This is a genomic window from Mesorhizobium sp. M0816, from assembly GCF_040320005.1.
Lineage (GTDB): Bacteria > Pseudomonadota > Alphaproteobacteria > Rhizobiales > Rhizobiaceae > Mesorhizobium.
Map to the genome: position 1 here is coordinate 222,907 of NZ_JAMYOT010000009.1, position 98,482 is coordinate 321,388.

94 protein-coding genes, 1 tRNA gene and 2 pseudogenes (1 of these 97 cut by a window edge) are annotated in these 98,482 nt (G+C 63.1%); 44 read left to right on the forward strand and 53 right to left on the reverse strand.

Translation table 11 applies throughout. The features are described 5' to 3' along the window. Both NKI17_RS16695 and NKI17_RS16700 read right to left on the reverse strand, forming a co-directional pair. Window positions 1-1,796: the 5' portion of an ABC transporter transmembrane domain-containing protein gene (locus tag NKI17_RS16695; protein ID WP_352570088.1), read on the reverse strand. It extends 919 nt beyond the left edge of the window; only the first 1,796 of its 2,715 coding nucleotides appear in the window; its start codon is at window positions 1,794-1,796; its stop codon lies off the left edge, out of view. Between the two features lie 17 nt (window positions 1,797-1,813). Beyond that, window positions 1,814-2,179: a hypothetical protein gene (locus NKI17_RS16700; RefSeq protein WP_352906358.1), complete on the reverse strand. Its 366-nt coding sequence runs from the start codon at window positions 2,177-2,179 to the stop codon at window positions 1,814-1,816. 85 nt (window positions 2,180-2,264) lie between these two features. Between NKI17_RS16700 and NKI17_RS16705 the strand changes: the two genes are divergently transcribed. After that, the gene (locus tag NKI17_RS16705) at window positions 2,265-2,933 is read left to right on the forward strand and encodes a class I SAM-dependent methyltransferase (protein WP_352470917.1); all 669 of its coding nucleotides are present in this window, start codon (window positions 2,265-2,267) and stop codon (window positions 2,931-2,933) included. A gap of 213 nt (window positions 2,934-3,146) precedes the next feature. Here the strand turns inward: NKI17_RS16705 and NKI17_RS16710 are convergent, their stop codons facing one another. The 4 genes and pseudogenes from NKI17_RS16710 to NKI17_RS16725 all read right to left on the reverse strand — a co-directional run. Further along, complete coding sequence (locus NKI17_RS16710; protein WP_352570090.1) at window positions 3,147-4,325, reverse strand: glycosyltransferase family protein; 1,179 nt, start codon at window positions 4,323-4,325, stop codon at window positions 3,147-3,149. After that, window positions 4,322-5,566 carry a glycosyltransferase gene (locus tag NKI17_RS16715; protein ID WP_352570091.1) on the reverse strand — a complete coding sequence of 415 codons (1,245 nt, stop codon included), beginning with the start codon at window positions 5,564-5,566 and terminating at the stop codon, window positions 4,322-4,324. Before NKI17_RS16715 ends, NKI17_RS16710 begins: the two co-directional genes overlap by 4 nt. A 1-nt stretch (window position 5,567) precedes the next feature. Then, window positions 5,568-6,782 (reverse strand): glycosyltransferase family protein, encoded by a 1,215-nt coding sequence (locus NKI17_RS16720; RefSeq protein WP_352450264.1) that lies wholly within the window; start codon window positions 6,780-6,782, stop codon window positions 5,568-5,570. 489 nt (window positions 6,783-7,271) lie between these two features. After that, window positions 7,272-7,579 (reverse strand): annotated as a pseudogene (locus tag NKI17_RS16725) (ferritin-like domain-containing protein); the annotation flags it as partial. Between the two features lie 401 nt (window positions 7,580-7,980). Between NKI17_RS16725 and NKI17_RS16730 the strand changes: the two are divergent. Both NKI17_RS16730 and NKI17_RS16735 read left to right on the forward strand, forming a co-directional pair. Beyond that, the gene (locus tag NKI17_RS16730) at window positions 7,981-8,319 is read left to right on the forward strand and encodes a hypothetical protein (protein WP_023675950.1); all 339 of its coding nucleotides are present in this window, start codon (window positions 7,981-7,983) and stop codon (window positions 8,317-8,319) included. A 188-nt stretch (window positions 8,320-8,507) separates the two neighbouring features. After that, window positions 8,508-9,746, forward strand: coding sequence for a M24 family metallopeptidase (locus NKI17_RS16735; RefSeq protein WP_352570092.1), 1,239 nt, complete (start codon window positions 8,508-8,510; stop codon window positions 9,744-9,746). Between the two features lie 9 nt (window positions 9,747-9,755). Here the strand turns inward: NKI17_RS16735 and NKI17_RS16740 are convergent, their stop codons facing one another. Next, on the reverse strand, window positions 9,756-10,628 hold the full coding sequence (locus NKI17_RS16740; protein ID WP_352570094.1) for a helix-turn-helix domain-containing protein: 873 nt from the start codon (window positions 10,626-10,628) through the stop codon (window positions 9,756-9,758). 106 nt (window positions 10,629-10,734) lie between these two features. Between NKI17_RS16740 and NKI17_RS16745 the strand changes: the two genes are divergently transcribed. From NKI17_RS16745 to NKI17_RS16770, 6 genes are all read left to right on the forward strand, one after another. Beyond that, window positions 10,735-12,006, forward strand: coding sequence for an extracellular solute-binding protein (locus tag NKI17_RS16745; RefSeq protein WP_023675947.1), 1,272 nt, complete (start codon window positions 10,735-10,737; stop codon window positions 12,004-12,006). Between the two features lie 205 nt (window positions 12,007-12,211). Further along, window positions 12,212-13,072 (forward strand): carbohydrate ABC transporter permease, encoded by an 861-nt coding sequence (locus NKI17_RS16750; protein ID WP_254817930.1) that lies wholly within the window; start codon window positions 12,212-12,214, stop codon window positions 13,070-13,072. Next, complete coding sequence (locus tag NKI17_RS16755) at window positions 13,069-13,920, forward strand: carbohydrate ABC transporter permease (RefSeq protein ID WP_023675945.1); 852 nt, start codon at window positions 13,069-13,071, stop codon at window positions 13,918-13,920. The genes NKI17_RS16750 and NKI17_RS16755 overlap by 4 nt, the downstream gene beginning before the upstream one ends. A gap of 8 nt (window positions 13,921-13,928) precedes the next feature. Then, window positions 13,929-15,026 (forward strand): ABC transporter ATP-binding protein, encoded by a 1,098-nt coding sequence (locus NKI17_RS16760; protein ID WP_352906360.1) that lies wholly within the window; start codon window positions 13,929-13,931, stop codon window positions 15,024-15,026. A gap of 56 nt (window positions 15,027-15,082) precedes the next feature. After that, on the forward strand, window positions 15,083-17,116 hold the full coding sequence (locus tag NKI17_RS16765) for an aldo/keto reductase (RefSeq protein ID WP_352692095.1): 2,034 nt from the start codon (window positions 15,083-15,085) through the stop codon (window positions 17,114-17,116). A gap of 139 nt (window positions 17,117-17,255) precedes the next feature. Continuing rightward, window positions 17,256-19,043, forward strand: coding sequence for an NAD(P)-binding domain-containing protein (locus NKI17_RS16770; RefSeq protein WP_352692096.1), 1,788 nt, complete (start codon window positions 17,256-17,258; stop codon window positions 19,041-19,043). 146 nt (window positions 19,044-19,189) lie between these two features. Here the strand turns inward: NKI17_RS16770 and NKI17_RS16775 are convergent, their stop codons facing one another. From NKI17_RS16775 to NKI17_RS16785, 3 genes are all read right to left on the reverse strand, one after another. Continuing rightward, a complete protein-coding gene (locus tag NKI17_RS16775; RefSeq protein ID WP_352906361.1) occupies window positions 19,190-20,419 on the reverse strand; it encodes an amidohydrolase/deacetylase family metallohydrolase in 1,230 nt (409 codons plus the stop codon). A gap of 22 nt (window positions 20,420-20,441) precedes the next feature. Further along, window positions 20,442-20,807: a RidA family protein gene (locus NKI17_RS16780; RefSeq protein WP_023675940.1), complete on the reverse strand. Its 366-nt coding sequence runs from the start codon at window positions 20,805-20,807 to the stop codon at window positions 20,442-20,444. Between the two features lie 358 nt (window positions 20,808-21,165). Then, window positions 21,166-21,594 carry an Lrp/AsnC family transcriptional regulator gene (locus tag NKI17_RS16785; RefSeq protein WP_023675939.1) on the reverse strand — a complete coding sequence of 143 codons (429 nt, stop codon included), beginning with the start codon at window positions 21,592-21,594 and terminating at the stop codon, window positions 21,166-21,168. A 123-nt stretch (window positions 21,595-21,717) separates the two neighbouring features. On the opposite strand from NKI17_RS16785, the gene NKI17_RS16790 reads away from it, so the two are divergent. Beyond that, on the forward strand, window positions 21,718-22,821 hold the full coding sequence (locus NKI17_RS16790; RefSeq protein WP_023675938.1) for a saccharopine dehydrogenase family protein: 1,104 nt from the start codon (window positions 21,718-21,720) through the stop codon (window positions 22,819-22,821). Between the two features lie 168 nt (window positions 22,822-22,989). Here the strand turns inward: NKI17_RS16790 and lpdA are convergent, their stop codons facing one another. The 4 genes from lpdA to NKI17_RS16810 form a co-directional block, all read right to left on the reverse strand. After that, window positions 22,990-24,384 carry a dihydrolipoyl dehydrogenase gene (lpdA, locus tag NKI17_RS16795; protein ID WP_023675937.1) on the reverse strand — a complete coding sequence of 465 codons (1,395 nt, stop codon included), beginning with the start codon at window positions 24,382-24,384 and terminating at the stop codon, window positions 22,990-22,992. Between the two features lie 246 nt (window positions 24,385-24,630). After that, window positions 24,631-26,043 carry a dihydrolipoamide acetyltransferase family protein gene (locus NKI17_RS16800; RefSeq protein WP_352906362.1) on the reverse strand — a complete coding sequence of 471 codons (1,413 nt, stop codon included), beginning with the start codon at window positions 26,041-26,043 and terminating at the stop codon, window positions 24,631-24,633. Window positions 26,044-26,052: 9 nt separating this feature from the next. Continuing rightward, complete coding sequence (locus NKI17_RS16805; RefSeq protein ID WP_352784330.1) at window positions 26,053-27,066, reverse strand: alpha-ketoacid dehydrogenase subunit beta; 1,014 nt, start codon at window positions 27,064-27,066, stop codon at window positions 26,053-26,055. A 2-nt stretch (window positions 27,067-27,068) separates the two neighbouring features. Then, complete coding sequence (locus NKI17_RS16810) at window positions 27,069-28,301, reverse strand: 3-methyl-2-oxobutanoate dehydrogenase (2-methylpropanoyl-transferring) subunit alpha (RefSeq protein WP_352906364.1); 1,233 nt, start codon at window positions 28,299-28,301, stop codon at window positions 27,069-27,071. 430 nt (window positions 28,302-28,731) lie between these two features. On the opposite strand from NKI17_RS16810, the gene holA reads away from it, so the two are divergent. After that, on the forward strand, window positions 28,732-29,778 hold the full coding sequence (gene holA, locus NKI17_RS16815) for a DNA polymerase III subunit delta (protein ID WP_352906365.1): 1,047 nt from the start codon (window positions 28,732-28,734) through the stop codon (window positions 29,776-29,778). A 228-nt stretch (window positions 29,779-30,006) separates the two neighbouring features. Here the strand turns inward: holA and NKI17_RS16820 are convergent, their stop codons facing one another. The 5 genes from NKI17_RS16820 to mnmE all read right to left on the reverse strand — a co-directional run bounded on the left by NKI17_RS16820 (window position 30,007) and on the right by mnmE (window position 35,891). Continuing rightward, a complete protein-coding gene (locus NKI17_RS16820) occupies window positions 30,007-30,888 on the reverse strand; it encodes a ParB/RepB/Spo0J family partition protein (RefSeq protein WP_352906367.1) in 882 nt (293 codons plus the stop codon). A gap of 50 nt (window positions 30,889-30,938) precedes the next feature. Continuing rightward, complete coding sequence (locus NKI17_RS16825) at window positions 30,939-31,739, reverse strand: ParA family protein (RefSeq protein ID WP_084642633.1); 801 nt, start codon at window positions 31,737-31,739, stop codon at window positions 30,939-30,941. A gap of 33 nt (window positions 31,740-31,772) precedes the next feature. Beyond that, entirely contained in the window at window positions 31,773-32,414 is a 642-nt protein-coding gene (gene rsmG / locus NKI17_RS16830) for a 16S rRNA (guanine(527)-N(7))-methyltransferase RsmG (RefSeq protein ID WP_352570098.1), read from the reverse strand. Beyond that, window positions 32,411-34,300, reverse strand: a complete 1,890-nt coding sequence (gene mnmG, locus NKI17_RS16835; RefSeq protein WP_352906368.1) for a tRNA uridine-5-carboxymethylaminomethyl(34) synthesis enzyme MnmG — start codon at window positions 34,298-34,300, stop codon at window positions 32,411-32,413. Before mnmG ends, rsmG begins: the two co-directional genes overlap by 4 nt. A 262-nt stretch (window positions 34,301-34,562) precedes the next feature. Further along, window positions 34,563-35,891, reverse strand: a complete 1,329-nt coding sequence (gene mnmE, locus NKI17_RS16840) for a tRNA uridine-5-carboxymethylaminomethyl(34) synthesis GTPase MnmE (RefSeq protein WP_352575442.1) — start codon at window positions 35,889-35,891, stop codon at window positions 34,563-34,565. A gap of 59 nt (window positions 35,892-35,950) precedes the next feature. Here mnmE and NKI17_RS16845 point away from each other — a divergent pair, with 59 nt between their 5' ends. Then, window positions 35,951-37,969 carry a thioredoxin domain-containing protein gene (locus NKI17_RS16845; protein WP_352755884.1) on the forward strand — a complete coding sequence of 673 codons (2,019 nt, stop codon included), beginning with the start codon at window positions 35,951-35,953 and terminating at the stop codon, window positions 37,967-37,969. Between the two features lie 185 nt (window positions 37,970-38,154). Here the strand turns inward: NKI17_RS16845 and rho are convergent, their stop codons facing one another. From rho to hemE, 3 genes are all read right to left on the reverse strand, one after another. Further along, complete coding sequence (rho, locus tag NKI17_RS16850) at window positions 38,155-39,420, reverse strand: transcription termination factor Rho (protein ID WP_023675925.1); 1,266 nt, start codon at window positions 39,418-39,420, stop codon at window positions 38,155-38,157. Window positions 39,421-39,586: 166 nt separating this feature from the next. After that, on the reverse strand, window positions 39,587-40,132 hold the full coding sequence (gene hemJ / locus NKI17_RS16855; protein ID WP_031211566.1) for a protoporphyrinogen oxidase HemJ: 546 nt from the start codon (window positions 40,130-40,132) through the stop codon (window positions 39,587-39,589). A 2-nt stretch (window positions 40,133-40,134) separates the two neighbouring features. Further along, entirely contained in the window at window positions 40,135-41,163 is a 1,029-nt protein-coding gene (hemE, locus tag NKI17_RS16860) for a uroporphyrinogen decarboxylase (RefSeq protein ID WP_352685116.1), read from the reverse strand. Window positions 41,164-41,564: 401 nt separating this feature from the next. Between hemE and NKI17_RS16865 the strand changes: the two genes are divergently transcribed. The 5 genes from NKI17_RS16865 to dnaQ all read left to right on the forward strand — a co-directional run bounded on the left by NKI17_RS16865 (window position 41,565) and on the right by dnaQ (window position 45,419). After that, window positions 41,565-42,383: a pyruvate, water dikinase regulatory protein gene (locus tag NKI17_RS16865; protein ID WP_352724853.1), complete on the forward strand. Its 819-nt coding sequence runs from the start codon at window positions 41,565-41,567 to the stop codon at window positions 42,381-42,383. A 196-nt stretch (window positions 42,384-42,579) separates the two neighbouring features. Continuing rightward, entirely contained in the window at window positions 42,580-43,179 is a 600-nt protein-coding gene (locus NKI17_RS16870; protein ID WP_352458815.1) for a Maf-like protein, read from the forward strand. Then, on the forward strand, window positions 43,172-44,014 hold the full coding sequence (locus tag NKI17_RS16875; RefSeq protein WP_023675920.1) for a shikimate dehydrogenase: 843 nt from the start codon (window positions 43,172-43,174) through the stop codon (window positions 44,012-44,014). Before NKI17_RS16870 ends, NKI17_RS16875 begins: the two co-directional genes overlap by 8 nt. Continuing rightward, entirely contained in the window at window positions 44,011-44,613 is a 603-nt protein-coding gene (coaE, locus tag NKI17_RS16880; RefSeq protein WP_352906369.1) for a dephospho-CoA kinase, read from the forward strand. The genes NKI17_RS16875 and coaE overlap by 4 nt, the downstream gene beginning before the upstream one ends. A gap of 86 nt (window positions 44,614-44,699) precedes the next feature. Further along, a complete protein-coding gene (gene dnaQ / locus NKI17_RS16885) occupies window positions 44,700-45,419 on the forward strand; it encodes a DNA polymerase III subunit epsilon (RefSeq protein ID WP_023675918.1) in 720 nt (239 codons plus the stop codon). A 196-nt stretch (window positions 45,420-45,615) separates the two neighbouring features. Here dnaQ and NKI17_RS16890 read toward each other — a convergent pair whose 3' ends face one another. The 3 genes from NKI17_RS16890 to NKI17_RS16900 all read right to left on the reverse strand — a co-directional run bounded on the left by NKI17_RS16890 (window position 45,616) and on the right by NKI17_RS16900 (window position 47,303). Further along, window positions 45,616-45,903 carry a GIY-YIG nuclease family protein gene (locus NKI17_RS16890; RefSeq protein ID WP_352570211.1) on the reverse strand — a complete coding sequence of 96 codons (288 nt, stop codon included), beginning with the start codon at window positions 45,901-45,903 and terminating at the stop codon, window positions 45,616-45,618. A gap of 294 nt (window positions 45,904-46,197) precedes the next feature. Then, window positions 46,198-46,698 carry a protein-export chaperone SecB gene (gene secB, locus NKI17_RS16895; protein ID WP_023675917.1) on the reverse strand — a complete coding sequence of 167 codons (501 nt, stop codon included), beginning with the start codon at window positions 46,696-46,698 and terminating at the stop codon, window positions 46,198-46,200. 113 nt (window positions 46,699-46,811) lie between these two features. After that, a complete protein-coding gene (locus NKI17_RS16900) occupies window positions 46,812-47,303 on the reverse strand; it encodes an FxsA family protein (RefSeq protein ID WP_023675916.1) in 492 nt (163 codons plus the stop codon). 199 nt (window positions 47,304-47,502) lie between these two features. Between NKI17_RS16900 and NKI17_RS16905 the strand changes: the two genes are divergently transcribed. The 4 genes from NKI17_RS16905 to NKI17_RS16920 are packed head-to-tail and all read left to right on the forward strand — an operon-like array spanning window position 47,503 to window position 50,295. Continuing rightward, window positions 47,503-48,210 (forward strand): Tim44/TimA family putative adaptor protein, encoded by a 708-nt coding sequence (locus tag NKI17_RS16905; protein WP_352906403.1) that lies wholly within the window; start codon window positions 47,503-47,505, stop codon window positions 48,208-48,210. Window positions 48,211-48,233: 23 nt separating this feature from the next. After that, window positions 48,234-49,340, forward strand: a complete 1,107-nt coding sequence (mltA, locus tag NKI17_RS16910; protein WP_352906370.1) for a murein transglycosylase A — start codon at window positions 48,234-48,236, stop codon at window positions 49,338-49,340. Then, entirely contained in the window at window positions 49,337-49,873 is a 537-nt protein-coding gene (locus NKI17_RS16915) for a Smr/MutS family protein (protein ID WP_352906371.1), read from the forward strand. Before mltA ends, NKI17_RS16915 begins: the two co-directional genes overlap by 4 nt. 53 nt (window positions 49,874-49,926) lie before the next feature. Further along, the gene (locus NKI17_RS16920) at window positions 49,927-50,295 is read left to right on the forward strand and encodes a helix-turn-helix domain-containing protein (RefSeq protein ID WP_352570112.1); all 369 of its coding nucleotides are present in this window, start codon (window positions 49,927-49,929) and stop codon (window positions 50,293-50,295) included. 9 nt (window positions 50,296-50,304) lie between these two features. Here the strand turns inward: NKI17_RS16920 and NKI17_RS16925 are convergent, their stop codons facing one another. The 7 genes from NKI17_RS16925 to tauA form a co-directional block, all read right to left on the reverse strand. After that, window positions 50,305-50,922 carry a transglutaminase-like cysteine peptidase gene (locus tag NKI17_RS16925; protein ID WP_352570114.1) on the reverse strand — a complete coding sequence of 206 codons (618 nt, stop codon included), beginning with the start codon at window positions 50,920-50,922 and terminating at the stop codon, window positions 50,305-50,307. 215 nt (window positions 50,923-51,137) lie between these two features. Then, window positions 51,138-52,415: a polyhydroxyalkanoate depolymerase gene (locus tag NKI17_RS16930; RefSeq protein ID WP_352570116.1), complete on the reverse strand. Its 1,278-nt coding sequence runs from the start codon at window positions 52,413-52,415 to the stop codon at window positions 51,138-51,140. Between the two features lie 255 nt (window positions 52,416-52,670). Next, a complete protein-coding gene (locus tag NKI17_RS16935; protein ID WP_352570118.1) occupies window positions 52,671-53,030 on the reverse strand; it encodes a septal ring lytic transglycosylase RlpA family protein in 360 nt (119 codons plus the stop codon). 545 nt (window positions 53,031-53,575) lie between these two features. Further along, window positions 53,576-53,764, reverse strand: coding sequence for a hypothetical protein (locus tag NKI17_RS16940; protein WP_352575418.1), 189 nt, complete (start codon window positions 53,762-53,764; stop codon window positions 53,576-53,578). 19 nt (window positions 53,765-53,783) lie between these two features. Then, window positions 53,784-54,650 (reverse strand): ABC transporter permease subunit, encoded by an 867-nt coding sequence (locus NKI17_RS16945; protein ID WP_352697403.1) that lies wholly within the window; start codon window positions 54,648-54,650, stop codon window positions 53,784-53,786. Next, window positions 54,647-55,420 (reverse strand): taurine ABC transporter ATP-binding protein, encoded by a 774-nt coding sequence (locus tag NKI17_RS16950; RefSeq protein ID WP_352570124.1) that lies wholly within the window; start codon window positions 55,418-55,420, stop codon window positions 54,647-54,649. Before NKI17_RS16950 ends, NKI17_RS16945 begins: the two co-directional genes overlap by 4 nt. 108 nt (window positions 55,421-55,528) lie before the next feature. Next, window positions 55,529-56,542 (reverse strand): taurine ABC transporter substrate-binding protein, encoded by a 1,014-nt coding sequence (gene tauA / locus NKI17_RS16955; RefSeq protein WP_352570126.1) that lies wholly within the window; start codon window positions 56,540-56,542, stop codon window positions 55,529-55,531. 352 nt (window positions 56,543-56,894) lie between these two features. Here tauA and NKI17_RS16960 point away from each other — a divergent pair, with 352 nt between their 5' ends. From NKI17_RS16960 to NKI17_RS16975, 4 genes are all read left to right on the forward strand, one after another. Further along, window positions 56,895-57,086: a hypothetical protein gene (locus NKI17_RS16960; RefSeq protein WP_352570128.1), complete on the forward strand. Its 192-nt coding sequence runs from the start codon at window positions 56,895-56,897 to the stop codon at window positions 57,084-57,086. A 147-nt stretch (window positions 57,087-57,233) separates the two neighbouring features. Then, the gene (locus NKI17_RS16965; protein WP_023675902.1) at window positions 57,234-57,686 is read left to right on the forward strand and encodes an RrF2 family transcriptional regulator; all 453 of its coding nucleotides are present in this window, start codon (window positions 57,234-57,236) and stop codon (window positions 57,684-57,686) included. A 49-nt stretch (window positions 57,687-57,735) separates the two neighbouring features. Next, complete coding sequence (locus tag NKI17_RS16970; RefSeq protein ID WP_352697401.1) at window positions 57,736-59,082, forward strand: FAD/NAD(P)-binding protein; 1,347 nt, start codon at window positions 57,736-57,738, stop codon at window positions 59,080-59,082. A 330-nt stretch (window positions 59,083-59,412) separates the two neighbouring features. Next, complete coding sequence (locus NKI17_RS16975; RefSeq protein WP_352570132.1) at window positions 59,413-59,766, forward strand: winged helix-turn-helix transcriptional regulator; 354 nt, start codon at window positions 59,413-59,415, stop codon at window positions 59,764-59,766. A gap of 114 nt (window positions 59,767-59,880) precedes the next feature. Here NKI17_RS16975 and NKI17_RS16980 read toward each other — a convergent pair whose 3' ends face one another. Continuing rightward, window positions 59,881-60,528 (reverse strand): cysteine hydrolase family protein, encoded by a 648-nt coding sequence (locus tag NKI17_RS16980; protein WP_352570134.1) that lies wholly within the window; start codon window positions 60,526-60,528, stop codon window positions 59,881-59,883. Further along, on the reverse strand, window positions 60,525-60,854 hold the full coding sequence (locus NKI17_RS16985; RefSeq protein ID WP_023718782.1) for a hypothetical protein: 330 nt from the start codon (window positions 60,852-60,854) through the stop codon (window positions 60,525-60,527). The genes NKI17_RS16980 and NKI17_RS16985 overlap by 4 nt, the downstream gene beginning before the upstream one ends. Before the next feature lie 165 nt (window positions 60,855-61,019). On the opposite strand from NKI17_RS16985, the gene NKI17_RS16990 reads away from it, so the two are divergent. From NKI17_RS16990 to NKI17_RS17025, 8 genes are all read left to right on the forward strand, one after another. Next, window positions 61,020-61,409 carry a RidA family protein gene (locus NKI17_RS16990; protein ID WP_352570138.1) on the forward strand — a complete coding sequence of 130 codons (390 nt, stop codon included), beginning with the start codon at window positions 61,020-61,022 and terminating at the stop codon, window positions 61,407-61,409. Between the two features lie 186 nt (window positions 61,410-61,595). Further along, window positions 61,596-63,020 carry a pyridoxal-phosphate dependent enzyme gene (locus NKI17_RS16995; RefSeq protein ID WP_352570140.1) on the forward strand — a complete coding sequence of 475 codons (1,425 nt, stop codon included), beginning with the start codon at window positions 61,596-61,598 and terminating at the stop codon, window positions 63,018-63,020. Next, a complete protein-coding gene (locus NKI17_RS17000) occupies window positions 63,017-64,198 on the forward strand; it encodes a cystathionine gamma-synthase (protein WP_023675892.1) in 1,182 nt (393 codons plus the stop codon). The genes NKI17_RS16995 and NKI17_RS17000 overlap by 4 nt, the downstream gene beginning before the upstream one ends. A 306-nt stretch (window positions 64,199-64,504) precedes the next feature. Beyond that, window positions 64,505-65,473, forward strand: a complete 969-nt coding sequence (locus NKI17_RS17005; RefSeq protein ID WP_352906372.1) for a GlxA family transcriptional regulator — start codon at window positions 64,505-64,507, stop codon at window positions 65,471-65,473. A gap of 293 nt (window positions 65,474-65,766) precedes the next feature. Further along, window positions 65,767-67,071: a M24 family metallopeptidase gene (locus tag NKI17_RS17010; protein WP_352570146.1), complete on the forward strand. Its 1,305-nt coding sequence runs from the start codon at window positions 65,767-65,769 to the stop codon at window positions 67,069-67,071. A 20-nt stretch (window positions 67,072-67,091) separates the two neighbouring features. Then, on the forward strand, window positions 67,092-67,769 hold the full coding sequence (locus tag NKI17_RS17015) for an isochorismatase family protein (RefSeq protein WP_352797980.1): 678 nt from the start codon (window positions 67,092-67,094) through the stop codon (window positions 67,767-67,769). A 16-nt stretch (window positions 67,770-67,785) separates the two neighbouring features. Continuing rightward, a complete protein-coding gene (locus NKI17_RS17020; protein WP_352906373.1) occupies window positions 67,786-68,778 on the forward strand; it encodes an alpha/beta hydrolase in 993 nt (330 codons plus the stop codon). Window positions 68,779-68,988: 210 nt separating this feature from the next. Then, window positions 68,989-70,629, forward strand: coding sequence for an ABC transporter substrate-binding protein (locus NKI17_RS17025; protein WP_023678945.1), 1,641 nt, complete (start codon window positions 68,989-68,991; stop codon window positions 70,627-70,629). A gap of 139 nt (window positions 70,630-70,768) precedes the next feature. On the opposite strand, the gene NKI17_RS17030 is transcribed toward NKI17_RS17025, so the two are convergent. Next, window positions 70,769-72,298, reverse strand: coding sequence for a pyridoxal phosphate-dependent decarboxylase family protein (locus NKI17_RS17030; RefSeq protein WP_352906375.1), 1,530 nt, complete (start codon window positions 72,296-72,298; stop codon window positions 70,769-70,771). A 25-nt stretch (window positions 72,299-72,323) separates the two neighbouring features. Next, window positions 72,324-73,409 (reverse strand): PLP-dependent cysteine synthase family protein, encoded by a 1,086-nt coding sequence (locus tag NKI17_RS17035; RefSeq protein WP_352797986.1) that lies wholly within the window; start codon window positions 73,407-73,409, stop codon window positions 72,324-72,326. Window positions 73,410-73,622: 213 nt separating this feature from the next. Here NKI17_RS17035 and NKI17_RS17040 point away from each other — a divergent pair, with 213 nt between their 5' ends. Then, window positions 73,623-75,653 (forward strand): transcriptional regulator, encoded by a 2,031-nt coding sequence (locus NKI17_RS17040; RefSeq protein ID WP_352797989.1) that lies wholly within the window; start codon window positions 73,623-73,625, stop codon window positions 75,651-75,653. Between the two features lie 122 nt (window positions 75,654-75,775). Here the strand turns inward: NKI17_RS17040 and NKI17_RS17045 are convergent, their stop codons facing one another. Genes NKI17_RS17045 through NKI17_RS17055 form a run of 3 tightly spaced genes read right to left on the reverse strand, consistent with a single transcriptional unit; the run spans window position 75,776 to window position 78,105 of the window. Next, the gene (locus tag NKI17_RS17045; RefSeq protein WP_352906377.1) at window positions 75,776-76,102 is read right to left on the reverse strand and encodes a hypothetical protein; all 327 of its coding nucleotides are present in this window, start codon (window positions 76,100-76,102) and stop codon (window positions 75,776-75,778) included. Between the two features lie 25 nt (window positions 76,103-76,127). After that, window positions 76,128-76,805, reverse strand: a complete 678-nt coding sequence (locus tag NKI17_RS17050; protein WP_352797994.1) for a L,D-transpeptidase — start codon at window positions 76,803-76,805, stop codon at window positions 76,128-76,130. 10 nt (window positions 76,806-76,815) lie between these two features. Continuing rightward, a complete protein-coding gene (locus NKI17_RS17055) occupies window positions 76,816-78,105 on the reverse strand; it encodes an ABC transporter substrate-binding protein (RefSeq protein WP_352906379.1) in 1,290 nt (429 codons plus the stop codon). 584 nt (window positions 78,106-78,689) lie between these two features. Between NKI17_RS17055 and NKI17_RS17060 the strand changes: the two genes are divergently transcribed. The 8 genes from NKI17_RS17060 (at window position 78,690) to NKI17_RS17095 (ending at window position 84,593) form a co-directional block, all read left to right on the forward strand. Next, entirely contained in the window at window positions 78,690-79,079 is a 390-nt protein-coding gene (locus NKI17_RS17060; RefSeq protein ID WP_352906381.1) for a hypothetical protein, read from the forward strand. 35 nt (window positions 79,080-79,114) lie between these two features. Continuing rightward, a complete protein-coding gene (locus NKI17_RS17065) occupies window positions 79,115-79,555 on the forward strand; it encodes a hypothetical protein (RefSeq protein ID WP_352697391.1) in 441 nt (146 codons plus the stop codon). 113 nt (window positions 79,556-79,668) lie between these two features. After that, complete coding sequence (locus NKI17_RS17070; protein WP_352906383.1) at window positions 79,669-80,649, forward strand: PDZ domain-containing protein; 981 nt, start codon at window positions 79,669-79,671, stop codon at window positions 80,647-80,649. Window positions 80,650-80,688: 39 nt separating this feature from the next. Beyond that, window positions 80,689-82,635 carry a lysozyme inhibitor LprI family protein gene (locus NKI17_RS17075; protein ID WP_352906385.1) on the forward strand — a complete coding sequence of 649 codons (1,947 nt, stop codon included), beginning with the start codon at window positions 80,689-80,691 and terminating at the stop codon, window positions 82,633-82,635. A 112-nt stretch (window positions 82,636-82,747) separates the two neighbouring features. Next, window positions 82,748-83,002: a hypothetical protein gene (locus tag NKI17_RS17080; RefSeq protein WP_352906386.1), complete on the forward strand. Its 255-nt coding sequence runs from the start codon at window positions 82,748-82,750 to the stop codon at window positions 83,000-83,002. Window positions 83,003-83,107: 105 nt separating this feature from the next. Beyond that, window positions 83,108-83,515, forward strand: coding sequence for a lysozyme inhibitor LprI family protein (locus NKI17_RS17085; RefSeq protein ID WP_352906388.1), 408 nt, complete (start codon window positions 83,108-83,110; stop codon window positions 83,513-83,515). A 117-nt stretch (window positions 83,516-83,632) separates the two neighbouring features. Then, window positions 83,633-84,133 (forward strand): hypothetical protein, encoded by a 501-nt coding sequence (locus NKI17_RS17090; RefSeq protein ID WP_352906390.1) that lies wholly within the window; start codon window positions 83,633-83,635, stop codon window positions 84,131-84,133. An 88-nt stretch (window positions 84,134-84,221) separates the two neighbouring features. Next, window positions 84,222-84,593 (forward strand): DUF4087 domain-containing protein, encoded by a 372-nt coding sequence (locus NKI17_RS17095; RefSeq protein WP_352570173.1) that lies wholly within the window; start codon window positions 84,222-84,224, stop codon window positions 84,591-84,593. A gap of 130 nt (window positions 84,594-84,723) precedes the next feature. On the opposite strand, the gene NKI17_RS17100 is transcribed toward NKI17_RS17095, so the two are convergent. The 9 genes from NKI17_RS17100 to NKI17_RS17140 all read right to left on the reverse strand — a co-directional run bounded on the left by NKI17_RS17100 (window position 84,724) and on the right by NKI17_RS17140 (window position 93,386). After that, window positions 84,724-84,808: transfer RNA gene (locus NKI17_RS17100), tRNA-Leu, on the reverse strand. 73 nt (window positions 84,809-84,881) lie between these two features. Next, window positions 84,882-85,502 (reverse strand): 2,3-bisphosphoglycerate-dependent phosphoglycerate mutase, encoded by a 621-nt coding sequence (locus NKI17_RS17105; protein ID WP_352570175.1) that lies wholly within the window; start codon window positions 85,500-85,502, stop codon window positions 84,882-84,884. Window positions 85,503-85,543: 41 nt separating this feature from the next. Then, window positions 85,544-86,377, reverse strand: coding sequence for a 4-hydroxy-tetrahydrodipicolinate reductase (gene dapB, locus NKI17_RS17110; RefSeq protein WP_352570177.1), 834 nt, complete (start codon window positions 86,375-86,377; stop codon window positions 85,544-85,546). Beyond that, on the reverse strand, window positions 86,374-88,233 hold the full coding sequence (locus tag NKI17_RS17115; RefSeq protein ID WP_352755896.1) for an ABC transporter ATP-binding protein: 1,860 nt from the start codon (window positions 88,231-88,233) through the stop codon (window positions 86,374-86,376). Before NKI17_RS17115 ends, dapB begins: the two co-directional genes overlap by 4 nt. Window positions 88,234-88,352: 119 nt before the next feature. After that, on the reverse strand, window positions 88,353-89,378 hold the full coding sequence (locus NKI17_RS17120; RefSeq protein WP_352570181.1) for a glucokinase: 1,026 nt from the start codon (window positions 89,376-89,378) through the stop codon (window positions 88,353-88,355). A gap of 121 nt (window positions 89,379-89,499) precedes the next feature. After that, window positions 89,500-90,591 carry a penicillin-insensitive murein endopeptidase gene (gene mepA, locus NKI17_RS17125; RefSeq protein WP_031212369.1) on the reverse strand — a complete coding sequence of 364 codons (1,092 nt, stop codon included), beginning with the start codon at window positions 90,589-90,591 and terminating at the stop codon, window positions 89,500-89,502. A gap of 56 nt (window positions 90,592-90,647) precedes the next feature. Beyond that, a complete protein-coding gene (locus NKI17_RS17130; RefSeq protein WP_352570185.1) occupies window positions 90,648-91,556 on the reverse strand; it encodes an SDR family oxidoreductase in 909 nt (302 codons plus the stop codon). Continuing rightward, complete coding sequence (queG, locus tag NKI17_RS17135) at window positions 91,553-92,713, reverse strand: tRNA epoxyqueuosine(34) reductase QueG (protein WP_023678967.1); 1,161 nt, start codon at window positions 92,711-92,713, stop codon at window positions 91,553-91,555. Before queG ends, NKI17_RS17130 begins: the two co-directional genes overlap by 4 nt. Next, the gene (locus NKI17_RS17140; protein ID WP_023678968.1) at window positions 92,694-93,386 is read right to left on the reverse strand and encodes a glutathione S-transferase family protein; all 693 of its coding nucleotides are present in this window, start codon (window positions 93,384-93,386) and stop codon (window positions 92,694-92,696) included. Before NKI17_RS17140 ends, queG begins: the two co-directional genes overlap by 20 nt. Window positions 93,387-93,548: 162 nt before the next feature. On the opposite strand from NKI17_RS17140, the gene NKI17_RS17145 reads away from it, so the two are divergent. Together NKI17_RS17145 and NKI17_RS17150 are read left to right on the forward strand one after the other, a co-directional pair. Further along, window positions 93,549-94,355, forward strand: a complete 807-nt coding sequence (locus NKI17_RS17145) for an undecaprenyl-diphosphate phosphatase (RefSeq protein ID WP_023678969.1) — start codon at window positions 93,549-93,551, stop codon at window positions 94,353-94,355. A 94-nt stretch (window positions 94,356-94,449) separates the two neighbouring features. After that, the gene (locus tag NKI17_RS17150) at window positions 94,450-95,700 is read left to right on the forward strand and encodes a flavin-containing monooxygenase (RefSeq protein ID WP_352570187.1); all 1,251 of its coding nucleotides are present in this window, start codon (window positions 94,450-94,452) and stop codon (window positions 95,698-95,700) included. 80 nt (window positions 95,701-95,780) lie between these two features. Here the strand turns inward: NKI17_RS17150 and NKI17_RS37000 are convergent. The 5 genes and pseudogenes from NKI17_RS37000 to rsmI form a co-directional block, all read right to left on the reverse strand. Then, window positions 95,781-95,908 (reverse strand): annotated as a pseudogene (locus tag NKI17_RS37000) (YraN family protein); the annotation flags it as partial. 101 nt (window positions 95,909-96,009) lie between these two features. Further along, window positions 96,010-96,246 (reverse strand): metallothionein, encoded by a 237-nt coding sequence (locus NKI17_RS17155; RefSeq protein ID WP_254817997.1) that lies wholly within the window; start codon window positions 96,244-96,246, stop codon window positions 96,010-96,012. Between the two features lie 83 nt (window positions 96,247-96,329). After that, a complete protein-coding gene (locus NKI17_RS17160; protein ID WP_352906392.1) occupies window positions 96,330-97,298 on the reverse strand; it encodes a complex I NDUFA9 subunit family protein in 969 nt (322 codons plus the stop codon). Between the two features lie 192 nt (window positions 97,299-97,490). Next, a complete protein-coding gene (locus NKI17_RS17165; RefSeq protein ID WP_023678973.1) occupies window positions 97,491-97,868 on the reverse strand; it encodes a YraN family protein in 378 nt (125 codons plus the stop codon). Beyond that, window positions 97,861-98,482: 16S rRNA (cytidine(1402)-2'-O)-methyltransferase (gene rsmI, locus NKI17_RS17170; protein ID WP_352906394.1), on the reverse strand; the 622-nt coding region annotated here is incomplete at its 5' end. The genes NKI17_RS17165 and rsmI, both read right to left, overlap by 8 nt.

The following is a 98,482-nucleotide window of genomic DNA, read 5'->3' on the forward strand; positions in this document are numbered from 1 at the left end:
AAGAGCAGGTTTTGGCCGATCGTTGCTTCCTTGTTGTAGGCGCCCGGTTCGAAAGGAACCACCAGTCCGCTCAGCCCCTCTTGTTCCAGCCGGGTCCGCAGCGCCGCACGCAGTTCGACGATCCGCCTGGCAAGCTCCGTGTGACGCGTGAGGTCGGCCGAAGAGCGCAAGCCGAGATCCAGAATGTCACGCGACAGAACAACCGCGTCGAGCACCCGGCGCACGGCTTCAAAGAGGTCGTGCGGGCCGGTAGCGCCAGCGGAAGCATAGTTGATCCAGTCGCTGTGGATATCAAGATCCGGATTGCCCGACCGGCGCGCCTCGTGAATGTTCCAGCGGTGCTGATCTGCCGCAGCACCGTCATAAGGCACCGATGTCAGCGGCGCATGCTTCAACCCGTAGAGCAGGTTGTCGCGGAGGCTTGCCTGGAACAGGAAAACATCCGACGAGGCATACGACATGCGCCGGCCGGTTACTGCTTCGGGGAGTTCAAGCAGGTCGTCGGTGCCCGAAGCGACCCTTCCGCTGTCCGGCCAGTTCAGCCGCGCGAAGGCTTCTGCAAGCGCCTCCGCTCCACCTGTTGCGGTACTGACCAGTGCCACCGTCTCACCCGGCTTGACCTGGAGGGAGATACGGTTGAGGAGCATTGCACCGCCATCGTCCGCTACGGACAGATTGATCGCCGACAGCGGCTTGGTCATCGGATCGGGATCGTCGATCGTCAATACCCCGATTTTCGGCGCGATGAGACCTTCGACGGTGAACTGTTCAACGACCTGTTGATATTTGACCTGGACATCCTGCCGATCCTGATCCCAGTCGATCAGTTCCTTCATCGGTCCGGGCAGGTCCTTGTAGGCGCCGATCACGGCCACGAGCTGGCCGACGTCCAGCCGCCCCTGGAGGACCAGATACCCGCCGATCATGTAGAACAGAAAGGGCGTGAGCTGCGCGAGAAAATTGTTGAGGAACTTCACCATGAATTTCCATTGGTAAAGATCGAAGCGGATCTTGAAGATGAGCCCGAGCCGGGCAGCTATGTCGGCGCGCTCGTAGTTTGATGTATCGTGGACGTGAACCGCGCCGATGCCGTCGACGATTTCGCCAACCCGGCCCGAAAGCGCGCGCGCCGTCAACTGCCGTTGGCGCCCGAGCACGATCAGCCGCCGCCGCATTCGCGGGATGAGCACGATCTGGATCGCCACGATCACGACCGCTATCATTCCGAGCCAGACGTTCTGGATCATGATGAACAGCATGGCCGTCAGCGCTTGGCCGCCGAGCAGTACCGGCTGCAGGAAGGCGTCGCCGATGAAGCCGCCCAGCGGCTCCACCTCGTCCTTCACCATGGTCGCCACTTCGGCGGATTTCACCCGCTTGAAGTAAACCGGCGGAAAACGCAGCACACGGTCGACCAGATCGAAGCGGATACGCCGCAGCATGCGTTCGCCGAGGCGGCCCTTGTAGGTGTTGATGTAGAATTTGAACAGGCCGTTGATGACGACTAGCAAGAGGAACACAAGGCTCAGGGCAAACAGGGTCTCCTCGCGGTCGAGCTGAAAACCGGAGAAGAACTGGACCTCTCCAATGAACGGCAGGTTATAATGTAGCCTCATGAATGGCTGGGTCGCGCCCGGTTGCTCGAAGCCGCGACCTTGGATCGGTCCGTTGACGATCAGCTTCGGCAGGTCGAAGGACATGAAATACGGGATCATCGAAAGCACGACGATCATCAATATCCAGAGCTGCTGCTTCTTGGTGTGCGTCCAGATATAGCGGGCTAGGCTGGCTTCCATATGCGACTGTGGACCCTTCAGTTGGAAGGATGCAGGATGTAAAAGCACCTGCTGGCGAATGGCGTATCGGCAATTTCTTCATCGCCAACGACAAGTTCGAAGCTGCTGTGCACGGACCTTGTCCTGCGCTCAACGATGCAAGGAACCTGCGAGGCGGCGCGATCCAGTTCCGGCGCATGGTCGATGGCAACGACATGGGCATTGTTGATCGGCGAAGAAAGCAGCTGGCCAAACGGTCCGCGGCTTTCGTAGGGCTTTGGCGAACAGCCGAGCAGCACGAGGCCGCAGCTGCGCGGCTGGTGCTGGCGGATGGACGCCGATGATCCGGACAGATGCAACAGGCTCTCTCCGGCACCGGGCAATAGCCAAGCGGCTTGCAGCATGATCACGTCCGCGGAATCAAACAGTCTTGCGGAAGGCAAGATTGCGTTGTGTCGCCCAAAATCCCAACATACAAGACGAATTATGATGGATGTCACGCAACCACGCAATGCCATGGACTGGCACGAGCAAGCCTTGGACCTCACGCGGGGAATTGCTGCTTATGTCAACTGCCCTCTCGTGGCAGGGCTGGCGCGCGTCGTCGCCAAGCATCCGAAGGCCGATATCGCCAACGCCTTCAACCACAAGCAGGTCGCCTGCAAGATGTGGGCGCTCGACAGGCTGTTCGAAAGCGGCGGCGGCCGCTTCGGGCGCATATGGGTTCTGGGTGGATGGTACGGCGTATTGCCGGCAATGCTTTTCAACGACGCTCGCTTCGACATCGCGGCGGTCGATAGCATCGACATCGATCCCGAAGTCGCGCCGGTCGCCCGGACCCTCAACCGGGAAGCCGGCGACCGGTTCCGGGCGCTGACGGCAGATATGTACGCACTCGACTATGCGGCCGGGCGGCCCGATCTGATGATCAATACGAGCTGCGAACACATAGCCGATCTGCGCGCCTGGCTTGCTCTGCTTCCGCCGGGCACGAATGTACTGCTGCAATCGAACGATTATTTCAGCGAGCCGACGCACATCAACTGCGTGGCTTCGCTTGCAGCCTTCGAGGAAATGGCGGCGCTACGGGAGGTGCGGTTCTCCGGCGAACTGCCGACAAAAAATTATACGCGCTTCATGCTGATTGGAACTGTTTAATGCATTTCGCCCAAAAGCGCGTAGCGGTTTTGGGACAACGACACGCATAAAAACAGGACTTGAAGCGCGTCGCACGAATCTCACCAGACGCGACGCGCGTTAGAGCATTTGCAGGAAAGTGTGGAAACGGCTTTCCGTCCGGAATTGCGTCAAAACAAAGAGACAGAGCGGTTCTGCGTGGAACGATGAACCGCTCTAGGATCTATCGTCTGTTTAATCATGAACTTTTCCGAAACCGGGCCCCACGTTTAGGGACCATGTTCGATGCCGCTCGCGCAGGATTTGCGCGGAGCGACGCGCGCCTTCCAGATCGAGACGATGCGCGGATGGCGTCGGTTCCACAAGCGCTTGTTCGACCGCTTGCGCCAAACCTTCAGGCGTCAGGTCCTTTTCCATCAGCACCGTTGCAAGACCGAGTTCTTCGAGCATCAGGGCGCGAACCGTCTGTTCGGTTTCCCCGCCGGCTGCAAATGGGACGAGCAGGGAGCGACAGCCCGCGCGCAGGACATCGCAGACCGTGTTGTAACCCGCCTGCGAGACTGACAGGCGGGCGCCGGTCAGCAGGCTGGCGAAATCCTCGCGGAACCGGAAGATGGACAGGCCCGGCGTGGCATCGCGTGCGATCGCGTCAAACTCGTCTTTCGGCAGGTTTGGGCCGGTGATCAAACACCATTTCCAAGCGTTGTTGGCATTCCGCGCCGCTGCGATGGTGGATCTGACAAGGCTCTTTCCGGCAGCCCCGCCGCCAACCGACACCAGAACGTCGAAGCGCTCGGAGGCCGCGGGCGATGGCGGCGCGGCAACGAGCCCCGTGTAGGTGACCTCGGCCCTGATCGCCCCAGCCAGTGGAAATGTCTTGTCGATGGTTGCGAAAGCCGGATCGCCGTGAACCATAACAAGATCGAAATGCCTGTTGATGAGATCGACCGTTTCCTCGTTTCGGCCCAGCTTGACGCGCTCCTGGAGGATATCACGGACGGACGTCGCCAGCAGCGGTCTGGGCGACGTCGCGTCGATGGCCTCGATCAGCGGCAAGAGTTCGAAACGCATCTGCCGGCGTCCAAATGGAAACGCCTCGACAATGACGATATCAGGCCTGCAATCCCGGAATGCCTGCAGCAGCATCTCTGAACGCCATTTCTTGAAATCATCGTCGATCGGGTTGCCTTGCAGGTCGACAAGTCCCGAAAATCCTTCATCACCGGAGGTGACAGGTGGCAGGGTTACAGATTGTACACCCAGTCCCGGAAACCCGGCGATCGGCGCTCCGCCGGTCACGACGGTAACGTCAAACCCGTCATCGACCAGAGCCGCCGCAATGCGGCTGGCGCGCGCGAGATGGCCGATGCCGAGCAGGTGCTGGACATAGAAGAAAGCGCGCAGCCGCTTCATTCGGCGGCCCGCCACTCCCGCTCGAACAGTTCCTTGAGCTGTCCAATGCTTGCCATATGATCGAAATTGCCGCGCACGCGCCGCTCTGCGGCGTCGCCGAGGCGGTCGCGGAGCACGGGATCACGGATCAGGCGCTCCAGCGCCTGTGCCAGGGCAATCGGGTTTTCCGTCGGAACCAGCAACCCGGTTTCATCCGGCGATAAAAGCTCCGGCACGCCGGAAATATCGGTCGACACGCAGGCAAGCCGCTGGCTAGCCGCCTCCACCAGAACGTTCGGCAGACCGTCGCGGTCGCCATTTGCGGTGATCCTGCAGGCCAGGGCGAAGATGTCGGCGCGGCGGTAGTGCTCAAGCACCTCCTCCTGCGCAAGCGCGCCTTTCCAAGAGACGCGACCATCCAGGCCGAGCTTTTGCGCCAGCGACTTGAACCGTTCCAGTTCTTCGCCGCCGCCGATATGCTCGAAACGCCACGCCAAATCGCCGGGCAACAGGGCAAGGGCCTCCAGCAACGTATCGTAACCTTTCTTTTCAACGGCGCGCCCGACACTCAGAACGACAACCGGTTCGTCCGGAGCCGAGCCGTCATGCTGCTTTCGCGCCTCGCCGAAACTGCCGAAGCGATCAAGGTCGAGCCCATGATAGCTCAGATGCACAGACGAGTTGCCGTTAGCGAGTTTTTTCAGACGGTCGAAGCCGGTTTTCGTGCAAGTGACCGTCCAGCGCGCCGAGGAAAGCTTGCCGGCCAGATCCCAGTCGGCCGAAGTCCAGATGTCCTTGGCATGGGCCGAGCAGGTCCAGGGCAGGCCACGAAGCTGGCTGGCATAGCGCGTCACCGATGCAGGCGTGTGCGCGAAATGTGCATGCAGCCAGCCCGCGTTTTCCGGCCATTCGGCCGACAGCACGAGCGCTTGCCCGAAGCGGCGCGCGCGATTGCGCGTAAAGTCGCGGGGCATATCGGCAGCCAGCGATCCGAGCGCGCGCCAGAAGCCCGGACGCAGCAGAGAGGCAAACAGCGAGCGAAGCACGCGCAGCGGCTCTTCATGCAGATATTCCGGCAGATAATGGACGGGCGCTTTGATCTCGTCATGCACGGGGTGGCGTTTTTCGTCGGTCGGCCGCCTGAGCGCGACGAGTATCAGGTCGAACCCCGCACGCTCAAGACCGAGCAGTTCCTGCGCGATGAAGGTTTCGGACAGCCGCGGGTAACCCTTCAGAACCACGACGATCTTGCGATGTTGCAACTCAGGTCATTCCTTCAATGACCGAAAGGTGATGGCCGGCCCGCCGGTCGAGCAGTTCCGCGACGATTTCGGAAATATGAGGCAGCCCTTCCAGCGTCAGATGCGGATTGCTCTGCGATGGGCGGGGCCGGTCCGGCAGCACCTTCAGTGCATCAGCAAACCGCCGGGAATCCTCGGCTTCTTCAGGCAAAAGCATCTCGATGAGGCCGAGTTCGGCTGCGCGCCGTGCGCGGATCAGTTGTTCCCGGCGGGGCTCGACGCGCGGCACGATCAGCGCCGGCTTGTCGAAAGACAGTATCTCGCAATAGGTGTTGTAGCCGCCCATCGCCACTACCGCCTTGGCGCCGGCAATCAGGTCTTCCATACGGTTGTCGAACTCGATGATCTTGATGTAGGGGATCTTGGACCCCTTCTTGAGCAGCTTGTTGCGCTTGCGCGCCGGCATGTAAGGCCCAAGCACGATCAGGGCTCTATGCTGCAATTGCGGATCCTGCTGATAGGCATCGATGACGTCGTGGATCAGATCGGCGCCGTCACCGCCGCCACCGGTAGTAACGAGGATATAGTCGCCCTCGGGTCGGTGGCCGGGCAACTCGTTCCGCTGCAGGCTCCGTTGCAGGAAACCGACGAACCTCATCTTTGCCCTGACAGCCGGGGGCACATCCAAGCCCGTCAGCGGATCGTAGAAATCCGGCGGACCATAGGCCCAGACCTTGTCGTAAAAGACGCCTATCTTGCGCATCACGTCTCTGCGTGCCCACTCTGCTTCGAGCAGATGCGGCGCATCCATCACCTCGCGCAGGCCAAGCACCAGCGTGGTGCCCCGCGTCTTGAGGTAGGACAGCGTGTCCTCAATCTCACCGCGCAGGCCGAGCGGTTCCTTGTCGACGATGAAGATATCCGGCCGGAAGGTCTCAGCTGTATGGCGGATGATCGACTGGCGCATCCTTAGCGTCTCATGCAGATCGATGTCCTTTTCCAGCGAGGTGTATTCGCCGTTGCGCAGCTTGATGACGCTGGGGATCTTCACGAAGTCGACACGGGCGCGGTAGTCGAAGGCGCCAGCGATAGTCGCACCCGAAATGATAAGCACCTGAAGTCCGCGGAAATCCTCGACCAGCGAATGCGCGATAGTCCGGCAGCGCTGCAAATGGCCGAGCCCGAACGTGTCGTGGCTGTACATGAGAATTCGAGCGTTTTCTGCGTGCTGGGTCATTGTTGAACGTCTCTTAGAATTCTCGCCTTGAGGACCGTGAGCGACCCGCAGGATTCGAAATCATCCTCGCGGGTCTACCGACCTGTTCTGAAACATGAGGGCGCAATTTTCAATTCGTATTACAAAGAGGGTCCATATGCTGAAACCAGGAAGCTACGTCTGCTCAGCGGCCTGCTTGCCACGTGGTCCAGAAGAACCTGCATCATTTCACTGGTATTGACCATCTCGGATTCTCGGCGGCCTTGACCGCTACGATCAACGTGGAGACTCCAGAATAGAATAGGTATGGGCTGGGTACTTCACTTCGAGCGTCTAAGCCAAGCCCCTAAACCATGATGTGCCTTGGCGGTGGGAAGCCGGAGCGTTGACGGAGTAGGGGACACGTTCGAACCGCCTATATCTTGACTTCTCAGACCAGAATCTAGGGGTCAGGAGTTCGACCCTTTTCGGGCGAGCCAATTGAACTCACTAGCTTTTTGGACGCCATGGGCGCATGAACTCGCCGATTGCAGGCGTGTCAAAGCTGACCTGTTTGCCGCCGACGACAGCGCCGGCCTTCGGGCCAGCATCCGAGTCTTCGATCCCTTTTCCGGTTGTACCGCGCAGGTAATATTCGGCTTCCATATATATTCGAGATTGAGGGCGAACCGGAAAAAAATGTCTTCGTCTTTGACCTCATCCTGCGCATAGGCCCGGGAAACCGGGGCAAGGCCGGTGGCCGAAGCGAGCGTTGCTCCCAGGCCAAACTGCAACGCGCGGCGGCGCGAAACACGAAATGCAGGCGTGACGCGGATCATGGCTTCCTCCCAAAAGCCCGCCGGCATCAAACATTTTGGCACCTCAAAAGCGCGCCTGCGCTCCCAACTTCACGAAATGTGGAATGTTCCTCAATCACCTTGAATGATCTCACCGATGGCCGAGCAGCTAGGTTTCCTCGACCCTAGCCTGATGTCAGCCGACGCACACTGCGCTGTAGCGGCGCCGGATCTGCCGGCAGCAAAAATCCCGCCGCTGCGGTCGTCCGAAGTACGCTGTCGATAAAATTCAGGACTTTTGCGTATCGATTTCGGACCAAGGTCCGTCTTGTAGAATACTGTATTTGAACAAAGCTAGGTAACAGCCGACTTTCGGATTCGAAAGTCCTGACGTTTTTCATCTGAAACCCATCCTGGCGGGAGGGCGACTCGAAGGAGGAACTATGAAAACGCGCACCTGTCTATTCGCGACTGTAGCCGCTCTCACCCTTGTCGCATCTCCGGTACTCGCTGCTCCCGGGGGCAATGGCAATGGCAACGGCAATGGCGGCAGCAACGGTAACGGCGGAAACTCGGCTGGGGCCGGCTCGCAGGGACACGGAGCCGCCACTTCCGCCGCGGCCAAGGACAAGTCGACGACCGGCGTTGCTCATGCAATGGCGGTCGTTGCCACGACACCGGCCTCACCGCAGGCTACGCTGGCCTTGCAGGCAGCGCTGGATAGGAAGGCCGCGAAAGACGCGGCAGACACTGCCGACGACACTTCCGACGAAACCGAGTAAGCATTCGAAACAGACCACTCGTCGCGTTGAAAGCCGTGGTTCGCCGCGGCTTTTTTCGTTTCCCGACGACGAACTCTCAAGGTGAACAGCGCTTCCAGAAAAAAGCTGCTCCACGGCGGCACTGAAGCTACGCTAAGGCCAAACGCCGCCGCATCGGCGTCGGATTCGAGTGCATTCGAGGAGATCCCATGACCGGCTTTGTCGACCGCGAGCGCGCAACTGACCTGATGCAGCGCGCCGGCATCGAGGCGCTGGTGCTTTGCGAGCCCGAGGCGTTCCAATATTCCACCGGTGCCTGGATCGGCCCGGCCGGCCTGTTCCGGCGGGCCGGCGCCGGTTTCGTCGTTATTCCCAAGCGAGGCGACCTGCCGATCGGCGTCGTGGTGGCGGATTTCCAGGCTGCCCGGCTCCGGGCGGCGATGGCCGGCGCCGTGCTGCGCACGCATGCGATCTGGATCGAATCGGCGTCGCTCGAGCCGGCGACGGCTGACCGGCCTGTTGCGCAGCGCATCGAGGCCGGCCTGGTTGGCCGCGCTCCCGGTTTTTCACGTCCGGCGACCTTTGAGCTTGCCCGCTCCGTCCGCGAGCTGAAAACGATCTTTACAGAATTCGGGCTGGAGCGTGCGACGCTCGGCATCGAGCTGGATTTCGTCTCGGCCAGCGATTTTTCCGCGCTGCAGGCGATGTTGCCGGGCACTGCCCTGGTCAACGGCTCACCGGTTCTCGACAGGCTGCGGGCAATCAAATCGCAGAGCGAGATCGACCTTCTGCAGCAGGGCATCGCCCTGTCGGAAGCCGGCCTGTCGCGGCTGCAGCAGCATGCGACGACCGGCATGCGTCAGTCTGAGCTGGTCGCGCTTTACCGGCAAGGCGTCGCGGATGCAGCCGCCGGGTCGTCGCAGCAAATCTCGACGGCGGAATACGTCACGCTGGGCGCTCGCCCAAAAGGCGCCGACGCCGTCGCCGCCGCCGGCGATCCGCTGAAGGCCGACATGGTGTGCAGCGTGAACGGCTATGCCTCGGATATGTCGCGGAATTTCACCTTCGGGCCGCCGTCGCCCGAACAGGCCGAATTGCATGCGATAGCCGAACGCGCCTTCGCCGACGGGCTTGTCACGCTTATGCCCGGAAAGCCGTTAGCCGCCGTGCATCGCGCCGCCAGCGAAAGCCTGGCGCGCCAGGGCCTGCGTTCCTATCGCCGCGGCCATTTCGGCCACGGCGTCGGCAATTCCGTGTTTTCCGAGCAATGGCCGTTCATCTCGGCCGACAGCACTGTCGTGATCGAGGCCGGCATGGTGCTGGCATTCGAGATCCCGCTCTACATCGACGGTCTCGCCAGCTTCAATCTCGAGGACCAGTTCCTGATCACCGCCAACGGGCCGTCGCCGATGAACCGCCTGCCGAGGCGCCTGGATATTATCGCTTGAATCCAGCCGTTATCTGGCGCCGGCCACGCCCCTGCGGAAATCCGACGGCGACATGCCGGAAAGCTTGCGGAACGACTTGTTGAAGGCACTGAGCGAGCCGAAGCCCGATTCCATGGCGACGCGCAGCACATTGGCATCCTGATGCATCAGCAGCGCCTGCGCGTAGCTGAGGCGCAGCAAATTCACATATTCATTGAGCGTCATGCCGGTCGATTTCTTGAAGATGCTCATGGCGTATTTGGGATGGATATCGGCCGCCGCGGCGATATCGACGCAATCGATCTCGTAGAGGAAATTCTCGGCGATGAAGTCGCACATGCGCCCGACATTGCGCAGCGATTGCTGATCGAAGGGACTGCCTATCTCCTGTTCGACCGGGGTTTCGGGCACCAGCCGGTAAGGCTCGAAGCGCACCCGCTCCAGCCGCAGCAAAAGCTCGTTGACGGCATGCTCGGCCTTGACCGGGTCGCCGGAGCGGGCATAGCGGTTCCAGCGCTCGAAATTGTGGTCGTCCGACCGGTCGGTGGCGTCGGTCACCAGCGTCGCCCCGGTCATCAGTCTGTTGCGGACCTCGACGGGCAAATGGAGCCGGAAGAAATGCACCAGCGGCAAATGCGCGCCGGCATAGATGGCATCGTCGGAGGCTTCGTCCATCTGGTGCGGCAGGCCGCCCCAGAACAGACACATGTCGCCAGCAGAGAGCGAAAGCTCGTGCCCGTCCATACGGTAATGCACGGCGCCGCGCACGATGAAATTCACCTCGACCTGGGCGTGCCAATGCGGCTTGAGCATCACCAGGGGCTGGGTGTGGAACATCTGCAGCAGCAGCGGCAGGCCCTCCACGCTGCTGGCGCCAGGCTGGTAAAACGGCCTTTCCGGCATCTTACTTTCCGCTCATTTCTTATTCCCTTTGTCGCGGACAAGGCTTTCCCGAGGCCTAGTCTAGCCACGCTCGCAAACAGAGAGCAACTGAAATGGGAGGATTTCAATGCGCATAAAATTGACCTGCGCCGCGCTCGCGCTTGCCTTGGGCTCCAGCCCGGCCTTTGCGCAGTCCGGTGAAATCACGATCTGGAGCTGGAATATCGCCGCTTCGTCGCTGAAGGCCACCATAGCGGGCTTCAACAAGCAGTATCCCGACATCAAGGTGACGGTCGAGGACCTTGGCAACCAGCCGACCTACGACAAATCGATCGCCGGCTGTGCCGCCGGCGGCGAGGGGCTGCCTGACATCGTTACGATCGAGAACGGCGAAGCCGAAAACTACTGGAGCCAGTTCCCGGATTGCTTCGTCGACCTGCATACGCTCGGCTACACCGCGGAAGACCAGGCAAAATTCCCCGACTTCAAGCGTACCGAGCTCGAGGTTGACGACAAGGCCTATGCGATGCCCTGGGATTCCGGTCCAGTGGCGATGTTCTACCGCCGCGACTTCTACGAGAAGGCTGGCGTCGATCCGTCCTCGATCAAGACCTGGGACGATTTCATCGCCGCCGCCAAGAAAATCCAGGCCGCCAATCCCGGCGTCACGATGACCAACGCCGATTTCAACGGCGATTCCGAATTCTTCCGCATGATCTCCAACGAGCAGGGTTGCGCCTACTTCTCCGCCGACGGGCAATCGATCACGGTCAACCAGCCCAAATGCGTCGATGCCATGACCAAGATCAAGGAGATGAAGGACGCCGGCATCATTTCCTCTGCCGACTGGAGCACCAAGATCACCAACAACACCGCCGGCAAGGTCGCCACGCAGATGTATGGCGGCTGGTATGAAGGCACCGTGCGCACCGAATCGCCCGATGGGGCAGGCAAATGGGGCGTCTATCTGATGCCGAGCCTGACCGCCGACGGTCCGCGCGCCGCCAATCTCGGCGGCTCCTCGCTCGCCATCACCTCGGTGTCGAAGAACAAGGAAGCCGCCTACGCCTATCTGAAATACACGCTTGCGACGAATGAGGGCCAGATCACCATGCTGAAAGGCTTCGGCCTGGTGCCGTCGCTGATCTCGGCGCTCAACGACCCTTATGTCTCCGAAGGCCTGCCCTATTGGGGTGGCCAAGCCGTGTGGAAGGACATCCTCGGCACCTTGCCCAAGGTCGTCCCCAGCCGCGGCACGCCGTTCCAGAGCGACGCCGAAATCATCATCCGCGCGGTGCAGACCAAATATCTGGCCGGCGGCTATCCCGACGCCAAGGCAGCGCTCGACGATGCCGCAAGCCAGATCGCCGCGGCGACCGGCCTGCCGGTCAAGTCGTGATCTAGACGAGGCGGCTCCGAGCGCGCGGCTCCCCTTCTCTCCTTGTGGGAGAAGGTATCGCCGAAGGCGACGGATGAGGGGTGCTCCAGCTTGGCGCCGGCGGCACTCCGGCCATCACCCCTCAACCGTCTCGGCGCTACGCGCCGATCCACCTTCTCCCACAAGGGGAGAAGGCAAGAACTTGAAAGCAGAAAGGAGGAAAACGATGCGCTACCAGAACGCCACGGCATATCGCTTCCTCGCGCCGTATCTGCTGATTTTTTCGATCTTCTGGCTGTGGCCGATCATCGATTCCTTCCTGATCTCGTTCCAGGCGACGCGCACCGTGCCGTGGCGCTTCGCGCCGACCTTCAACTGGGGCCGGCTGATCGGCGATCCGGCCTTCTTCAATGCCTTGAAGAACACATTGCTGATCCTTGTCATCCAGGTGCCGGTGATGATTTCGCTGGCGATTGTGATGGCGGTGCTTTTGAATTCGCCACTGCTCAAGGCCCGTGGCCTGTTCCGCTTTGCCTTCTTCGCGCCGGTCGTGGTCGGCGAGGTCGCCTATTCGGCGGTTTTCCGGCTGATGTTCAATCTCGACTACGGCATCATCAACAAATTGCTGAACAGCATCGGCCTGCCCAGTGTCGACTGGTTTACCAACGTCACCCCGGCGATGGCGGTGATCATGATGGCGGTGACGTGGCGCTGGGCCGGCTACAACGCCATCATCCTGCTCGCCGGCCTGCAGTCGATTCCCGAGGATGTCTACGAGGCGGCGACCCTGGACCGGGTCAGCAAGGTCAAACAGTTCTTCTACATCACGCTGCCGCTGCTCAAGCCGATCATCGTGTTCTGCGCCGTGCTGTCGATCATCGGCACCATGCAGCTGTTCACCGAGCCCTTCCTGATCACCGAGCGCGGCGGGCCGGGCGGCGGCACCGAAACGCTCGGGCTGCTGCTTTACCGCCAGGGCTTCCGGTCGCTCAATTTCGGCTACGCTTCGGCCGTCGCCTACACCATGGCCGGGCTGGCGATTGCCATTTCGCTGGTGCAGATATGGCTGACGAGGGAACCGAAATGACCTCGCACTCAAGAGTCAGCCGTTCCCAGGCCAGATTGGGACGCAGCATCGCGCTGCATCTGTTCCTGACGCCGCTGGCGCTGGTCTGGCTGTTTCCGCTGTGGATGATGGTGGTTTTTTCGACGATGCCCGACAACGGCATCTTCAGCCCCGACATCGAGCTTTTGCCGCATGGCAATTTCCTCGACAATGTCAGCAATCTGCAGCGCGGCACCAATTTCATCGGCGCCATCGGCATCTCCGTCTCGGTGGCGGTGACCTATACCTTCCTGTCGGTGATGCTGACCTCGATGGCCGGCTGGGCGCTGGCGCGTTACAACTTCTTCGGCAAGGGCATGGTCGTCGCCATCATCTTCGGCACCATCACGCTGCCCTATGCGGTCGTGCTGATCCCGCAATTCATCATGGTGGCGCGCGACTTCAAGCTCGCCAACACTTGGGTGGCGCTGATCGTGCCGCCGCTGTTCAATTCGCTGGGCGTGCTCTTCATGCGGCAGAGTTTTTCGATGATGCCGCACGAGCTGTTCGACGCCGCCAAGGTCGAGGGCGTCAAGGAATGGCGGATATTCCTGTTCGTCGCACTGCCTCTGGCGCGGCCGATGCTGGCGGCGCTCGCCATCATCCTCTTCCTTGCCTCCTGGAACAACTATCTCTGGCCGCTGCTGATCAATTCCAAGCCGGGCGCAATGACCGCGCCCGTGGCGCTCGGCACGCTGATCGGTCTCACCAAGGTGTCCTGGGGCGGCATCATGGCGGGCGCGGTGATGCTGACGGCGCCAATGCTCGTCGTGTTCGTGCTTCTGCAGCGCCATTTCGTTGCCGGCATCGCCGCCGGCGCCATCAAGTAAGGATCAGCATGGCGGCAGTCACACTCAAAAACGTCATCAAGCGCTTCGGCGTCTTCGAGATCGTCCACGGCGCCAATATCGACATCGATGACGGCGAATTCGTCGTCTTCGTCGGCCCTTCCGGCTGCGGCAAGTCCACGCTGCTTCGGATGATCGCCGGGCTCGAGGACATCAGCGACGGCGAGATCGCCATTGGCGGCAAGGTGGTGAACGACGTCGAGGCGGCCGATCGCGGCATCGCCATGGTGTTCCAGTCCTACGCGCTCTATCCGCACATGACGGTCGAGCAGAATCTGAGCTTCGGCCTGAGAATGACCGGCAACCCCAAGGCAGATACCGAGCGGCGGGTGAAGCGGGCTTCCGAAATCCTGCGCATCGCCGAGCTGATGAAGCGGCGGCCGCGGCAATTGTCGGGCGGCCAGCGCCAGCGCGTCGCCATCGGCCGCGCCATCGTGCGTGAGCCGCAAGTGTTCCTGTTCGACGAACCGCTCAGCAATCTCGATGCCGAGCTCCGGGTGCAGATGCGCGTCGAGATATCGCGCCTTCATAAGGAACTCGGCGTTACCATGGTCTATGTGACGCACGACCAGACCGAGGCGATGACGCTGGCCGACAGGATCGTCGTGCTCAACGCCGGCAATATCGAGCAGATCGGCGCGCCGCTCGATCTCTACGACGACCCCGCCAACCGCTTCGTTGCCGGCTTCGTCGGCTCGCCGAAAATGAACTTCTTGGCGGCAAAAATGGTCGGGGCCGACAACGGTGCGGCGGTCGTCGAACTGGTCAATCATCACGGCGCGCGACTGCGCAAGCCGCTTTCGGATGCCTTGCCTGCAACAGGCGGCGATGTTGTGCTTGGCGTGCGGCCGGAGCATTTCTTCGACGCCGGCCAGGGTGATTGCGACCTTACCCTCAAGGCCGACGTCGCCGAGCACTTGGGATCGGTGAGCTATGTCTATGCCAATTCCGGTACCGGGGGCGGACGCGAGGAACTGATCATCGAGCGCGAGGCCTCGCGGCATCGCGCGAACGGCGACGACCTGGTGGTGTCGATCAAAGCCGACCGCTCGCTTCTCTTCGACGCCACCGGCGCACGCATTCGCTAACCCATCTTTCTTTTGTCCGATCGCGATTGCTCGCGGCCACCCCACGGAGATTTGACATGACGTCCAAACCAGAAAAAGTTCGCTGGGGCATTCTCGGGCCCGGCAACATCGCCAAGGCTTTTGCCGGGGGCGTCGCCCATTCGCGCACCGGCACATTGGTCGCCTTAGGGGCGCGCAATCCCGGCAAGGCGGGGCTCACCGAGGCTTTCCCCGGCGCCCGCATCCTCGACGGCTACGAGGCTTTGGTTGGCGATCCGGATGTCGACGCGATCTATATTTCGACGCCGCATCCGAGCCATGCCGAATGGGCGATCAAGGCGGCCGCGGCCGGAAAGCACGTGCTTTGCGAAAAGCCGCTTGGCCTGACCGCATTCGAAGCCGACGCCATGATCCATGCCGCGCGCAAGGCCGGCACCTTTCTCGGCGAAGCCTTCATGTACCGGCTGCATCCGCAGACGGCCAAGCTGGTCGAGGTGATCAGGGCCGGCGCGATCGGCGACATCAAGATGATCAAATCCAGCTTCGGCTTCGCCATGCCGGGCTTCATGCCGGAGCACCGTCTCTACGCCAAGGATCTCGCCGGCGGCGGCATTCTCGATGTCGGCGGTTATCCCGTCTCGATGGCGCGGCTGATTGCCGGCGCAGCAGTGGGAAAGCCCTTCGCCGAGCCGGACAAAGTCGTCGGCGCTGCGCATCTCGGCCAATCCGGCGTCGACGAATGGGCGTCGGCGCTGTTGCATTTTCCGGGCGGCATCGTCGCGGAAGTGTCCTGCAGCATCTCGCTCGCTCAGGACAATGTCTTGCGTATTGTCGGCAGCAAAGGCCGCATCGAGGTGGCGGATTTCTGGTATGCCGGCGGCCAGCAAGGCGGCACCGGCGAAATCCGCATCGTCCGTCCGGGTGACACCGAGGTGGTCGAGGTCACGGAGGACGGCTGGCTGTACGCATTTGAGGTCGACGCCGCCGGCGAGGCCATTCTCGGCGGAAAGCAGGAGTTCACCTGGCCCGGCATGGGCTGGGCCGACAGTCTCGGCAATCTGCGCGTGCTCGACAAATGGCGGGCGGCAATCGGGCTCGAATACGACATCGAGAAACCGGCAAAGCGCGTCAACACGATCTCCGGACGGAAGCTGCGCTCCGGCGGAACCGCCATCCCCAAGCGCAGCATTCCGGGCCTGCCGCGGCCGGCCTCGTGCCTGGCGCTCGGCTTCGAGGATTTCCGCACCTTTTCGTCGGGCGCCATCCTGCTCGATGCCTATTTCGAGGCCGGCGGCAATCTGTTCGACACCGCCTTCGTCTACGGTTCCGGCTATACCGAGACGCTGCTCGGCCAGTGGCTGAAGAACCGCGGCGTGCGCGAGCAGTCGGTGGTCATCGGCAAGGGCGCGCACTCGCCGCTCTGCTATCCCGACGTCATCGGCAAGCAGCTCACCCAGTCGCTCGAACGGCTGCAGACCGACCATATCGACGTCTATTTCATGCACCGCGACAATCCGGATGTGCCGGTCGACGAATTCGTCGATGCGATGGACCGCGAGGTCAAGGCCGGCCGCATTCGCGGTCCGTTCGGCGGCTCGAACTGGACGATGGAACGCATGGACAAGGCGATTGCCTATGCCGAGCGCACCGGGAAGCAGAAGCCCGGCGCGCTTTCCAACAATTTCTCGCTGGCCGAAATGCTGGAGCCGATCTGGGCAGGCTGCGTCACCTCCTCCAGCGACGAATGGAAGGCCTGGCTCGCCGCCCGGCAGATGCCGAATTTCGCCTGGTCGAGCCAGGGCCGCGGCTTCTTCACCGACCGCGCCGGCCGCGACCGGCGCGATAATGAGGAGCTGGTCCGGGTCTGGTACTCGGAGAAGAATTTCGGCCGTCGTGACCGTGCCATCGAGCTCGCCAGACGGCTGGGCAAGAGCCCGATCCACGTCGCGCTCGCCTATGTCCTGGCGCAGCCCTTTCCGTCCGTCCCGCTGATCGGGCCGCGCACGCTCGACGAATTGGAAGACAGCCTCCAGGCGCTCGACATTTCGCTTTCGCCGGATGATCTTGCATGGCTGGATAGCGGTTCGGATCAGGCCCGCGCGCGCGCCTGACAGCAGCGGCAGTCGCTTCGGCCTACGCTGCGCCCTTAGCTTCCGGACTGTTTGCGCTGCCCTCACCCTCTCCCGCAAAGAACAGGGAAAGGGTAAGAATAAGGGCAGCGCAAAGGTCACTGGAAGTTAGGGAAGACAGATGCTCGACATCGCACCGACGAAACAGGCAGCCACCTGGCTCGATTCCTTTGCCCGGGCGCTCGAGGCCGGCGACGTCGAGGCGGCAACCAATTTGTTCGTCGAGGACTGCTACTGGCGCGATCTCTTGACCTTCACCTGGAACATCAAGACGATGGAGGGCCGCGCCGCGATCTGCGACATGCTGGCGGCGACGCTGGCAACGACAAAGCCTGCCCGGTGGCAGCTCAGCGGCGAAGCGACTTCGGACGAGGGCGCGATCGAGGCCTGGTTTTCTTTCGAGACGTCATCGGCGTGGGGGCAAGGCGTCATGCGCCTCAGGGACGGCAAGTGCCGGACGCTGTTTACGGCGATGAGCGATCTCAAGGGGTTGGAGGAGCGCAAGGGCCCGGCGCGGCCTCTGGGCGTCCGCCACAAGGCAGACCCGGAACGCGAGACCTGGCTGGAGGCGAGGCGCCGCGAGGCGCGTGACCTCGGCGTTAGCCAACAGCCCTACTGCCTGGTCATCGGCGGCGGCCAGGGCGGCATCGTGCTGGGGGCGCGGCTCAGGCAATTGGGCGTGCCGGCCATCGTCATCGAGAAGAACACTCAGGCCGGCGATTCCTGGCGCAATCGCTACCGCTCGCTCGTGCTGCACGACCCGGTCTGGTACGACCATCTGCCCTACATCCCGTTTCCCGAGAACTGGCCGGTGTTCACGCCCAAGGACAAGATGGGCGACTGGCTGGAAATGTATACGCGCGTCATGGAGCTCAATTACTGGACCTCCACGACATGCGTCAGCGCGTCCTACGACGACGCCGAAAAAATCTGGACGGTCGAGCTCGACCGCGCCGGCGAGCACATCACGCTGAAGCCCAGGCACATCGTCTTTGCAACCGGTGCTTATGGCCCGCCCAGGCGCATCGACCTGCCGGGTGCCGATGTCTTCAACGGCGAGATCCTGCATTCCAGCCAGTATTCCAGCGGCGAGAAATTCCGCGGCAAAAAGGTCGCCGTCATCGGCGCGGCAAGTTCCGGCCATGACGTCAGCGTCGACCTCTGGGAGAGCGGCGCCGAGGTGACCATGGTCCAGCGCTCGCCGACGACGGTGGTCAAGTCGGACACGCTGATGGAGATCGGTTTCGAGATCTTTTCGGAAAAGGCGCTGGCCCGCGGCATCACCACCGAGAAGGCCGACATGATCGTCGCCTCGACGCCGTTCGCGCTGCTGCCGCAAGGCCAGCGGGCGCTTTACGACATCATCAAGGCGCGCGACGCGGCCTTCTACGATCGCTTGCGCGGCGCCGGCTTCGCCATCGATTTCGGCGACGACGAGACCGGGCTCCTGATGAAGGCCTACCGCACCGGCTCGGGCTTCTACATCGATGTCGGCGCCTGCGACCTGATCATCGACGGCGAGATCGGCATCCGCAGCGGCGTCGGGATCAAGTCGCTGACGCAGACAGGCATCCTCTTCGACGACGGCACCGAACTGGCGGCCGACGCAATCATCGCCTGCACCGGCTATCTCTCGATGAACGAAACCGTGGCGGCGATCGTCTCGCGCGAAGTCGCCGACAAGGTCGGCCCGTGCTGGGGGATTGGCTCGGGCGTGAAAGGCGACCCGGGTCCGTGGCAAGGCGAATTGCGCAACATGTGGAAGCCGACGGCACAGGAAGCGCTGTGGTTCCACGGCGGCAATCTGGCGCTGTCGCGCTTCTATTCGAAGTACGTCGCGCTGCAGATCAAGGCGCGCATGGAAGGCATTGCGACGCCGGTCTATGGAGCGCCGGGGGTGAAGCTGTGATCTCCCCCCTTGAGGGGGAGATGGCCGGCAGGCCAGAGGGGGTCGCCGCACGTCGAGCGCCAACCTCCATCCGTTGCAGGAAGACGAGCCCGGTCGAACCGACCCCCTCTGTCGCCTTCGGCGACATCTCCCCTCAAGGGGGGAGATCACCCACGCCCGAAATGCCGGCTCACCATGTCGACATGCGTGTCGTGCGCATGCGCTTCGAAGCGTTCGGTCTCGCCGAGATCGTCCACCGCCTCGTTCGGCCACCAGCTGCCGCCGACCACGATTCCGTCCGAGACCAGCCTTTGCTCGGCGACCAGCGAGGCGCCGACCGAATCGACAAAGGTGAAGCGGCCCGGACGCAGCCGCAACACCGCGATGTCGCCGACCGCACCCACCGCAAGCCTGCCGAGATCGGGCCTGGCGATCGCTTCGGCAGGGCGCTGCGTGGCGGCGCGCAGCACCTCGACCAGCGGCATGCCGAGCGCCAGCAGCTTCGACATGCAGACCAGGATGTCGAAGGCCGGCCCGTCGACGCAGTAGAGATGCACGTCGCTGCTGATCACGTCCGGCGCCAGCCCCTCGCTGAGCATCGCTTTCGCCACTTCGAAATCGAACGAGCCCATGCCGTGGCCGATGTCGAAGATGACGCCGCGCTCGCGCGCCAGCCGCATATCTGGCCGCACCGCCCCCGAGGCGAAGACCGGCGCGTTGGGAAACGGCCGGAAGCAGTGGGTGAGGATGTCGCCCTTGCGCAGCCGCGGCAGCACTTCCGAGCGGCCCGGCGGCGGCTCGTCTATGTGCGCCATCAGCGGCAGGCCGGCTTTGTCGGCGGCTTCGAGCGCGAGATCGACCGGCGCGATGCCGCTGGTGCCGCCGGCATGGCGACCCGAGCGGACCTTGACGCCGACAACCACGTCCGCGTGCTCGCGAGCCGCCGCTACCGTCTCGCGCGGTTCGCAGAGCCGGAGATCGCTACACTCGCCGACCGCCACGGTCTGCGAGAAGCCGAATATGCCGGCAAAGGAAATGTTGACATAGGCCAGGATGCGGACTTTCGAGCGCTCGATGACGTGGCGGCGAAAGCCGAGGAAATTGCCGGCGCCGGCACTTCCGGCATCGATGAAGGTGGTGGTGCCGCTCTTTGCGGCGAGCCGGTCGGCATCGACGCCGAGCGACGTGCCGCCCCAATAGACATGGCTGTGCAGGTCGATCAGGCCCGGCGCGACGATGGAGCCCGTGGCATCGATGACGCGGGCGGCACGTTCGAAGGGGATTTCGGTGTCGATCGCGGCGATACGGCCGTCGGCAATCGCCAGATCGCTCTGCGCGTCGAGGCCGGACGCCGGATCGATGAGGCGGCCGCCTTTTATCAGGAGATCGAATTGCATCGCGCCTGTCTCCACTTTCCCGTCAGGCCGGCCTGTAGGCAACGGCCTCGACCTCGATCTTGATGTCGATCATCAGCCGCGACTCCACTGTCGTGCGCGCCGGCGGGTCTTTCGGGAAATGCCTGGCATAGACGGTGTTGAAAATGCCGAAATCGCGGGCGTCTTCGAGCCAGACCGTCGTCTTGACTACGTCGTCGAGGGTACAGCCGGCCAGCGCCAGTGCCGCCTTGACGTTCGACAGCACCTGCTCGGTCTGTTCGGCGATGCCGCCCTTGACCACCAGCCCGTCTGTGCCGACCGGCACCTGGCCTGAGACATAGACGAAATCGCCGGCCCTGACCGCCGGCGACAACGGCACATGGGATTTTCCAAAACACTGCTTGGGCAAGGAGGCCTCCTGTCTAGGTTCTTTGGGTGAACGCGCGGTGCTGCGAGAGATAGGGGGCGGCTGCACGCCATCGATCCACATTTTGAAAGCCTATATCGCTTTGCTGCGGTAACGCCACAACGATCACCGCCCTTGGTGATCCTTCGCGACCCCCTCTGTCCTGCCCTCTTTGCGATCACTTGGCATCTCCCCCTCTAGTGGGGAGATCGGCAGCTTCGCCGATAGCATCCATTCAGCCACCTTGGAAATTGGCGAAAGCCGCGGTGACATCCAATCTCCCCCTGGAGGGGGAGATGCCCGGCAGGGCAGAGAGGGGGGCGCTGTCCCGACAGCGTCTGGACCCGCGACACCAGCCGGCTCAGCGGTCGATCCGCGTCGACAGGATGATCGACGACGACGTGCGCTCGACTCCGTCCATGGCGCCGATCTGGTCGAGAAGCGTGTCGAGATCCCTGATCGACGGCGCCTCGACGATGACGATCATATCGAAATTGCCGCTGACCGAGTGCAGCGTGCGAACCGGTGCCAGCGCCTGCAGGCTGCGCACCACCTTGTCGGCAAGCTTGGGGGTGACGGTGAGCAGGACATGCGCCCTGACCAGCCCCTGCTCGTAATCCGGCAACAGCCTGACCCCGTAGCCGGCGATGATGCCGCGCTGTTCCAGCCGCTCGATCCGGCTTTGCACCGTTGTTCGTGAGACGCCGAGCCGCCGCGCCAGTTCGGCGGTCGAGGCGCGCGCATTGGTGCGCAGCAGGGAAAGCAGAGCCTGGTCGGCATCGCTGAGCATTTCGACGAACCTTACCGGCACATTGCCCAAAGAGAGGCTGCGTTTCGTACAATCTCACGCTTCCTTTCGACAGGCAAGCTGCGATTCTAACCGTGAATTTAGCATTGGTGCGAGGGACCGGTCATGAAGGAAATCATCGTCGTCGGCGCCGGCAAGATCGGCTCGACCATTGCCGAGATGCTGGCTTCCACGGGCGACTACCATGTCACGCTCATCGACCGCTCGGCGGCGCAGCTCGGCGCGGCCGAACTGTCTGAAACGGTCGAGACGCTGGAACTCGATATCGAAGCCGCCGGCACGCTCGAAGCCGCCTTGGCCGGCAAGTTCGCGGTGCTCAGCGCCGCGCCCTTCCATCTGACCACGCGCATCGCCGAGGCGGCGGCCAGTGCCGGCGTGCATTATCTCGATCTGACCGAGGACGTCGTCAGCACCAGGCGCGTCAAGGAACTGGCGCGTTCCGGCAACAGCGCCTTCATTCCGCAATGCGGGCTGGCGCCGGGCTTCATCTCGATCGTTGCCAACGATCTCGCCAGCCGCTTCGACACGCTGGAAAGCGTGCGCATGCGGGTCGGCGCGCTGCCGCAATACCCGTCGAATGCGCTGAACTACAATCTGACCTGGAGCACCGACGGCGTCATCAACGAATATTGCGAGCCGTGCGAGGCGATCGTCGAAGGCGAGCTTGTCGAAGTGCCGCCGCTGGAGGAGCGTGAAGAATTCTCGCTCGACGGCGTCACCTACGAGGCGTTCAACACCTCGGGCGGGCTGGGCACGCTGGCCGAAACGCTGAAAGGCAGAGTGCGGACGCTGAACTACCGCACCATCCGCTATCCCGGCCATGCCGCGATCATGAAGGCGCTGCTCAACGACCTCGGCCTGCGCCACCGCCGCGACGTGCTGAAGGACATTTTCGAAAGCGCCCTGCCGGCGACGCTGCAGGACGTGGTCATCGTCTTCGTCACCGTCAGCGGCCGCAAGAACGGCCGCCTGCTGCAAGAGACCTACGCCAACAAGATCTACGCCAAGCGCGTCGGCGAAACGGTGCGCAGCGCCATCCAGATCACCACCGCCTCCGCCATCTGCGCGGTGCTCGACATGCTGGCCGACGGCAGCTTGCCGGCCAGGGGCTTCATCAAGCAGGAGGACATCGCCCTCGACGCCTTCCTAGCCAACCGCTTCGGCCGCGCCTATGCGCAGCACGAAATGGTTAGCCGGCTTGCAGGGTGAGCTGCGTAATCTCCCCCCTCGAGGGGGAGATGTCGCCGAAGGCGACAGAGGGGGTCGCCTCGCGTAGAGCGCCAACCTCCATCTGTCGCAAGGGAGGTCGCATCCAGTCGAACCGACCCCCTCTGGCCTGCCGGCCATCTCCCCCTCAAGGGGGGAGAGCGCGAGCCCTCAGACATGCACCGCCCGCCCCAGCGCCTTCAGCGCCGCTTCCGGAAAACCCTCGCCCTGTGTCGGATGGGCATGGATCGTCCCGGCGATATCCTCCAGCGTCGCACCCATCTCCAGCGCCAGCCCAAACGCAGTGGACAGCTCCGACACGCCCTGGCCGACGGCTTGAATGCCAAGCACCAGATGGTTGTCCGCCCGCGCCACTACCCGGACGAATCCGTCCTCGCCCAACTTCGTCATCGCCCGGCCATTGGCGATGAAGGGAAACAGTCCGACCTTGATCTCGCCACGGGTCTTGGCCTCCTCCGGCGACAGGCCTGCGGTGACCAGCTCCGGATCGGTGAAACAGACAGCCGGGATCGCTCGTCTGTCCCAGCTGCGCTTGTGGCCGGCGACGATCTCGGCGACCATTTCGCCTTGCGCCATGGCCCGGTGCGCCAGCATCGGCTCGCCGGTGACGTCGCCAATGGCAAAGATACCACGCATCGAGCTGCGGCACTGGTCGTCGATGCGGATGAAGGATCCGGCCATGTCGAGGTCGATCTGCTCCAACCCCCAGCCTTCGGTCACCGGCTTGCGACCGACCGTGACCAGCACCATGTCGCCGGCAATCTTGCCGTTCTTGCCGCCATTCGTCTCGACCAGCAGCGCGTCGCGCTTAGTGGACAGCCCCTTGGCCTTGGCGTTCACGAGCACCTCGATGCCGAGTTCGGCCAGCCGCTTCACCACCGGCCGGGTCAGTTCCGCATCATATTGCGCCAGCACGCGCGGCAACGCCTCGACTACGGTCACCTTGGCGCCCAGCTTGGCAAAGGCGATGCCGAGTTCCAGCCCGATATAGCCGCCGCCGACCACCGCCAGCCTCTCCGGAACTTCGCTCAGCGCCAGCGCCTCGGTCGACGAAATGACCGGCCCGCCGAACGGCAGCGATGGCAGATCTACCGGCGCCGAGCCGGTCGCTATCACCACAGTTTCGGCTCGGATCACCTGCATGCCGATCTCGGTCTCGACGGCAACGGTCTTGCCGTCGCGAAATGTCGCCCAGCCATGCACCGTCTTCACGCCAGCTTTCTTCAGCAGGCCGGCGACGCCGTTGTTCAGCCGGCTAACGATGCCGTCTTTCCAGGCAATGGTCGCCGCGAGATCAAGCGACGGTGCCGCGACCGTTATGCCGAGTGGACTTTTGCCGCCGGCCATGTGCGAGAGCTTTTCGAACTCTTCGGCTGCATGGATCAGCGCCTTTGACGGGATGCAGCCGACATTGAGGCAAGTGCCGCCCGGTTTGCCTGCCTCGACGATCACTGTGTCGATGCCAAGCTGCCCGGCGCGGATGGCACAGACATAGCCGCCCGGACCGGCGCCGATGACCAGCAGCTTGCAGGAGATTTCCTTCATCATTGCACCTTAGTTCGACGAGCCGGCGGGGCAGCACCCCCCTCTGTCCTGCCGGACATCTCCCCCTCAAGGGGGGAGATTGGCAGCTTTCGCGTTCGGCTTAGTCCTGCAAAGCTGGAGATTGGCGAAAGGCGGGATGACGGCCGATCTCCCCCCTTGAGGGGGAGATGCCCGGTAGGGCAGAGGGGGGCGCGAAGGATCGCTACTGCTCTCATCTCGCGCCCCTGCGATCCTCTGTTCATCTCATCAATCCACAAAAATCAGCGCCGGCGTTTCCAGCAGCGTCTTTATCCGCTGGATGAACACCGCCGCGTCCCAGCCGTCGATGACGCGGTGGTCGAAGCTGGAGGACAGGTTCATCATCTTGCGCGGGATGAACTGGGTACCGTCCCATACCGGCCGCACCATCATCTTGTTGACGCCGACGATCGCCACTTCCGGATGATTGATCACCGGCGTCGTCGCCACGCCGCCCATGGCGCCCAGCGAAGTGATGGTGATGGTCGATCCCGAGAGTTCGTCGCGCGTCGCCGTGCCGGATTTTGCTGCCTCGGCCAGCCTGACAACCTCGGCTGCACAGTCCCAGATGTCGCGCGCCTCGGCGTGCTTGACCACGGGCACCATCAGCCCGGAAGCCGTCTGCGCGGCGATGCCGATGTGGACGCCGCCATGCTGGTGGACGATGCCGGCTTCGTCGTCGAACAGTGCGTTGACATTGGGCTGGTCGGCGATTGCCTTGACCATCGCCCGCATCAAGAACGGCAGCAGCGTCAGCTTCGGCCTGTCCGCGCCCGGCCGCTTCTCCTTGTTGAGCGCGGCGCGCAAATCCTCGAGCGCGGTGACGTCGATCTCCTCGACATAGGTGATATGCGGGATGCGCGACTTGGCCAGCGTCATCTTCTCGGCGATCTTTCGCCTGAGCCCGACTATCTTGATGTCCTCGACCGCCTCGTTGCGGGCGAGGCCAGGGGCCTTCGCGAGCTGCGGTCCGCGTGCCAGGAAGGCGTCGATGTCCTCGTGCCGGATGCGGCCGGCTGGGCCGGTTCCCGGGACCTGCCGAAGGTCGATGCCGGCCTCTTTCGCCCTGAGGCGGACGGCCGGCGAGGCCAGTGGCTTTTCTCCCTCGGGGCGCAGCGCACCGACCGGCGCTATACCCCCGAAAGCCGGCGCAGTACCCCCACCCCTAACCCCTCCCCACAAGGGGGAGGGGGAGTCGCCACCCGCCGCACTTAGTCCCTTATGCGTTGGTGTTTTTCCAGATGATCGTGGAGCGGTCTCGGGTTCGGCCTTGGAGGTTGCGGCACGTCCCCCTCCCCCTTGTGGGGAGGGGTTAGGAGTGGGGGTACTGCGCCCGGTGGGGGTATTCTTGGCGCCCGCCTCAGTGGCCTGCGACGCAGCATCCCTGACATTACCCTCGCCCGCCACCTTCAACCTGACAATCGGCGAGCCGATCGCCACCGTGTCGCCGATCTCGGCGCCCAACCAGACGATCTCGCCATCGACGGGCGACGGAATTTCGACTGTCGCCTTGTCGGTCATGACAGCGGCAAGCACGGCGTCCTCGCGCACGAGATCGCCGACCTTGACCTGCCATTCGACGAGCTCGGCCTCGGCGACGCCTTCGCCGACATCGGGCAGCTTGATGACATATTCGCCCATCGTTCCCCCTCAGGCTTCCATCGTTTCGACCAGCGCGCGGCCTAGCCGGGCAGGACCAGGAAAATAGTCCCACTCCTGCGCATGCGGATAGGGCGTGTCCCAGCCGGTGACCCGCGCCACCGGCGCTTCCAGATGGTAGAAGCAGTTCTCCTGAACCAGCGCCGAAAGTTCGGCACCGAACCCTGATGTCAGCGTCGCCTCGTGCACGACCACGCAGCGCCCGGTCTTGTTGACCGAGGCGACGATCGTCTCGAGGTCGAGCGGCAGCAGTGTCCTCAGATCGATGATCTCGGCATCGATGCCGGTCTCCTCGGCCGCCGCCTGGGCGACATAGACCATCGTGCCGTAGGCAAGCACGGTGACCGCCGCACCCGGCCGTCGGATCACCGCCTTGCCGAGCGGCACCGTGTAATGGCCGTCGGCAACCTCGCCGAGCTCATGTTTCGACCATGGCGTTACCGGCCGCTCGTGATGACCGTCGAAGGGGCCGTTATAAAGCCGCTTCGGCTCCAGGAAGATCACCGGGTCGGGATCCTCGATCGCCGCGATGAGCAGGCCTTTGGCGTCATACGGGTTCGAGGGCACCACGACTTTCAAGCCGGAGACGTGGGTGAACAGCGCCTCCGGGCTCTGGCTGTGGGTCTGGCCGCCGAAAATGCCGCCGCCGGTCGGCATTCTCACGACGATCGGGCAGGTGAAATCGCCGTTCGACCGGTAACGCAGCCGCGCCGCTTCCGAGACGATCTGGTCATAGGCTGGATAAACATAGTCGGCAAACTGCACCTCGACGCAAGGCTTCAGCCCGTAGGCGGCCATGCCGATGGCCGCGCCGACAATGCCGGATTCGCTGATCGGCGCATCGAAGCAGCGGCTCTTTCCGTATTTCGCCTGCAGGCCTTGCGTGCAGCGGAAGACGCCGCCGAAGAAGCCGACATCCTCACCGAACACGATGACTTGGCTGTCGCGCGCCATCGACACGTCCATGGCGTCGCGGATTGCCTCGATCATGGTCCGTCGCGGCATGGTCAGACCCCTGCCTGTTGGCGCTGGCGCCTGAGATGCGGCGGCATCTCGGCATAGACGCCCTCGAACATGTCGCGCGCCGAGGGCTTGCCGCCGGCATGCAGCGTGCCATGGCGCTCGGCCTCCCGCTGCGCCGAAATCACCGTGTCGAGGATTTCGGCCTCGGCCTGGGCGTGGCGTTCGTCCGACCAGACGCCGCGCTGGATGAGGTGGTTCTTCAGCCTGACGATCGGGTCGCCGAGCGGCCAGGCATCGGACTCGGCCTTCGGCCGGTAGGCCGACGGGTCGTCGGAGCTCGAATGGGCGCCGACGCGGTAAGTGACGTATTCGACCAGCGTCGGCCCGAGATTGCTGCGCGCCCGTTCCGCCGCCCATTTGGCCACCGCATGGACGGCGAGATAGTCGTTGCCGTCGACGCGCAGTGACGGAATGCCGAAGCCGAGTCCACGGGCGGCAAAAGTACCGGAGCCGCCGCGGGCGATGCCCTGGAACGTCGAGATCGCCCACTGGTTGTTGACGACGTTGAGCACGACCGGCGCCTTGTAGGTCGAGGCGAACACCAGCGCCGAATGGAAGTCGGACTCGGCGGTCGAGCCGTCGCCGATCCACGCGGCGGCGATCTTTGAATCGTTGCTGATTGCCGAGGCCATCGCCCAGCCGACCGCCTGGATGTACTGCGTCGCCAGATTGCCGGAGATCGAGAAGAAGCCGTGCTCCTTCGATGAATACATGATCGGTAATTGCCGCCCTTTCAGCGGATCGGCCTCGTTCGAATAGATCTGGTTCATCATCGTGACCATCGGGTAGCCGTCGGCGATGAGCAGGCCGGCCTGCCGATAGGTCGGAAAATTCATGTCGCCGCGCGACAGCGCCTTGCGGAAGGCGCAGCTCACTGCCTCTTCGCCGAGATGCTGCATGTAGAAAGAGGTCTTGCCCTGGCGCTGCGCCATCTGCATGCGCGCATCGAAGCTGCGCAGCGCCATCATATGGCGCAGCCCCTCCAGCAACTCGTCGTCCGAAAGCAGTCCTGCCCACGGCCCGACCGCCTCACCGGCGCGGTTGAGCACGCGGATGATCGAGAAGGCCAGATCGCGGATGTCGCGCGGGTCGACGTCGATCTTCGGGCGCGGCACCGAGCCGGCCTTGGGGATGGTCACGTCTGAGAAATCCGGCGTCCCGCCCGGCCGCACTTCCGGTTCCGGAACATGGAAGCGCAGCATTCCGGCATCGGCCATGATCTCGGTCCTCCACTGTTGCCCGGGCGCGATAGTTGCACACCGCCAGACCAGTGCCAATTCGTCGGGCGAGGCTTCGCTGCCGCTGGCTGCTGCCCGCGGCAGACAGGATGGAGATATGTCGGCGAAATTTCTTGTCGATCTTCCGCGCCGGCGCGCAATTTGGGAGATGATTGCGCCGGGTTTCCCGCCAGATAAGGCAATGCGTCGGGTTGGTCGGCGCGAGCACCTCCTGCTCCCCTTGTGGGAGAAGGTGGCCGAGCGAAGCTCGGTCGGATGAGGGGTGTTCCAGCTTGGCATCGACAGCACTCCGGCCGGCACCCCTCAACCGTCTTGGAGCTACGCGCCAATTCACCTTCTCCCACAAGGGGGAGAAGGAAAGGAGGGCGGCGCCGTTCACCCCGCGCCCGCGTCATGCTAATCAGCGCCCATGGCACAAAAGAAAGCATACGAGGTCGATGCATGGCTCGCGAAGCCGGATCCGCGCGTCTCGATCGTGCTGCTTTACGGTCCCGATCGCGGGCTGGTTGCCGAGCGGGCAAAGGCCTTTGCCGGCAAGACCGGCCTGCCGCTTGACGATCCGTTCTCGGTCGTCAGGCTGGACGGTTCGGAGGTCGATCGCGACGAGGGCCGCCTGCTCGTCGAGGCCCGCACCGTGCCGATGTTTTCGGAGCGGCGCCTGCTATGGGTGCGCAATGCCGGCGCCCAGAAGGCGCTTGCCGACGACGTCAAGGCGCTGACGTCGGAGCCCGCGCGGGACGCCATCATCCTCATCGAGGCCGGCGACCTGAAGAAGGGCGTCGGCCTGCGCGCCGTGGTGGAGGCGGCGGACAATGCCATGGCGCTGCCTTGCTACGCCGATGAGGCCAGGGACATCGACACGGTCATCGACGACGAACTGCGCAAGGCCGGCATGTCGATGACACTGGAGGCGCGGCAGGCGCTGCGCCGCAATCTCGGCGGCGACCGGCTGGCCTCGCGGGGCGAAATCGAAAAGCTGGTGCTTTATGCGCATGGCCAGGCCGAAATCGGCCTCGACGACGTCAAGGCGACGTCTGGCGATGTCTCGGGCCTCTCCTTCGACGCGGCGGTCGACGCCCTGCTCGAAGGCAGGATCGCCGACTTCGACACCGCCTTTAACCGCCATTGCCAGTCAGGCGGCCAGCCTTTCCTGGTGCTTTCATCGGCGATGCGGCAGTTGCAGGCGATCCAGGCGATGCGCGGCCAGATGGACGCCGGCGGCCGCAATGCCGCTTCGGTCGTTGCCGCGGCGCGCCCGCCGGTTTTTTTCTCCCGGCGCAAGCTGGTCGAGAAAGCCCTCGAACGGTGGAGCAGCGAAGCGCTCGGCCGCGCCCTCAACCGCCTGCAGACGGCGGTCCTGCAGACACGCCGGCGGCCGGATCTGTCGGTCGCGCTGGCACGCCAGGCCCTGCTCGGCATTGCCGTGGAGAGCGCAAGGCTGGCGCAGCGCATCTGATCTCCCCCCTTGAGGGGGAGATGTCGCCAAAGGCGACAGAGGGGGTCACAGCGCGTAGAACACCAGCCCCTTCCGCGAAGACAGAGGACGTGGGCGCTTGAAATTTGACGACCCCTTCTGGCCTGCCGGCCATCTCCCCCTCAAGGGGGGAGATTAACTACTTCGACGATTTCGCCAATCACCGCGCGGCAGCAAAACGTTATTTGCCGGCTAATTTTAGCAACCTACCTACTCCCGCTTCAGCCTTCGGCAAAGCTCGTCGAGCTGCTCCAGCGTCCGGTAGGCGACGCTGATCACGCCGCCGCGCTGGTTGTGCTCGATCGTGACGATCATGCCGATCGTGCTGGTCATCAGCCGCTCCAGCGCCAGCGTGTCGGCATCCTTTTGCGGCGGGGGCGCGGGCTGGCGCTTTGCCGCCGGCGCGCCGACCGGCATCTGCGCCAAGGCTTCGGCCTGGCGCACCGAAAGCCCCTCGTCGATGATCCGCTTGGCAAGCCCGGCCGGGTCGTTGGCCGTCACCAGGGTGCGGGCGTGGCCGGCCGAAAGCGCGCCGTCGACCAGCATGTCGCGAATGACGTCGGGCAGCTTGAGCAGCCTCAGCGTGTTGGCGACATGGCTGCGGCTCTTGCCGATCACCTGGCCGAGATCGGCCTGGGTATAGCCGTGGTCGTCGATCAGCTGCTGATAGCCCAGCGCCTCCTCGACCGGGTTGAGGTCGGTGCGCTGGACGTTTTCGATGATCGCCAGTTCGAGCGCCGTGCGATCGTTGACGTCGCGTACGATGATCGGGATTTCGGTCAGCCCGGCGCGTTGCGCCGCGCGCCAACGACGCTCGCCTGCGATGATCTCGTAGCGGCCCGTTTGGGTTTTCGACGGCCGCGCCACCACCGGCTGCACCACGCCATGTTCGCGGATCGACTGGGCGAGGTCGGTCAGGTCGGCGTCGCCAAAATGCCGGCGCGGGTTTTTGGGATTGGGGCTGAGGAACTCGATCGGCACCTTGCCGTCGGCCGCCAGCCCGAGCTTTTCCGGAGCTGCCGGGCGATCGATTTCGCCGATCAGCGCCGCCAGTCCCCGTCCCAATCTTTTTCTCGAAGGGTCTTCGTTCATCGTCCGTCCAGATCGTTTCGGTATCGAATCGGGTTTATTGTTTACAACGGTTAAGCGGCACGCAATTTGCGCTCGCGGCGGATGACTTCCGAAGCAAGCTGCAGATAGGCCTGGCTGCCCGAACATTTCAGGTCGTAGAGAATCGCCGGTTTGCCGTAGGACGGCGCTTCGGAAACGCGGACATTGCGCGGGATGACGGTTTCATAGACCTTGTCGCCCATATGCGCCCGCACATCCTGCACCACCTGGTTGGCGAGATTGTTGCGCCCGTCGAACATGGTCAGCACGATGCCCTGGATCGTCAGGTCGGGGTTGATCGAGCGGCGCACCTGCTCGACCGTCTCCAAAAGCTGGCTCAGGCCCTCCAGCGCGAAAAACTCGCACTGCAGCGGCACCAGCACCGAATCGGCCGCAGCCATCGAATTCAGTGTCAGCAGGTTGAGCGACGGCGGGCAGTCGATCAGCACATAGCCGAAATTGGCCGAGCGCTCGGCCGAAGCCCGTAGAGCGTTGCGCAGCCGCAGCACCCGATCCGGCGCCGAGGCGATTTCCATCTCGATGCCGAGCAGGTCGAGCGTCGACGGTACGATCGACAGGCCAGGCACCGCCGTCGGGATCGCCGCCGCTTCGAGATCTAGCTCGCCGGTCAGCACATCATAGGACGAGACGGTGCGGTCGCGCCGGTCGATGCCAAGCCCGGTGCTGGCATTGCCCTGCGGGTCGAGATCGACGATCAGCACCTGTTCGCCTATGGCGGCGAGCGCCGTGGCCAGATTGATGGCGGTCGTCGTCTTGCCGACGCCGCCTTTCTGGTTGGCGACGGTGATGATTCGGGGGCCGTTCTTCATCATGGGTCTATGCCAGAAATTCATTTGGGTCGCCGGTCACAAGCCAGGGTGCTGTCGCAAGTCGGATACTTCGAGAATGACGCCCTGCGCGTCGGTTGCACTGGCATGTTCTACCAGATCGAAAGACCATCGTTGAGCGCTTTCTGCCACTTCGGCGCGGTAATCCCGGCCTTTGTGAAACAGGCCGCGCGACCCCTTGGTCAGCCACGGTGCCGCCAGGTCGAGCAAGTCGGGCAGCGAGGCGAGTGCCCTGGCTGTGACGATTTGCGGTGCAGGAACAAGAGGATAGCTGTCGTCGATGCGGCGCGCGATAACCTTGGCGGGCAGGCTGAACTGTCCGATGACCGCTTGCAGGAACGATGCTTTTTTCCGGTTGCTTTCAACCAGGTCGATACCGGCGCCGTCCCGCTCGGCAAGCAAAAAGGCCAGCACAAGGCCGGGAAACCCACCGCCGGAGCCGAGATCGACCCAGCGCTTCGCCTCTGGTTTGATTCGCGCCAGCTGCGCGCTGTCGAGGATGTGGCGGCGCCAGACATCGTCCTGCGTCGATTGCGCGGCCAGATTGATCCGGCGGTTCCATTTCTGGAAGACGGCCTCGAACTCAACCAGGCGATCGAATGTTTCACGTGAAACCGGGCCCGCTGCCGCCTGCAGGTTTGCCCAGGACGCAGCGCTCACGCGACCTGCTTTCGCGCGGCCGCCTCGGCATTGCGGACATGGGCGACAATAATCGCCAGCGCCGCCGGCGTCATGCCTTCCATGCGTTGCGCATCGGCAATCGAGCGCGGCTGGCGTGCCAGCATCTTCTGCTTCAACTCGTTCGACAGGCCGGGAACAGAAGCAAAGTCGAGCGACTCGGGAATAAGCCTGCTCTCCTCATGCCTGATCTGCGAAACATCGGCCTGCTGGCGGTCGAGATAGACAGAATATTTGGCTTCCGTTTCAAGACGTTCGGCCGTTTTGCTGTCGATCGCGGCGAAAGCCGGCTCGATCCGCGCCAGCCAAGCGATGTCGACGCCGGGATAGGCCAGCAACTCATAGGCCGAGCGACGGACGCCGTCCCGGTTGATTTCGAGCCCATGGCGCGCTGCCTCATTGGGGGTCATGGTGGTGCCGAGGGCGAGCTGTCGCGCCTTCTCAAGGTCTTGCATACCATTGTTGAACCGCTGCATCCGCTCCGGCGAGGCAATCTCCAGCCTTATCGCCAGTGGCGTCAGCCGCTCATCGGCGTTGTCGGCTCGCAGCGATAGCCGGAACTCGGCCCGCGAGGTGAACATGCGGTACGGCTCGGCGATGCCGCGGCTGGTCAAATCGTCGACCATCACGCCGATATAGGCTTCGGTGCGGCTCAGCACGATTTCCTCGTTCGCCGACGCCTTGCGCGCTGCATTCAAGCCGGCAAGCAGCCCTTGCGCGCCGGCTTCCTCGTAGCCGGTGGTGCCGTTGATCTGGCCGGCGAGGAAAAGGCCAGCGATCCGCGTGGTTTCCAGCGTTGGCTTGAGCTCGCGTGGATCGACATGGTCATACTCGATGGCATAGCCCGGCTGCAGCATGGTTGCCCGCTCCAGCCCCGGAATGGTCTTCAGGATGTCGAGTTGCACGTCCTCGGGCAGCGAGGTCGAAATGCCGTTCGGGTACACCGTGTCGTCGTCCAGCCCTTCCGGCTCCAGAAATATCTGGTGGCCTTCGCGGTCACCGAACTTGACGATCTTGTCTTCGATCGACGGGCAATAACGCGGCCCGACGCCTTCGATCGACCCCGAATACATGGCCGAGCGGCCGAGATTGGCGCGAATCAGCTCGTGCGTTGCATTGGTCGTTCGGGTAATGCCGCATTGGATCTGCGGATTTTCGATGCGATCGGTCAGCAGCGAGAACGGCACGGGGTCCTCGTCCGCCGCCTGGCTCTCCAGTGACGCCCAATCGATCGTCCTGCCGTCCAGCCGCGGCGGCGTGCCGGTCTTCAGCCGCCCGAGCCTGAAGCCGGCCCGGCTCATCGTCGCCGACAGGCTGATGCTCGCCTGCTCGTTCATGCGGCCGGCGACGATCTTTTTTTCGCCGATATGGATCAGCCCGCGCAAAAAAGTCCCGGTCGTCAGCACCACGGCGCCGCAGGCGAGCCGGCTTCCATCCGCCAATAGCACCGCCGCGATGCGTCCGTCGTCGATTTCCCCGTTGTTGATTTCGAAATCCAGCACCTCGCCTTCGATGACATCGAGGCCAGCCTGCTGGCGGATTGCCGCCTGCATGGCGACGCGATAGAGTTTTCGGTCGGCCTGCGTTCGCGGACCACGCACCGCTGGCCCCTTGCGGCGGTTGAGCAGGCGGAACTGGATGCCGGCGGCATCGGCGACGCGCCCCATCAGCCCGTCCATGGCGTCGATCTCGCGAACCAGATGGCCCTTGCCGAGGCCGCCGATCGCCGGATTGCAAGACATCACGCCGATCGTGTCGAAGCGCAGCGTCACCAGCGCCGTCCTGGCGCCAGCCCGCGCAGCGGCACTGGCTGCCTCGCAACCAGCATGACCGCCGCCCACCACAACCACATCATAGTGATTGGTCATTTCAGAATCCCGAATTCAAGTGGACCGACACATGTCCCTGGAGGCCCGCGCTGTCAAGAACGCAGGGCGCTTCAGACGCATGACTGCCCCCGACAATGCAGACAGAGATCGCCTGGCGCCGTTTTGTCTTCCCTTCTCCCCTTGTGGGAGAAGGGGAGACGCTGCGAGCAGGATCGTTTCACGTGAAACAGTCCCCCCTATTCCTGGGCCCGTGTTTCACGTGAATCACCGCCGGTGCTCCTTCCCCTATGTTTCACGTGAGTCATTTCCCAATACAAAACTGCGAAAAAATCACATCGAGCATGTCTTCGACATCGACCGACCCGACGATTCGTCCGAGCCGATCCGCCGCCAGGCGCAGCTCCTCGGCCTGCAGTTCCTGGCCGCGATCACCACTGGCCACTGCTGCGAGCAGGAAGCGTTTCGTCTCGTTGAGCAGCTCGACGTGCCGCAGCCGCGACGGCAGGATATCGCCGGCCTTGCCGATCTGGACTGCGGCACGACGCCCGATCTCGTCCAGCAGTTCGGCCAGACCCGTGCCGTCCCGCGTCGAGATAGCGAAATCATAGCGCACCGCGGGCGAGGGCGATTTGCCCCCCAACAGGTCAATTTTTGTTCCGACCCTCAGCGCCTGAATGTCGCTCGTCAGCACACCGATCGCGATTGGCTCCGCCAGATCCTCCAGCAGCAACAGCAGATCAGCGCTGTGCGCCTTGGTCCTGGCCTTCTCGATGCCGATCGCCTCTATCTTGCCGGGCGCCTCGCGCAGACCGGCGGTGTCGGTTACCCTGACCCGCACCCCTTCCAGGTCCAGTGCCACCTCGAGCAGGTCGCGGGTCGTGCCCGGCTCGTCGGTGACGATGGCCGCTTCGCGCCGCGCCAAGGCGTTGAACAGGCTGGACTTGCCGGCATTCGGCGCGCCGAGGATTACCACTTCGAACCCATCGCGAATGATTTCGGCAGCGCGGAAGCCGGCGACGTGGCGCTCTATTTCCCCGATCATCGCCCGGACATCGGACCAGACTGTATCGGCGACCGAGCCCGGCACGTCATCCTCGTCGGCAAAGTCGATCTCGGCCTCGATCATCGCGCGGGCGTGGATCAGCCGTCGGCGCCAGCCCAGATAGAGTTCGCTCTGCACGCCTTGGGCGTTGTGAACGGCAAAGCGCCGCTGCGCCTCGGTTTCGGCGTTGATGAGATCGGCCAGCGCCTCGGTTTCGACCAGATCGAGCTTGCCGTTGAGAAAGGCGCGGCGGGTGAATTCGCCAGGCTCGGCATGCCTGACGCCGTCGAAGGAGGCGATCGTTTCCAGCATCCTCGCCACAACGGCGCGCCCGCCATGCACATGGAACTCTGCAACGTCCTCGCCGGTAAAACTGTCGGGACCGGCAAAGAAGACGACCAGGCCGCTGTCCAGCACCGATCCGTCGGGCGCCCGGAACTTGCGATAGGTGGCAACGCGGTTTGACACCTTCGATCCCGCAATCGTTTCGACAGCGAATCGACTCTGCGGCCCGGAAATCCGGATCACTGCAATGCCGGCCGGCAGGCGCCCGCTCGACAGCGCCACGATGGAGTCTTTTGAAATCATTTGCCCGCTCTGCCGAAGCGCCCTAGCTATGCTTGTTCAATCCGCCATCGAGTAGCGCCGTGACATTGCCTGCACAAAACCTGCTTGCCGAAGAGGCCAGCCCCTATCTGCAGCAGCACAGCGGCAATCCGGTGCACTGGCGGCCATGGTCGCCCGCCGCTCTGGCCGAAGCAAAGGTGCTGCAGCGTCCGATCCTGCTCTCTGTCGGCTACGCCGCATGCCATTGGTGCCATGTCATGGCGCATGAGAGCTTCGAGAACGACGACGTCGCCGCCGTCATGAACCGTCTCTTCGTCAATATCAAGGTCGACCGCGAGGAGCGCCCCGACATCGACCAGATCTACATGGCGGCGCTGTCCTCGATGGGCGAGCAGGGCGGCTGGCCGCTGACCATGTTCCTGACGCCGGAGGGCAAGCCGTTCTGGGGCGGCACTTACTTTCCGCGCGAAGCCCGCTACGGCCGGCCGGGTTTCGTCCAGGTGCTGGAGGCGGTTGACAAGGCTTGGCGGGAGAAGAAAGAAAGCGTTAACCAGAGTGCCGACGGCCTGACCACGCATGTCGAGACGCGGCTGGCGGGCAGCCATGGCAAGGCCGTGCTCGACCGCGGCATGCTGGCGAACCTCGCCAATGGCATTGACGGCATGATCGACCGCGATTTGGGCGGCCTGCGCGGCGCGCCGAAATTCCCCAACGCGCCATTCATGCAGAGCCTCTGGCTGTCCTGGCTGCGCGACGGCACCGCATCCCACCGCGACGCTGTTCTCCTCAGCCTCGAAAAGATGCTGGCCGGCGGCATCTATGACCATATTGGCGGCGGACTCAGCCGCTACTCGACCGACGCCGAATGGCTGGTCCCGCATTTCGAAAAAATGCTCTACGACAATGCCCAGCTCATCCGCTTGTGCAATTGGGCCTATGCGTCAACCGGCAAGGAATTGTTCCGGCTGCGAATCGAAGAGACGATTGCCTGGCTGTTGCGCGAAATGCGAGTCGAGGGCGATGCCTTTGCCGCCAGCCTTGATGCCGATAGCGAGGGCGAGGAGGGGTTGTTCTACACCTGGAGCAGGGATGAGCTCGAAGCAGCCCTTGGCGACGATTCAGCATTGTTTTTCAAATACTTCACGCTTGCCGGTCCGCATGGTTGGGAAGGCAAGCCGATCATTTGCCAGACTGATGCTCAACTGGCGCAGAGCGTCGTCGATCGTGACCTTCTGGTTCCGCTCAAGCAAAGGCTGCTGGCAGCGAGGGAACAGCGCGTGCGGCCCGGGCGTGACGGCAAGGCGCTGACCGACTGGAACGGCTTCATGATCGCAGCCCTTGCCGAGGCCGGACGGTCGCTTGGCCGATCCGACTGGATCGAAGCGGCGGCAGCGGCCTTTGCCGCAATTGCGGCTGCCGGACGTGACGGCCGCCTGCCGCATTCGATGCTCGGCGCAAAGAAGCTGTTTCCGGCTCTGTCGAGCGACTATGCCGCCATGGCCAACGCCGCCATCTCACTGTTCGAGGCGACCGGCAATCCCGACTATATCGATCGCGCCGAGAACTTCATTGAGCAACTCGATCTTTGGCACCGGGACAGCGACAAGACCGGCTATTATCTGACCGCGTCCGACAGCGCGGATGTGCCGATCCGCATCCGCGGCGATGTCGACGAAGCCAATCCTTCCGCTACCGGCCAGATCATCGAAGCCCTGGTCCGATTGTCGTCGCTTTCGGGCGATCTCGATCTCTGGGAAACAGCCTGGACAGTCGCAGAGCACGCGGGCGGGCGGGCGGAGCACCAGGGCTATGGCCAGGCGGGTATAGTCAATGCCTGTGCCTTGGCGCTTGAACCGCTGAAGCTGGTGATCGTGGATAGACCGGAGAATCCAAGGCTTGTTCCGGTTGCGAATCGAAATCCAGACCCGCGCCGGGTGGACATCGTCGTGCCTGTTGGCTCGGCGACAAATCTGCCGGCCTTGCCAGGCGGCGTCCTGCCGCCAACGGCCGAGCCCGGCGCCTGGCTCTGCACGGGGCAGGTCTGCCTGCCGGTGGTGACTAGTGCCGAGGAGCTTGAGCGGCTGTTGCACCGGCAATGAGTCCAACGCGGCTCCCCCTTCTCCCCTTGTGGGAGAAGGTGGCCGAGCGAAGCTCGGTCGGATGAGGGGTGTTCCAGCTTGGCGCCGACGGAGTTCCGTCCGGCACCCCTCAACCGGCTTGGCGCTGCGCGCCAATCCACCTTCTCCCACAAGGGGAGAAGGGAAGGACGGCGCCGGCCAACCCCTTACGTATTCATCGAATCGAAGAAATCCGCGTTGGTCTTGGTCTGCTTGAGCTTGTCGATAAGGAACTCGATGGCGTCGGTCGTTCCCATCGGCGCCAGGATGCGGCGCAGCACGAAGATCTTCTGCAGGTCCTGGCGTGGGACCAGCAGGTCCTCCTTGCGGGTGCCGGATTTGAGGATGTCCATGGCCGGGTAGATGCGCTTGTCCGCCACCTTGCGGTCGAGCACGATTTCCGAATTGCCGGTGCCCTTGAACTCTTCGAAGATGACCTCGTCCATGCGGCTGCCGGTATCGATCAGCGCCGTGGCGATGATGGTCAGCGAGCCGCCTTCCTCGATATTGCGGGCAGCACCGAAGAAGCGCTTCGGCCGTTGCAGCGCATTGGCGTCGACACCGCCGGTCAGCACCTTGCCGGACGACGGCACGACGGTGTTGTAGGCGCGGCCGAGGCGGGTGATCGAGTCCAGCAGGATGACCACGTCACGGCCGTGCTCGACCAGGCGCTTGGCCTTTTCGATGACCATTTCGGCGACCTGGACGTGGCGCACCGCCGGCTCGTCGAAGGTCGAGGACACCACCTCGCCCTTCACCGAGCGCTGCATGTCGGTGACTTCCTCCGGCCGCTCGTCGATCAGAAGCACGATCAAATAGCATTCCGGATGGTTGGTGGTGATCGAATGGGCGATGTTCTGCAGCAGCACCGTCTTGCCGGTGCGCGGCTGCGCCACGATCAACGCGCGCTGGCCCTTGCCGAGCGGCGCCACCAGGTCGATGACGCGCGCCGAAATATCCTTGGAGGTCGGAACCTCCATCTCCATCTTCAGCCGCGAGGTCGGATAAAGCGGCGTCAGATTGTCGAAATGGATCTTGTGGCGGATTTTTTCCGGGTCGTCGAAATTGATCGTGTTGACCTTGAGCAGCGCGAAATAGCGCTCGCCCTCTTTCGGGCTGCGGATCGGCCCTTCGACCGTATCGCCGGTCTTCAGCGAGAACCGCCGGATCTGCGACGGTGAAATATAGATGTCGTCGGGACCTGGCAAATAGTTGGCATTGGCGGAGCGCAGGAAGCCAAAGCCGTCCTGCAGCACTTCGACGACGCCGTCGCCGATGATCTCGATATCCTGGGTCGCCAGCCTCTTCAGGATCGCGAACATCAGCTCCTGCTTGCGCATGACGCTGGCATTCTCGACTTCGAGCGATTCCGCATAAGCGATCAGCTCTGGCGGCTTCTTGTTCTTGAACTCTGTGAGTTTCATTTCTTGCATCATTAGACGGACTCTGAGTAAGCTTTGGGAAAAATATCGGCGGGATGCGACAAATGCCGGGCGCGGCCGAAGCGATAAATGGGCGGCGCATGACGGGAAGGAAGACCCGTCTTTTATCGTCGGTCGGTTGAAAGAGCAAGCCGCCTTTTGCGGGCAACCGAAGACGTCAGAACGGTTTCACGATAACCAGGACGACGATGACGATCATCAGCAATGTAGGGATCTCATTGACGATCCGCCAGTGCCTTGCCGATTTTTCATTGCGGTCTTCGGCAAATTTCCGGACGGCGCCGGCGAGATAGCCATGCACGGCCGACAGGCCAACCACCGCGGCGATCTTGGCATGCAGCCAGCCGCCTTGAAAACCAAAGCCTTTCCAGGCAAGCCACAGGCCGAATGCCCAGGTGATCACCATTGCCGGATTGATGATGCCGCGCAGCAGCCGGCGCTCCATCACCTTGAAGGTCTCCGACTGGACGGAGCCTTTTTCGGCATCGGCATGATAGACCAGCAAGCGCGGCAGATAGAGCATGCCAGCCATCCAGGAGATGACGGCAATCACATGGATCGCCTTCGCCCAGGGATAGAAATCATCGGGCCCGAACAGCAACAGCAGGCCGGCCAGCACCAGGAAAATGGCGATCGCGATTGCCGCGCGGCGCATCGCGCCCTTACCGGTGTTGGTGCCGTTCGCATTGTCCGCGCCCATCATCGTCACGATGCGCTCCGCACCAGCTTGACCATCCGCTCGACATGAGCGAGCGGCGTCTCCGGCGTGATGCCGTGGCCGAGATTGAAGATCAGCGGCCCGTCGCCCAGCGCCTTCAAGATCGCCCCCACGCCGTCGTCAAGCGCCTTGCCGCCGGCTACAAGCCGCAGCGGATCGAGATTGCCCTGCACGGCGCCGTCACGCTGCAATTCCTTCGCCGTCGACAATGGCACGGTCCAGTCGAGGCCCAGCCCGGTCACGCCGGTCTTCTGGCGATAGCTTCGATAGTGATCTCCCGCGCCCTTGGGAAAGCCGATGATCGGAACATTGGGATGGGCAGCCTTCACTTGCCGGACGATCGAGGCCACCGGCTCGACGCAGAACAACTCGAAAGACGCTTCGTCGAGTACGCCTGACCACGAATCGAAGATCTGCACCACGTCGGCGCCGGCCTCGATCTGGCGGATCAGATAAGCACCCGAATGATCGGCCAGCACCTTCAGCAGCCTAAGAAAGGCCGCCGGCTCGCGATAGGCGAACAGCCTGGCCGGCGCCTGGTCGGGCGTACCGTGGCCGGCAATCATGTAGGTCGCCACCGTCCAGGGCGCACCGCAGAAGCCGATCAGCGTCGTTTCATCAGGCAGTCTGGCGCGCAACCGCCGCACCGTCTCGTAGACCGGCTCGAGATTCACGTGAAACGTTTCGCCGTCGAGAGCCGCAATTTCCGCAGCCGTGATCGGCGTCAGCAGCGGGCCGCGTCCTTCCTCGAAGCGCACGTCGCGGCCGAGCGCATGCGGCACGACAAGAATATCGGAAAACAGGATCGATGCATCGAAGCCGAAGCGTTCGATCGGCTGCAGCGTCACTTCGACGGCGAGATCCGGGTCGTAGCAAAGATCGAGGAAGGATCCGGCCCGTCTCCTCGTCTCCCGGTATTCCGGCAGATAGCGGCCGGCCTGGCGCATCATCCAGAGCGGCGGCGGAAACGCCGCTTTGCCTCTCAACACGTCCAGCACGATCCGGTCTTGAGGCATTGAGCGCTCGCCTTTCCAGGCTTCCCTATAATTAAATATTCTATTTTTAGGAATCTTATGATTCTAAGAGTCTGTTGGTTGTGGTGGTTGTCTCCTGTCCCGCTTTGCCCTCGAAAAGACCAGCCAGCATATTGTCGCGCGCTTCTCCAGCGGGATTGCAGGACTTTGTGGAAAACCGCGAATTTACGACTGGAGTCAATGCGTTGCCGCCACGCCAGGGAAATTGCCCCTGTGGATGAAGCGAAGGCAAAAAGCTCCGTCCCCGGACTTGTCCCCAACCGCCCGGAGAAGCCGACAGCACATCGAATTGTGGACAAACCGGCATCTGATACAGTCGCTTTGCGGTGGCCGAGTTTTCCGCCCGGCTTATCCACATCGGCCCACAGCCTGGAATGTATCCTGTGAACAAACCGCAGAGCTTCTTTCACCTTCATCTGATTTCCGACGCCACCGGCGAAACGCTGCTGGCCGCCGGCCGCGCGGCTTCCGCGCAATACAAGGACGCGCGCGCCATCGAACATATCTACCCGCTCATCCGCACCGAAAAGCAGGTGACGAAGGTGTTCGAGGACATCGAGGAGGAGCCGGGCATCATCCTCTACACGGTGGTCGACCAGAAGCTTGCCCGCGGTATCGACGAACGCTGCGCGGCCATGGGCCTGCCTTGCGTCTCGGTGCTGGAGCCGGTGCTGACGGTGTTCCAGTCCTATCTCGGCACGCCGGCCGGCCGCCGCGTCGGCGCCCAGCATGTGCTGGACGCTGAATATTTTCGCCGCATCGACGCGCTCAATTTCACCATGGAACATGATGACGGCCAGCTGCCAGCCAATATGGACGATGCCGACATCGTGCTTGTCGGCATTTCCCGCACCTCGAAGACGCCGACCAGCATCTATCTCGCCAATCGCGGCATCAAGACCGCCAACATTCCGATTGTGCTCGGCGTGCCGGTGCCCGAAACCCTGGTCAATGCCAGGAGGCCGCTGATCGTCGGCCTGATCGCCACCGCCGAACGCATATCGCAAGTCCGGCAGAACCGCATTCTCGGCACCAGCGCCTATGAGCCGACCGACTATGTCGACCGTGCCGCGATCGCGGAAGAACTCACCTATGCCCGCCAGATATGCACGCGGCATGGCTGGCCGATGATCGACGTCAGCCGCCGTTCGATCGAGGAGACGGCGGCGGCCATCGTTGCCCTGCGCGGCAAGACGCGCTAGGGTTTGGGCGCTTGTGCTGTGGGTGGTCCTTACCTTCTCCCCTTGTGGGAGAAGGTGGCCGAGCGAAGCTCGGTCGGATGAGGGGTGTTCCAGCTTGGCTATGACGGCACTCCGTCCAACACCCCTCATCCGGCTCGGCGCTGCGCGCCGATCCACCTTCTCCCACAAGGGGAGAAGGAAAGATCAGGCGAAAAAAATGGCTGAAAAAATCATCCTTGCCTCGGGCAGCCCGTTCCGCAAGGCGCTGCTCGTCAATGCCGGCGTCACTGTCGAAGCGGTTCCGGCTTCTGTCGATGAGCGCGCGCTCGAGGCGCCGCTGCAGAATAGTGGCGTGTCGCCGGAGGACGTCGCCCTGGTGCTCGCCGAAGCCAAGGCCACCGACGTCAGCGAGCGCAAGCCCGGCGCCCTAGTGCTCGGCTGCGACCAAACGCTGTCGCTCGGCGACGAGCTGTTCCATAAGCCGGCCGACATGGAAGGAGCGCGCCGTCATCTGCTGGCGCTGTCGGGCAAGACGCATCATCTCAACAGCGCCGTCGTGCTCGGCCGTGACGGCCAGGTTCTGTGGCGGCATGTCGGCATCGCCAGCCTGACCATGCGCAAGCTCGATCCGGCCTTCATCGGCCGCCATCTTGCGCGCGTCGGCGCCAAGGCGTTGTCCAGCGTCGGCGCTTACCAGATCGAAGGCGAAGGCATCCAGCTGTTCGAAAAAATCGAAGGCGACTATTTTACTATTGTCGGCCTGCCACTTTTGCCGGTGCTGGCCAAGCTGCGTGAGTTCGGGGCGATCGATGGCTGAGGCCACGAAAAAGGCGTTTGTCACGGGCCACCCGATCGCGCATTCCAGGTCTCCGAAGATCCACGGCTACTGGCTGGCGAAATACGGCATCGGCGGCGTCTACGAGGCCATCGACGTTGCACCAGAGGCTTTTGCCGAATTCCTGCAGACGCTGCAGGCACAAGGCTATCGCGGCGGCAACGTCACCATCCCGCACAAGGAAGCCGCCTTCGCTTTGGCCAAGCGGCGTGACGCCGACGCCGAACAGATCGGTGCGGTCAACACGCTGTGGTTCGAGGATGGCGAATTGTGCGGCGGCAACACCGACGCCCATGGCTTTGCCGCCAATCTGGACGAATATGCACCGGGCTGGGCGGCCAACGGCCGCGCCGTGGTGCTCGGCGCCGGTGGCGCCGCTCGCGCGGTTATTCATGCGCTGAAGCAGCGCGGCATCAGCGACATCCGCATCGTCAATCGGACGCTTGCGAGGGCGCAGGAGCTGCGCGACCGCTTCGGTGCCGGCGTCTCCGCCCATGGCATGGCGGCGACCGGCGAATTGCTCGAAGATGCCGGCCTGCTGGTCAACACGTCAGCGCTCGGCATGCACGGCAATGAAGGCCTGTCCGCCGATCCCCGCAGACTGCCGGACGGCGCCATCGTCACCGACATCGTCTACGTGCCGCTGGAGACGCCGCTGCTTGCCGCGGCCAAAGCGCGCGGCCTGAGAACCGTCGATGGGCTCGGCATGCTGCTGCACCAGGCGGTGCCCGGCTTCGAGCGCTGGTTCGGCATCAGGCCAGAAGTCACCGCCGAACTGCGGCAAATGATCATCGCCGATATCGGCGCGATAAAATGATCGTGCTCGGCCTCACCGGATCGATCGGCATGGGCAAATCGACCACGGCCAAGATGTTTGCCGAAGCCGGCGTGCCGGTCCATGATTCCGACGAGGCTGTGCATCGCCTTTATGCCGGCAAGGCCGCGCCCTTGGTCGAGGCGGCCTTTCCCGGCACCACCAGATCCGGTGCGGTCGACCGCGCGGCACTGGCGGAGCGGGTGCTCGGCGACGCCGCCGCGCTGAAACGGCTGGAAGCGATCATCCACCCGCTGGTCCGTGCCGATGCCGATGCGTTCCTGGCTGAACATCGTGCCGCCGGCGCGCCGCTTGCCGTGCTCGATATACCGCTGCTGTTCGAGACCGGCGGCCGCGATCGCGTCGACAAGGTCGTGGTCGTCACCGCGCCGCCTAAAGTCCAGCGCGCCCGCGTGCTGGCGCGGCCGGGCATGAACGAGGAGAAACTGGCGTCGATCCTGGCCAGGCAGGTTCCCGACGCCGAAAAGCGCCGGCGCGCCGACTTCGTCATCGACACCGGTCAGGGTTTTGACGCCGCTCGCGCGGCCGTCAAGGCCATCATCGCCGAACTAGTCGTGGATAAGGCAGCCAGGCCTGGTTAAGAGGCTTGCAGACTCACATTACTTGTTGCCATTTTGTTCCTGGTGTGATTCGGCTAGAATGATGCCGGAACCAGTGGACTGATTCGATGCGTGAGATCATCTTCGATACGGAAACCACCGGCCTCGACGCGCGCGAGGACCGCGTCATCGAGCTTGGCGGCGTCGAGTTGGTCAACCGCTTCCCGACCGGCCGAACCTTCCACAAATATATCAACCCGCAAGGCCGCCAGATCCATCACGAGGCGCAGGCCGTGCACGGCATCAGCGCCGCCGATCTTCAGGGCAAGCCGACTTTCATGGAGATCGCCGAGGAGTTTCTGGCCTTCATCGACGGCGCCAAGCTGGTCGCGCACAATGCCGGCTTCGACATCGGCTTCCTCAATCTCGAATTCGGCCGGCTTGGTCATCCGGCCATCGATCCGGGACGGATCGTCGACACGCTGGCGCTGGCGCGCCGCAAGCATCCGATGGGCCCCAATTCGCTCGACGCGCTCTGCCGCCGCTACGGCATCGACAACGGCCGCCGCACCAAGCACGGCGCGCTGCTCGATTCGGAATTGCTGGCCGAGGTCTATATCGAGCTCATCGGCGGCAAGCAGGCAAGCCTCATCCTCGACAGCATCCTGACTCCGGCGGGCGGCAGGCAGAATGTCGACGACATCGATATTTCGATCGGCGTGCGGCCGATCGCCTTGCCCGCGCGCCTGACCGACGCCGAGCGCACAGCACACGCAGGCATGGTTGGCACATTGGGCGAAAAGGCGCTGTGGCTGCGGGTCGTCCCGGAAGCGAGTTCCGCGGCATAGTGATTTTGACAGGTTGCGGTCATCGGCAGCGAACGTCGATAGTTCCGTTCAGTGGCAAATCGCAAACCTTGGAGATTGGCTGAAATATCCCTCCAATTCGTCATCCCAGGGCGGAGCAAGGAGCAAAGCGACGCGGCGCAGACCCTGGGATCCATGCCGTTACCACGCGGCAGTGCGCCTGCGGACCAGAACCGAACTACCACCCCGTTCCGCGAAAAAGCTCGAACCACTCTGGATTGGTCTTCTCGATCAGCTCGATCTTCCACTGCCGCGGCCAGCGCTTCAGCGACTTCTCGCGCTGAATGGCGTCACGAATGTCGAAATGTTCCTCGTACCAGACCAGGCGCTGCACGCCGTAGCGGCCGGTGAAGCGCGAACCTTGGCCGGATTTGTGCTCCGGCATGCGGCGGCCGAGATCGTTGGTGACGCCGATGTAGATCGTGCCGCGCTTCTGGCTAGCGGTCATGTAGGTATAGCCGGTCATGGCTGAAGGGTAGCTGGCACAGTTGCGGATACAAGCGCCGTTCTGAGCCGCTGTATTCTTCGGCTGATGTAACGGCATGGATCCCAGGGTCTCCGCGACGTCGCTTCGCTCCTGCTCCGCCCTGGGATGACGAAGACGTGGTGATATTCGGCTAATCTCGAAGATATTCGACTTGCCGCTGAAGAGAACCATCGACGCTTGCGTCCGATTGGCCTTCAGCCTTTCGGGCGGGACATCATTATAAAAAACCCGGCGCAAGGCCGGGTTTTTCCAAACGCTAGCGAGACAACCGCTTCAGCTCACCTTGACCTTGGCGGCAGCCTGGTCCTCGGCCAACTTCTGCTGGAACATCTGCGCGAAATCGATCGGGTCTAGCATCAGCGGCGGGAAGCCGCCATTGCGTGTTGCCTCGGCGATGATCTGCCGGGCGAACGGGAACAGCAGCCGCGGGCATTCGATGAACAGGATCGGCAGCATGTGCTCCTGCGGGAAGCCGCTGATGGAGAAGACGCCGCCATAGACCAGTTCGACATTGAACAGCACTTCCTGGTCGAACGACGCTTTGGCGTTCAGCGTCAAATTGACGTCGAACTGCTTGTCGGAAAGCGGATTGGCGTTGACGTTGACATTGATGGCGATGCCGGGAGCCTTGTCGCGGCCGCGCAACGAGTTCGGTGCGCCGGGGCTTTCGAAGGACAGGTCCTTCACATATTGTGCAAGCACGTTGAGCGAAGGCTGCGCCGCATTTCCATTACCGTTGGCTGCGCCGGTCGGCGCGTCGTCGTTGCTGGCCATAAGCTGTGGTCCTTTTGCCTGGGCAGCGTTGCTGACCGGATTGAAATTCGGGCGTTCGCTATCATGGCCGGCCCGACAAGACAAGTTTGCAAAAGACGCCGGTTGCCTTGCAGCTACTCGTCCTTGAGGCGGCGCCAGGGAGAACCCGGTCCGCGCGTATGGTCGTCGGCCCGCGAATAGTCGCCGTCGTCGAGATCGATGGTCTTGCCGCGTTGCCTTGCCCGCAAACCACTGCTGAAATCGGTTGCCAGCACGATGCGGCCTTTCAGCATCCGCCAGGCAAGATCGCGCACCGGCGGCAGGAACAGCAGAAGGCCGAAAATATCCGAGATGAAGCCGGGGATGATCAAAAGGATCGCTGCCAGCACGATCATGGCGCCATGCGCAAGCTGGCCGCTCGGATCACGCCCGGCATCCATTTCGGCACGGACCCTGGCCATCACGCCAAAACCCTGGTGCCGCAGCAGCAGGGCGCCGGCGACACTCGAGGCCAGCACCAAGCCGACTGTCGCCAGCGCGCCGACCTGGCGGCCGACAATAACGAAACCGGCTATCTCCAGCAGCGGAAGCGCGAGAATGAACAGGGGAAGCAGCGAGATACGCAAATCTTGACCGATCGTTTTCGATGTTTTGCCGGCCGGCGAGCAATCGCCGCTGGCACCAGAGCTGTTAGATAGGTATGGCTGCCTTTGATTTGAATGATTGCGCCATGCGTTCTATATGCTTTGGATACTGAACGCTATGTGATCGCGGCCCTTGCTTGGCCGCTGGTCCGGCCAAAGCAGGGATTGATTGGCGCAAGATATGGGCTTCTTCGACTTCGGCACGATTTTCTTTCTGATTGCGGCGGTGGTGATCTTCTTCCAGCTGCGCAACGTGCTTGGCCGACGCACGGGCAACGAGCGCCCACCCTTCGATCCATATACGGCAGCGCGCAAAAACGACAAGGATGCCGCCCAGAAACCCGAGAACGTGGTTTCGCTGCCGCGCAAGCGGCTGGCGGGAGAGCCGGCGGCCGATGCCTATGTGGCGATCGATGCCTTTGCCAAGCCGGACACCGATCTCAACCGGGGCCTGCGGGCGATCAAGGACAATGATCCGACCTTCGATCCGAAGACCTTCGTCGACGGCGCCAACATGGCCTACGAGATGATCGTCATGGCCTACGCCGATGGCGACCGCAAAACGCTGAAGAACCTTTTGTCGCGCGAGGTCTATGACGGCTTCGTCGCGGCCATCGGCGACCGTGAGGCGAAAGCCGAAAAGATCCAGTCCTCCTTCGTCGGCATCGACAAGGCCGACATCGTTTCGGCCGAGATGAAGGGCAGCGAGGCGCACATCACGCTGCGCATTGTCAGCGAGCTGATTTCGGCGACCCGCGACAAGGCCGGCGCCGTCATCGACGGCGATCCCGAAACCGTCGCCGAGGTCAAGGATGTCTGGACCTTCGCTCGTGACGCGCGCTCGCGCGATCCGAACTGGAAGCTCGTCGCCACCGAAGAAGAAGACTGAACTGGACGGCGGCGGAGGCTGTCGTGTCGCTTTCTCGAGCCTTCAGCGAAAAATCCTTTGGCGAATTGCCGGGCTGGGGCGAGGACGACCATCTCCCTGCCTTTGACGCCTTTCGCCGCTCGGCCTTTCATATCCTGACGAAACCCTACCGCTCCGGCGCGCTCGGCGTCGATTACAATGGCTTTGCCGACGCCTATGCCGAAGCGCGCACCGTTTCGCCGGCGAATCGGTTGCAGGCCCGAAGCTTTTTCGAGCGCCACTTCGTGCCGGCCCGTATCGATGCCGAAGGTGGTGGTCCCGGCCTGGTCACCGGCTTTTACGAGCCGGAGGTCGAAGCCTCGCCGGTACGCACGCAACGGTTTTCGGTGCCGTTGCTGTCGCGCCCGGCCGATCTTGTCGACGTCGACGACGGCAATCGTCCTTCCGGCATGGATCCTTATCTCGCCTTCGCACGTGCGGCGCCGAACGGCCCGGTCGAATATTTCGACCGCGGCGAGATCGAGTGCGGCGTGCTTGCCGGAAAAAGGCTGGAAATTGCCTGGCTCGCCGACAAGGTCGACGCCTTCTTCATTCACGTGCAGGGCGCGGCGCGGCTCAAGATGACCGACGGCAGGCTTCGCCGCATCACCTATGCCGCCAAATCCGGCCAGCGCTTTACCGGACCGGGCCAGATCCTGAGCGAGGAAGGCGAGATCCCGCTGGAGAAAGTGACGATGCAGTCGATCCGTGCCTGGTTCAAGGCGCATCGGGAACGCGTCGACGAGATCCTTTGGCGCAACCGCTCCTACATCTTCTTCCGCGAGATGGGCGTCGACGACCCAGAGCTCGGCCCGATCGCTGCCGCCAAGGTGGCGCTGACACCCGGCCGCTCGATCGCCGTCGACCGGCTGCTGCACACGTTCGGCACGCCCTTCCATATCGATGCGCCGTCGCTGACCGCTTTCGACGGAAAACCGTTCCGGCGGCTGATGATCGCGCAGGACACCGGCTCGGCGATCACCGGGCCGGCCCGCGGCGATCTGTTTGCCGGGTCGGGCGATGCGGCCGGCGAGATCGCCGGCGTTATCCGCAACGCCGCCGATTTTTATGCGCTGATCCCCCGGTCGCTTGTTTCAGGAGCAGGCCGATGACCCGGCGCATCGACAGGCTGAGCGAGGACGACCGGGTGCTGTGGAACCTGGTGGCGCGCACGGCAAAGCCGCTGAAGGGCAAAACCGCCGTCGAAATTCCAGACGTCGGGCCGGAGATCGACGAGACCAGGCAGGCGCCGCCGCCGGCACAGGTCGCGGGCAATGCTGCCACGGCCGAAAAGCCGAAGGCGCAGCATGTCTCCCACGCACTCGACGAACCGACGCTGGACAAGCTGTCGAAGGGCCGGCTGCCGATCGAGGGCCGCGTCGACCTGCATGGCCTGACCCAGGCTGAAGCCTATTCCCTGCTGTTTTCCTTCCTGTGCCGGGCGCATGCCGGCGGCATCCGCTACGTCCTTGTGATCACCGGCAAGGGTTCCTCGTCGGGCGGCGATGGCGTCTTGCGGCGCGCCGTGCCGTCATGGCTGTCGACACCCGCCTTCCGGCCCCTCGTCTCCAGCCACGACCATGCCGCCCGCAAACATGGCGGCTCGGGTGCGCTCTATATCCGCTTGCGGCGGGCGCGCTCATGAGGACACGCCCATGAGGGACGCATCTATGAGGATGCACCCATGAAGGTGCGCTTGTGACCCCATTCGGCGAAAAGCTTCGCGTGCTGAGAAACGAGCGCGGCGTCAGCCAGAAGGACATGGCCAAGGCGATCGGCGTCAGCGCGGCCTATCTCTCGGCGCTCGAACACGGCCGCCGCGGTGCGCCGAGCTGGACGCTGATCCAGAAGATCATCGGCTATTTCAACATCATCTGGGACGAGGCCGAGGAACTGGCGCGGTTGGCCGAAACCTCGCATCCGCGCGTCAAGCTCGACACGTCGGGTCTTAGCCCGGCGGCGACCGAGCTTGCCAATCTCCTGGCCGACAACATCGAAAAGCTCGACGAAGCCGAGCTTCGCCGCATCATTGCGTCGATCCGCGCCGCGCTGGCACAGCCGAAATGAGTTGCCTTGTTACTGGACCGAGCCGACCAGCACCTGCTGGCCGCCGCGGATCGAGACCCAGCGGCCGGTATTGTCAATCGCCTGCCGCTTGAGGAAACGATAGCCGGTCTGGTCCCAGGAGCGGACCTGGTCGGTCAGATTGTCGAGGATGTAGTCGCCCTTGTCGGTGCGCACCGTCAGCACGGCGTGGCCTTCGCCATCCGGCTTGCGCACGACGGTCATAAGCAGATCGGAAAACGAGACGCCCAGCCGGTTCAGCTCACGGCGCTTTTCCAGGACATAGTCCTCGCAATCGCCGACGCCCTTGTCGGGATAGGCCCAGACCTCGTCCTTGCCGTAGATGTCGAAGTCGCTCTCCGGCTTGACGGCGGCGTTAACCCTTGCCGTGACGCTGAGCAGCTTGCGCCACAGCGAGCCTGTCAGGCTGGCGGGCGACAGATCCTTCGGGCGGATCGAGCATTCGGACGCGTAGCTCTTGCAGAAATCATAATGGCCGATCGGCTGCGAGGTCGGGCCACCTGTTATCATCGGGCTGGCTGCCGAGGCCGAACCGGCCCAACCTGCCGCCACAGTAAGTCCGGCCAGCGCGCACAGGCGCAGCGTTCTCGCCATTGGTGAGGAAATCATTGTCCCCGCTTGTCCCTTGTTGTTAACGAAACGTTAAGGGGTATTTACAGTCCGTGTCAATTATGAGGATGGATTGATTTTGCGGCATGGTTACCCGCGTGGCGCCAACGCGACTATTGTGCAACAGCTCGGATGGACTACACCGATTCCAACCGGTAATTTTAGCGTTGGCCGACCTGACGCGAGGTCGCGGGCGCGGCATCATCGCTGGTCGCCTATTTCTTGCCGGTCCGGACCAGTTTCGGCTTCACCGCAACGCGGTTCTGACGGCCATAGCTGGTAATGAAATCAACGATGCGCGGCACGATTTCGGAGCGGAAGCGCGAGCCGTTGAACACACCATAATGGCCGACCGCCGGCTGCATGTAATGGGCGTGCCTGTCAGCCGGGATGTTGATGCACAGGTCGTGCGCAGCCTTGGTCTGGCCAAGGCCGGAGATGTCGTCGTTCTCGCCCTCGACCGTGAACAGGGCGACATTGCGGATCGCCGAAGGGTCGACCGCCACGCCGCGATGCGTCATTTTGCCCTTGGGCAAGGCCTGGCGGACAAACACGGTGTCGACGGTCTGCAGGTAGAATTCCGCCGTCAGATCCATCACCGCCAGATATTCGTCGTAGAACTCGCGGTGCTTCTCGGCATTGTCGCCGTCATGCTTCACCAGATGCATGAAGAAGTCCTTGTGGGCGATGATGTGGCGGTCGAGGTTCATGCTCATGAACCCCGAAAGCTGCAGGAAGCCAGGATAGACCTCGCGGCCGAAGCCCGGCACCGGCCAGGGCGCGCGCATGATGACGTTGTCGCGGAACCAGTCGATGCCCTTTTCCTGCGCCAGCAGATTGACCGCCGTCGGATTGCGGCGCGTGTCGATCGGCCCGCCCATCAGCGTCATCGTCGAGGGCACGAACGGATCACCCTTGGCTTCCATCAGTGCCGCCGCCGCCAGCACCGGCACTGAAGGCTGGCACACCGCCATCACATGGGTGTCGGGGCCCAGCGCATGCAGCATGTCGACGATGTAGTCGATATAGTCGTCAAGATCGAAGCTGCCGTCGGCCAGCGGCACCATGCGGGCGTCGACCCAGTCGGTGATATGCACGTCGGCATAGGGCAGCATCGCCTCCACCGTGCCGCGCAGCAGCGTCGCGTAGTGGCCCGACATCGGCGCGACGATCAACAGCTTCGGATCCGGCCGGCGCCCGGCCGGAACCGCGCGCTCGAAACGAACCAGGTTGCAGAACGGCCGCGACCAGACGGTGCGTTCGCTGACCTCGACGTTTTTCCAGTCGACCACGGTCTTGGTCAGGCCGAATTGCGGCTTGCCGTAGCGGCGCGTCGTGCGCTCGAACAGTTCGGCCGTTGCCGCAACCGAGCGGCCCCAGGACGTGTGTGAAACCGGATTGAGCGGATTGGAGTAGAACAGGCGCATCGCATCGGCATAGAGGCGGGCCGGCTGCAAGGCGGCGTGGTTCAGTTCGTAGAGCTGGTAGAACATCGAGAACCCCGCTGCCGACTGCGATCGAAGGGCCGACGAGCAGCGCCGAGCCTTGAATGCCTTGCGGGGAAGTTAGCAACAATCTGCTGCGATGCAATACGTCAACTTGCGTGATTTATGCTCGTTCTTTCGTCCAAGGCGTTGAGAATCCGCCTGGAACGGCAACAGCCGGCTCAATGTGCACCTGCGAAGGCCTGGCAAGCAGCACGGCTATTGGGGATGAGCGTCGGAGGCGGTGTCCGGCCGTGGCGGCCGTTAGACCCGTGCCATGCAGACAGCGGTGTGACCCGAGCTGATGAAGCCAAGCTGGCTGGCGGCGCCCTTCGACAGATCGAGCATCCGGCCCCTGATAAACGGGCCGCGGTCGTTGATACGCACGACGACGCTGCGGCCATTGTTGCGGTTGGTCACCTTCAGCTTGGTGCCGAACGGCAGGCTGCGATGCGCTGCGGTCAGCGCCGACGGGTTCATGCGTTCGCCGGAAGCGGTTCTGGAATGCAGTGAGTACCAGGAGGCACGGCCGCACTGCGCGGCGGCGCTGGCACTGGATGCGCCGACCATCAGGCCAGCCGCGGTCATGGCCGCGACAAGCGCGGTCCGGTTGCTTTTGTTCATGTGTTGGGGACTGGCTCCGTTGACAGACCCGCAGCGGTTAGGGGCGAATGAGGCAGCAAATGCGGCAATGATCTGTCGGTTCCATGACAATGTTACACGTTTGGAGTCGGTGCGAAACAATTTGTCAGAGAGTTTCCGCAGCACGACACAGCTTCTTTGATGATCGTTGCACCGATCTCCGCATGTCTTGCGCAGGATCAGAGGTTAGCATCCAAGTAGAAGTTGGCGTGACCGAACCGCTTCTTTTAGCTGTTCCATTCCGGCCGGAACGCGGCTGACGATCGACTTGGAAAGGAGTTTCAGCAATGAGATTGATCAAAAATCTGCTGGCCTTGATTGTGCTCGCCACCGGCGTGCTGTGGTCATTGCAAGGCATCGGCCTTATCGGTGGCAGCTTCATGACCGGCCAGTCGCAATGGCTCTATGTCGGCATCGTCACCGCGCTGGTTGGCCGGGCTGGCCTGGGCGAACCGCTCGCGTGGTTGAGCAGGCGTCGATCCTCAGGCATTGGCCGGAGCAGCACACAGCGGACCGTGGCAGCCCGGTCACCGCGACCAGTACTGCCAGCCCCAGTAGAAACTTTCGTCGCGCGGCGGTAAGCGGTTGCGCTCCGCGTCCAGATGCACCGGCGTCGGCGTTTTGCGTTCGTCGTCAGGCGGCTGTTTGTCTCCGGCCTTGATCAGGCGGAGCCAATGGCCGAAATGCGCAAACAATACAGCGGTGGAATGGGGCATCGTCACGTCTCCGGTCCGGTTACTCCCGCCCCGCCCACGGGACCAGCACCCGCTCGATCCTGCGGATGATGAATTCGAGCACGAAGGCAATGGCCGCGATCACCAGTATGCCCATCACCACCACGTCGGTGACGAGGAACTGGGCAGCGGACTGGATCATGAATCCGAGCCCGCGCGTCGCGGCCACCAGCTCGGCGGCAACCAGCGTCGACCAGCCGGCGCCAAGCGCGATGCGCAGGCCGGTCAGGATCGAGGGCAGCGCGCTGGGCAGGATGACGTGCCTGATCACTTGGCGCCGCGTGGCGCCAAGTGAGCGCGCTGCATTGATGCGGTCCTTCGATACGCCGCGAACACCCGATGCCGTCGACAGCGCAACTGGCGCCAGCATGGCAATGGCAATCACCAGGATCTTGGACGGCTCGCCAATGCCGAACCAGATAATGATCAGCGGCAGATAGGCGAGCGGCGGGATCGGCCGCAGGAATTCGAGCAGCGGATCGAAGATGCCGCGCCCGATCGTGCTGATGCCGATAGCCAGCCCGATGGGAACGCCGACGAAAACGGCCGCGATCAGCGCTGCAAACACCCGCCACAGGCTGGCGGCGATATGCTGGAGCAGCGTCGCGTCGACAAAGCCGTCACGGGCGACGACGACAAATTTGTTCCAGACTGCGACAGGCGACGGCAGGAAAACCGGCGACACCAATTGCAGGCGGGCCGATGCCGTCCACGCCGCCAGCATCATCAGAATGGTGATCGCGCTAACCACGCGGGCCGAAACGCGGCTGCGTCTCGGCCGCGGCCGCGACCATGGCACCGACAACCCGTCGGCTCCGTCGTCGACCTTGGAGCGCTGCGGCCGCTCGGTATAGGAGGTAACGGTCATGCTGCCTCCCCTTCGAAGATCGCGTCGGTCAGCTCGCCGCGCGCCGCGGCGAAGGCGGGATCGGCCTTGATGCTGCGAATGGCCTCGCCGGCTGCATAGCGCCGGCTGAAGCCGGTCTCGAAGCTCTGCACCACCCGGCCAGGGCCGGGAGCGAGCACAATGATGCGGGTGGCAAGAACCAGCGCTTCGTCGATGCCGTGCGTGACCATCAGCACGCCGACCTGGCTTGCCGTCCACAGATCGAGCAGCGTTGTCTGCATGCGTTCGCGTGTCAGCGCATCGAGCGCGCCCAGCGGCTCGTCGAGCAGCAGGAATTGCGGCTCGGCCGCCAGCGCCCGGGCCAGGCCGACCCGCTGGCGCATGCCGCCGGAAAGCTCCCAGATGCGCTTATCGCCGGCGCCGTCGAGCTTCACCAGCGCCAGAAGCTTGTCGGCGCGCCGCGCCCGTTCAGCCGCCCTGACACCGCGCAGCCTGAGCGCAAAGGCGACATTTTCCCGCGCGGTCAGCCACGGAAACAGCGCGTCGTTCTGGAACACGACGGCGCGGTCAGAGCCTGGCGCCGTGACCGGCCTGCCGCCAATCGTGGCGCGTCCGCGCACAGGCTCGACCAAGCCCGCAGCGACGTTGAGCAACGAGGTCTTGCCGCAGCCGGAGCGGCCGACCAGGACAACGAAGTCATCCTTGGCGATTTCAATCGACACATTTTCGACCGCCGGCGCCGGCTGACCGTCATAGTGGACCGAGACCTTGTCGAGCACGAGATGCGTCATGGGAACCTCGCCGATATTCCGAATCTGTCTGCCCCGAAGCCGCTCCTCGCAAGCGGTTCGGGGCAGGGAGCACGCGGCGTCAGGGAAGGAGAACCGCGCGCGTTGGCGTCAGTTCGAGGCAAGCGCTTCGCTGACATATTTCGACGACACGTATTTCGAATAATCCGGCAGCACGGCGTCAATCTTGCCCTGCTCCTTGAGGAAGGCCGATGTCGCCTCGACCGCCTTGACCGTGCCGCCACCGAGGAACTTGTCCGAGGCCTGCTCCTCGAGCGTCGGGAAGACATAGCCCCTCAGCAGTTGCGGCACGTCTTCGAGCTTGGCCCCGGTGATCCTGGCAATCTTGGCCGCTTGCGGCGAGGACACCGACCATTGATCCGGCTTGGCCAGGAAGTCGGCATAGGCAGCGCCCGTCACTTTGACGAAGTCGCGCACCGCTTCCGGGTTCCTTTCGGCGAAGTCGGTGCGCACGATCCAGGCGTCGAAGGTCGGCGCGCCCCAGGCGGCGACCTGGGAGGAATCCAGCACGACCTTGCCCGTCGTCTTGATCTGGCCGAGTGCCGGATCCCAGACATAGGCGGCGTCGATGTCGCCGCGCGCCCATGCCGCCGCGATCTCCGGTGGCCGTAGATTGAGAATATCGACCGACTTCGGGTCGACACCCTCATGCTTCAGCGCGGCAAGCAGGCTGTAATGCGTCGTCGAAACGAAGGGCACCGCCACCTTCTTGCCGGCAAGGTCGGCGGCCTTCTCGATGCCGGCGCCGTTGCGGGCGACAAGGGCTTCGGATTCGCCGATCAGCCCGACAATGAAGATTGTCTGGATGGGAAGCTCGTGGCTCGCCGCCGCCGCCAGCGGGCTCGAGCCGACATAACCGATGTCGACCGAACCGGAAGCGATCGCCGCGATCACGTCGGCGCCGGAATCGAATTTCCGCCAGTCGATTGTCGACTTGGTCGCGCTCTCATAGGCGCCGTCGGCCTGCGGCACCTTCGAGGGTTCGACGACCGTCTGGTAGCCGATAGTGATCTTGAGGTCCTGCGCATCGGCTGGGCCGAGAAAGGCCGCACCAGCCAAGGCCGCCGAGGACAAGAGAACGATACGTCGCGAAATGGTGGACATGAAAGGCTCCTTGGAAAACGAGAAAAACCCGGATTGCGTTTCATAGTCACCTAACTCTATCGTTCTTGTAGAGTTAAATCCTTCCAATCGGTTCGGTCTTGTTAGAAAAAGTCATCTGGCTATGGCAGTTGCACATTCGCACGCTTCTGGGTGACGGGACGGCCCGGGTGAGAACCATCGTCCTTGCCCGGGGAACCTCTTCCACGTCGTCCATGCGCGCACCAAGGATTTTCCCGTTTTCGCCCCTGCATCGGCAAACCATGCTGCGAGTAGCCAAGAAATTGGAAACAAGTTCCCTGTGTTCGCGGTTAAGTCTAGTATCCTTATCGACATTGAAGGATTGGAGAGGACGATGAGCGACGCCACCCTCCTTGTTGCCGCGCGCGGCATGCTTTGGCCTTCAAATTCAGGGGCAGAAACTGCTGTCGGTATTCTCGCCGATGGGGACATTCCTGCCGCCGGCCAGTTTGGCGGTACGCCATTGGCGGCGGCTTCTGTGCTTCCAAAAGCACAAGCCCCGGCCAAAATGGCCATTGCGGCGTGAAAACGAAGCAAAATCAACGTTTCTCGGCTTGTATATCATGTCACTAGAATTTATCTGTAGTGACAGCTTGGACGCGGCGGGGAGGCACGCCAGGCGTTTCGCAACCGGTGGCCTTGCGCCATCGCATGACAGAGAAACGTTCGGGTTATGCTCACAAAAAAAGGTAAATACGGCCTCAAGGCGCTCGTCCATCTGGCACGCCTGCCGGTTGGACAGCTCGCCTTCGTCAACGACATCGCCACAGGAAACAATATTCCGAAGAAGTTCCTCGATGCCATCCTTGGCGAATTGCGCAATGCCGGTTTCGTTCAGAGCCGCAAGGGCAAGGAGGGCGGCTACCGGCTGGCACGCCCGGCGGACGAGATCAAGGTCGGCCACGTCGTGCGCGTGCTCGACGGACCGCTTGCCCCCATTCCTTGCGCCAGCCGCACCCAGTATCAGCGCTGCGAAGACTGCAACGAGGCGACATGCCAAGTCCGACACCTGATGCTGGAGGTCCGGCAGGCCATCGCCGAGGTGCTGGACCAGCGCAGCCTCGCCGAAATGCGCGACATCGCCGGCGACGAGGATTTTTCGGCGGCGTTGAAAATCCAGGCCTGAACCAATCTCTCCTGAGCCGGCGACGATCGCCAGGACAGCTGGTGTGCGCATGACCGTGCGCGCTACGCCAAGTTCGATCATCATTGTCGGTGGCGGTGCCAGCGGCGTCGTGCTTGCCGCGCATCTGCTGAAGTCGCCCAATCCCGATCTACGTGTCAGCTTGATCGAAAAACGCCCTCATTTTGGGCAAGGCATGGCCTATTCAACGCTGCTGTCGGCGCATGTGCTGAATGTCAGCGCGTCGGGCATGAGCGCCTATGCCGACGATCCCGGCAATTTCTCGCGCTGGCTGCTTGAACGCGGCCTGGCAACGCCGGAACAGGCGCCGGTCTATGCGCCGCGCAGCGTCTACGCCCGCTATCTCAAGGAGCTTCTCGACGAGCTCGAGGCGCGTGAGCAGCAGACGGGCCGGCTGCGCCTAATCCGCGAGGAGAGCCTGTCGATCTCGCCGACCGCGTCAGGCGTCGAAGTGGCGCTGGCCAACGGCACCAGCGTGGTTGCGCATCTTGCCGTGCTCGCCACCGGCCACGACGAAGAGCCGGGGGCGGGGCAGGGGCATGCGATCAGGATGGGATCCGAGGCGGATACTGCGCTCGACCCCGAAGCCCGAGTCCTGGTCCTGGGCACCGGCTTGAGCATGGTCGATGCCTTCCTGTCGCTCGAGCAGCGCGGCCACCGCGGCGCGATCGTCGCGGTGTCGCGGCGCGGCCTGCTGCCTTCGCCGCATCGCAAGGGCAATCCGATCAAGCTCGACGTTGCCGACATTCCGCTCGGCACCCAGCTTTCCTATTTCGTCGGCTGGTTCCGCGACCTGATCCGGGAAAACCAGAAGGCCGGCATCGACTGGCGCGACGTCGTCGACGGTCTGAGACCCTTCAACCAGAAGATCTGGCAGAACTGGCCGTCCTCGGCCAAGCGCCGCTTCGTCGAGCACACCAAGGCCTGGTGGGACATCCACCGCCATCGCATGGCGCCGGAAGTCTACACCCGCGTTGCCGAGGCGGTGCAAGCGGGCCGCATCCGCCTTGTCGCCGGGCGCGTCGTCGAGATCGCCGCCGGCGACGGCTTCAGCGTACAGGTCCAGTCGCGCCACACGCAGCAGCTCGAAAGGTTCGACGTCACCCGCATCTATGATTGCACAGGCATCGCCAGGGACATCTCGACCACCTCGAACAGCGTGGTGCGGTCGCTGGTCGAGCGTGGGCTGGCACGGCCGGATCCGCTGCGCCTCGGCCTCGACGTGACCGCGAACTGCGAGGTCATCGCCGGCGACGGCACGGTATCCGCCAAGATCCTCGCCGTCGGGCCACTGACGCGCGGCACCTTCTTCGAAATCGACGCCATTCCCGATATTCGCGTGCAGTGCGCGCGGCTGAGCAAGCGCTTGCTCGGATGAGGCTCCCTTCGTCTTGGCGCAATTCGGACGCAAGACCGCCGCCGTTGGGTGAAAAGACCTCGACGGCATAAACGCGTTCGCTGAAGACGAACCAGGGGTGCGGGAGCTCGCTCCACCAGAGCCGACCGGCCAGCCCGTGGTGGTCGAGACAGCCAGGCGATGACGCCACACGTTTCGGCTGTCTCGCATTGACCGTATTGGTGTCGCGGACGCCCATCTTCGTTCTCCTCCATGGATTTTGTAGCCGGCCAGGCCGTGAGCCGCGACCCTGGCCAGATGACCGGGCAAATTCTGCTTCCGTTGTCACCGTGCCTTGCCTAGCATTGGCGCATGACCCAACGCGGAAGACTGTACGGCTGTCCGGTCGAGTTCGCGCTCGACGCGCTCGGCGGCAAATGGAAGACGGTGATCCTGGCGCGGATCAAGGAACAGCCGATGCGCTATTCCGACCTGCGCCGGCTGATCCCCTCACTCTCGGACAAGATGCTGACGCAGCGCCTGGCCGAGCTTGTCGAGATCGGCTTCGTCACGCTCGAGACGTCGCCGGACGGCAAGGGGCGCTACGCCTTGACCGGGCGCGGCGGTGATCTCGCCGCCGCGCTGCAGGCGCTCTATGACTGGGGCAGCGTGCATGGCCGCGCCGAGGGTGTGCGCTTTCGCACCGACAGCGCAGCCACCACCTAGATCAATTCCGGGAAAAGCGCGGAGCGGTTTTCCGTCCGCAATGTGTGAAGACAAAGCGATGGAGCGGTTCGGCGTTGCCGTGAAACGGTGGGTCGCGCGGCAAGCCGATTGCCCTCAACCCGCGCCGGCAAGCGCGCTGCAGAAGCTTGCGACGTCGGTGACGACGGCTTCGCCGAGGAAGCGTAGCGTCGCCATCGAGCGGTCGCGCGCTTCGCGGTTTCCGAAGCCACAGGCGTCCTCGATTACCATGGCGACGAAGCCATTGTCGGTCGCCTGGCGAACGGTCGGCTCGATGCCGATCTCCATGGCGATGCCAGCGAGCGCTATCGTGCGCACGCCGCAATCGCGCAAGGCAAAGCCGAGCGCGGTGGAATCGAAGGCCGACATCGTGAGCTTGTCGAACACCGCCTCGTCATCGCGGGGTTCCAGCTCGGGCACGATCCGCGTCGCTTCGGCGTCGCGCGGGAACCACGGCTCGACCATGTCGGGGCTGTCGCGCCGCTGCCAGGCCATGGCGGTGCGCAGCTGCGTCGCGCCCATCCATTTGCGCGGCAGCGACAGATGGCGCGTGAACGCCACCCGCATTCCGGCCCCGCGCGCCGCTTCCAGCACCGTGCCGGTACACTCGACGATGGTCGCGGCGCCGGCCACCTGGCGGCAGATACCGACCTGCATATCGTAGACCACCAGCGCCGTGCGGCGCGGATCGCACCACTCAGCCAGGCTGGCCGAAATTTCGATCCCGTCGCTCGACCGGATCATGCCGCCGTCCGGTCCCATGGCTTGGCGATATCGACCGTCGGGTCGAACAGGAATTCCAGCGGCAATGGCGCGTCGAAGGCGATGAAGTGCCATTCCAGCAGCCCGGCCTTTGACAGCGGGAAGTCCTCGGTGTAGCGCCTCGCTTCCGCGACGCTGTCGAGCTCGAAGACGATGATGACGCCGCCAATATCGCCGCGCGCATAATTCTCGCGCACGATCCCCGCCTTCCAGAGCCGCCAGACATTCGACACTTCGTCGCGCAGATAAGGCCGCAAATCGTCGAGCGTGACGCCGGGCTTGAAATTGTCATAGGCAAGAATCTTCATCGGCCATTCCTTGCATTGCTGTTCGCCCAGCGCCGGGTAGCATGGCGGAATCGGCGGCCGCAACGAACGAGATGGTGCGTTGAAACGGCCGCACGATTGCCGTTGATCCCTATGGGCGGCCGGGCGGCCACGGGATAATTTTTGCTGAAGAGGAGGAAAAGCGCGGTGAGGCTGAACCCCGAGGGCATGCACAGCAATCCGGCCTATTCGCAAGGCGTGTCGCTGCCGGCATCCGCGCGCATCGTGCTGGTCGGCGGCCAGAATGGCGTCGACGCGCAAGGCCGGATCGTCGCCAGGGACGATCTCCCTGCACAGACCGCTCAGGCGCTTTCCAACCTGGCAAAGGTGCTCGAAGCCGGTGGGGCAAAGCCTGAAGACCTCGTCAGCCTCTCGGTCTATATCGCCGGCGACCTGGACATAGGGCCGGCCTTCGGCGCCTGGATGGCCTTCTGGGCAAACCGTGGCGCGCCGCCGATCATCAAGGTGCTGCGCGTCGCCGGCCTCGGCAATCCGGATTTTCTGATCGAGATCGAAGCCCAGGCGGCGATCGCCTGAACCCTAAGCGGGTTCTGCAAATCTTTTGCCCTGCCTGCAGGCCGACGAAGCTTTCGCGAAATTCCATTCCCCTGCTGGCGGCCGGATTGGCACGATCTATCTTCTTTCCAACTGCAAACGGCTGGAAAAGACGGTAGGTTGCCGTCTTCCAGGGCGGTTGCTCATTCTGGCAACGGAGCATCTGACATGAGCAAGCACAAGATCGTGGCACCGGACGATGCATCGTCCCGCCTGCGCCCGCCCTATGCCTCGGTTCTCGACCTGATCGGGCAGACGCCGGTCGTCGAGCTGACCAAATTCGACATCGGCAAGTGCCGGCTGTTCATCAAGCTCGAAAGCCAGAATCCCGGCGGCTCGATCAAGGACCGCATCGCGCTGTCGATGATTGCCGCCGCCGAAAAACAGGGCAAACTGAAACGCGGCGGGACGATCGTGGAGGCGACCGCCGGCAATACCGGTCTTGGTCTCGCCCAGGTCGGCATCCCCAAGGGCTACCGCATCATCCTCGTCGTGCCCGACAAGATGTCGCGCGAAAAAATCCAGCATCTGCGGGCGCTCGGCGCGGAAGTGCGCATGACGCGTTCCGATGTCGGCAAGGGCCATGCCGAATATTATCAGGACATGGCCGAAAAGATCGCCGCCGAGTTGCCCGGCGCCTTCTACGCCAACCAGTTTGCCAACCCGGCCAATCCGCTGGCCCACGAAACCACGACCGGGCCGGAAATCTTTCAACAGCTCGGAGGCGATGTCGATGCGGTGGTCGTCGGCGTCGGCTCCGGCGGCACGCTGACCGGGCTTGGCCGCTATTTTGCGAAAGTCTCGCCGAAGACCGAGATGATTTTGGCCGATCCGGTCGGCTCGGTGCTGGCCCCGTTGATCAAGACCGGCAAGATGGTAGAGGCCGGAAGCTGGACCGTCGAAGGCATCGGCGAGGATTTCGTGCCGCCCAATGCCGATCTGTCGCTGGTCAGGAAGGCCTATTCCATCCCCGACAAGCAGAGCATGCTTGCGGTGCGCGACCTGCTTTCGAAGGAAGGCATTCTCGCCGGCTCGTCGTCCGGTACGCTGCTTTCGGCAGCGCTTCGCTATTGCCGCGAGCAGACCGTGCCGAAGCGCGTCGTTACCTTCGTCTGCGACAGCGGCAACAAGTACCTGTCGAAAGTCTTCGACGATTTCTGGCTGGTCGAGCAGGGCCTGGCCGAGCAGGAGCAGCATGGCGACCTGCGCGACCTGGTCATGCGCACGCTCCGCACCGGCGATGTCGTGTCCGTCGGCCCGGACGAAAGCCTGCTCAACGCCTATGGCCGCATGCGCCGATCGGATGTCTCGCAGCTGCCGGTGCTGGACGAGGGCAAGCTCGTCGGCATCATCGACGAAAGCGATATCCTCGCCAAGGTCGAAGGCCCCTATGACAGCCGCTGGGACCGCTTCAAGGCCCCGGTCAGTACGGCTATGACCTCTACCCTGCACACGCTGCAAGCCAGCCAGACGCTGGACGCGTTGCTGCCGGTCTTCGATCGCAACGAGGTCGCCATCGTCTTCGATGGCGACGAATTCATCGGCCTGATAACACGCATCGACCTGATCAACCATCTGAGGCGCGCCCGATGACCGTCAAAGCCACCGTATCGGGCAAAAACCGCCTCGCCTTTTCGACGCGCACCATCCATGGCGGCCAGAGCCACGACCCGACGACGGGCGCGGTGATGGTACCGATCTATGCCACTTCGACCTACGGTCAGCAGAGCCCGGGCGTGCACAAGGGCTTTGAATATGCCCGCAGCCAGAACCCGACCCGCTTCGCCTTCGAGCGCGCGGTGGCCGACCTCGAAAGCGGCACAGCCGCCTTCGCCTTCGCTTCGGGGCTGGCGGCGATCGCAACCATTTTCGAATTGCTCGATTCAGGCGCGCATATCGTCGCGACCGACGACATCTATGGCGGCACGTTCCGGCTGCTGGAACGGGTGCGCAAGCGCTCGGCCAATTTGCAGGTCGACTTCGTCGACTTCACCGACCTTGCCGCGGTCGAGGCGGCGATCCGCCCGGAAACCAAACTGCTCTGGGTCGAGACGCCGACCAACCCGCTGCTGCGTGTCGTCGACCTCGAAGGCGTCGCGGCACTTGCCAGGCGCAAAGGCGTGCTCTCAGTCGCCGACAACACTTTCTGCAGCCCCTATCTGCAGCGGCCGCTGGAGCTCGGCATCGACATCGTGGTCCATTCGACGACGAAATACCTCAACGGCCATTCCGACATGGTCGGCGGCGTCGCCGTGGTCGGCGACAACAAGGATCTCGCCGACCGGCTGAAATTCCTGCAGAACGCCATCGGCGCCATTTCAGGGCCGTTCGACAGTTTCCTGGCGCTGCGCGGACTGAAGACGCTGGCGCTGAGGATGGAGCGTCATTCGTCGAACGGGCAGAAGATCGCGCACTGGCTGGAAAGCCGTCCCGACATCCGCCGTGTCATCTATCCCGGCCTGCCCAGCCACCCGCAGCACGCCATCGCCAGGCGGCAGATGCACGCCTTCGGCGGCATGATCACGGTCGAGCTCGACCGCGACCTCGCCGGCACCAAACGCTTCCTCGAACATACGCAACTGTTCACGCTGGCCGAAAGCCTCGGCGGCGTCGAAAGCCTGATCGAGCACCCGGCGCTGATGACGCACGGCTCGATCCCGGCGAAAAAACGCGCCGAGATCGGGATTTCGGATTCGCTGGTGCGGTTGTCGGCCGGGATCGAGGACGGCGACGATCTGATCGCGGATCTGGATCAGGCGCTGGCGAGTTAGAAAGCGCCCGACCAAAGGCGATCGACCGCCAATGTTGGCGCTGCCCCTCATCGCCCTGCCGGGCACTTCTCCCCGTATAGGGACGGGGAGAAGGGAAATGGCCGCAACGCCGCCGCTCTCTTTGCAATGTTGGCGATTGGCGAACCCGTCGATGAGAGCGCTCCTCTCCCCGTCACTATACGGGGAGAGGATGCCGGCAGGCAGGTGAGGGGCAGCGCCGGCGCTTCGTGATCACGCCAACCCCGTTGACCCCAAGCCCCATCTGCCCGAATTGTAGCGCCGCAACCCTCCCGGCTCCGGACCCCCATGGCCACGCGCGACGCACCCAAACCTACCGAGCCCCTCACCTTCGCCGTGCTGGTTTTCCCCGGCTTTCCGATGATGGCGTTCAGCTCGGTGATCGAGCCGCTGCGCGCGGCGAACGTGCTGGCCAAGCGGGACTGCTACCGCTGGATCATCGTCGGCGCCGCCGAAGGCCCGGTGGAGGCCTCGAACGGCGTCGTCATCCAGCCCGGCTTTGCCGCCCATGACGCGCCGAAGGTCGATCGCGTCGTCGTCTGCTCGGGCGGCGATGCCGATCATCTCGTCGCGCACGATGCGGTGAGCTGGATCCGCAGGAGCCTGCGCGACGGCGCCCATATCGGTGCGGTGGCGGATGCCGCCTTCTTCCTGGCTCGGGCCGGCCTGCTCGACGGTCATGCCTGCACCTTGCACTGGACCAGCCAGGCTGCCTTCACCGAAGCGTTTCCGGATATCGAGCTGAGGCGCGATCTCTATGTCATCGACCGCAAGCGCTTCACTTCGGCCGGTGGCGTCGGCAGCCTCGACATGATGCTGGAGATCATCACCAGCGATTATGGCGCCGAACTGGCCGCCGGCGTCGCCGAATGGTTTGTGCACAGCCCGCTACGCTCCAGCGTCGACCGCAAGCTGATGCCGCTCAGGCTGCGGACCGGCGTGCAGAACGAACTGGTGCTGTCGGCCATCGCCATCATGGAGGATGCGGTGGAGGAGCGGCTCGGCATGGCGGAACTGGCGGGGCGACTTGGTGTCTCCTCCGATAAGCTCGAACGCAATTTCCGCTCCGAACTCAGTATCTCGCCCAACGGCTATTACCGCCGCCTGCGGCTGAAGCGTGCCGCCGACCTCTTGGCGCATTCGACGCTGATGGTGCGCGACGTCGCGCTGGCCTGCGGTTTCGCCTCGATGTCGAGCTTTGCGCGGGCGTTCCGGGAGGAGCATGGCCATGCGCCGAAGGTGATGCGGAGGCATTAGGTATTTCGGATGTTGGCGGGACAGCGCCCCTCTCTGCCCTGCCGGGCATCTCCCCCACAAAGGGGCGAGATTGGCCGTCGCCTCCGCTTTCGCCAATTGCCAACATCGCGAGAGTAGCGCCATCGGCGAAGCTGCCGATCTCCCCCCTCGTGGGGGAGATGTCCGGCAGGACAGAGAGGGGCGCGAAGGATCGCCGGCGCGTCGGGGCTGCGGCATCCGGCACAACATATGCGGCATCTCGCACAGCCTCTACGCGGCGCATAGCCCATCCTCGCCGCTTCCAGGAGGCACCCATGAGCATCGTCGTTTTTGACCCCGACAGCACCGAGGATGTCGACTTCAAGGACCGCATGCGCCATCCGGCGGCGGCGGATCCGGCCGGCGGCATGTGGCTGTCGGACACCGAGCCGTCCTTCATCGACGCCGACGCGCTGCGCAAGGGCCGGCTGGCCAGGCTGCGCGCCTGGATGCGCGAGGCCGGCTATGGCGGCGTCGTTTTGTTCGACCCCTACAACCAGCGCTACGCCACCGGCTCGCGCAACATGTTCGGCTATTTCCTGCGCAACTCGACGCGCTACTTCTTCATCCCCACCGAAGGGCCGATCGTGTTGTTCGAATATCCGCAGAGCTACCATGTCTCGATGGTGCTCGACACGATCGACGAGGCGCGTCCGTCCAAGCTGGTCTGGTCATCGGTGTCAGGCCGCGACGACGAGACCGCCGGCCCGTTCGCCGATGAGATCGCCGAATTGCTCAAGGCGCATGGCGGCGGCTCGATGAAGCTCGGCCTTGACCGCTGCAGCCATCTGCAGGCACTGGCGCTGGAAAAGCGCGGCTGCGAGGTGCGGGATTGCCAGGGCGAGATTTTGGCGGTGCGCGCGGTCAAGACGCCCGAGGAAGTAAAATGCCTGCAGGTGTCGATGGCTGGTGCCGAGGCTGCGGTCTATGCGGTGCGCGAGGCGATCAAGCCTGGCGTTTCCGAAAACGAGCTGTTCGCCATCATGTATGGTGAGGTGATCCGGCAAGGCGGCGAGTTCATCGAGACCCGGCTGCTGACCTCGGGCCAGCGCACCAATCCGTGGTTCAACGAGGCGAGCGGCCGCAAGATCAGGCCGGGCGAACTCTTGGCGCTCGATACCGATACGATCGGCTGCTACGGCTATTATTCGGACTTTTCGCGCACCTTCCGTTGCGGACCGGGCAAGCCGACGGACTATCAGAAGTCGCTCTACCGCATGGCGCACGACCAGGTTCAGCACAATATCGGGGTCGTCAAGCCGGGCATGGCGTTTCGCGAGATTGCCGAAAGGGCCTGGAAGATACCGGACCGCTTCGTCGACCAGCGTTATACCTCGGTCATGCACGGCGTCGGCATGCATGGCGAAACGCCGTTCATAGCGCACGCCATGGACTACGAGACCTATGGCCGCGACGGTGTCATCGTGCCCGGCATGGTGGTCAGCGTCGAAAGCTATATCGGCGAGAAGGGCGGCCGCGAGGGCGTCAAGCTGGAAGACGAGATCCTGATCACCGAGACCGGCACCGAGCTCCTGTCGCGCTTCCCCTATGAGGATGTTTTCCTTGACAGGCATGTTTGAGTGTTGACAGGCAGTTTTGCATGAAAAGCCCGATCTCGATCAAGCGCGGCAAGGTGGCGGCGGTGTTCATCGATCTCCAGGAGGAGCATCGGCGGGACAAGCGCTATCTGGTCGAAGGCTATGGCGACATCCTCGCCAACGTCCAGCGGCTGCAGGAGGCGGCGCGGGCCAACAATGTGCCCCTTTACCACTGGGCCTATATCGTCGATCTCGCCACGGCGCGGCCGCTCCACCCGGTCGAGGCCAGCGGCAAGTCGGCGTTTTCCGACAAGGACGATCCGCTGACTGCGATCTGCGCGGAAGTGGGCCCGGCGACAGGCGAGATGATGCTGGTCAAGACCGATGCCAGCGCCTTCCGCACGGGGCCTGCCGCCGAGCGGCTGAAGGCCGACGGCATCGAGTGGCTGGTCGTTGCCGGCGTCTGGACCGAGGCCTGCATCGATGCCACCGTCAAGGATGCGGTGGCGCTCGGGTTTCGAGTGCTGCTGGTCAAGGATGCCTGCGGCAGCGGCAGCACGGCGATGCACCAGACGGCCGTCCTCAACCTTGCCAACCGGCTCTATGGCGGTGCCGTCACCACCACCGACGGCGCCTGCCGGCTGCTGGCAGGCGAGACGGTCGAAGCCTGGCAGGTCGAGGGCTCGGTGCCGCTGCGCTTCAGCTATGAAAATGCTGCCCGGCTCTACGCCGAGCTCTGAGCGGGATCGCGCAGCGATGACCACCGAGGCCGAGCGACCCGGAACGAGAGGGCGCGGAAAATACCAAACGCTGCTCGATCCGGAGCTGTGGGCCTATATCGATCGGGTCAACGAGTGGTATCCGCCCGAAATCGTCTACATGCCGATCGACAGGCAGCGGGCGGTCTATGATGCCATGTGCCGGGCGTTTCGCGAGCCCTATCCACCCGGCGTCAAGGCCAGCGACAGCGCGGTTCCTGCCGGCGACCGTGCGATCCCGGTCCGGCGTTACCAGATGGCGGGCACGGCGCCGCAGGCCATGGTTGTCTATTATCACGGCGGCGGCTTCGTCCTTGGCGGGCTCGACAGTCATGACGACATCTGCGCCGAGATATGCGCCGGCACCGGCTTTGCCGTGCTGTCCGCCGATTACCGGCTGGCGCCCGAGCATCTGCATCCGGCCGCCTTCGACGATGCGCTGGCCGTATTCGAATGGGCGACGGCGACGGCCGGCCTGCCGATAGTGCTCTGCGGCGAAAGCGCCGGCGGCAATCTGGCCGCTGCGGTGGCACAGGCGACACGCCGCCATCCTCGCCATGCGATCGGCCAGGTGCTGATCTATCCCGAGCTCGGCGGCCCGGAACCAGTTGGCAAAGAGAGCGCCGGCTCCTGTGTCGAGCACGCCGAAGCGCCGCTGCTGACGTTGCGCGACATCGAGTTCTATCGCCAGATCCGGTCGGCGAAGGGACAGTCGCAGGACGACCCGACCTTTTCGCCGCTCAGCGACACCGACTTCTCCGGGCTGCCGCCGACGGTCATCGTCACCGCGCAATGCGACCCGCTGTCCTCGGAAGGCGAGGCCTATCGCGACCGCATCCTGGCCGCCGGCGGTCGCGCCTGGTGGCATGAGGAGCCGCGCCTCGTGCATGGCTTTCTACGCGCCCGCGAGACCGTGCCGCGAGCCGGCGAAGCCTTCGGGCGCATCATTGCGGCCATCGCCGCGCTCGGCAAAGGCGACTGGCCTTACTGAGGTTGCGAAGGCCCCCTCATCCGGCCGCTTCGCGTCCACCTTCTCCCCGCTGGGGAGATTGCGGAACAGCGCACAAGAACTGCGGAAGTCCGAACACTCCCCCACGGGAGCTCGCCCTATCATCCCCGAGGCAATGGCGCTCCGGCGATCGCATCCGTCCCCCGCGTTTGGCGATCGGCAGAGGTGCCCAACAACAGGGGAATGACGACAATGAAGTTCATGCTGACCGATCGAAAACTGCATCCGCAGGCCGAGCCCGTCGCCGATGGCTTCAAGAAAGGCCAGATGAACCGGCGCGAATATCTCGCCACCATGGCTGCGCTCGGCGTCAGCGCTACCGGCGCGCTGGCGCTCGGCGGGCTTGCGCCGTCACCGGCCAGGGCCGAGGAGCCGAAGCGCGGCGGCATCTTGCGCGTCGCCATGAACGTCAAGGGCTGGAAGGATCCGCGCACCTTCGACGGCGTCGAGATGTCCAACGTCGCCCGCCAGTGCAACGAATATTTGGTGCGCTGGAAGCGCGACTTCACCTTCGAGCCATGGCTGCTCGAGAGCTGGGAAACCAGCGACGACGCCCGCGTGCTGACGCTGCATGTCCGCAAGGGCATCACCTGGTCGAACGGCGACACCTTCAACGCCGACGACGTGATCCACAATCTGACGCGCTGGTGCGATGCGTCCGTCGCCGGCAATTCGGTGGCCGCGCGCATGGGCGCACTGGTCAACGCCGATACCAAGAAGGCCGTCGACGGCGGCATCGAGCGCGTCGACGATTTCACCGTCCGGCTCAATTTGCCCAAGCCCGACATTTCGCTGATCGCCGGCATGGCCGACTATCCGGCGCTGATCATGCACCGCAGCTATGAAGGCGACGGCGATCCGCTGAAGGCATTGGCGATCACCACCGGGCCTTGCGAACTCGTGGCATGGGACGCCGAGGTCGGCGCCGAAGTCCGCCGCAAGGACAAGCCATGGTGGAAGGGCGAGTTCTACCTCGACGGCATCAAATGGGTCGACTACGGCTCCGACCCCAACGCCATGCTGTCGGCCTTCGAATCGGGCGAGATCGACACCGACCACGAAACCGCCTCCGATACGGTTGCGCAGACCGAGTCCATGGGCCTGAGCAATTCCGAGATCGCCACCGGTTCGACCATCGTGGCGCGTTTCAACGTCGGCAACCCGCCCTATGACGACATCAAGGTGCGGCGCGCCGCCCAACTTGCCGTCGACAATGCCGCCGTGCTGAAGATCGGCATGGACAACCGCGGCAAGCCTGCCGAGAACCATCATGTCGGGCCGATGCATCCCGAATATGCCGATATCGGCCCGGCCGTCCGCAACATTGATCAAGCCAAGGCCCTGCTCGCCGAGGCCAGCAAGGCCGACCACGAATACGAACTCATCTCGGTCGACGTCGACTGGCAGAAGAGCACCGGCGACGCCATCGCCGCGCAGATGCGCGAGGCCGGGCTGAAGATCAAGCGCACCGTGCTGCCGGCCGCGACCTTCTGGAACGACTGGAGCAAATATCCTTTCTCCTGCACGGAATGGCTCGGCCGGCCGCTCGGCGTCCAGGTGCTGGCGCTCGCTTATAAGTCTGGCGCCGCGTGGAACGAGAGCGCCTACGCCGATCCGGAATTCGACAGTCTGCTCGACAAGGCGCTGGCGATGCCCGATCCCGGCGCCCGCAAGGAGCTCATGGCCAAGATCGAACAGAATCTGCGCGATTCCGGCGTCATCATCCAGCCCTACTGGCGCTCGGTCTACCGCACCTACCGCAAGGGCGTGCATGGCTGCGAGCAGCACCAGTCGCTCGAGCAGCATTTCGAGAAGGTTTGGCTCGAGGCGTAGCCTTGCAGACGACCAATTGTCGGGGCCAGCGCCGCTCCTTCCACCTTCTCCCCTTGTGGGAGAAGGTGGATTGGCGCGCAGCGCCAAGACGGTTGAGGGGTGCGGACGGAGTGCCGTCAGTATCAAGCTGGAACACCCCTCATCCGGCCGCTTCGCGTCCACCTTCTCCCACAAGGCGAGAAGGAAGAGCCACGCCAGGCCTTGAAATCTCCAGTCCAAGCCGCACCGTCTCCCGCACCAGCAGGTCCAGATCGTCGCGCCGGGTGCGGTGGTTGTTGATCGCCACCCTGAGGCTATGCTGGCCATGCACCGTCGTGTCGGAAATGGCGGCGATGCCTTCTTCCTGCAGCCTCAGCATGATCTCGGTATTGAGCGCTTTCAGGCGCTCCCCGCCCAGTCCGTCCGCGCGGTAGCGAAAGCAGACGATGTTGATGCTCACCGGCGCTACCAGTTCGAGTGCCGGTTCGGCCGCGATCAGCGCGCCGAGATAATGCCCTTGCGCGATGTTCTGGTCGATCAGCCGGCCGAACTTTTCGATGCCGTGCTCTCGCAACGCCATCCACACCTTCAGAGCGCGAAAGCCGCGCGTCGTCTGCAGGCCGTAATCGTGCAGCCATTGGCCGGAGGCCAGGCCGCGCGGCGTCGATTCCAGATATTCCGGCGTCACCGCGAACGTGCCGCGATGCACGGAGGCATCCCGGATCAGCGCGCAGCCGACCTCGAATGGCGCGTGCAGCCATTTATGCGGATCGAGCGCGATCGAGTGGGCGTGCTCGATGCCGGCAACGCGATGCGAATTGTCCGGCGCAATCGCAAGCAAGGCGCCGATGCAGCCATCGACGTGAAACCACAGATCCTCTTTTGCCGCCAGATCAGCCAGCGCTTGCAGATCGTCGATTGCGCCGGTGTTCACCGTGCCGGCCGTACCGATTACGCAGGCCGGCTTGAAGCCGGCGTCGCGGTCCTCGGCGATCGCCGCCCGCAACGCAGCGATGTCGATCCGCAGCCCGGCATCGCTCGGGATGCGACGCAGCGCCCGGTTGCCGAGGCCGAGCACTTCCATCGCCTTGCGGTGACAGGAGTGAAGCTGGTCGGAGCCGTAGAAACGCAGCGGCTTGTCGATGCCGGCAACGCCGTGCTCGCGTATGTCGATGCCGGCCTTGGCGTTGCGCGCCACGGTCAGCCCGATGATGTTGGCCATCGAGCCGCCGCTGACCAGCGTGCCGCTGGCCGATTGCGGAAAGCCCATCATCTGCTTCAGCCAATCGACGACCTGGCCGTCCATCAAGGCGGCGGCGTGGTTGCCGCCGCCGAGGTTGGAGCCCTGGATCGCCGCCAGGAAATCACCGAGCGCCCCGGTGAAATTGCTCGACCCCATGTACCAGGCCCAGAAGCGCGGATGGATATTGCCCATTGGATAGGCCATCAGCTTCTTGACAACGTCGCCATAGACATCGGCCAGCGGCGCCGGCGAACGCGGCAGCGGCGATGTGAAGAAGGTCCTCACATCAACCGGCATCTCCTGCCACACCGGACGCTCTCTGACATCGCGCAGGTAAGCGACGGCATCGTCGACGATCCGATGCGACAGGGCCTGCACGTCGGCCCAGTTCGAGGGGTCAAGCGTTTCCTCGGTGGCCGTGACGGCCAGTCCAGGCTTCGTGTCCATGCAGGCCGCTCCCGATGTGCCGCCGTCACGCCGGAAACTGGCAGCCGGGCGTCGACTGCGAAAGCGCGGTCTCCTCGGCGTCCATCTCCGCCTCGATGCCGTCGAACAGCGGTGTCGTCATGTAGCGTTCGCCAGTATCGGGCAGCATGCACAGGATCACCGAGCCGGGCGCCGCCTTTTCCGCGATCTGCCGCGCCACCGCGAAGGTCGCTCCGCCGGAGGTGCCGGTGAAAATCCCTTCCTTCTGCGCCAGCGCCTTGGCCCATTTCATGCCCTCGGGCCCGGCAATCGGCACCACCTCGTCATAGAGGCTTGCGTCTATCGCCTCCTGCAGCACGTCCGGAATGAAGTCGGGCGTCCAGCCCTGGATCGGATGCGGCTCGAACGCCGGATGGCTGGCGGCAGGCGCGCCGCCGGTGCCGCGCTGCTGCGGCTTGCCGCTGCCGATAAGCTGCGCATTGGCCGGTTCGGCGAGCACGATCCGGGTCTCCGGCCGCTCGCGGCGCAGCACGCGTCCGACGCCGGCGACGGTGCCGCCCGTGCCGTAGCCGGTGACGAAGCAGTCGAGCCGCGAGCCGGCGAAATCGTTGATGATCTCGCGCGCCGTCGTCGCTTCGTGAATGGCGGCGTTGGCCTTGGTTTCGAACTGGCGGGCCAGGAACCAGCCATTGGCTTCGGCGAGCTCCACCGCCTTCTTGTACATGCCGAAACCCTTCTGGGCGCGCGGCGTCAGCACCACCTTGGCGCCCAGCATGCGCATCAGCTTGCGGCGTTCGATGGAAAAACTGTCGGCCATCGTCACCACCAGCGGATAGCCCTTCTGGGCGCAAACCATGGCAAGTCCGATGCCGGTGTTGCCGCTGGTCGCCTCGACCACGGTCTGGCCAGGCTTTAGAGCGCCGCTGCGCTCGCCTTCCTCGATGATGTTGAGCGCCAGCCGGTCCTTCACCGAGGCGGCGGGATTGAAGAACTCGGCCTTCACGTAGATCGTGGCATGGTCCGGTCCGAGATTATTGATGCGGATCACCGGCGTATCGCCGACCGTGTCGAGAATGCTGTCGAACAGGCGGCCGCGCCCGGCGGTGGTTCTGATTTTCTGTTGATGCAACATGTCGATCTCCTCGCTTTGTCGTTGTCTCTTTTCGTCATGGGCCGGTTACAGACCGGTGGCTTGGGCGGCGAGGTTTCGAGACCTTGCCGCGCTACATTTGCCCCCGGCAATGCCAGCATCCGGCGCGGGAATTCGCTGCCGGATGCACCGTGTCGCGTTTGGTGATAAAACAAAGGCCGACTGGCCAGCGTGGGAGCAGGCGTGGAAACTTACGTGGAATCCGCCCGATCGAGCCTCCACGGCGAGGTGGCCGGCTTTTCCGTGCGTCTGCTCGGACCGCTGACGATCGCACGCAACGGCATCATCATCCAGCTCCCAAAATCGCGCAAGCTGTGTGCGCTGCTCGCCTATCTGGCGCTGGCGCCGCATCCGGTCGGCCGCAGCCGCCTCTGCGAGCTTTTGTGGGATGTGCCGAACGACCCGCGCGGCGAGCTTCGCTGGTGCCTGAGCAAGCTTAGAGGCATCCTCGATGAACCGCATCATCGCAGGGTCGAGACACCAGGCGACACGATCGCGCTTGATCTGAGAGGTGCTTCCGTCGACGCTGTCGACATAGCCTCGGCCGCCGCCAAGGGCGTTGAGACGCTCGGTCTAGAGCGGCTGCAGGCTCTTTCCGGAATGTTCGCCGGCGACTTTCTCGATGGGCTGGAGATCGACCGCAGCCCGCATTTCAACAGCTGGCTGATCGCTCAGCGCCGCCGCTTCGGCTCTTGGCACGCCGCAATCCTGGAACATCTCGTCAACAAGCTTCCGGTGGATGCCGACAGAATGTCTTCGCATCTGGACAAATGGCTGGAACTCGCTCCGTTCGACGGGCGCGCGCATGTGGCTCTTCTGAAAGGGCTGGCGCAGCGCGGCCAGTTTGATGCGTGCGAGGAACATCTCGCTTCCGCAGCGCAGCTGTTTGCTTCGGAGGATCTGGATTTCGGACCCGTTCGTGAGGCATGGCGCACGATCCGCAACGAACGACCTGCCGCTACGCTCTGGGCGCGACCGTCACTCGTACCCGCGGCCCCTCACGCGTCAATTGTGCTTCCCAATTCCGACACTGCTGCATCGCAGAAGGCTTCGCTTGCGGTGATGCCGTTTGCCGAAGAGACGGCTGACGGCGGCCCACGCGGAGGCATCGCCGATGGCCTGACCCACGATATCATCACCCGCCTGGCCAAGCTCAGGGATTTCTTCGTCATCGCGCGCGGTTCGGTGTTTGCGCTCGCCGAAAAAAACATTGGGCCGGAGGATGCCGGCCGTCGGCTCAATGTCGATTATGTCGCCACCGGCACGGTACGCAGCCAGGCCGGCCGCGTCACCGTCGCGGTCGAGCTGGTCGAAGTGCGCACGGCCAGGATCGTCTGGGCCGAGACGTTCGAGCGCAAGCCGAACGACATCTTTGCCGTGCTCGACGACATCGGCAACAGCATCGTCTCGTCGATCTCGGCCGAGATCGAGACGGTCGAGCGCAACCGCGCCATGTTGAAGGCGCCCAATTCGCTGAACGCCTGGGAAGCCTACCACCGCGGTCTCTGGCACATGTATCGCTTCACCCGCGCGGAAAACGAGCAGGCCCGGCATTTCTTCGACATAGCCTTGAAGCTCGATCCGACGTTCGCCCGCGCCTATGCCGGCCTCTCCTTCACCCATTGGCAAAATGCCTTCCAGCGCTGGGGCGACCGCGACCACGAAAGCGCCCTGGCCTTCGAGGCAGCCGGCCAGAGCCTGCTCGTCGACGATCACAATCCGGCCGCTCACTGGGCCATGGGGCGGGCGCTGTGGCTGCGCGGCGAGCAGGACGGCTCCCTCATCGAGCTGGAACGCGCCGTAGACCTCAGCCCGAATTTCGCGCTCGGCCACTATGCGCTATCTTTCGTCCATTCGCAGTCCGGCGACCCGCAGGCTGCGATCGGCTCATCCGACCATTCCAGGCATCTGAGCCCCTTCGATCCGCTGCTGTTCGGTATGTTGGGCGCCAGGGCGATGTCGCATGTCCGGCTCGGCCAGTTCGACGAAGCCGCCGAATGGGCGCTGAAAGCAGCCGCGCGTCCCAATGCCCACGCCATCATCCTCGCGATTGCCGCGCATTGCCTTGCGCTGGCGGGGCGGCTGGACGAGGCACGAAGTTTCGCCGCTGCGCTGCGCAAGATGCTGCCGAACTACTGCGCCGACGATTTCATCGGCACGTTTCGCTTCGAGCCGGACGCCGAGGCGCTGTTCCGGCAAGGCGCCAAGCGGATCGGGCTGGGGTGAGGCAGGCGCGCGGTTTGCCAGGCTCTCCAAACCGCTCATCGCGGCTGGCCGCCCCAAACATCGTCATGTCTGCAGCCAGGGCGCATCGTGAGGTTGGTTGCGAATTCGTCGACCAGAGCGGATCAGACGGGCTCAACCGATTTGACGTTGCCGTCGGTATCCACGAGGCAGCTTGTCTTCTTGCCACTGGCATCGAGTTCGACCTGATAGGTCCTGGAATCGAGCTTGCTCGACGAAACCGGAAGTATCTTCGTGCTGTCGACGCCGCTCGCCTTGGCGACTGCACTGGCGCAAAGCAGCTGAAGGTCCGCCGGGGCAGTCTCGACCTTGGTCCTGGACATCTGGTTCTGAGGCGGCGGCGGCGCGCTGACGCAAGCGCTAACGGCTCCAGCCAGGAATCCGATTGCCGTCACCAGGATCGAATTTCTCACTGCATCTTTTGCCGACATTGCTTGTCCCTCTCCGAATGCCGCTTCACACACCCTTGTAAAGTGCCGCCCCCTGCATGAGAACGATAACCTTGGCTCCAACCTTGACGCGGGACGCGAGATCGACGATGTCGTCGTTCCTCATCCGGATACACCCCGACGACACGTCGAGCCCGATCGTCCAAGGCTCCGGGGTGCCGTGTATCCGGTAGATCGTGTCCTGGTCGCGCTCATAGAGATAGAGCGCCCTTGCGCCGAGCGGGTTGTCGGGCCCTCCCTCCATGCCTCCGGCGTATTTCACCGCCTTCGGATCGCGAGCGACCATTTCGGCCGGAGGTGTCCAGGTCGGCCACTCCGCCATGCGGCCAACGCGCACGATGCCGGCCCATCCAAACCCTTCCCGGCCCACGCCGATGCCGTAGCGCATGGCCCGCTGACCCGGCTGCACAAGATAGAGAAAGTGCTGATTGCCATCGATAATGATCGTGCCTGGCACTTCCGCGGTGCGGAATTTGACCATCTGCGGACGAAATGCCTCGGGCACCTCATTATGCGCGGCGTAGTATTTGCGCGCCTTGGTGCGATCGTAGGCCACCCATTTGTGGCTTTTCGGGTCGAAAACCTGTGTTCCCGCAGCCAGCGCCGCCACCGCGACAAGACCGAACGCCGCGGCGACGACTGCCGTGAGGGAGCGCCGCCGGACGGTGCCGCGTTCCGCGAACATAGGATTCCGCTCATGGATTTGCCCACCCGTGCACCCGTGCGCCTTGTGCGGCAACCCATTGTTTGGCGTATTCGTAAGGATCCTGACGCTCTACCTGGAGCGCATAACTCGTCTTGGTGATTTCCTCGGGCTTCAGCTCGACCCGTTCCAGGAACGCCACCACCTTCGGATATTTATTGCGTAGCGAGGTGGCGTAGGCGATATGGAAATGTGCGGTATCCCATGATACCGGCGCGCTGGACTTCGAGACCCAGAGCGGGTCCTCTGACGGCAGTACGATCTTCCACTTTGCCGGATCAAAGGGCGGCTCGGTAAGCCGGACAATGTCGTGCAGCTCAAAGACGTAGTGCGGCGCGTAGCAGGCAAACACCATCGGATGATCCGTGGCGACCGCGGCATCGACAGCCGCCATTCCGGCATCCTCGGGCGTCTCCAGCAAGGTCATCGTCTTGGCATAACCATAGCTGTTGGCGCGGACGCGCTCGATAGCGGTCGAGGACCAACCCTCAGCGCCGATCCAGAGTTCGCCACGTCCGTCGCCATCAGTATCCAACGCGGCGGTTTTCTTCGTATCGCTGAGATCCGAAACATCGTGAATTCCAAATTTGTCGGCTGCTTCACGCGTCGCGCAAATGCCTTGCCAGGCCGGCACACCGATAGGGCTGATGGCCACCGTGCCGGCCCCGTCCACATACTTCTTCACCAGATTGTCCAGATTGGGCAGCCAGATTTCGGGATGAATATCCACCTCACCAGAATTGAGACCGGCAAAGGCAATAAGCGTCCCCATCTCGCGCACGTCGGCATCGAGCCCGAAATTTTCCTTCAGGCTGACCTTGAGGATATTTGCCGTCGCCTGGCCCGACGGCCAGTTCGGCATTGCAATGACGAGATCAGCCGCGTGGACCGGGATGTTTAGCGCCAGCATCGTCAATGCCGCCAGCGACACTTTCCGCAGGCACTGCCGAAATCGGTTGTGCATCTCTTCCCCCTCGCTTCGGTGCTGAAATGAACCGCGACGGGAACAATCTGTCGCGGCAAGCACCTGGTTGTGACACCAGCCCCATCTTCTGACGGGCAACTGCTGAAGGTGCAGCAGTGCATTCGCCAAAGAGAGCGCCTTCACGTGCCGCCCCTGCACGCTACCCGATGACAATCCGACTGGGAAGATGCTCACAACGCGGCCGCGGCGCCCCCACTGCGCCCCTATTTGGCACGCCGCAGCGTTGAAAAGTCGGGCAAAGGGGCGCGTTTCTTTCGGCCCTCGCAACGGTTGGCTGGGTTCGAAAAAATACCACAATAGATCGCGATTAGGGCGATCGTATAAGGTGTGGTATCGTCGCGCATTTTTTGTAGAGCTGGCACAAAATTCACAACAACATAGAATATTACTTGTACTAACTCGGCTTAATGAGAACAAAACTAAGGAAGCATTCCGAAATCGTGCTACTGATCACATTTCAGTATCTGCTAAGATAGTCCGTGTTGATTCCGAATTATTAAGCATTTGCAAAATTCAATCCTGCGATATTGGGATTTGTCCTTGTCATAGGCTGACTCGGATGCATTTCTTGGAAGCACAGCCGCGTCAGCGGATCGTTGAAACATGCTTGGGCGGACGGGGCACTAAGCATGGAGAGGAATATTGACACTCGCTAATGCGGCGGCCCCCGCTGGGAGCGTTCCCTCCCACGTAAGAGATTACGGCAACCGTCGGCGAAGTCGTCGAATGCATCGCCCACAGCCTGGCTCTCGTTTGATGGCCGGCGAAGCTTTGCCCTCCTCCGATTGGCGCCAGCCTTCGCGGCAAAGGCGGGGATCGCCGCCTGCAATGGCCTTCCGATATGGACGATGTCCGCCGCCAGGCAGTCGGAGGAATGAACAATGAAATTCGTAATCTGTGCGGCCTTGGCCACTGCTTTGATGGCGATCGTCGGTTGTACCACCGACGACTACGATGGTTGTCGCGGAAAGGGCTGCCTGGTTGATCGGTCCCATAAAGGGAGCCGGAAGATAGACGACCGGCCGCAGTTCGACAGGAACGGCAATCCCAACTTCGATACCAGGGGCCGTTACATCGGCTGCCATGGGCTCGGATGTAAAGTCGACGATCCTGATGACGGGGATCAAAGTATCGACGACAGACCGCAGTACGACAGAGAAGGCAATCCCAACTTCGATACGCAAGGCAACTACCAAGGCTGCCGCGGCATCGGCTGCGAGGTCGATACACCGGACGATGACAGTTCATCGAACGATGACGATTCCGATTAAGGGACTCGGGGGGGCGAACAAGGAGGAAGCCAATCATGTCTGAATTCAGCGGCCTGGTCCGGCGACGTGTCAAAATCGTCATGGTCGGCCTCACGGGGCTGGGAATGGCGCTGACGTCCGCTTTCGCTGCGAATAACGCCTGTGACGGTATAAAGGTCGAAGTGACGAAGGCGCGCAAGCAGGAATATGCCCCTCTCGTCGTCTCGGCGATGACCAATAAGTTCAAGCCCGCTCAGGCAAAGTTCTTCTCGATCATGGAGAGCGGCAGCTGGAGCGCCGCCTACGTCTCCACGCCGGTGAGCGACGACGGCGTGATGTTCTTCCAGACAGTCGACGGAAAGAAGCAGTTTCGCGACGTGTGGGGCGGCTATGCCGAGCCGTCGGAAAAACCTGAACTGGTATCCTGGGCGAAGAAGCTCGGAGCGCCGCAAGACCTGGCAAAGTGTTTTGCCGAGACAGTTACGGAACGACGGTGATGATCGCTGGAAATTGCCGCTGACCGTTGGTGCAGGGGGAGAATGATTGGTGAGCGCTCCGGGGCGCCGGGGCTCTGAGATCGACTCCAATCATCAGCTGCAGGACGTGCAAAATGCAAAGTCTTCGAAAATCCAGACTGATCGTGCAGTTCGCCCGTGCATTGGCAACTTCAGTGAAAATGACGGCCGTCGTAAGCGTAACCGTCCCGCACACGATCAATGTTGCGTATGCCAGCAAATATGATCTGCCGAAACCCTATGTTTCCCGGGCTCTTAACGCGGTTTTGATACCGATCAACCACGCCTCTCGGCACCGCTACCAGATCCCGCCAAAACTTCGCGGGGTGTATGTCCTGGCTGTTGCACCCCATGGCATTGCCGCGCGGCAAGGCATCCGACCGGGTGACGTGCTTGCCACAGTGCGGCATCAACCGATTTCGACGCCGCTTGATGTCGACAGACTCGTTTGGGCCGCCCTTGCCGCGAGTGCCACCAGTTTCCTGTTTGGCGTGAACCGCGGGACAGAAGTCGCAGATGTCGTCGAGGTCAACACCAACATCACCGTCAACAACTTCAACACCAACATCTCGGTCAACAATATCTCGCAATGGACGAGCGTCGACAATCGAGAGGTGTGGACACAGATCGTCGATGAGTATGACGACGAGATGGAGACGGGCCTCAATGACACGAGCTATCGCGCGGACGACTCGCAGCCTGGCGACGCCAATCCGGACGCAAATGTGTCTTCTCCCGATGCTGACGACGACGATACCAGCACCGACACTGACGACAATAACCCGGCCGACAGTACCGACGACAACAGTTCCGATCAGGACGATTCGAGCGATCAGAACGACGATGAAAACTCAACAGACGGTGATGATGACAAGAACAGCACCGACACCGATGACGATGCGTCGGATGACAGCACTGACAACAATGATTCCGACGATCAGGACGATTCCAGCGATCAGAATGACGATGACGACCCGTCGGCAGATGGTGATGACGAAAACAGCACCGACAGTAATGACGATGCGTCGGATGACAGTAACGACGCTGACGGATCGGACGATGACGATGCCAACTAACGGCCGACCGTGCCGGCAGTTCTAGACCGAGGACAATCGATGAAAACCGCGATGCTGACCGCTGCCATCGTTCTGGCCATGCCGGCTTTCGCATTTGCCCAGGACAAATGCTACGACGCCGCCAAGGACCAGGCCGACCCGAACGAGTGCGCCGATGCCGCGTCCAAGAAATCCGACAAGAAGCTCAACGAGCTTTACCAGCAGATCGAAACCCGCCTGAACGACGACGCGGATACCAGGACGCTTCTCGTTCAAGCACAGCGGGATTGGGTCAAATTTCGCGACGCCGAGTGCAGTTTCCAGACCGCAGGAGCGGCCGGAGAAAGCGCAATTCCAACGCTCATCGCGGAGTGCATGGACAGCCTGACGCAATCCCGTGTCAAAGATTTCGAGGGATACCTGAATTGCCAGAAAGGCGATGCGAGCTGCCCCGTTCCGGCAGCGAACACATCACATGCCGTACCTGCCGTGGCCGAGGAGAACGGCCAGACCGGCCTTGCCCAGGCTGCCGACCCGATACCCATTCCATTGCAACATGTTGTTGGGCACCTCGGAACCGGCAGTGATGAAGTCATCTACCACAAACTCGGGATCGTGATGGGCATCAATGGTGCCAAGCCTCGTCTGTTCGAATTCGACACCGGGTCGGATGAGTTCAACGCCGAGATCGATTCGAGTGTCCCTGGCGTAGAGCCGGTGCGCGGCAGCAAGCCCGAAATGTACGCCTATGGAGACGGCACCTACGGAGGTTGGGTACAACAGGCCCGGGTCGACAGCCTGTCCTATTACGATCCAGATGATCCCTCGGAGCCTGCCGTAACCTTCGACGGTGGCTATGGCGCCGGTCGGGTGGTGGATTACGTCTTCACCAAGGGTTTCGGCTATCTCAAGGATATGAAATTGACGCAAAAGCCCGTTGGCCACCGCGGCGATACGCCGGTCTATGCGGATCTTGATGCGCGCAAGAGCATGCAGAATGGCGAACCCGGTGGTTCGACGACGTTTTACGGTGTCTTTGGAGCCGGCGATTTTCTCGATGAGGGGGACGAGGCCGCCGCTCCCGCCAGTCAGACACAAAGCGGCTATGTGGTCTCGGCCAATGCAAATCTTGGAAAGAAGACGACACCGGGCTGCGCTCCCTGCCTGACGCTGAATTTGTCCCCCAGTCTGAGATCCCAGTTTACGGCCCTGATACCGTGGGGCGAACTGGATTATGAATTCCGCCAGAGACGATTCCCGCGATCAGGCGCGAACGCATCCAATCACTACGAAGGGTCTTACCATTATACAATTTCTTTTGACTATAAGGGAAAGAAGCAGTCGGTTGATTTCAGTGGACCTGTTTTATTGGATACTGGATCGTCGACCTTTCTCGGTATCACCACAGAAGGCTTTTTTAATAAGCTTCGCTCGAAAGGATTTAAGCTTGATGAATATGATTATACGGTAGTCGATTTTAAGATTTTGGGATTTGAAGATAGTTTCAACAACAAGGAATACAGCGATGTCGTTATGGATCGACAAAGCGATGAGGAGGGGGGCAATGGAGTTGTTGTCGGGCTACCCTTCTTCCAGTCAAATTCCGTAATGTATGATCTGGAGAACAAGACGACCGCATATTCACCCTATTTTGTCAGCGCTGCTAACTTTACCACAGACGCGGCTGCCGAGGATCAAGTGCAGCTGAATCGCGCGACCAGCGATGCTGGAAGCAAAGGATGGCTCGGACTGGCCGGCATCGTCTCCGGCGCCGGCGACTTCACGATCGAGAAGGATGCGGACGTGCGTATGACCGGGGCCAATACCTACACCGGCACAACCCATATCGCGGCCGATGGGTATCTTACTCTGGCCGGGCCGGGCAGCATCGAGCATTCCTCGCGCGTCATGGTCGACGGTGTGCTCAACATTGATCAGAAAGGAAACTACCTGAAGCCCTGGGGAGTGGCGCACTCCATGAACGATACGGCCATTCGCACCCTTTAGCGGTAAAGGCGAGGTCTATCTGGGTGCGGGCAGACTGATCCTGACAGAAGCCGACGGGCAATTTGATGGAACCATCGCGAACTATGATGACGCCGGCGACAGCGGCGGCCTCGTGGTCGCCGGTGGCAAGCTGACGCTGAGCGGCAAGAACAAATATTCGGGCATGACGGAAGTGGCGGCGGGAGCGGAGTTGCACGTGACCGGCTCTTTGACCGGTGACGTTTCCGTCTCGGGACTGCTTGTCGTTGACGGAGAGGTCTCCGGCGAAGTCATGGTCAAGGAGGGCGGCACGCTGACCGGCTCAGGAAAGGTCGGCACCGTCACGGTCGCCGAAGGTGGCAAAGCTGATCCAATGAAAACCAGATAATCAGGCCATGGGCACGGCCGACCGTGGCAATGACGGACAGCTGACGAGAACATAGGGCGGGGCTGAGCAACTTAAGAGCTTGACTGCAACCGGAAAGGGAAATCGATGAAAATCGCGATACTGACTGCTGCCGCGGTTCTGGCTGCGCCGACATTCGCCCTTGCCAAGGACAAGTGCGCCGAGGCCAAGGATCAGGCCACCATGAACCAGTGCTTCGGTGCCGAGTTCCAAAAATCCGACAAGAAGCTCAATGAGCTTTACAAGCAGATCGAAGCCCGCCTGAAGGACGATGCGGATACCAAGAAGCTTCTTGTTCAGGCACAGCGGGATTGGGGCAAGTTTCGCGACGCGGAGTGCAGTTTCCAGACCGCAGGCGCGGCCGGAGGAAGCATGATGCCAATGCTCATCGCGCAGTGCATGGACGGCCTGACGCAATCCCGCGTCAAAGGTTTCGAAGGCTATCTGAAATGCCAGGAAGGCGACATGAGCTGCCCTGTTCCGGCCGCGAACTGACACGTGCCACAGCTGATCGGATCACGATGAAGCCGGCGGCGAGCGTGACGTCGCCGCCAGACATGAAAGAATGCGAGGGGCATCATCATTGCGTGAGGGACTTGAAGGAGGTGGATCGTGAAACGCTATGGATCAGTGCTCGCAATGACGATTACGGCATCTGTAGTGTTGGCATGTGCTGTGCCGGCGACAGCCCAGGGCGACCTCGGCTTCGATATCAACGTCACGCTGTCCAAGAAAGCAGCCGCCGAGCTCGCGGCTAAAAAGGAAGGGATCGTTGTCTTCGCTTCCTACTACGGCGACCCGAAGCGGAGCGCCGAGAAGCATGCCAACGAAGTCGGCCAGATCGATCTCACGCCGCAGGACGAAGAGGTCGAGATAGCGGGCACAGCGGGCCACGCCCGCATCAGCGGCACAAAGGTCGACACGAAACGTCTCGACTGGCTCGCGGGCCCTCCCGAGGTCAACGTCAACGTCGCGTCGGCGCGCAAGAGCAGTCCGGACAATCTGCTCAGCTGCGATTTCATCGACGGTCCACTAAGTGATGTCCAAAGGAAGCCTGTGACGCTTCATTGCGGGTTGATTGAAGAAAATGTGGACACGAAATTAAGGCCATAAGGGCTGCAAAGTCATGTCGCCTCGTTACCGGCGTCAACGCAGATCGTTGACGGCATGACCTGCTTTATTTCAGGGAGGTGAAGATTTCATGCGCCCATTGTTCGCAATCTGTTTCTGCCTGACCATCATGTCCTTGTCTGCCGCCGCCTATGCCGAGCGCCGTTGTGGCTGGTACTCCAGCCCGACACCCGGCAACCTCGTCCTGACCGACAGTGACGGGGATTGGTGGATCCAGATGCAGGGACGCCCGGATCCCAAAGGCATCGACAATGTGCCGGCCTTTGACGAGCGGCAATTCGTCGAGACCAATGTGCCTGGTTCGGGCCACGGCTACGGATGTGCGTGCATGAACGTCGTAACCAACGCCAAGCAACAGAAGATCACCAGAGTGATCTCGGGCCAAGTCCTTCCGCTGCTGCGCTGTCGCAACGACAGATCGCTGCCTAACCCGGACGGATAATTGTTAGATATCTTGTGGATGCCATGGCTGACGGTAGGGCAGCCTAGAGCATTGGATCAAGAAAAAGCCCGGCAAACCGGGCTTTTTCTTGGGTCTCTGAAACCGCATCAATCGGTTCGAAGCGGGAGTTTGGTGCCCAGAAGAGGACTCGAACCTCCACTCCTTGCGGAACACGGACCTGAACCGTGCGCGTCTACCAATTCCGCCATCTGGGCTGGTGCGCGCTCATTAAGCGGGCGAGGGATGAGTGTCAACGCGCTTTTTTGAAAGCCGCGTTCCTTCTCCGGCTCAATGCTCCAGCACTTCCTTCGACGCCACCGTGGAATCGGCGTTGAGCGTGTAGATGATCGGCACACCGGTGCCGAGCTCGAGCTTGACGATCTCCTCGCCCGATTTGCCGTCCAGCGCCATGATCAGCGCGCGCAGCGAATTGCCGTGCGCCGCCACCAGCACGGTGCCGCCGCGCAGCACATGCGGTTGCAGATCGTGCAGGTAATAGGGCCAGACGCGCGCGCCGGTGTCCTTCAGGCTTTCACCGCCGGGCGGCGGCACGTCATAGGAGCGGCGCCAGACATGCACCTGCTCCTCACCCCATTTCTTGCGCGCATCATCCTTGTTGAGGCCGGAGAGATCGCCATAGTCGCGCTCGTTCAGCGCCTGGTCGCGAATGGTCTCGAGCTCGCTCTGGCCAACGGCGTCGAGAATATGCTGGCAGGTCTTCTGCGCCCGGATCAGCGACGACGTGAAGGCGATGTCGAACTTCATGCCGCGCGCCCTGAGCTTGGCGCCGGCCGCCTTGGCTTCGGCATGGCCCAGTTCGGTCAGGTCGACGTCGCGCCAGCCGGTAAATAGGTTCTTCAGGTTCCATTCGCTCTGGCCGTGGCGCACGAGCACGAGAGTTCTCGACATATTTGCTCCTTCAAATCTTGTGGATCAGCCAATCTTGTGGATCAGCTTGTCAGGCCGAGCACGTCCCGCATCGAATACAGTCCCGGCTTCCTGCCGCGCGCCCACAGGGCGGCCTTGACCGCGCCACGGGCGAAGATCGCCCGGTCTTCGGCATGATGGGCGAGCGTGATGCGCTCGCCGGTACCGGCCAGCACCACACTGTGGTCGCCGACCACCGAGCCGCCGCGCAAGCTGGCGAAACCGATCGAGCCTGCCTTGCGCACGCCGATATGGCCGTCGCGCACGCGAACATCGTTGCCGGCAAGTGCTACGCCACGCCCGGCAGCGGCGGCTTCGCCGAGCAGCAGCGCCGTGCCCGATGGCGCATCGACCTTGTGCCGGTGGTGCATTTCCAGGATCTCGATGTCGAAATCGTCGGCATCGAGCGCGCGCGCCGCCTGTTCCACCAGCACCGCCAGCAGATTGACGCCGAGGCTCATATTGCCTGACTTGACGATCGTCGCGTGCCGTGCCGCCGCCGCGATCCCGGCATTGTCTTCGGCCGAGCAGCCGGTGGTGCCGATGATATGGGCGATGCGCGCCTGCGCCGCGTAGCCGGCGAATTCGACGGTCGCCGCCGGCGTAGTGAAATCGAGCACGCCGTCGGCCTTGGCGAAGGCCGGCAGCGGATCGTCGCCGATCGCCACCTCGAGCCTGCCGACGCCGGCCAGCTCGCCGGCGTCCTTGCCGATATGGGGCGAACCGGCCCGCTCGATCGCGCCGGCGACGCGGGCGCCCGGTATCGTGTGGATGGCGCGGATCAGCGCCTGGCCCATGCGGCCGGCCGCGCCCACCACCACCAGGCCCATTTCACTAACGGTCGGCGTGTCACTCATGAATGTCTCCCGGCCGCCATTTTCGCGCGACCATTTTCCGCCGCACTCTGGATTGGCTCGCCGTCATCGACAAGCCCCAGCCCCTTCCTGCCTTGCACCCGGTGGAACCGGGCATAGACGCTGTGCGGGTCAGCCATCAACGAGGCATGCGTGCCTTGTTCGACCAGCCGGCCCTGCTCCAGCACGATGATATGGTCGGCATTGACCACCGTCGACAGCCGGTGCGCGATGACAATGGTGGTGCGCCCTTCCATGACATGGGTCAGCGCTTCCTGGACGCGGGCCTCGGCCTCGTTGTCGAGCGCCGAGGTGGCTTCATCGAGCAGCAGGATCGGCGCCTGCCGAACGATAGCGCGTGCAATCGATACACGCTGGCGCTGGCCGCCCGACAGCGTCACGCCGTTCTCGCCGACCGGCGTGTCGTAGCCTTGCGGCTGCTGGCGGATGAAATCGTCGGCCGCGGCCTGTTGCGCGGCGCGTTCAATCTCGGCGTCCGTGGCGCTCAGCCTGCCGTAGCGGATGTTGTCGCGGATGGTGCCTTCGAACAGATAAGGCTGCTGTGAAACATAGGCGATCGAGCCGCGCAGCGAATGCTTGGTGACCTTTGAAATGTCCTGGCCGTCGATTTCGATGCTGCCCGACTCGACGTCGTGGAAGCGCTGCAGCAGCGCAACCAGCGTCGTCTTGCCGGCGCCCGAGGCGCCGACGATGGCGGTCACCTTGCCGGCGGCGGCGACAAAGCTCAAATCCTGCAGGACCGGCGCCTCTTCGACATAGCGGAAGGACACGTTGTTGAAGCGCACTTCGCCAGAGGTGAATTTCGCCTCGGCGGCTCCCGGCACGTCACCCTGCTGCGGCTCGAGGTCGAGAAGCTCGTAGATCATGCGCGCATTGACCAGCGACTTTTCCATGCCGACCTGCATACGCGCCAGCCGCCTAGCGGGGTCATAGGCAAGCAGCAGGGCGGTGATGAAGGCAAACACCGCGCCCGGCGGCTGGCCGCCGACGGTCGCCCGGTAGCCGGAATAGGCGATGACACCGGCGACGGCGAAGCCGGCCAGCATTTCGGAGATCGGCGTCAGCCGTTCCGAGACGCGGGCGATCTTGTTTGCCCGCTGCTCGGCGCCCGCGACGAGGCCGCCGATGCGGCGCGACAGCTCGTCTTCCAGGGTGAAGGCCTTGACGATAGCGATGCCTTGCGTCGCTTCCTGCATCGCGCCGATCAGCCGCGAGTTGATCTGCACCGATTCACGGGTGATGCGACGCACCCGGCGCATCAGATAGGTGACACTGTAGATCAAGGGCGGCCCGACCAGCAGCGACATCGCCGAGAGCATCGGGTCCTGCCAGATCATGACGCCAACCAGCGCGACAAGCGATACGGCATCGCGCGCCAGCGATGTCAGCGTCATCGACAGGAGATCGCGGATGCCGTTGACGTTCTCGTTGATCTGCGCGGCGAGCCGGCCCGAGCGGGTGTCGTTGAAGAAGCTGACGCCGAGCTTCATCAGGTGGTCGAAGATGCGGCGTTGATAGCGCGCCACCAGATTGTTGCCGATTTTGGCCAGCGTCACTGCCTGGCCGTAGCTGGCCAGCCCGCGCAGCATGAAGGCGGCCAGGATCGACACGCTGATCAGCGCGATAAGATCGCCGCGCTGTTGGTAGAAGATCTGATCGATGACATCCTTCATGATCCAGGCTGTGAAGGCGGTTGTCGCCGCGATCGTCACCAGGCAAAGCACGGCAAGAGCATAGTACCAGCGATAATCGCGGCTGTTCTCGGCGACGATGCGGCGAATCACCGCCACGATCTCGCTGGGACGGACTTTCCCTTTAGTTGGTGCTGGAAGTGTCAAGTTGGAGCGCTTTGTGGTTTCGGTCCGGCCGGGCTGCAATTCGGCAACCTCTTAACGCTCCAATGGCGGCTTGCCTATGGCCGAGGACGGCGAAACTTCGTCGCGGCGCAGCTTGTATTCTAGACCCGCCAGCGCCGCCCCGCCGTCTGCACGCCGAACACCGACGGATTTCTGGCATAGGCGGCCAGCCCTAAAAGCGCCGCCAGCGGATGGGTGATGACATAGACCGGCATGCTGCGCATCAGGGCGCTGTGCGGCGCCTTGTCCTCGAAGGCGGCGCGGAAATTGCCGATGCGCAGCGCCGGCAGGATTTTTTGCGCGATGCCGCCGGTGAGGAAAACACCGCCGCGGCTCATGAACACCAGAGCGAGGTCGCCGGCGGTGCGTCCCAGGCAGGTGACGAAGATCGACAGCGCCTCTTCGGCCACCGGATCGTTCTTTGCCAGCGCCGCGGCGGTGACCTCGGCCGGCGTGGTGAAGGGCGACGGCTTGCCGTCCGCCTTGGCTACCGCCCGGTAGGCATTGACCAGGCCGCGCCCGGACAGGATCTGTTCGCCGGAGATGCGGCCCTCGAGCTTCTCGATATGCGGAAACACCTGGAAATCGCGCGGCGAGCGCGGCCCGATATCCATATGGCCGCCCTCGCCGGGCACCGGTATCCAGTGATGCAGCGCATAGACCAGTCCGGCGACGCCGAGCCCGGTTCCCGGGCCGAGCACCACCCGCCCGGAATTCGGTTCCGGCTCGTCGCCGCCGATCTTTTCCATATGCTCTTCGCCGAGCGCGACGACAGCCAGCGCCTGTGCCTCGAAGTCGTTGAGCACCACGACGTCGCTGAGACCGAGACTGGCGAACATCTGTCTCGGCTTGACGATCCATGGGCAATTGGTAAGCGGGATCTCGTCGCTCTCGACAGGGCCTGCTACCGCCAGCACAGCTGAATTCGGCCGGACCGACGAGCGGTCGAGCACGGCCGCCTGGATCGCCTCGTCTATCGTATTGAAGTTGGCGGTCTGGACGATCGTCGGCTCGCCGGCCTCGGAATTCGCGTCGAGCACAATCGAGAAGCGCGCATTGGTGCCGCCTATGTCACCGATCAGGATCGGAAATCGCAACAGAGTGTCGTCGTCGCTTACGCCTGGCATGCTCTCGTCCGTTCCCGACGCGTATCGCCGTTCTCTCGTTGACTAGCGCATGACCGCAAAAAGGGAAATCGGTTTTCGAAGTGGAGATGCACGGATGCAGACAGCAAACACGCTGCCCGCATCAGTGCCCCGGTCGTGGCCGCGGCAGCGGAATGCCGATCTCGGGGGTCGCCACAAAGGCGTTCGCCGAGGCCGGAAGCGCTGCCGCGCCGGCTGCGACCGTCGGCGGCGGCGAAGGTTCTGCCGCGAGAGCGGGTTCTGCCGCGATCGGTACGCCGTCGCCATAGTAGGTGACTGCTTCGGCCGTGGCCGGAGCCGGCGCGTCGAGCACGAACTGGCATTGCCTGGGCAGGTTCGCCATCGTCATCACGTCGCGTGCCTTCGGCTTGTCCGGGTTCTTGTTGGGGCGCCACGGCCCCTCGGTGAACCACCAGGCCAGCGCCTGGTCGCAGCCATCGCCCGGCGCCGTCGCTTCCTGCGCCTTGCAGTCGGGTGATCCAGCCTGGCAGCCGATGCGAATGTGGAAGTGGTAGTCGTGGCCCCAGAACGGCCTGACCTTGCGCAACCAGCTGCGGTCGCCTTTGACCGTGTCGCAGAGCTTCTTCTTGATCCCTGGATTGACCAGGATGCGCTCGACTTCGGGATAGCTCGCGGCGCGCTTCAACAGCCGCGTGTGCATCGGCGTCCACAGGCCGTCCTTCACCAGATGGGTTTTTTCATCGACCATCAAGGTAGCGCTGATGTTTTCGCGCTCTTCGGCCGAGAGCTTGCGGTCGGGCATCGGCGTCAGCCAGATGTCGGCGTCGAGGCCGATCTGGTGCGAGGCATGGCCGGTCAGCATCGGCCCGCCGCGCGGCTGCGAAATGTCGCCGATCAACAGGCCCGGCCAGCCGTCGGCAGCGGCGTCGCGCGACAGTTTCTCGATCAGCGCGATCATTGCCGGATGGCCCCAGCGGCGATTGCGCGACGGTCGCATCACCTCCCAGTGCCGGCCGTCCATGGGCAGGGCGACGCCGCCGGAAAAACAGCCTTTGGAATAAAAGCCGATCGATTGCGCTGTTGCGATTGCCGGCAGCTCTTTGGCGCCAAACAGGTCTTTTGCCCGTTGCTCGGCGCTCGCCGTCTGCGCTGCAAGCGTCAGGCCGGCGACGGCCAGAGCTGCCGTCAGCAGCAGTGTTTTGCCCGGCAAGGCTCGCTTTAACGTCTTTCCCAAGCTGGACCCCTCCGCGATTTGAACCGCATCATACCACGCCCCGCGCAGCGTATCGATCATGACCGTTTCATCGGGCTGCGCGCCTCGCCGTCGCGCCAGTCGCCGCTCGCCCACATGGCATCGAGCGCCGAGCGATAGTCGGGGAAGCGAAACCCATAGCCGGCCGCCTTGATCGCCGCGTTGGCGACACGCTTGTTCTCGCCGTAGAAGGACCGCGCCATGGGCGAAAGTTGGGCGGTCTCGAACGGAATTTCGGGCGGCGGCTCGATGCCCATCAATTGGGCGGCATAGGCGACGACGTCCTGCGGCGGCGCCGGCAGGTCGTCGGTGACGTTGAAGATGCCGCCGCGATTGCCTTCGGCCAGATGCCAGAGCGCGCCGGCAATGTCGTCGCAATGGATGCGGTTGAACACCTGGCCAGGCTTGACCAACCGCCGGGCGGTGCCGTTTTCCAGATTGACCAAGGCGTTGCGGCCTGGCCCATAAATGCCGGAAAGCCGCAGGATCGCCGCCGGCCGGCCGACGTCGTGGCCCAGTTTCAGCCAATCCTGCTCGGCGGCAACCCTCATCGCTGATCGCTTCGATACTGGCCGGCATTCGGCGGCCTCGTCCACCCAATTGCCGCCATGGTCGCCATAGACGCCGACGGTGGAGAGATAGGCGATCCATTCGAGCTCCGGCATGTTGGCCGCGATCTCCTCGCGTGCCGCGCCCAGCACCGGGTCGCCGGCCTCGTCCGGCGCGACCGAGACGACGAGATGGGTTGTCTTCCCAAGCGCATCGCCGATTTCGGAGGTCAGCGTGCCATCGAAACGCAGCGGCACGATACCGGCTTGCCGCAGCGCCGCGAATTTTTCCAGCAACCGTGTTGTACCGAAGATCGCTGTGTCGGCATCCCTGTTGGCGCGGGCGAAGGCCTTGCCCGAATAACCGGCGCCGAAGATGAAAATCTGCTTTTTTGTCATGTATGCGCCTCGATCGGCTTTGGCAGGGCCAGAAGCCATTCGCCTCTCACCGCCTCGTCATCTTCTGCTTGCAAAGCGGCTGCGGCACGTTCGGCAAATTCCCGACCCGGCACCAGCCGCGACAGCGCCCATACCGCAGGTCCGCGAACCAGGGGCGAGGCGTCGTCGAGCAGCGCGCGAACGGCGCCGGCCAGCGACAAGTCCTGGGAATTGCCGGCCGCTATCAGCACGTTGCGGATAAAACGGGCGCGGCCGATACGCTTGACCGGCGAGCCCGAAAAAAGCACGCGGAAGGCAGCGTCGTCGAGGCGCAGCAGCTCGGCGATCGGCGGTTCGCGCAAGTCCGCGCGGGCGGCAAGCTTTGCCTCCGAAGCGGCTTGGGCGAACTTGTTCCACGGGCAGGCGGCCAGGCAGTCGTCGCAGCCATAGATACGATTGCCGATCTTTTCCCGGAACTCATGCGGGATCGGTCCTTTGTTCTCGATGGTGAGGTATGAAATGCAGCGCCGCGCATCGAGCCGGTAAGGCGCCGGAAAGGCATCCGTCGGGCAAACGTCGAGGCAGGCCCGGCAGGAGCCGCAATGGTCGTCCTCAGGCGCGTCCGGCACCAGTTCGGCCGTCGTGAAGATGGTGCCGAGGAACAGCCAGGAGCCATGCGTTCGGCTGACCAGGTTGGTGTGCTTGCCTTGCCAGCCGAGGCCGGCCGCCTCGGCCAGCGGCTTTTCCATCACCGGCGCGGTGTCGACAAACACTTTCACGTCCCCGCCGGCGCGTGCCACGATCTTGCCGGCGATCTCCTTCAGCCGGCCTTTCATCACGTCATGATAGTCGCGGTTCTGCGCATAGGCCGAGATCGCGCCGCGGTCGCGCTTTGCCAGGATGTCGCGTGGGTCGTGGTCGGGGCCGTAATTCATCGCCAGCACGATGATCGAGCGGACCTCTGGCCAAAGCGTCGTCGGTTTGCCTCGCCGCTCGAGCGTTTCGGCAATCCAGCCCATCGAGCCGTGAAAACCGTCGGCAACGAATTCGGCCAGCCGTTCCGGCGCCTGCGGAATCGCATCGGGCGTGGTGACGGCAACGGCGTCGAAGCCGGCGTTCCGCGCCTCGCGGTCGATCAGCGCGCGCAGCTTTGCCGTATCAGAAATCGAGGTCCGCATAATGTGACACCGGCGACAGGCCGCGCACCCGGTCGGACAGAAGCGGCCGGAACGAAGGCCGTGATTTCACCCTTGTATACCATTCGCGCGCGGCGCTGTGTTCGCGCCAGTCGATCTCGCCGAGATAATCGAGCACCGACAGTGCTGCCGCCGCCGCGAGATCGGCATAGGTGACCTTGTTGCCGGCCAGCCAGTGACGGGTGCCGGCCAGCCAGTTGGTGTATTTCATGTGCTGGCGGATATTGGCGCGGGCGGCGCGGATCGCCGCCGAATCGGGCGAGCCGCCGCCTGCCGTTTCCGGCATGACCGGCTTCAGAACGCGCTCGCGAACCAGATGCCGGGTAACCTCGCTTTCCGCCTTGTTGAGGTACCAGTCGGTCAGCCGGCGGATTTCGGCGCGCTCCATCGGATCCTCGGCGAATAGCCGCTTGTCGCGCTTGAGTACGCCGCGCGTCTCGTCGAGATATTCGGCAATGACCACTGCGCCGACGATCGGCACGTCGCCTTCGGCGAGCAGGATCGGCAGCGTGCCGGCCGGGTTCAGCGCCAGGAACTCCTTGCGCCGCGTCCACGGCTTCTCTTCGATCAGCGCCAGTTCCTCGCCATACTCGCCAAAGGCGAGGCGGACGAAGCGGCAGCTGGCGAACATCGGATGGTGGAAAAGCGTCAGCATGGTCCCGCGATAATAAAGCGCACTGGCAAATCGCCGGCTGCGCCGGTAAGTCTTGGCCGCCCGATTCAGCGGGCTGTCAGGGTGCTGCGACCTATAGGGGGAGTTCCGCGCCATGACAAGCAAGCCCTTTTCTCAAGCCCTCACTCCAACGCCGAGGTTGCCATGGAAAGCCAGACCGTCGTCGAAGCGCTGCTGCTCGGCCTGCTCGAGGGCCTGACCGAGTTTATTCCGGTGTCTTCGACCGGTCATATCCTGCTCGCCGGCCATTTCCTCGGTTTTCATTCGACCGGAAAGGCCTTCGAGATCCTGATCCAGCTCGGCGCCATATTGGCGATTCTCAGCGTCTATTTCCGCCGTCTCTGGAAGATGCTGCTCGAGCTGCCCTACGATCGGCTGACGCGGCATTTCGTCCTTGGCATTCTCATCGCATTCCTGCCGGCGGCCATTATCGGCGCACTGGCGCATGACTTCATCAAGACGGTGCTGTTCGAATCGCCGCGGCTGATCTGCATCATGCTGATCATCGGCGGTGTCATCCTGCTGCTGGTCGATCGCATGAAGCCGAAGCCGTATTACCACGATGTCGAGCGGTTTCCGACCAGGCTTTATCTGCAGATCGGGCTGTTTCAGTGCTTGTCGCTAATCCCCGGCACGTCGCGCTCGGGCTCGACCATCGTCGGCGCGCTGCTGCTCGGCGTCGACAAACGGGCGGCGGCGGAATTCTCTTTCTTCCTTGCCATCCCGACGATGGTCGGCGCCTTCGCCTTCGACCTGTTCAAGAACCGCAATGTACTGAGCAGCGCCGACCTGCCCATCATCGCCGTCGGTTTCGTCGCCGCCTTCGTCACGGCATTGATCGTCGTGCGCTTCCTGCTCGACTACGTCTCGCGCCACGGCTATGCGCTGTTCGGCTGGTGGCGGCTGGTCGTCGGCATCGTCGGGCTGGCGGGGCTGGCCATCTGGGGGTGAGCCGGCGCGGATAGCGCAATCCCAGCCGGAACTCTATTCTTGCCCGAAGCCGAGCCATACGATCTTGTCAACGTATGGTTGGCAGGGGGAATGCATGAGCGAAGTTCTTGACGCCCTCGTTATTGGCGCCGGTCCGGCGGGACTCGGCGTCAGCTACTTCTTGAAACGGCAGGACCGCGACCACCGTGTGCTCGATCGAGGCCGGATCGGCGAGACGTGGCGAACGCAGCGCTGGAACTCGTTTCGACTGAATTCGCCGACCATTCGCTCCATCTTACCCGGTGATTCCTACGAGGGGCCCGAGCCGTGGGGCGCGATAACCCACCACGAATTTGTCGCGTATCTCGAAGGCTATGCCGAGCGGCACCGCCTGCCGGTAAGCACCCAAACTCCGGTGCAAGAGCTGACGAGAGACGACGGGATCTTTCGCATCACCACGACGGACGGGGCATTTCTGGCGCGCAACGTGGTGATCGCCACCGGCGACCAGAATCGGCAGGTCCGGCCAGCAGGGTCGGCGGATTTGCCAACCGCAATTCGCCAAGTCGATTCCTCGGCTTATCGCAACCCGGCCGAGTTCGAGAGTGGCGCGGTGCTGGTGGTCGGCAGCGGCCAGTCGGGCGGCCAGATCGCCGAGGACCTGGCGTTGGCAGGACGTGTGGTCTTTTTGGCGACCAGCCGCAACGGCCGTTGGGTGCGGCGCTACCGCAGGGGCAACATACTTAAATGGCTGACGCTGTCCGGTTTTCTCGACGTTCCGCGCAAGGAACTCGTCCTCCCCTCCGGCAAGCTGCAGGCCCGCGCGCTGGTCGGCGCGACCCATACGATCAGCCTGCAATCGCTGAGCGCGCAGGGCGTGGTGCTGCTCGGCCGCTTCAGGGGTGTGGAGAACGGCAACCTCGTCTTCGGCGACGAGCTCGACGACCATATGCGATTTGCCGACGAAGTCTCCGCGAATGCCAAGCGCCTGGTTGACGAGTACATCGAGCGCGCCGGCCTCGATGCGCCACTGGCCGAGGATGATCCGGCCGAGACGATTGAACCGCGCTTGCCCGATCCTCCGATCCGCTCCCTCGACTGGACGGCGAGCGGCATCAGATCAGTGATCTGGTGCACGGGCTTCACCGGCGATTTCGCATGGGTTCGGCTTCCCGGCGCGCTCGATGCAGCCGGCCAGCCCGTCCACGAGGATGGCGTCGGCGCTGTTCCAGGTCTCTTTTTCGCCGGCCTCGATTTCGGATCGACGCGGAAGTCGGGCACCATACCGGCCATTCCAGAGGAGGCGGCCGCCGTCGTGGAGCGACTTGTCCAAGCGGGAGCCGACTTGCCACGGAACGGCGTCTAAACGAGCCGTCGAACGTGGGTTCTTGAACGTGCAAGAACATGACAGCTCTGGCGCGATCAAGACGACGCACGCTGCCTTTTGTCGAAGCGCACCGACAATTTTCCGTAGTCCATTGGTGCGACAGCCAGAAATCGCGGGCACCTTCGATACGGCGCTCCGATTCGCGGCCGACTGCATCCATTGCCTCCATCAGCGTGCGGCGGCCTTGACCTCGGCTGGTCGTCGTCGTGCCGACAGCACTGGCCATATATGGGATGAGCCGGCGCAGTCGTTCGGAATGGTCGACCTGGAGACGCCAAAGGAGGTGCGTCAAGGCGCACGATCGGTCAGCGCGCTCGCGCCTTCCTCCGCGGCGCAATGTGCGCAGCAGTAGATGATGTCATCCTGTTCGACGCCATGTCCGATGATCCGGCATCCGCAATGCGGACACGTCGGAGCAAGTTTCTGGACCGCGCATTCGAAGCTGTCGAATGTGTAGGTCTCGTCGGCCATCGTCACGTTGAAGGCCTTGTCGTAGTCATTCCCGCATTGATCGCATCTGGCCATAGTTCTTCTCCTTCTTTCACTGGCTTCAAGCTCGACCAACCTGTCGCGCGGCGATAGGTTCCCGCCAGGATCAGGGGGCCGTCCTAAGCCGGAGACGAGAGCGAGCCTACGCGACGGCGCTGTTCGATCGCACGGATCACCTCGTCGATATCCCGCGGCTCGATGTCGAGTTCCTTCAGGCCAGGCGCGTCGATTGCTGCCACATTGTCCTGACGCATAAGATCGATCTGGTTGCGCGTTATGGGGGCAGCCGGGAGGAGTTCCGCGACGCCAGCCAAGGCGTTCCATACCGCAAACGGCACCGGCATCAGCTTGACGTGCGTATCGAGCTGTCGGGCGATCTCCCGAAGCAGTTCCTTATAGGCATAGATACGCGGGCCACCGAATTCGAATATGGATGAACCCTGGGTTCGCCCGTCGATCAGCCGGCTCACTGCTTCTGCGACGTCTGCCACATAGACCGGCTGAAGCCGTGTGCCACCATCGCCGAACAGCGGATAGACCGGCAGGAGGCGTATCATCCTCACAATGGTCGTGAGGAAAGCGTCGTCAGGTCCTGTCATGACGGCGGGACGCACAATGAAAGCGCCGGGAAATGCGCTTTCCACGGCACCTTCTCCGCGCCCACGCGCCCTTATGTAATTCGAATCCGATTGAGGATCGGAGCCGATCCCTGAAATCTGGACGAACTGGTCGATCGCGCGGTCGCGCGACGCGGCAGCGAGATCGGCCGCGGCTTTCACATGCACGCGTTCAAAGGTCTGGACGCCCTGCTCGACGTAAAGACTGACGGCATTCACGACCGCCTGTGATCCGGTAATGGCCGACCCGATCGAGGACGCATCCAATATATCCGCCTCGACTGCTTCGGGCATCCTTGTAATCGAGGAAAAGACCAGGGCCACGCGAGCCGGATGGCGAGATGCGGCGCGCACCGTGAAACCTCTTTCCAGGAGCCGCTTCACGATCCTGCGCCCGAGAAAGCCAGTTCCGCCGAACACGGTGACGATCCGTTCCGGGTTGAGATCGTCGGGATCCATTTGCCTCGCCATCCCTTTGTCCTCGCATAGCTGCCACGCGGACTGCGCTGGCCGGCATTTGAACCAGCCCGTCGAACATCAGGACGATTGGGGAACAACGCAGGAACGCTTTTGTTCCAGTCAGCGCTGGGCGGATGCTTGACAGATCGGCAAACCATGATCTGAACCGCAGGCGCAGCAAAACGTCCCCACGTCGAGAATGGCCTAGTTTCGCCCGTAAAACACATTCTCGACATGCACCGGCCAGCGCCACGGCAGCACCGCCACCATGTCGAAGCGCACCGATAATTTTCCGTAGTCGGATTGGCGCGACAGCCAGAAATCGGCGGCGCCTTCGATGCGGTGCTCCGATTCGCGACCGACGGCTTCCATTGCCTCCATCAGCGTGCGGCGCGCCTTGACCTCGACGATCAGCACCAGATCGCCACGCCGCGCGATCAGGTCGATCTCGCCGAACCTGGTGCGGTGGCGGCGGGCAAGAATTCGGTAGCCTTTCAGCATCAGCGCCGCCGCCGCCAGCCATTCGCCGTGATGGCCGCGCCGGTAGGCCTTTTGCCGGCTGGCGCTCGGCCGTTCAGCCATCGCCGTCTCCGCCGGTCCCGTCTCTTCCGGCATTCTTGAGGTCGAGCAGCCGACGATAGAGCGTCTGCTTCTGGCCACCCGTCATCTTGGCGGCTTCCGCCGCTGCCTTGGAGGCCGGCATCTCGGCGGCGAGCGAAAGCAGCAGCCGGTCGATGTCTTCAGGCTCATCAGCGACAACATCCGCCAGGCCGACGCAGATGACGATTTCGCCTTTCGGCGTATCAGCTGCGGCGTAATGGCTGGCGAGCGACTGCAGGGTGCCGGTCCGCATCTCCTCGAAGGTCTTGGTCAGCTCGCGGCCGATGGCCGCCTTGCGGGCACCGCCCAGCACCTCGACCATGGCACTGAGCGTCTCGGCCAGCCGGCGCGGCGATTCGAAGAAGATCAACGTTGCCGGCACCGCCTTCAGCGCTTCCAGCCGCGTCAGCCGCTGCCCGGTCTTCACCGGCAGGAAGCCGGCAAACAGAAACGCGTCCGAGGGCAGGCCGGATGCCGTCAAAGCGGCAAGTGCTGCTGATGGGCCGGGGATCGGCACGACACGAATGCCGCGTTCCAGCGCCTCACCGACCAGCCGGTAGCCGGGGTCGGAGATGAGCGGCGTGCCGGCATCCGAG

Bases quoted from the DNA above. Each gene is read 5' to 3' on its own strand.
- NKI17_RS16700 (WP_352906358.1), bottom strand. From the start codon at position 2,179: ATGCTGCAAGCCGCTTGGCTATTGCCCGGTGCCGGAGAGAGCCTGTTG.
- NKI17_RS16705 (WP_352470917.1), top strand. From the start codon at position 2,265: ATGGATGTCACGCAACCACGCAATGCCATGGACTGGCACGAGCAAGCC.
- NKI17_RS16710 (WP_352570090.1), bottom strand. From the start codon at position 4,325: ATGAAGCGGCTGCGCGCTTTCTTCTATGTCCAGCACCTGCTCGGCATC.
- NKI17_RS16720 (WP_352450264.1), bottom strand. From the start codon at position 6,782: ATGACCCAGCACGCAGAAAACGCTCGAATTCTCATGTACAGCCACGAC.
- NKI17_RS16730 (WP_023675950.1), top strand. From the start codon at position 7,981: ATGAAAACGCGCACCTGTCTATTCGCGACTGTAGCCGCTCTCACCCTT.
- NKI17_RS16735 (WP_352570092.1), top strand. From the start codon at position 8,508: ATGACCGGCTTTGTCGACCGCGAGCGCGCAACTGACCTGATGCAGCGC.
- NKI17_RS16740 (WP_352570094.1), bottom strand. From the start codon at position 10,628: ATGCCGGAAAGGCCGTTTTACCAGCCTGGCGCCAGCAGCGTGGAGGGC.
- NKI17_RS16745 (WP_023675947.1), top strand. From the start codon at position 10,735: ATGCGCATAAAATTGACCTGCGCCGCGCTCGCGCTTGCCTTGGGCTCC.
- NKI17_RS16750 (WP_254817930.1), top strand. From the start codon at position 12,212: ATGCGCTACCAGAACGCCACGGCATATCGCTTCCTCGCGCCGTATCTG.
- NKI17_RS16755 (WP_023675945.1), top strand. From the start codon at position 13,069: ATGACCTCGCACTCAAGAGTCAGCCGTTCCCAGGCCAGATTGGGACGC.
- NKI17_RS16760 (WP_352906360.1), top strand. From the start codon at position 13,929: ATGGCGGCAGTCACACTCAAAAACGTCATCAAGCGCTTCGGCGTCTTC.
- NKI17_RS16765 (WP_352692095.1), top strand. From the start codon at position 15,083: ATGACGTCCAAACCAGAAAAAGTTCGCTGGGGCATTCTCGGGCCCGGC.
- NKI17_RS16770 (WP_352692096.1), top strand. From the start codon at position 17,256: ATGCTCGACATCGCACCGACGAAACAGGCAGCCACCTGGCTCGATTCC.
- NKI17_RS16775 (WP_352906361.1), bottom strand. From the start codon at position 20,419: ATGCAATTCGATCTCCTGATAAAAGGCGGCCGCCTCATCGATCCGGCG.
- NKI17_RS16785 (WP_023675939.1), bottom strand. From the start codon at position 21,594: ATGCTCAGCGATGCCGACCAGGCTCTGCTTTCCCTGCTGCGCACCAAT.
- NKI17_RS16790 (WP_023675938.1), top strand. From the start codon at position 21,718: ATGAAGGAAATCATCGTCGTCGGCGCCGGCAAGATCGGCTCGACCATT.
- lpdA (WP_023675937.1), bottom strand. From the start codon at position 24,384: ATGAAGGAAATCTCCTGCAAGCTGCTGGTCATCGGCGCCGGTCCGGGC.
- NKI17_RS16800 (WP_352906362.1), bottom strand. From the start codon at position 26,043: ATGGGCGAATATGTCATCAAGCTGCCCGATGTCGGCGAAGGCGTCGCC.
- NKI17_RS16805 (WP_352784330.1), bottom strand. From the start codon at position 27,066: ATGCCGCGACGGACCATGATCGAGGCAATCCGCGACGCCATGGACGTG.
- NKI17_RS16810 (WP_352906364.1), bottom strand. From the start codon at position 28,301: ATGGCCGATGCCGGAATGCTGCGCTTCCATGTTCCGGAACCGGAAGTG.
- holA (WP_352906365.1), top strand. From the start codon at position 28,732: ATGGCACAAAAGAAAGCATACGAGGTCGATGCATGGCTCGCGAAGCCG.
- NKI17_RS16820 (WP_352906367.1), bottom strand. From the start codon at position 30,888: ATGAACGAAGACCCTTCGAGAAAAAGATTGGGACGGGGACTGGCGGCG.
- NKI17_RS16825 (WP_084642633.1), bottom strand. From the start codon at position 31,739: ATGATGAAGAACGGCCCCCGAATCATCACCGTCGCCAACCAGAAAGGC.
- mnmG (WP_352906368.1), bottom strand. From the start codon at position 34,300: ATGACCAATCACTATGATGTGGTTGTGGTGGGCGGCGGTCATGCTGGT.
- mnmE (WP_352575442.1), bottom strand. From the start codon at position 35,891: ATGATTTCAAAAGACTCCATCGTGGCGCTGTCGAGCGGGCGCCTGCCG.
- rho (WP_023675925.1), bottom strand. From the start codon at position 39,420: ATGCAAGAAATGAAACTCACAGAGTTCAAGAACAAGAAGCCGCCAGAG.
- hemJ (WP_031211566.1), bottom strand. From the start codon at position 40,132: ATGATGGGCGCGGACAATGCGAACGGCACCAACACCGGTAAGGGCGCG.
- hemE (WP_352685116.1), bottom strand. From the start codon at position 41,163: ATGCCTCAAGACCGGATCGTGCTGGACGTGTTGAGAGGCAAAGCGGCG.
- NKI17_RS16870 (WP_352458815.1), top strand. From the start codon at position 42,580: ATGGCTGAAAAAATCATCCTTGCCTCGGGCAGCCCGTTCCGCAAGGCG.
- NKI17_RS16875 (WP_023675920.1), top strand. From the start codon at position 43,172: ATGGCTGAGGCCACGAAAAAGGCGTTTGTCACGGGCCACCCGATCGCG.
- coaE (WP_352906369.1), top strand. From the start codon at position 44,011: ATGATCGTGCTCGGCCTCACCGGATCGATCGGCATGGGCAAATCGACC.
- dnaQ (WP_023675918.1), top strand. From the start codon at position 44,700: ATGCGTGAGATCATCTTCGATACGGAAACCACCGGCCTCGACGCGCGC.
- NKI17_RS16890 (WP_352570211.1), bottom strand. From the start codon at position 45,903: ATGACCGGCTATACCTACATGACCGCTAGCCAGAAGCGCGGCACGATC.
- secB (WP_023675917.1), bottom strand. From the start codon at position 46,698: ATGGCCAGCAACGACGACGCGCCGACCGGCGCAGCCAACGGTAATGGA.
- NKI17_RS16905 (WP_352906403.1), top strand. From the start codon at position 47,503: ATGGGCTTCTTCGACTTCGGCACGATTTTCTTTCTGATTGCGGCGGTG.
- NKI17_RS16915 (WP_352906371.1), top strand. From the start codon at position 49,337: ATGACCCGGCGCATCGACAGGCTGAGCGAGGACGACCGGGTGCTGTGG.
- NKI17_RS16925 (WP_352570114.1), bottom strand. From the start codon at position 50,922: ATGATTTCCTCACCAATGGCGAGAACGCTGCGCCTGTGCGCGCTGGCC.
- NKI17_RS16930 (WP_352570116.1), bottom strand. From the start codon at position 52,415: ATGTTCTACCAGCTCTACGAACTGAACCACGCCGCCTTGCAGCCGGCC.
- NKI17_RS16935 (WP_352570118.1), bottom strand. From the start codon at position 53,030: ATGAACAAAAGCAACCGGACCGCGCTTGTCGCGGCCATGACCGCGGCT.
- NKI17_RS16940 (WP_352575418.1), bottom strand. From the start codon at position 53,764: ATGCCCCATTCCACCGCTGTATTGTTTGCGCATTTCGGCCATTGGCTC.
- NKI17_RS16945 (WP_352697403.1), bottom strand. From the start codon at position 54,650: ATGACCGTTACCTCCTATACCGAGCGGCCGCAGCGCTCCAAGGTCGAC.
- NKI17_RS16950 (WP_352570124.1), bottom strand. From the start codon at position 55,420: ATGACGCATCTCGTGCTCGACAAGGTCTCGGTCCACTATGACGGTCAG.
- tauA (WP_352570126.1), bottom strand. From the start codon at position 56,542: ATGTCCACCATTTCGCGACGTATCGTTCTCTTGTCCTCGGCGGCCTTG.
- NKI17_RS16960 (WP_352570128.1), top strand. From the start codon at position 56,895: ATGAGCGACGCCACCCTCCTTGTTGCCGCGCGCGGCATGCTTTGGCCT.
- NKI17_RS16965 (WP_023675902.1), top strand. From the start codon at position 57,234: ATGCTCACAAAAAAAGGTAAATACGGCCTCAAGGCGCTCGTCCATCTG.
- NKI17_RS16970 (WP_352697401.1), top strand. From the start codon at position 57,736: ATGACCGTGCGCGCTACGCCAAGTTCGATCATCATTGTCGGTGGCGGT.
- NKI17_RS16975 (WP_352570132.1), top strand. From the start codon at position 59,413: ATGACCCAACGCGGAAGACTGTACGGCTGTCCGGTCGAGTTCGCGCTC.
- NKI17_RS16980 (WP_352570134.1), bottom strand. From the start codon at position 60,528: ATGATCCGGTCGAGCGACGGGATCGAAATTTCGGCCAGCCTGGCTGAG.
- NKI17_RS16985 (WP_023718782.1), bottom strand. From the start codon at position 60,854: ATGAAGATTCTTGCCTATGACAATTTCAAGCCCGGCGTCACGCTCGAC.
- NKI17_RS16995 (WP_352570140.1), top strand. From the start codon at position 61,596: ATGAGCAAGCACAAGATCGTGGCACCGGACGATGCATCGTCCCGCCTG.
- NKI17_RS17000 (WP_023675892.1), top strand. From the start codon at position 63,017: ATGACCGTCAAAGCCACCGTATCGGGCAAAAACCGCCTCGCCTTTTCG.
- NKI17_RS17005 (WP_352906372.1), top strand. From the start codon at position 64,505: ATGGCCACGCGCGACGCACCCAAACCTACCGAGCCCCTCACCTTCGCC.
- NKI17_RS17010 (WP_352570146.1), top strand. From the start codon at position 65,767: ATGAGCATCGTCGTTTTTGACCCCGACAGCACCGAGGATGTCGACTTC.
- NKI17_RS17015 (WP_352797980.1), top strand. From the start codon at position 67,092: ATGAAAAGCCCGATCTCGATCAAGCGCGGCAAGGTGGCGGCGGTGTTC.
- NKI17_RS17020 (WP_352906373.1), top strand. From the start codon at position 67,786: ATGACCACCGAGGCCGAGCGACCCGGAACGAGAGGGCGCGGAAAATAC.
- NKI17_RS17025 (WP_023678945.1), top strand. From the start codon at position 68,989: ATGAAGTTCATGCTGACCGATCGAAAACTGCATCCGCAGGCCGAGCCC.
- NKI17_RS17030 (WP_352906375.1), bottom strand. From the start codon at position 72,298: ATGGACACGAAGCCTGGACTGGCCGTCACGGCCACCGAGGAAACGCTT.
- NKI17_RS17035 (WP_352797986.1), bottom strand. From the start codon at position 73,409: ATGTTGCATCAACAGAAAATCAGAACCACCGCCGGGCGCGGCCGCCTG.
- NKI17_RS17045 (WP_352906377.1), bottom strand. From the start codon at position 76,102: ATGTCGGCAAAAGATGCAGTGAGAAATTCGATCCTGGTGACGGCAATC.
- NKI17_RS17050 (WP_352797994.1), bottom strand. From the start codon at position 76,805: ATGTTCGCGGAACGCGGCACCGTCCGGCGGCGCTCCCTCACGGCAGTC.
- NKI17_RS17060 (WP_352906381.1), top strand. From the start codon at position 78,690: ATGAAATTCGTAATCTGTGCGGCCTTGGCCACTGCTTTGATGGCGATC.
- NKI17_RS17065 (WP_352697391.1), top strand. From the start codon at position 79,115: ATGTCTGAATTCAGCGGCCTGGTCCGGCGACGTGTCAAAATCGTCATG.
- NKI17_RS17070 (WP_352906383.1), top strand. From the start codon at position 79,669: ATGCAAAGTCTTCGAAAATCCAGACTGATCGTGCAGTTCGCCCGTGCA.
- NKI17_RS17075 (WP_352906385.1), top strand. From the start codon at position 80,689: ATGAAAACCGCGATGCTGACCGCTGCCATCGTTCTGGCCATGCCGGCT.
- NKI17_RS17085 (WP_352906388.1), top strand. From the start codon at position 83,108: ATGAAAATCGCGATACTGACTGCTGCCGCGGTTCTGGCTGCGCCGACA.
- NKI17_RS17095 (WP_352570173.1), top strand. From the start codon at position 84,222: ATGCGCCCATTGTTCGCAATCTGTTTCTGCCTGACCATCATGTCCTTG.
- NKI17_RS17105 (WP_352570175.1), bottom strand. From the start codon at position 85,502: ATGTCGAGAACTCTCGTGCTCGTGCGCCACGGCCAGAGCGAATGGAAC.
- dapB (WP_352570177.1), bottom strand. From the start codon at position 86,377: ATGAGTGACACGCCGACCGTTAGTGAAATGGGCCTGGTGGTGGTGGGC.
- NKI17_RS17120 (WP_352570181.1), bottom strand. From the start codon at position 89,378: ATGCCAGGCGTAAGCGACGACGACACTCTGTTGCGATTTCCGATCCTG.
- NKI17_RS17130 (WP_352570185.1), bottom strand. From the start codon at position 91,556: ATGACAAAAAAGCAGATTTTCATCTTCGGCGCCGGTTATTCGGGCAAG.
- queG (WP_023678967.1), bottom strand. From the start codon at position 92,713: ATGCGGACCTCGATTTCTGATACGGCAAAGCTGCGCGCGCTGATCGAC.
- NKI17_RS17140 (WP_023678968.1), bottom strand. From the start codon at position 93,386: ATGCTGACGCTTTTCCACCATCCGATGTTCGCCAGCTGCCGCTTCGTC.
- NKI17_RS17145 (WP_023678969.1), top strand. From the start codon at position 93,549: ATGGAAAGCCAGACCGTCGTCGAAGCGCTGCTGCTCGGCCTGCTCGAG.
- NKI17_RS17150 (WP_352570187.1), top strand. From the start codon at position 94,450: ATGAGCGAAGTTCTTGACGCCCTCGTTATTGGCGCCGGTCCGGCGGGA.
- NKI17_RS17155 (WP_254817997.1), bottom strand. From the start codon at position 96,246: ATGGCCAGATGCGATCAATGCGGGAATGACTACGACAAGGCCTTCAAC.
- NKI17_RS17160 (WP_352906392.1), bottom strand. From the start codon at position 97,298: ATGGCGAGGCAAATGGATCCCGACGATCTCAACCCGGAACGGATCGTC.
- NKI17_RS17165 (WP_023678973.1), bottom strand. From the start codon at position 97,868: ATGGCTGAACGGCCGAGCGCCAGCCGGCAAAAGGCCTACCGGCGCGGC.